The 115,343-nt window shown below is 64.0% G+C and carries 91 protein-coding genes and 3 pseudogenes (1 of these 94 running past the window's edge); 37 read left to right on the forward strand and 57 right to left on the reverse strand.

From position 1 onward, the window contains the following. Positions 1–1,422, reverse strand: a 1,422-nt coding sequence (locus IE187_RS13440; RefSeq protein ID WP_189676680.1) for a UvrD-helicase domain-containing protein, incomplete at its 3' end; no start/stop codon positions are given. After that, a complete protein-coding gene (locus tag IE187_RS13445; RefSeq protein WP_229839406.1) occupies positions 1,415–3,490 on the reverse strand; it encodes an ATP-dependent nuclease in 2,076 nt (691 codons plus the stop codon). The genes IE187_RS13445 and IE187_RS13440, both read right to left, overlap by 8 nt. 802 nt (positions 3,491–4,292) lie before the next feature. Here IE187_RS13445 and IE187_RS13450 point away from each other — a divergent pair. The 4 genes from IE187_RS13450 to IE187_RS13465 are packed head-to-tail and all read left to right on the forward strand — an operon-like array spanning position 4,293 to position 7,040. Further along, a complete protein-coding gene (locus tag IE187_RS13450) occupies positions 4,293–4,505 on the forward strand; it encodes a hypothetical protein (RefSeq protein ID WP_189676682.1) in 213 nt (70 codons plus the stop codon). Then, positions 4,502–4,915 (forward strand): DUF3768 domain-containing protein, encoded by a 414-nt coding sequence (locus IE187_RS13455; RefSeq protein ID WP_229839407.1) that lies wholly within the window; start codon positions 4,502–4,504, stop codon positions 4,913–4,915. Before IE187_RS13450 ends, IE187_RS13455 begins: the two co-directional genes overlap by 4 nt. A gap of 15 nt (positions 4,916–4,930) precedes the next feature. Next, positions 4,931–5,122, forward strand: a complete 192-nt coding sequence (locus IE187_RS13460) for a hypothetical protein (RefSeq protein WP_189676683.1) — start codon at positions 4,931–4,933, stop codon at positions 5,120–5,122. Positions 5,123–5,180: 58 nt separating this feature from the next. Then, positions 5,181–7,040 (forward strand): ParB/RepB/Spo0J family partition protein, encoded by a 1,860-nt coding sequence (locus IE187_RS13465; RefSeq protein WP_189676684.1) that lies wholly within the window; start codon positions 5,181–5,183, stop codon positions 7,038–7,040. Positions 7,041–7,328: 288 nt separating this feature from the next. Here the strand turns inward: IE187_RS13465 and IE187_RS13470 are convergent, their stop codons facing one another. Further along, a complete protein-coding gene (locus tag IE187_RS13470; protein WP_189676685.1) occupies positions 7,329–9,407 on the reverse strand; it encodes a TonB-dependent receptor in 2,079 nt (692 codons plus the stop codon). A gap of 770 nt (positions 9,408–10,177) precedes the next feature. Between IE187_RS13470 and IE187_RS13475 the strand changes: the two genes are divergently transcribed. The 3 genes from IE187_RS13475 (at position 10,178) to IE187_RS13485 (ending at position 12,582) form a co-directional block, all read left to right on the forward strand. Further along, positions 10,178–10,513 (forward strand): single-stranded DNA-binding protein, encoded by a 336-nt coding sequence (locus IE187_RS13475; protein ID WP_189676686.1) that lies wholly within the window; start codon positions 10,178–10,180, stop codon positions 10,511–10,513. 492 nt (positions 10,514–11,005) lie between these two features. Further along, positions 11,006–11,530, forward strand: coding sequence for a hypothetical protein (locus IE187_RS13480; protein ID WP_189676687.1), 525 nt, complete (start codon positions 11,006–11,008; stop codon positions 11,528–11,530). A 149-nt stretch (positions 11,531–11,679) separates the two neighbouring features. After that, positions 11,680–12,582: a relaxase/mobilization nuclease domain-containing protein gene (locus tag IE187_RS13485; protein ID WP_189676688.1), complete on the forward strand. Its 903-nt coding sequence runs from the start codon at positions 11,680–11,682 to the stop codon at positions 12,580–12,582. 217 nt (positions 12,583–12,799) lie between these two features. Here the strand turns inward: IE187_RS13485 and IE187_RS13490 are convergent, their stop codons facing one another. The 5 genes from IE187_RS13490 to IE187_RS13505 are packed head-to-tail and all read right to left on the reverse strand — an operon-like array spanning position 12,800 to position 19,525. Beyond that, a complete protein-coding gene (locus IE187_RS13490) occupies positions 12,800–13,798 on the reverse strand; it encodes an MFS transporter (protein WP_308435287.1) in 999 nt (332 codons plus the stop codon). Next, positions 13,799–14,008, reverse strand: a complete 210-nt coding sequence (locus tag IE187_RS21375; RefSeq protein WP_229839408.1) for a hypothetical protein — start codon at positions 14,006–14,008, stop codon at positions 13,799–13,801. Beyond that, positions 13,999–17,127 carry an efflux RND transporter permease subunit gene (locus IE187_RS13495; RefSeq protein ID WP_189676689.1) on the reverse strand — a complete coding sequence of 1,043 codons (3,129 nt, stop codon included), beginning with the start codon at positions 17,125–17,127 and terminating at the stop codon, positions 13,999–14,001. The genes IE187_RS21375 and IE187_RS13495 overlap by 10 nt, the downstream gene beginning before the upstream one ends. Then, positions 17,124–18,167 carry an efflux RND transporter periplasmic adaptor subunit gene (locus IE187_RS13500; RefSeq protein WP_189676690.1) on the reverse strand — a complete coding sequence of 348 codons (1,044 nt, stop codon included), beginning with the start codon at positions 18,165–18,167 and terminating at the stop codon, positions 17,124–17,126. Before IE187_RS13500 ends, IE187_RS13495 begins: the two co-directional genes overlap by 4 nt. Beyond that, the gene (locus IE187_RS13505) at positions 18,164–19,525 is read right to left on the reverse strand and encodes a TolC family protein (protein WP_189676691.1); all 1,362 of its coding nucleotides are present in this window, start codon (positions 19,523–19,525) and stop codon (positions 18,164–18,166) included. The genes IE187_RS13500 and IE187_RS13505 overlap by 4 nt, the downstream gene beginning before the upstream one ends. Positions 19,526–19,615: 90 nt before the next feature. Between IE187_RS13505 and IE187_RS13510 the strand changes: the two genes are divergently transcribed. Continuing rightward, positions 19,616–20,194: a Chromate resistance protein ChrB gene (locus tag IE187_RS13510; RefSeq protein ID WP_189676692.1), complete on the forward strand. Its 579-nt coding sequence runs from the start codon at positions 19,616–19,618 to the stop codon at positions 20,192–20,194. A gap of 215 nt (positions 20,195–20,409) precedes the next feature. On the opposite strand, the gene IE187_RS13515 is transcribed toward IE187_RS13510, so the two are convergent. The 14 genes from IE187_RS13515 to IE187_RS13580 form a co-directional block, all read right to left on the reverse strand. Next, positions 20,410–21,195: an LPD7 domain-containing protein gene (locus tag IE187_RS13515; protein ID WP_189676693.1), complete on the reverse strand. Its 786-nt coding sequence runs from the start codon at positions 21,193–21,195 to the stop codon at positions 20,410–20,412. Continuing rightward, positions 21,188–23,005 (reverse strand): type IV secretory system conjugative DNA transfer family protein, encoded by a 1,818-nt coding sequence (locus IE187_RS13520; RefSeq protein ID WP_438810931.1) that lies wholly within the window; start codon positions 23,003–23,005, stop codon positions 21,188–21,190. The genes IE187_RS13515 and IE187_RS13520 overlap by 8 nt, the downstream gene beginning before the upstream one ends. After that, positions 22,995–24,005, reverse strand: coding sequence for a P-type DNA transfer ATPase VirB11 (virB11, locus tag IE187_RS13525; protein ID WP_189676694.1), 1,011 nt, complete (start codon positions 24,003–24,005; stop codon positions 22,995–22,997). The genes IE187_RS13520 and virB11 overlap by 11 nt, the downstream gene beginning before the upstream one ends. Positions 24,006–24,024: 19 nt before the next feature. Next, positions 24,025–25,203 (reverse strand): type IV secretion system protein VirB10, encoded by a 1,179-nt coding sequence (gene virB10, locus IE187_RS13530; RefSeq protein ID WP_189676695.1) that lies wholly within the window; start codon positions 25,201–25,203, stop codon positions 24,025–24,027. Further along, the gene (gene virB9 / locus IE187_RS13535) at positions 25,200–26,057 is read right to left on the reverse strand and encodes a P-type conjugative transfer protein VirB9 (protein WP_189676696.1); all 858 of its coding nucleotides are present in this window, start codon (positions 26,055–26,057) and stop codon (positions 25,200–25,202) included. Before virB9 ends, virB10 begins: the two co-directional genes overlap by 4 nt. Beyond that, positions 26,054–26,740 (reverse strand): VirB8 family type IV secretion system protein, encoded by a 687-nt coding sequence (locus tag IE187_RS13540; RefSeq protein WP_189676697.1) that lies wholly within the window; start codon positions 26,738–26,740, stop codon positions 26,054–26,056. The genes virB9 and IE187_RS13540 overlap by 4 nt, the downstream gene beginning before the upstream one ends. A gap of 5 nt (positions 26,741–26,745) precedes the next feature. Beyond that, positions 26,746–27,078 carry a hypothetical protein gene (locus IE187_RS13545; protein ID WP_189676698.1) on the reverse strand — a complete coding sequence of 111 codons (333 nt, stop codon included), beginning with the start codon at positions 27,076–27,078 and terminating at the stop codon, positions 26,746–26,748. A gap of 11 nt (positions 27,079–27,089) precedes the next feature. After that, complete coding sequence (locus tag IE187_RS13550) at positions 27,090–28,085, reverse strand: TrbL/VirB6 family protein (protein WP_189676699.1); 996 nt, start codon at positions 28,083–28,085, stop codon at positions 27,090–27,092. A 273-nt stretch (positions 28,086–28,358) separates the two neighbouring features. After that, positions 28,359–28,994 (reverse strand): type IV secretion system protein, encoded by a 636-nt coding sequence (locus IE187_RS13555; protein ID WP_189676700.1) that lies wholly within the window; start codon positions 28,992–28,994, stop codon positions 28,359–28,361. An 83-nt stretch (positions 28,995–29,077) separates the two neighbouring features. Beyond that, on the reverse strand, positions 29,078–31,483 hold the full coding sequence (locus IE187_RS13560; RefSeq protein WP_189676701.1) for a VirB4 family type IV secretion/conjugal transfer ATPase: 2,406 nt from the start codon (positions 31,481–31,483) through the stop codon (positions 29,078–29,080). Beyond that, complete coding sequence (locus IE187_RS13565; protein ID WP_189676702.1) at positions 31,476–31,820, reverse strand: VirB3 family type IV secretion system protein; 345 nt, start codon at positions 31,818–31,820, stop codon at positions 31,476–31,478. Before IE187_RS13565 ends, IE187_RS13560 begins: the two co-directional genes overlap by 8 nt. A 5-nt stretch (positions 31,821–31,825) precedes the next feature. Then, positions 31,826–32,191 (reverse strand): TrbC/VirB2 family protein, encoded by a 366-nt coding sequence (locus IE187_RS13570; RefSeq protein WP_229839409.1) that lies wholly within the window; start codon positions 32,189–32,191, stop codon positions 31,826–31,828. Beyond that, positions 32,179–32,856 carry a lytic transglycosylase domain-containing protein gene (locus IE187_RS13575; RefSeq protein ID WP_189676703.1) on the reverse strand — a complete coding sequence of 226 codons (678 nt, stop codon included), beginning with the start codon at positions 32,854–32,856 and terminating at the stop codon, positions 32,179–32,181. Before IE187_RS13575 ends, IE187_RS13570 begins: the two co-directional genes overlap by 13 nt. Positions 32,857–33,892: 1,036 nt before the next feature. Further along, positions 33,893–34,192, reverse strand: a complete 300-nt coding sequence (locus tag IE187_RS13580; RefSeq protein ID WP_308435288.1) for a PaaI family thioesterase — start codon at positions 34,190–34,192, stop codon at positions 33,893–33,895. 496 nt (positions 34,193–34,688) lie between these two features. On the opposite strand from IE187_RS13580, the gene istA reads away from it, so the two are divergent. The 3 genes and pseudogenes from istA to IE187_RS13595 all read left to right on the forward strand — a co-directional run bounded on the left by istA (position 34,689) and on the right by IE187_RS13595 (position 37,996). Next, positions 34,689–36,191: an IS21 family transposase gene (gene istA, locus IE187_RS13585; RefSeq protein WP_189676705.1), complete on the forward strand. Its 1,503-nt coding sequence runs from the start codon at positions 34,689–34,691 to the stop codon at positions 36,189–36,191. A 5-nt stretch (positions 36,192–36,196) separates the two neighbouring features. Beyond that, on the forward strand, positions 36,197–37,033 hold the full coding sequence (istB, locus tag IE187_RS13590) for an IS21-like element helper ATPase IstB (RefSeq protein ID WP_229839432.1): 837 nt from the start codon (positions 36,197–36,199) through the stop codon (positions 37,031–37,033). An 85-nt stretch (positions 37,034–37,118) separates the two neighbouring features. Beyond that, positions 37,119–37,996 (forward strand): annotated as a pseudogene (locus IE187_RS13595) (transposase). 145 nt (positions 37,997–38,141) lie between these two features. Here IE187_RS13595 and IE187_RS13600 read toward each other — a convergent pair. The 3 genes and pseudogenes from IE187_RS13600 to IE187_RS13610 all read right to left on the reverse strand — a co-directional run bounded on the left by IE187_RS13600 (position 38,142) and on the right by IE187_RS13610 (position 46,058). Continuing rightward, on the reverse strand, positions 38,142–43,340 hold the full coding sequence (locus tag IE187_RS13600; protein WP_189676707.1) for a beta strand repeat-containing protein: 5,199 nt from the start codon (positions 43,338–43,340) through the stop codon (positions 38,142–38,144). 26 nt (positions 43,341–43,366) lie between these two features. After that, positions 43,367–44,686 carry a surface lipoprotein assembly modifier gene (locus tag IE187_RS13605; protein WP_189676708.1) on the reverse strand — a complete coding sequence of 440 codons (1,320 nt, stop codon included), beginning with the start codon at positions 44,684–44,686 and terminating at the stop codon, positions 43,367–43,369. Between the two features lie 228 nt (positions 44,687–44,914). Further along, positions 44,915–46,058 (reverse strand): annotated as a pseudogene (locus IE187_RS13610) (IS3 family transposase). Between the two features lie 653 nt (positions 46,059–46,711). Between IE187_RS13610 and IE187_RS13615 the strand changes: the two are divergent. From IE187_RS13615 to IE187_RS13630, 4 genes are all read left to right on the forward strand, one after another. Continuing rightward, positions 46,712–47,713: a hypothetical protein gene (locus IE187_RS13615; RefSeq protein WP_189676709.1), complete on the forward strand. Its 1,002-nt coding sequence runs from the start codon at positions 46,712–46,714 to the stop codon at positions 47,711–47,713. 72 nt (positions 47,714–47,785) lie between these two features. Then, a complete protein-coding gene (locus tag IE187_RS13620) occupies positions 47,786–48,478 on the forward strand; it encodes a response regulator transcription factor (protein WP_189676710.1) in 693 nt (230 codons plus the stop codon). Beyond that, positions 48,475–49,809 (forward strand): sensor histidine kinase, encoded by a 1,335-nt coding sequence (locus IE187_RS13625; protein WP_189676711.1) that lies wholly within the window; start codon positions 48,475–48,477, stop codon positions 49,807–49,809. The genes IE187_RS13620 and IE187_RS13625 overlap by 4 nt, the downstream gene beginning before the upstream one ends. Continuing rightward, a complete protein-coding gene (locus IE187_RS13630; RefSeq protein WP_189676712.1) occupies positions 49,806–50,318 on the forward strand; it encodes a hypothetical protein in 513 nt (170 codons plus the stop codon). The genes IE187_RS13625 and IE187_RS13630 overlap by 4 nt, the downstream gene beginning before the upstream one ends. Positions 50,319–50,360: 42 nt before the next feature. On the opposite strand, the gene IE187_RS13635 is transcribed toward IE187_RS13630, so the two are convergent. Further along, positions 50,361–53,147 (reverse strand): CHAT domain-containing tetratricopeptide repeat protein, encoded by a 2,787-nt coding sequence (locus IE187_RS13635; RefSeq protein WP_189676713.1) that lies wholly within the window; start codon positions 53,145–53,147, stop codon positions 50,361–50,363. Between the two features lie 834 nt (positions 53,148–53,981). Continuing rightward, a protein-coding gene (locus IE187_RS13640; protein ID WP_438810932.1) for an IS3 family transposase occupies positions 53,982–55,099 on the reverse strand; the annotation gives its coding sequence in 2 pieces (ribosomal slippage) (positions 53,982–54,847 and positions 54,847–55,099; 1,119 coding nt in all). A gap of 217 nt (positions 55,100–55,316) precedes the next feature. Here IE187_RS13640 and IE187_RS13645 point away from each other — a divergent pair. Together IE187_RS13645 and IE187_RS13650 are read left to right on the forward strand one after the other, a co-directional pair. Beyond that, a complete protein-coding gene (locus IE187_RS13645) occupies positions 55,317–55,697 on the forward strand; it encodes a hypothetical protein (protein WP_189676715.1) in 381 nt (126 codons plus the stop codon). A gap of 28 nt (positions 55,698–55,725) precedes the next feature. Next, positions 55,726–57,288, forward strand: coding sequence for a tetratricopeptide repeat protein (locus tag IE187_RS13650; RefSeq protein ID WP_189676716.1), 1,563 nt, complete (start codon positions 55,726–55,728; stop codon positions 57,286–57,288). A 615-nt stretch (positions 57,289–57,903) separates the two neighbouring features. On the opposite strand, the gene IE187_RS13655 is transcribed toward IE187_RS13650, so the two are convergent. Both IE187_RS13655 and IE187_RS13660 read right to left on the reverse strand, forming a co-directional pair. Further along, the gene (locus IE187_RS13655; RefSeq protein ID WP_189676717.1) at positions 57,904–58,284 is read right to left on the reverse strand and encodes a hypothetical protein; all 381 of its coding nucleotides are present in this window, start codon (positions 58,282–58,284) and stop codon (positions 57,904–57,906) included. A gap of 116 nt (positions 58,285–58,400) precedes the next feature. Next, complete coding sequence (locus tag IE187_RS13660) at positions 58,401–60,260, reverse strand: ABC-F family ATP-binding cassette domain-containing protein (RefSeq protein ID WP_133186957.1); 1,860 nt, start codon at positions 60,258–60,260, stop codon at positions 58,401–58,403. 79 nt (positions 60,261–60,339) lie between these two features. On the opposite strand from IE187_RS13660, the gene IE187_RS13665 reads away from it, so the two are divergent. Continuing rightward, complete coding sequence (locus IE187_RS13665) at positions 60,340–60,807, forward strand: GreA/GreB family elongation factor (protein ID WP_189676718.1); 468 nt, start codon at positions 60,340–60,342, stop codon at positions 60,805–60,807. A 154-nt stretch (positions 60,808–60,961) separates the two neighbouring features. On the opposite strand, the gene IE187_RS13670 is transcribed toward IE187_RS13665, so the two are convergent. Continuing rightward, a complete protein-coding gene (locus IE187_RS13670) occupies positions 60,962–62,224 on the reverse strand; it encodes an SAM-dependent methyltransferase (RefSeq protein ID WP_189676719.1) in 1,263 nt (420 codons plus the stop codon). A gap of 361 nt (positions 62,225–62,585) precedes the next feature. On the opposite strand from IE187_RS13670, the gene IE187_RS13675 reads away from it, so the two are divergent. Then, positions 62,586–63,302 carry a hypothetical protein gene (locus tag IE187_RS13675; protein WP_189676720.1) on the forward strand — a complete coding sequence of 239 codons (717 nt, stop codon included), beginning with the start codon at positions 62,586–62,588 and terminating at the stop codon, positions 63,300–63,302. 76 nt (positions 63,303–63,378) lie between these two features. On the opposite strand, the gene IE187_RS13680 is transcribed toward IE187_RS13675, so the two are convergent. The 5 genes from IE187_RS13680 to IE187_RS13700 all read right to left on the reverse strand — a co-directional run bounded on the left by IE187_RS13680 (position 63,379) and on the right by IE187_RS13700 (position 68,498). Next, positions 63,379–64,689, reverse strand: coding sequence for a sensor histidine kinase (locus IE187_RS13680; protein WP_189676944.1), 1,311 nt, complete (start codon positions 64,687–64,689; stop codon positions 63,379–63,381). A 44-nt stretch (positions 64,690–64,733) separates the two neighbouring features. After that, positions 64,734–65,453 carry a response regulator gene (locus IE187_RS13685; protein ID WP_133186967.1) on the reverse strand — a complete coding sequence of 240 codons (720 nt, stop codon included), beginning with the start codon at positions 65,451–65,453 and terminating at the stop codon, positions 64,734–64,736. A 100-nt stretch (positions 65,454–65,553) separates the two neighbouring features. Then, a complete protein-coding gene (locus IE187_RS13690) occupies positions 65,554–66,030 on the reverse strand; it encodes an EF-hand domain-containing protein (protein WP_189676721.1) in 477 nt (158 codons plus the stop codon). Positions 66,031–66,198: 168 nt separating this feature from the next. Then, positions 66,199–66,975, reverse strand: a complete 777-nt coding sequence (locus tag IE187_RS13695; RefSeq protein WP_189676722.1) for a thioesterase family protein — start codon at positions 66,973–66,975, stop codon at positions 66,199–66,201. Further along, entirely contained in the window at positions 66,972–68,498 is a 1,527-nt protein-coding gene (locus tag IE187_RS13700) for a class I adenylate-forming enzyme family protein (RefSeq protein WP_189676723.1), read from the reverse strand. Before IE187_RS13700 ends, IE187_RS13695 begins: the two co-directional genes overlap by 4 nt. Before the next feature lie 99 nt (positions 68,499–68,597). Between IE187_RS13700 and IE187_RS13705 the strand changes: the two genes are divergently transcribed. Then, complete coding sequence (locus IE187_RS13705; protein ID WP_189676724.1) at positions 68,598–69,212, forward strand: glutathione S-transferase family protein; 615 nt, start codon at positions 68,598–68,600, stop codon at positions 69,210–69,212. A 37-nt stretch (positions 69,213–69,249) separates the two neighbouring features. Here IE187_RS13705 and IE187_RS13710 read toward each other — a convergent pair whose 3' ends face one another. Both IE187_RS13710 and IE187_RS21725 read right to left on the reverse strand, forming a co-directional pair. After that, positions 69,250–69,945: a glutathione S-transferase N-terminal domain-containing protein gene (locus IE187_RS13710; protein ID WP_189676725.1), complete on the reverse strand. Its 696-nt coding sequence runs from the start codon at positions 69,943–69,945 to the stop codon at positions 69,250–69,252. A 41-nt stretch (positions 69,946–69,986) separates the two neighbouring features. Then, positions 69,987–71,469: pseudogene (locus tag IE187_RS21725) on the reverse strand (TCR/Tet family MFS transporter). A gap of 83 nt (positions 71,470–71,552) precedes the next feature. Here IE187_RS21725 and IE187_RS13720 point away from each other — a divergent pair. From IE187_RS13720 to IE187_RS13735, 4 genes are all read left to right on the forward strand, one after another. Then, the gene (locus tag IE187_RS13720; RefSeq protein ID WP_189676726.1) at positions 71,553–72,770 is read left to right on the forward strand and encodes an acyl-CoA dehydrogenase family protein; all 1,218 of its coding nucleotides are present in this window, start codon (positions 71,553–71,555) and stop codon (positions 72,768–72,770) included. Positions 72,771–72,879: 109 nt separating this feature from the next. Continuing rightward, complete coding sequence (locus IE187_RS13725; RefSeq protein ID WP_189676727.1) at positions 72,880–73,947, forward strand: acyl-CoA dehydrogenase family protein; 1,068 nt, start codon at positions 72,880–72,882, stop codon at positions 73,945–73,947. 325 nt (positions 73,948–74,272) lie between these two features. Further along, the gene (locus IE187_RS13730; RefSeq protein ID WP_189676728.1) at positions 74,273–77,305 is read left to right on the forward strand and encodes a TonB-dependent receptor plug domain-containing protein; all 3,033 of its coding nucleotides are present in this window, start codon (positions 74,273–74,275) and stop codon (positions 77,303–77,305) included. An 81-nt stretch (positions 77,306–77,386) separates the two neighbouring features. Then, positions 77,387–79,675: a ribonuclease R family protein gene (locus tag IE187_RS13735; protein WP_229839411.1), complete on the forward strand. Its 2,289-nt coding sequence runs from the start codon at positions 77,387–77,389 to the stop codon at positions 79,673–79,675. Positions 79,676–79,792: 117 nt separating this feature from the next. On the opposite strand, the gene IE187_RS13740 is transcribed toward IE187_RS13735, so the two are convergent. Together IE187_RS13740 and IE187_RS13745 are read right to left on the reverse strand one after the other, a co-directional pair. Further along, on the reverse strand, positions 79,793–80,950 hold the full coding sequence (locus IE187_RS13740) for a saccharopine dehydrogenase family protein (RefSeq protein ID WP_189676729.1): 1,158 nt from the start codon (positions 80,948–80,950) through the stop codon (positions 79,793–79,795). A 117-nt stretch (positions 80,951–81,067) separates the two neighbouring features. Then, positions 81,068–82,882: an ABC transporter transmembrane domain-containing protein gene (locus tag IE187_RS13745; RefSeq protein ID WP_189676730.1), complete on the reverse strand. Its 1,815-nt coding sequence runs from the start codon at positions 82,880–82,882 to the stop codon at positions 81,068–81,070. Positions 82,883–83,014: 132 nt separating this feature from the next. On the opposite strand from IE187_RS13745, the gene IE187_RS13750 reads away from it, so the two are divergent. Next, positions 83,015–84,247, forward strand: a complete 1,233-nt coding sequence (locus IE187_RS13750; RefSeq protein ID WP_189676731.1) for a polyhydroxyalkanoate depolymerase — start codon at positions 83,015–83,017, stop codon at positions 84,245–84,247. Between the two features lie 69 nt (positions 84,248–84,316). Here IE187_RS13750 and IE187_RS13755 read toward each other — a convergent pair whose 3' ends face one another. From IE187_RS13755 to IE187_RS13765, 3 genes are all read right to left on the reverse strand, one after another. Continuing rightward, positions 84,317–84,796 (reverse strand): pyridoxamine 5'-phosphate oxidase family protein, encoded by a 480-nt coding sequence (locus IE187_RS13755; RefSeq protein ID WP_133186995.1) that lies wholly within the window; start codon positions 84,794–84,796, stop codon positions 84,317–84,319. Positions 84,797–85,266: 470 nt separating this feature from the next. Beyond that, positions 85,267–86,445, reverse strand: coding sequence for an acetyl-CoA C-acyltransferase (locus IE187_RS13760; protein WP_189676732.1), 1,179 nt, complete (start codon positions 86,443–86,445; stop codon positions 85,267–85,269). Positions 86,446–86,561: 116 nt separating this feature from the next. Further along, the gene (locus IE187_RS13765; protein WP_189676946.1) at positions 86,562–86,996 is read right to left on the reverse strand and encodes a MaoC family dehydratase; all 435 of its coding nucleotides are present in this window, start codon (positions 86,994–86,996) and stop codon (positions 86,562–86,564) included. A 162-nt stretch (positions 86,997–87,158) separates the two neighbouring features. Between IE187_RS13765 and putA the strand changes: the two genes are divergently transcribed. Next, positions 87,159–90,155, forward strand: a complete 2,997-nt coding sequence (gene putA / locus IE187_RS13770; protein ID WP_229839435.1) for a bifunctional proline dehydrogenase/L-glutamate gamma-semialdehyde dehydrogenase PutA — start codon at positions 87,159–87,161, stop codon at positions 90,153–90,155. A 41-nt stretch (positions 90,156–90,196) separates the two neighbouring features. On the opposite strand, the gene IE187_RS13775 is transcribed toward putA, so the two are convergent. Continuing rightward, entirely contained in the window at positions 90,197–91,459 is a 1,263-nt protein-coding gene (locus tag IE187_RS13775; RefSeq protein WP_189676734.1) for a mechanosensitive ion channel family protein, read from the reverse strand. 10 nt (positions 91,460–91,469) lie between these two features. Continuing rightward, complete coding sequence (locus IE187_RS13780; RefSeq protein ID WP_133187005.1) at positions 91,470–92,474, reverse strand: DNA topoisomerase IB; 1,005 nt, start codon at positions 92,472–92,474, stop codon at positions 91,470–91,472. A 93-nt stretch (positions 92,475–92,567) separates the two neighbouring features. Here IE187_RS13780 and IE187_RS13785 point away from each other — a divergent pair, with 93 nt between their 5' ends. Beyond that, a complete protein-coding gene (locus tag IE187_RS13785; RefSeq protein ID WP_189676735.1) occupies positions 92,568–93,119 on the forward strand; it encodes a type 1 glutamine amidotransferase domain-containing protein in 552 nt (183 codons plus the stop codon). Here IE187_RS13785 and IE187_RS13790 read toward each other — a convergent pair. Genes IE187_RS13790 through IE187_RS13800 form a run of 3 tightly spaced genes read right to left on the reverse strand, consistent with a single transcriptional unit; the run spans position 93,095 to position 95,713 of the window. Then, positions 93,095–94,216, reverse strand: a complete 1,122-nt coding sequence (locus tag IE187_RS13790; RefSeq protein WP_229839412.1) for an acyltransferase family protein — start codon at positions 94,214–94,216, stop codon at positions 93,095–93,097. The two genes, IE187_RS13785 and IE187_RS13790, sit on opposite strands and share 25 nt — an antisense overlap. Beyond that, positions 94,216–95,577, reverse strand: coding sequence for a putative O-glycosylation ligase, exosortase A system-associated (locus IE187_RS13795; RefSeq protein ID WP_189676736.1), 1,362 nt, complete (start codon positions 95,575–95,577; stop codon positions 94,216–94,218). Before IE187_RS13795 ends, IE187_RS13790 begins: the two co-directional genes overlap by 1 nt. Continuing rightward, on the reverse strand, positions 95,570–95,713 hold the full coding sequence (locus IE187_RS13800) for a hypothetical protein (protein WP_165954436.1): 144 nt from the start codon (positions 95,711–95,713) through the stop codon (positions 95,570–95,572). Before IE187_RS13800 ends, IE187_RS13795 begins: the two co-directional genes overlap by 8 nt. 122 nt (positions 95,714–95,835) lie before the next feature. Between IE187_RS13800 and IE187_RS13805 the strand changes: the two genes are divergently transcribed. Both IE187_RS13805 and IE187_RS13810 read left to right on the forward strand, forming a co-directional pair. Next, a complete protein-coding gene (locus IE187_RS13805; protein WP_189676737.1) occupies positions 95,836–97,077 on the forward strand; it encodes a TIGR04063 family PEP-CTERM/XrtA system glycosyltransferase in 1,242 nt (413 codons plus the stop codon). Then, a complete protein-coding gene (locus tag IE187_RS13810) occupies positions 97,047–97,910 on the forward strand; it encodes a hypothetical protein (RefSeq protein WP_189676738.1) in 864 nt (287 codons plus the stop codon). The genes IE187_RS13805 and IE187_RS13810 overlap by 31 nt, the downstream gene beginning before the upstream one ends. Before the next feature lie 31 nt (positions 97,911–97,941). On the opposite strand, the gene IE187_RS13815 is transcribed toward IE187_RS13810, so the two are convergent. Next, positions 97,942–98,253 (reverse strand): hypothetical protein, encoded by a 312-nt coding sequence (locus IE187_RS13815; RefSeq protein ID WP_189676739.1) that lies wholly within the window; start codon positions 98,251–98,253, stop codon positions 97,942–97,944. Then, positions 98,250–98,432 (reverse strand): hypothetical protein, encoded by a 183-nt coding sequence (locus IE187_RS13820; RefSeq protein WP_133187017.1) that lies wholly within the window; start codon positions 98,430–98,432, stop codon positions 98,250–98,252. The genes IE187_RS13815 and IE187_RS13820 overlap by 4 nt, the downstream gene beginning before the upstream one ends. Positions 98,433–98,516: 84 nt before the next feature. Here IE187_RS13820 and IE187_RS13825 point away from each other — a divergent pair, with 84 nt between their 5' ends. Further along, complete coding sequence (locus tag IE187_RS13825) at positions 98,517–99,152, forward strand: S24 family peptidase (protein WP_229839413.1); 636 nt, start codon at positions 98,517–98,519, stop codon at positions 99,150–99,152. Here the strand turns inward: IE187_RS13825 and IE187_RS13830 are convergent. Then, the gene (locus tag IE187_RS13830) at positions 99,149–99,376 is read right to left on the reverse strand and encodes a hypothetical protein (RefSeq protein WP_229839414.1); all 228 of its coding nucleotides are present in this window, start codon (positions 99,374–99,376) and stop codon (positions 99,149–99,151) included. The genes IE187_RS13825 and IE187_RS13830 overlap by 4 nt on opposite strands. Before the next feature lie 138 nt (positions 99,377–99,514). Between IE187_RS13830 and IE187_RS13835 the strand changes: the two genes are divergently transcribed. From IE187_RS13835 to IE187_RS13845, 3 genes are all read left to right on the forward strand, one after another. Continuing rightward, positions 99,515–99,724 (forward strand): hypothetical protein, encoded by a 210-nt coding sequence (locus IE187_RS13835; protein WP_133187019.1) that lies wholly within the window; start codon positions 99,515–99,517, stop codon positions 99,722–99,724. Positions 99,725–99,786: 62 nt separating this feature from the next. Next, positions 99,787–101,772: an autotransporter assembly complex protein TamA gene (locus tag IE187_RS13840; RefSeq protein ID WP_189676740.1), complete on the forward strand. Its 1,986-nt coding sequence runs from the start codon at positions 99,787–99,789 to the stop codon at positions 101,770–101,772. Positions 101,773–101,897: 125 nt separating this feature from the next. Then, complete coding sequence (locus tag IE187_RS13845) at positions 101,898–105,953, forward strand: translocation/assembly module TamB domain-containing protein (RefSeq protein WP_229839436.1); 4,056 nt, start codon at positions 101,898–101,900, stop codon at positions 105,951–105,953. On the opposite strand, the gene IE187_RS13850 is transcribed toward IE187_RS13845, so the two are convergent. Continuing rightward, positions 105,947–106,798 carry an ATP-grasp domain-containing protein gene (locus IE187_RS13850; protein WP_189676741.1) on the reverse strand — a complete coding sequence of 284 codons (852 nt, stop codon included), beginning with the start codon at positions 106,796–106,798 and terminating at the stop codon, positions 105,947–105,949. The two genes, IE187_RS13845 and IE187_RS13850, sit on opposite strands and share 7 nt — an antisense overlap. Before the next feature lie 5 nt (positions 106,799–106,803). Further along, positions 106,804–108,228 carry an aldehyde dehydrogenase family protein gene (locus IE187_RS13855; protein WP_189676742.1) on the reverse strand — a complete coding sequence of 475 codons (1,425 nt, stop codon included), beginning with the start codon at positions 108,226–108,228 and terminating at the stop codon, positions 106,804–106,806. Positions 108,229–108,342: 114 nt separating this feature from the next. On the opposite strand from IE187_RS13855, the gene IE187_RS13860 reads away from it, so the two are divergent. After that, positions 108,343–109,317 (forward strand): quinone oxidoreductase family protein, encoded by a 975-nt coding sequence (locus tag IE187_RS13860; RefSeq protein WP_189676743.1) that lies wholly within the window; start codon positions 108,343–108,345, stop codon positions 109,315–109,317. On the opposite strand, the gene IE187_RS13865 is transcribed toward IE187_RS13860, so the two are convergent. Beyond that, positions 109,318–109,767, reverse strand: coding sequence for a hypothetical protein (locus IE187_RS13865; RefSeq protein ID WP_133187029.1), 450 nt, complete (start codon positions 109,765–109,767; stop codon positions 109,318–109,320). A gap of 70 nt (positions 109,768–109,837) precedes the next feature. On the opposite strand from IE187_RS13865, the gene IE187_RS13870 reads away from it, so the two are divergent. Next, entirely contained in the window at positions 109,838–110,425 is a 588-nt protein-coding gene (locus IE187_RS13870; protein WP_165954437.1) for a pseudouridine synthase, read from the forward strand. Positions 110,426–110,449: 24 nt separating this feature from the next. On the opposite strand, the gene IE187_RS21670 is transcribed toward IE187_RS13870, so the two are convergent. The 4 genes from IE187_RS21670 to IE187_RS13890 all read right to left on the reverse strand — a co-directional run bounded on the left by IE187_RS21670 (position 110,450) and on the right by IE187_RS13890 (position 114,500). Further along, entirely contained in the window at positions 110,450–110,959 is a 510-nt protein-coding gene (locus IE187_RS21670; protein ID WP_308435289.1) for a flavodoxin family protein, read from the reverse strand. 16 nt (positions 110,960–110,975) lie between these two features. Then, on the reverse strand, positions 110,976–112,430 hold the full coding sequence (locus IE187_RS13880; protein ID WP_189676744.1) for a S41 family peptidase: 1,455 nt from the start codon (positions 112,428–112,430) through the stop codon (positions 110,976–110,978). A gap of 213 nt (positions 112,431–112,643) precedes the next feature. After that, complete coding sequence (gene glnA / locus IE187_RS13885; RefSeq protein WP_133187035.1) at positions 112,644–114,065, reverse strand: type I glutamate--ammonia ligase; 1,422 nt, start codon at positions 114,063–114,065, stop codon at positions 112,644–112,646. A gap of 96 nt (positions 114,066–114,161) precedes the next feature. After that, on the reverse strand, positions 114,162–114,500 hold the full coding sequence (locus IE187_RS13890) for a P-II family nitrogen regulator (protein WP_010183375.1): 339 nt from the start codon (positions 114,498–114,500) through the stop codon (positions 114,162–114,164). Between the two features lie 197 nt (positions 114,501–114,697). Between IE187_RS13890 and IE187_RS13895 the strand changes: the two genes are divergently transcribed. Both IE187_RS13895 and IE187_RS13900 read left to right on the forward strand, forming a co-directional pair. Beyond that, complete coding sequence (locus IE187_RS13895) at positions 114,698–114,937, forward strand: CopG family transcriptional regulator (RefSeq protein WP_133187037.1); 240 nt, start codon at positions 114,698–114,700, stop codon at positions 114,935–114,937. Continuing rightward, positions 114,934–115,343: the 5' portion of a TA system VapC family ribonuclease toxin gene (locus IE187_RS13900; protein ID WP_189676745.1), read on the forward strand. It continues 28 nt past the right edge of the window; only the first 410 of its 438 coding nucleotides appear in the window; the start codon lies at positions 114,934–114,936; the stop codon falls past the right edge of the window. Before IE187_RS13895 ends, IE187_RS13900 begins: the two co-directional genes overlap by 4 nt.

Consider the following 115,343-nt stretch of genomic DNA (forward strand, 5'->3'; position numbering starts at 1 on the left):
CTGTTCGGCAGCCATGCTGGCCGCCTTCAGGCAGAAACTCCACTTAGAAGCCTGTCCAGATTTGCCGAGCCACCTCTTTTCCTCGCCGGAGGTTCGATCGAAAGCACGCAGCTCACGCTCCCGATCGTCAATGGCATCGGGAAGCCGCGGGCGCTTGGCATTGCCCAGATGGTCGATAATTTGGCCGACCGTTGCATTCTCGCGCAGCGCGATCAGTGTATCCATCGCCTTCGCCCAAGCTTCTTTATCGCCGTGTCCGCGCAGCAGAGGCACATTCGAATTCAGCGCTTCGAACATCTCACCGAACTTCCGATTGGCATAGGCGTCGCAAGCCGGCTCAAGGACATCTACAAAATAGGCGATGTGGGGATGTTCCTTCTTCGTAAAGGCCTCATTGTAGCGGAACGCGCCCGGGAGGCTGGAATATCCCTGCTCGTTCGCCAGCACGCGATGCGTGAGCATCAGAATCTTCGTCTTGTCAGACGAGAGATCCCAACCGCTATCGGTCAGGCTTTGTTTCACACGCTGAAGCGTGTCATGCCCAACGTCCGGTGGGAGATCGCCGCCCCAATGCGCTCCTGTTTGCCGCTGTCCGATCCAGTTGTTGGTATGAAACACCCGGACTTCGCCGGGAGCATTCAGGTCTTCCACAAACTGCGGAAGCTCCGGTCGCATCCGGTTTAGAGAATCGACGACGATGCTCACCGAACGGAAATTGGCTTCTTTCCCGATCTCTTTGACCGCGGCGTGCTCCAGCTTGCCGCACCCATCACCATAAATTTTCTGCCAATGATCTCCGAAGAAGCCGAATAGCGGCGAACCCGGCTGGCCCAGAAAATGCGTCTTGATGGCTTCCACCCAATCAGCATCGGTGTCCTGGTATTCGTCAATCAGGATGATCGGATACCGATCAGCCATCAATCGGCGAAACTTGGCATTCTCCATCAATTTGATCGTCAGCGGGGTGACATCGTCATGGTGGATGGTGACCTTGCGCTCTTTGATGGAACGGTGCCCCAAGCTGTATTCAATAGTCCGGTCGCCCAACCCTCCCGCTTCGGCAATCCGCTCCTGCCATATGGGTATCTCCGCGATCAGTTCCCGAAGCTGCCTCTGGAACCCGCTGATCAACGACCAGCAGAAGGCATGGTTTGTTTCGCAAAGCACGAGCGGGCTGCGGTCAGTCCTCGCTTCAATTTCCGCCTTTGCCACGTTCGTGAACGTGATGCAGGCGATTTGCTGACTTCGGCGCGGCATCGTCTTGTGATGCCGTTCGATCAGGAAGCGCAACGCTTTCACGAGTGAGTAGGTCTTCCCCGCACCGGCGCCGGCTTCCAACCGGAAGCTCTCGCCCGCTTCAAGGCAGGCATAAACCGCTTCGAGCGCTTTGCGGCTCGCAATCTCAGCCGGGGATTCAGCCATTGGCTGCATCCCCAACATCGGCTGCGTCAGCGGCTGCGGCCTCAAGGGCAATAGCTAGGACAGGATCGGCGGCGGGCATGTCGTCTGCGGCCAACCATCGAACCCCATCGAGAAGATATCTTGGCGCAACCCAATCGGTATCGGCAATCGCATAGGTCAGCGCAAAACTCGATTTCTTGTGACACGCAGCTTCTTCTCTCGCCGCCAGTTCCAGCTCGTCCGGAGTTTCGCCGGTCAGCTCGAACTTCGCCGCATTCGCTAGGATGAACGCATCTTCGAAGGTTCGCCCGCACGGGCCATCGGCCACTTCTGGACATTGGTAAGCGATGCGATTCCTGCCTTTGCGCTTGTTCTCATCGTTCTTCGCTTTCAACCCGTCCAACGTGAACGGATTGTCGCCTGAAAACCAGGACTTCAGACAGGCATTGCTCGACGTTGTTCCCAGGTGAACGGCGCAGGCGGTTCCGCCCGCCACCAAGACCGAGTCGAGGTCCGTCACGATCAGAGATCGCAATTCGAGAAATTCTAGGAGGTCGGTGAAGATGTGGGCATAGGCCCCGCCAACTTCCATGACGGTTATATATTGCGTCGAAAGCTTCGGCACGGCAGGTTCTGCCGCTTCGAGCTTTCCGACGACGACCGGCAGCATGAGGCGTTCGCTTAGGCCTTCCACCAGGACCGCCTTGTCCGCGAAGAAGAGATCGCAGCGGGTGAGGGTCAGATACTGGTGCAGGAATTGTTTTTCCGGTTCCGGCTTGCCCGCGAGCCCTTCACGGAGGTCTTTGATCTTGGTCTGACGTACACCGGCCTGTGCACCCGGCGTGTCGGCACCGAGGAAGAAACGAATGCTTTCAAAGCCGGCCTCGTTGGCGATGTGCGATGAATGCGTCGATACGACGAACTGCACCGGCCACGGCGCGGCGTCGTCAGCGCCATCGGCGAGTTGTTGCGCGATCTTCGCCAGCCGCCGGATGAAGACTTCCTGCATCTGTGGATGGAGGTGTGCCTCGGGCTCCTCGATAAAAATCAGATGGACACCCGGCGCGATCGGCTCCGCGCGGAACGCCTTGTAGAAACCGACAAGCTGCAACAGGATGAAGATGAGATTGCGGACGCCAAGGCCATTGTAGGACTCTGGCAGCGCCACGCCATTGTATCCGGCATAGCGGACCTTGGTGAAATTCGAGAGCAGACGGCGAACGTCGAGCGTGGTCTCCGTATGCAGTTCCTGACCGCCAAGGCCGGGATAGCCAAAACTCTGCAGAGTCGGCAGCAACTTTTGGAGCTGCCCGCCGAAATTGTTGTCCATCTGGACCTGGATGTCTTGCACGGCCGACGTCAGGGCGTCGGCGATAAGCTTGTCGCCGGGTTCGGCCATTTCCGACGCCGCGGTCGAGAAGAGCCCCTCGAGCACCTTTGCGAGAACATCCGATTCCTTGGATGTCACATCGTCGAGACCCCGCTGAGCGTTGATGAAGCCGGTCTTGACCAGATGGCGCAAAGCGACCGGCTGCATTTGACGTCTGTTGTCGGTATCGTTCGGGTCTTCAGCCCAGATTTTTGTGGTGAAGTTCGCCGGAATACGCTCGCGCAGCATCCTGAAAAAATCCAGCCTGGTGTCGGGGGTCAGTGGATGATCTGGCTGACCTTCAAAGAAGCTGGCTATCCCGCCATCCTTCAACTCATAGCGGATCACCACCAAAGCGTCGCCGCAATCGGGGACGAGATCGATAACGAACGGTGCCAATGGCCCCAGCTCTGGCTGCGCCGGATCATAGCGAAAATGCAAACGAAGCTCGATTGTGGGAAGCAGCGCCCGAATTGCGACCTCTTCCGCGTCGTTCAGATGCGCTTGGTGCGCGTCACAAAATCCATCGTAGCTTGCGCTCGAAAAATCCTCCAACTGGAACGTAGTGCTTCCATCCGTCAGAAGGCGGCGCATCACTTCCGAAAGCGATGTTTTCCCGCTGTTATTCCGCCCGACGATTACAGTCGTCTTCTCTTCGAGTGCCAGTTCAGCATCGGCGAGCAGTCTGAAATTCTTCGTTCTAATCTTGTGGATATGCACTTTCGCCCCTCTCCGCGTCATCGCTGAGAAAAATAAACACTGAAGAACTCAATAGTTCATATGCTCCATTCTATCATAGCATTGAAATCGCGATCGGAAAGCAACGGTCGAGGGAACCTGATTGGCTGTCCACATCGATCATAAACGCATGTTCAAAGCGAGCGGTTTGACGCCTGCGGGCAAGCCCGCACCGCGCTCTATTTCGCATGCCTGGCTGCGCGGCTTGCTCCACCAAGCCGCCTGCGGTGTCTCGGCCTGTCGGTGACGATCGCTGTCGCAAGCGCAGTCCTTTCGGCCTGCGGGTGATGAGCGGGATTTTCTAAGGTCGCGCTCTGTCCCGCTTTGCTCCTAAGGGCGCGGCGTCTTTGTGCTGACACGCTGGCGCTCTTGCCTCTCTCCTTTCCGGACGCCCGCGATCGGTCTGCGCTGCGTCCCTGTGCAGGGGCTGCGCTGTCGCGCAACAACCGGCAGGGACTTGCTTGCCGCCGCAGGCCGTCCGTCGGCGTCGCGCCGTGCAAGGGTGCCGTTGTTGGTGCCGCTTGGCGGCTGTGACGCCTGCCGGCTTCGTTGCCTGTGAGTGAGGGAGCCTGACGGCTCCTTCTTCCTGATTGGGTGGGAACACCAAGGGCTTTGCCCTCTCGTTCCCAAAGCAGAATAGCCGCCCCCGAGTGGCGGTCGCTGCGCGCCCGCTGGCCCGCGCCAGGGCGTCGATTCAGCTTTCCCTCCCCCTCCGATCCTCGCCGGAAGGCAGGCCGCATGTCGCAGCCAGTGCGGCTTTCTGCCGAAGGAAGGAAGGTTTCAGATGACCGATTTGCTGTTGGGGTATCGCGCTTGTGGCGCAGAATCCCGTGACGATTATTTGCGCGATATCGCCAACGAGAACGGCTTGCCGCTGGAGTGTGTTCGCAAGATCGCCGACCGGCTTGGCGAGCGCGAGGACTTCGGGGCGCTTGTCCTGATTTGCGAAGAACGCCACGGGCGTCGCGCCCATCTTGGACAGGGGCGGGTGCAGTGAGCGCCGCCGCCCCAACCACCAGCGCCACCGCGCAGGAGCAGACCGCGCGCATTGCCCGTTTGAACGATCAGGCACGGCAAGCGATGGGGGTTGCTTGCACCGCCGTTGCCACAGTCGGTTTTCGGTCGCTGCCCGATGCCGATCAATCATTCGTTCGCGAGTTGATCGAGACGTTCGACGCCTTCGACGACGACAACGACCCGCACGGCGAGCGGGATTTCGGGACGATCTACCAGCTTGTCTGCGGTCGCTGGACGACCGAGCGTCCGCAGTCACGCGATGACGAGCGCGAACGGGTGTTCTGGAAACTCGATTATTACGACCGAGCGATGCGGTTCGCCAGCGACGACGCGGCGAATCCTGCGATCACGCGGCGCGTCCTGACCATCATGCTTTCCGATGAATATTGAGTGGAGCGACGCCCCATGAAACGCAAAGCCTTGCCCACCGTCGCAGCGCCCGACCCCGATCAGATCATGATGGCGGGTGTCGCGCCGGTCAGCGTGGGCGAACGGCTTGGCTGGCTTGCCGAGCAGCCGATGCAGCCCCGCCGTGAACAGCGACCGCTCGACATCGGGTTTTGGGACCCGATGCGAAACCAGATCGAAATGTTCTGACACCCCAAAAATCAATCAATTACCCGATCAATAAATCATTCAATCAAGGATTACGACCATGACCCTACAAACCGTCAAACTCTCGCAGCTTCGCCTATCGCCGCTCAACGTGCGGCGCGTGAAGCCCAAGGCCATCGACCAGCTTGCCGCCGACATGCTGGCGCACGGCCAGTTGCAGAACCTTGTCGTTTACGCCGAAGGCAATCGCTTCGAGGTTGCTGCCGGGGGCCGACGCTACCGTGCGTTCAAGCAGCTTGAGCGCGCCAAGGCGATACCGGCTAGCCACCCGGTCAGCGTGGACGTGCGCGACAAGGCTGAGGCGGTCGAACTGTCCTTGGCCGAGAATGTGAGCCGCGAGGATATGCATATTGCCGATGCGGTGATCGCTTATGGCGATCTTCGCGCCGGGGGTAAATCGCCCGAGGATATTGCGGCACGGTTCGGCGTGGCGCTGTACTACGTCAAGAAGGTGTTACGACTGTCGGCCTTGCACCCCGATGCGCTTGCCTGTCTGGCGCGCGATCAGATCGGCATGGAGGCGGCACAGGCATTGACCCTGACCGACGACCATGACCGCCAGCTGGAGGCATTGAAGCGGTTCGGCAACAGCGGGCATCAAATCCGGCGGATGCTGACCGAAGAGAAGGTCGGCACGACCAGCGCGCTGTTCCTGTTTGTCGGGCATGAAGCCTATGTCGCGGCGGGCGGGACGATCACCGCCGACCTGTTTGCCGAGGACGGCGACGGTTATGCCGACGCCCCCGAACTTGTCGAAACGCTGGCCACCGCCAAGATGGCCGAGGTCGAAGCGGGCTACCGTGCGGAAGGGTGGAGCGATGTGCGGGCATCGCTGCAACGCCCCGACGACTATTACAGTCTTGTGGCTGTCCATGCCGAGGGCAAGCGCGAGCCGACCGAGGCCGAACAGGCCGAGCGCGCGCGCATTCAGGACGCCGCCGACGCGAGGGCAGCCGAACTTGGTAAGGGCAATCAGTGGGGCGACAGGGTGTTCAGTGGCTTGGAGCGTGACGCTCGCATCCTCGAAAACCGCCTGTGCGTGTTCACTGACGCGCAGAAGGCCGACAGCGCAATGGTGCTGTTTGTCGGCAATGGCGGCGAGATTGAAGCCAAGGCCATCCGCACCAAGCGGATTGCCAAAGGCGGAAGCGGCGATGCACTTGCCATTAAACCCGACTATTCGGGTGCGATGATCGAGACGCTATCGAAGATCAAGACGCTAGCGGTGCAGGAGGCAGTTGCGACCAATCCCGCGCTCGCGCTCGACATCTTGCTCGATTGCCTTGTCGGGCAGGGCATCCATAGCGAACCGTCCTATTACTCGCCGCTGTCGCTTCGGCTCGAAGGCTTCAACGCTGGCGTTCCCGACGACATGATGACGATGGCCGAGATCGCATCGGTCGATGAGATCGGCGGCAGCGACTTTGCCGCCGTGCCCGAGGTCAACCGGTTCGCGGCCATTCAAGCGATGGACCCTGACGCGAAGGGCCGGTTGCTGGCGTTGCTTGTCGCGCGCCAGATCAACGGCGGCGAGCCGTCCGGTTCGCGCCGTGACCGTCGCCACCAGCGGTTCGACCAGATCGCGTTCGCCAGTGGCGTCGATATGGTCGCCAAGTGGCAAGCGCCGGTCGCCTTTTACGACCGCCTCAAAAAGCCTGTGATCGCCAAGATCATGACCGAGGTGCTCGGCAAGCCCGCCGCCGACAATTGCGCCAAGATGAAAAAGGGCGAACTTGCCGCTGCTGCCGCCGAGCGGATGGCGGGGAAGGGGTGGCTTCCGCCCGCGCTTGTGATCGCGGAGCCGCCCGCCGAGGTCGCGCAGGAACGCGCCGACTGCGATGACGATGAAGAAGGCGACGACGGTGAAGACGCCGCGTTCGACGAGCAAGAAGCAGCTTGAGGGTCGAGAGGGCGGGCCGAAAGGCCCGCCCTCGTTTTATTGATAGGGCGCGCGCGGCCCGTCCTGTCGGACGGGCGCAGGCCGATCGTTCCGACCGGCCCGCAATCGGCACGGCAGCTTATAGCTGCCGTGCCGACTTCCGCGCGAAGCAGTAGGAGTCAGGCGGTTTTAGAAGTTTTTAGACTTCTGGACCCGCCCAATTGTCGCCATTCGACGTGTCGATCAACGATCTTCAAAATTGCCGCTAATTGGGGTATTGACCAAGCTAATCTGCGTCCTTGCAAATGGTCACAACCTCGTCCGTATTGTCAGTCGGGCGTTGATCGGCGCCCCAGTGGAGATATTGTTGTTATCGTACGCGTCAGAGAAATACCGGGTATTAGTCAGATTTTCGACGTTTAGTTGGACTTGGGTATGCTCCGAAACGCGGTAGGATAGCGCCACATCGAGCCTAGTGAAGGCCGGCAGCAATGTGGTGGTGGGCTCGGTGCGGATCGCTGCAAACTGGGTCGATTGGTGGACGACGCCTGCGGCCAGTCCAATGCGTGGATTGAGCTGCCAGTGTGCCCAGAATGAGGCGCGTGCGCGTGGCGTTTGCGCGAGACGGACCGAGTCGTTGCCGCGCAGCCGAGCGTCGAGCCAGGTGTAACTGGCGCTCACGTTCAGTGTCGGCAGCAGCTGCCCTGTCACTTCGGCCTCGACCCCCTCGGTTCGGGTCGCGCCGATGTTTAGCAGCAGGAGCGGATTGTTTGGAGCGGGCGTGGTCGCGTTGGTTCGGTCGAGGCGAAAGGCCGCGATTGTTGCGATGAGCGCGCGGGTCGGCTGCCACTTCGCACCGATTTCATAGTTCTGATAGGATTCGGGTTCGAGGTTACGCTCGTCGGCGGTCAAGCCCTCGACAAACTGATCGCCCGAGCGCGGCTGGAACGAGCGAGCGTACGATCCGTACAGACTGACCTTGTCGGTTGGCTTGAGCACAACGCCCAGCCGCGGCGAAAATTTGCTGTCGGTGCGCGCAAATGGACGGATCGGCGCAGTAGTGAGGTCGTTCCCGTTAAACGCGAACCTATCCCAGCGCACCCCTGCGATCAGGTCGAGCCAAGGCGCAAAGCTGATCTGATCCTGCGCATATAGCGAGAAGAAATCGACCTGAGTACGTAAGTCAAAGGCAACTTCGTCGAGCGCCACCGCAAAGGGCGCAGGGGCCAGCACCGACACTGATCCAGGGGTAACAATCCCGTCCACCTCACGCCCCGAGCTTTTCTGAGACCCATATTCCGCACCAATCAGGAGGGTATGTGAGACGCCAAACAAACGACGCTTTGCCACGATGTTCGACTGGACGATCCAGTTCGTGCGATGTGTCTGGTTGGCATAAGCCGCAAGCGCTACCACGCCAGTGGGAGAGGTCGCCGGAGCGTCCGGATAAACGTTGGCGTAGGACTTGTCGTAGGCGGCATAGCGCGCAATGCTTGACCAGGTGACGTCGGGGGCAAGTTCGCCATCTAGCCTGGCCGTCGTGATGTCGGCGGCGACATTGGCAGAATTGAACCCAGGCAGGCCGAAGAAAGTTTGGCGCCTGCCCGGAAGCGGCCTGTTTGGGCCACCTGAGACCTCAATCGAGGGCACTCCACGATCGGCGACACGCGTGTCGTCGACATGCTCATAGGCGATTCCGGCCCGCCAGCTGGGGGCAATTTCGACCAGTAGCTGCGGATTTACCGCCCAACGGTCGCCGCCAAAATTATCGCGATGATTTTCAAGATGTTCGTAAAACCCATCTATGCGTGCCGCTGCCGCGCGGCCGAGCGGCAAGTTTAGATCCAGCCCAGCGTCGGCACCCCCAAAACTGCTAACGCCAGCTTGCACCGCGCCTTGAGTCAGCCCGAGCTCAGGACGAAGGGTCACGCGATTGATGACCCCGCCCCCGCTGCCGCGGCCAAATAGCAGCGCATTTGAACCCTTGATCACCTCGATGCGGGAAAGGTTATAAAGCGGGCGAAAATATTCGACGTCGTCGCGCACGCCATCAAGGAAAAAGCTCGCGGTGGTCACCTGCCCGCGTATCGCAATCTGGTCGGTATTGCCCTCTCCCTGTCCGACAGTGACCCCGGGCACATATTGAAGCGCATCGGCGATACTGCGGAATCCTCCGTCGGCTATGCGTTCAGCGGTAACCACACTGATTGTCTGTGGCGTGTCTTTCAGTGGAGTATCTGTTTTTAGCGCGCCTGCGGTGTCGGCCTGATAGGGCGCATCGCGTTTACCGGTTACTACAATCGTCTGGTTTTGCTCATCTTTATCAGCGGCAACTGCGGGGAGCGGCAGGATCGACGCGACGACAAGGAGGAGATGGAAACGGGGCAAGAGCGGACCTTTCAAACCAGCCAGCAGCGGTAAGTACCGGCGCGATCCTGCTATCGCGAATGATTATCAATTGCAAGTTTGAAGTGTCACTGTGCTTAGCTCACCGAGCCGGACCTCATTGGCACGTCGCCAATGCCCTCGCCGAAATCGGCGAGTGGGGCGGCGCGACTGCCCAGCGGCAGCGCGAGATTCTTTGCTGCATGCCGGAGCGGCTGGCGCAGCTTGCCGCTGGGCTCCCGGTCCCGCTCTGATCGTCGATCTGTCTTCGTCGCCAACCCAATCCGCAGGCTCGACCGATCATCGTCCTGAAAATGCCGCTGCAATTGTTGCGGCAGATGGCGGTGAAGGTTCGGAGTTCGTGGCCTTTCACCCCGATCGAGCGTGCTGGTGGACAGCCAGTCTGTTCCAGCGAGAGCGGCCTAGCGAAACCGTATGGAACGGTTGAACTGGCCCGTGGTGTGACTTTGCAGACCACGATGTCGATGCGGCCAGAACCAATCGCGCGAAGGTTCAGCATGTCTTCTTCGTGCCCAGGGATGGCAGAGCGATTTCCTTGTTTGCCGGTTTCGTGGCCGCGCGCGTCGCCTCATACGATCAAGCAAAAAACCGGACGCCCCTATTGCCCGCCAGGGCGGGCGGGGCGTCCTACGGTTTCCCCGCCGTGTTTCACCGGCGCGGAGCCTCCGTTTTTTGGTTGGATCGCGGCTCCTTCGCGGCCCCCTTGAAGACCGTCAGGAAATCACCCTGCAATCCAAGACGGAGTAAGACCCATGCAGAACATCGCAGAATTTCGGATCATCGGCCGCATCGGCAAGATCGAGGTAAAGGAGAAGGTCACCTATCTTTCGGTGGCCTCGAACTACAACCGCAAGGACGGTGACGACTGGAAGACCGACGCCCACTGGAACAGTGTCACGCTGTTCGACAAGCTCGCCAAGCGTCTGACCGCGGGCAAGGGCGACCTGGTGCACATCACCGGGCGCGTTCGCCAGAACCGCTATGAGGCGGGGGGCACCACGCGTTACGACGTCGATCTGATCGCCGACGGGATCGCGATCCTGGCGAAGAAGGACGGCGGCCCCGCCGATGACGAGAAGCAGGACTGACCACCCAGCGGGGCGGCTTTGCCGCCCCGCTTCTTTTTGTTGCTCCGTCTGAAAGTCGGTGCTGGATCTTTGCAGGTCGGTCGATGGAGGCTCCATCGTCTGGCGTTCGGTGTGCTTGCTTTTTGTTTCGGTGGTGGAAGGGTTGGGCACTGTTTTTCAAGCGATGAATTATCGAGACGGATAATCGCAGTGCTTTTCGCTTTCGATCATATCGCTACCGGCACAATATTCTCCGAGCATTGGACGCCTGATTCCTAATAACCGAGATGGCTTGTTTTGGGGCTTCTTCGGATGCGGAATTTGGAAACCTGTTGCCGACTGCCCTTTCGCTATTTCGGTTGTCGTACTTTTTACTTTAGTTTTTAAAGTAGGGTTTGTGTGATGGCAGGATAAGCTATACGGCGTGTCTTGTATTACGTTTCCAATGGTGCCCATGGGAAAACGAATGACATGACCACAAACCCACCTGCTCGAACCGGTCCCAGGATGACGATGCTGACCGCAAGGATCGATGCCGAAACGCTCGCGGCATTCGATGTTTTTGCCGAAGGTCGGGGCGGTCGGAGTGCGGTCTTAAGGCAGTTGATCGAGCAAGCCGCGCAAGCGAACGCCGATGCGCCGCGCATCGAGCGGCGCGAAACGACGGCGACAAATCGCGTGTCGGTGCGCTTTACCGATGCCGAAAACGCTGTTCTTGAACACCGCGCATCGCAGCGGTCGACCGATCGCGCGGGCTGGATCAAGGCGCTGGTCCGGCGGCATCTCGGTTTGAAATCGCGTGTCGACGACGGACTTATCGCCGAGCTCGCGCCCATCCGAATGCAGTTGCTGAGGATTGGCCGCAATCTCAACCAGGCAATGAAGGTTGCGAACGCGAGCATGTTGCCCGATGGCGACAAGCAGATCGGCGGCGAGCTGCGACGTATCGCCGACATGCGGATGGAGGTGTCCGAGCAGGTTGCGGCCGTCGGCGACGCGATGCGTGGCGATATCGCCTATTGGGCGGTTGCCGACTGATGAGCTTGGAGTCGGCCTTGTGGGAAGCGACGCGGCCGGCGTTTCGCGTCCGCTATATCCATGATCCCGATGCGGTGCCGCGTCCGCCGCTCTATGCCAGTTTCGGCATTGCCGATGCGAAGAGCGCGCGTGCCAAGCTCGCGCGGGTCGTGCGCGGCGCGCCCGAGGTCGTCGTGAAAGTGACGGGTCGCCAGAAGGGCGGCGGCCATGTCAAAGCGCATCTCGATTACATCGGACGCAAGGGCGAGATCGATATCGAGACCCGCGACGGCGAAATCCTGACCAGCAAGGACGACATCGCCGAGCGTGCCGAGGAGTGGAGCGACACGCTCCAATGGCGGTCGCGGGCTACGGTGTCATCGGTGTCGATGGTCTTCTCGATGCCCGAGGGCACCGATCCCGATAAGGTTTTGAGCGCCGTCCGTGCCCTGGCCCATGCCGAACTCAGCGACAATCACGATTACGTCATGGCGCTGCATAACGACACGCCGCGCCCGCATGTGCACTTGTCTGTACAGGCCGAGGGGCTCGACCGGGCGCGCTTCAATCCGCGCCCGGTCCAGCTTAATCGGTTCCGCGAGCGCTTCGCCGAAGAGTTACGCGCGCGCGGCGTCGCGGCCGAAGCCACACCGCGCCGATCGCGGGGCAAGGGCGTTGCGGGATCGAGCATCGCGCTCGTCAAGCTGCGGGCGCGCTTCCGCAGCGAGGGCAGTCGTCAGATTTCCGATTCCGACCGGCGCACGAATGAGCAGGCTGTCGCGGTCGCACGCGGCCAGCAGACATTGCCCGAATTCATTTCGGCGGGGACGCGGCGTTGGGGCGAAATCCGCGTGGCTTATCGGCAAACTGCCGATGCGCTCGACGCGACCCGAAATGCCGACGACCGCAAGCTGGCGGGAGACGTGCGCAGTTTTCTCGACAAGCACGAAAGGCTGAACGCCACGCCCGAAGTCTTTGCCGCCCGCCATGCCGAGAGCATGAAGCGGGCGTTGCCAAAGCCCGAGGTCGCGCCGCCGGATCGCCCGCCGCGTGACAAGGGGCGAAACCGGTGAGTCTAACGTCGACCCATTAGCGGACTGTCGCCTTTGCAGTTGCCTCGGCGAAAAACGAACATCAATCGACCGCCATTGCTCGGATGGCCGTTGTTGGGAGTCCACAATGAAGTTTGCAGAAAAGGGATCTCAAATTGAGCAAGCCGCTATCGCTCATGATGCGGTCAAGCGAAAGGCCGTCGCCCAAGATCGACAGTGCAAACATCCGCTATTTCGATCATCCGTTCAATCGCTTCACGAGCGTCTTGCGTCGTTGCGATTGAACTAAAAACAGCGCGACGACCGAAAATCCTGCGCCCGCCAAAAACGTGACGCCTGCGCCGAGGTATTCCCAAACCACGCCAGCAATCACGCTTGCAAACAACATGGAGACGCCCGTCGCAAGATTGAACACGCCGAACGCCGAGCCCCGCAAATCGGCGGGTGCGTGGTCTGCGACGAGCTTGGCGAGAAGTCCTTGTGTCAGGGCCATGTGTGCGCCCCACAGTGCGATGCCTACGAACGCTCCGAGCAGCCCTGGCATCATCCCCAGCGACAAATCTGCTAGGATCAAGACGATCAGTCCCCAATTGAACAACACATGTGCTGGGACCCGGTCCGACAACCTGCCTGCCGGGTAGGCTCCGAGCGCATAAACGGCGTTCATCGCAACAAGAACAAGCGGGGCCAGCGCGATCGGGAGGCCCTCAGCGTTTGCCTTCAGAATCAGGAATGCCTCGCTGAAGCGCGCCAGCGTGAAGACGACACCAATGATGGTTACTTCCCAGAACGAACGCGGTAGTCGCTCGAGGTCGCGCCAGCGAACGGGAGGGCGTGCGCGTTCCGTCGCGTCGGGCGCGGTGCCTTGATCTTCGACGCCGAAGATGACGAACAGCACCGCGATGGCAGCGGGAATGATCGCGAACCAGAAGACCGAGCGGATGTTGTTCGTAAACACGATCATCAACCCGATAGCGAGCAGCGGCCCCAAAAATGCGCCGATGGTATCCAGCGACTGGCGTAAACCGAATGCCTTGCCACGAATTTCAGGCGGCGTGACATCGGCCACGAGCGCATCGCGCGGCGCACCGCGCAGTCCCTTGCCGATGCGGTCGGCAAAACGCGCACCGAGGACGACTATTGGCGAGCCCGCGATCGCGAACAAGGGCTTGGTCAGTGCGGCAAGACCATAGCCAATCAGGATCAGCGGTTTGCGCTTGCCGATCCGGTCCGAGATTTAGCCCGAGAACACCTTGCTGATCGACGCTGTCGCCTCGGCGATACCGTCGATCGCGCCAACTACTGCGACGCTGACGCCGAGCGTCACTGTTAAAAACAATGGCAGAAGCGCGTGGATAATCTCGGACGATAAATCCATAAACAGGCTAACGAATCCGAGCATCCACACCGCGCGTGGCACCGCTGCAACGGAAGGTTTCATACCCATGCCAAATCGTCGGACGATCGCTCGAAGCGTCCGAACGCCAGCGCGAGCGTTGGCAGCACGAGGAGATTGAGCACCATCGACGTGATAAGCCCGCCGAGAATGACGACTGCCATCGGACCTTCGACCTCGCGCCCCGGATCGCCCATTCCAACCGCCAGCGGCATTAGTCCAAGGGCGGTAACAAGCGACGTCATCACGATCGGTATCAGTCGGTCGCTTGCGCCTTCGATTGCCGTTCGAACGGTCCAGTCGCGCCCTTCGACAATAACGAGATGCTCGAAATGCGAGATCATCATGATCGAGTTGCGGAGCGTGATCCCGGCAAGCGTGACGAATCCGACGAGCGCACCGAGCGATAATTGCCCACCGGTCACAAGCACCGCGAGAACACCGCCAACCAGTGCGAAGGGCAGGTTGACGAGCACCAGTAGCAGATTGCGCCAGTTGCGCGTCACGACCGACAACAGCAGAATCACGCCGACGGCCGCAATAAGCGTATTGACGAGCAGGTCGCGGCGCGCGTCGGCTTGGGCCTGCGCGGTTCCGGCAAACGTAATATAGGTGCCGGCAGGCAGAACGACCTTGGCGGCGATCCGCGTCTTTGCAGCTTCGACAAACCTGCCAATGTCGGCATCGCCAACGTTCGCGGTAATCGTCTGGACACGGCGTCCACCGTCGTGACGAACCTGCTGACGGCTAGATGAAGGGACGATGTCGGCCAGTTGCCGGAGCGGAACATATACTCCACCCGGCGTGCGGACAGCCAATGCCCCGACGCTCGTCGGATCATTACGGCTCGCCGGGTCGAGCAAGGCGATGACATTGAACACACGGTCGCCCTCATAGGTCTGGCCGACGATGTCGCCCTGGAATGCGGTGCGAACCGCGTCGAGTATTTCGACGGGGGTCAGTCCCCAGCGTTGGACGTCGAGCGGGCGCAGGCGGATGCCAAGCTGGGGCAATCCCGGTGGCGCTAGCACTTGCACGTCGCCCGCGCCTGGCAGCCCGCGCAATGTCTCTGACACCTGCATCGCTTTTTGGTCCAGCACGTCGAGATCGTCGCCATAGATGTTGACCGCAACCGGCGCAGTCGTGCCGGTTAACGTTTCCTCAACGCGCTCGGTCAGGAACGTCTTCAACGACATGTTCGCGCCTGCAAAGCCGGCGAGCGTCTGGTTGATCGTGCCCTGGACCGCTTCGGAGGCTTCTCCCGACAATGGAACAAGGTCGATGTCGAGCTCGCTGTAGTGCGTCCCCCAGATGTCATCGGACTTCTGCGCGCGGCCCGCTCGTTGCGATACGGACCGTACTTCGGGAATCTGGCGCAACGCCTTCGTGACACGATTTCCGAGCGCGATCGACTGGTCGAGCGACGTGCCGGGCGCTTCCGACATATGGAGGATATAGTGACCCTCTTTAAGCTCGGGGATGAAACTGGTCGAAAAGAACGGCAACGCCGCGCAACCGACGACGATAACGACTGTCGCCCCGATGATGACCGGCTTAACCCGCCCGATCATTGACGCGAGCAGCGCTTCGTAGCGAGCTCTGCTGTAACGGGCGACCTTCGGATCATCGGTTTCGCCATGTTGGCCGCCGAGCCATGCCATGCCGAGTGCGGGTGTCACAGTGAGTGCGACGAGCAATGACGCTAGCACTGCGAGGATATAGGCAATTCCGAGCGGGGCGAACAGGCGTCCGGCAATGCCCGGCAGCGCGATGACGGGCAAGAATACCAGAATGACGGCGAGCGTCGCATAAACGACCGCGCTGCGGACCTCGAAGACCGCATCGATTACGACACGGCCGACCCAACCCGGTGCGGAGAGCGAGCGGTTCTCTCGCAACCGCCGGACGATGTTTTCGACACCAATCACGGCGTCATCGACGACCTCCCCGATCGCGATCGCCAATCCGCCGAGCGTCATCGTGTTGAGCGTGATCCCGAGCCAGTCGAGCAGCAGCGTTGCAGCAAGTAGCGAAAGCGGTATCGCGGTGCAGGCGATGGCTGCGGTGCGCAAATTGGCGAGGAACAGGAACAGGACGACGACGACCAACACGCCACCGAGCAACAAGGAGTGCTGAATGTTTGACAGCGCCGTCGCGATGAAATTGGCAGGCCGGAACAGGCCAGTGTGAAGCACAATCCCCTGGGCTGCGAGCGAAGGGCGCAATTCCTCGAGCGCAGCCTCGGCAGCGTGCGTTACGGTCAGTGTGTCGGCGCCGTACTGCTGCGTCACGTTGATAATGACGCCGGGCGTCCCCATGATCGACGCCGCGCCGATGGCGGGTTCCGGTGCTTCCACAACAGTCGCGACATCGCCGAGCGTTACGCGACCTGTCGCCGATGAAGATACGATCGTCCGGGCAAGTCCGTCGGCCTGCAAAACCTGCCCATCGCTCTGGAGGACGATGCGCTGGTTGTTGGTGTCGATGACACCGGCCCCGCGCAGTCCGGTGGCGTTGCGCGCAGCCGCGAGGACATCGCTGACCGCGACTCCGTAGCGAAGCAGCCGGTCGGGGTGCAATTGAATCTGGAGCGAGCGCGTTTCACCGCCGAAGACGACGGCATCGGCGACGCCGGGCACAGCGAGCAAGCTGCGGCGCACCGACCATTCGGCCGTGCTGTGCAGGGCCATCGGCGGAACGCGGTCCGATGTCAGCCCCAATACCAGGACGACGCTGGTCGAAGTCGTCAACGGCGTCAGTGTTGGCGCAGCGACGCCTTGCGGAAGGCTCTGTGCCGCTGTCGCCAGCCGCTCGGCAGCAAGCTGACGATCCCGGAAGACATCGCTCTTCGGTGCGAATACCAAAGTGACCGCCGACAGACCCTGGATTGAATTCGACCGGAGCGACTGGATGCCGGGCAGTCCGCCGACCGCTGTTTCGATCGGACGCGTGACGAGAAGTTCGACCTGTTCAGGCGACAGCCCAGGTGCCTCGGTCTGGATACTGACTTGCGGCGGCGCGAATTCGGGGAACACGCCGTATTGCGCATTTTGAAGCGCGAACAGGCCATAGACGACAAGCAGGCACGCGAGCGCGATGACGATGCCGCGAAAGCGTACCGCGAACTCGATCAAAGCACCTTGCGGACCTGTCGAGTGCAAGCCGCTCAATCCCCATCGCTTTCAGCAGGCGCGTCGCTGCGCAACTCTTCTGACAAAAGAAGTTGCGCACCCTGCGTCACCACGAAGGATCCGACTACGATCGAATCGACGCGGATGTTGCCGCCTGCGTCATGCTGTCCCGTCGCGATCTCCGTGCGTAGGAACGCGCCGTCAGCCTTGCGCAGATAAACCCATGACTTGCCCTGCCAGCTCACAACTGCCGATGCCGGGATTGCGACGCCGCCGCGCCCACCAGCCACGGGCAGTTGCACCGTGACGTTCATGCCCGGCACCAGTCCGCTCGATCCATCGACAACGTAATAGACACCGCGCCCCGGAACGCGTGGGTCGGCACGGGCGGCGGGCCCGAGAAGGCGCGCGTTCGCACGCACTCCGTCACCTTCGACGCTTAACGTCGACGGTGCGCTGGCGGCCGCCGGCGGAAGCGCTGCTTGGAGCAACAAAGCTCGCCGTTCGATCAGGGCTCGAACCAGTGCTGAACCGAGGCCCAAATTCGGCCCGAACTCTTGCCGCGCGCTGGCGCGCGATGTGTTCGCTTGAGCTTCAGCGGCACTGACGCCCGCCCGATCGGCGGCATATGCGGCTTGCGCCGCTTGCACCTGCGCAAGCGAAGCGTTCTGCGCATCGGCATAGAGCAACCGCGTCCGCTCATAGCTTGCCCGCGATGCTTCGGCACGCGCACGTGCCGCTTCTGTTTGCGCCTGACCCACTGCCCACGCGCTAGCAAGGTCAGTAAGTCTCGCCGTATCGACGATCGACGCGAACGTCGGAACACTGGTGCCAGCCGTGTCACTTGCCTCGACCCGCGTACCAACAATCCCGCTGCGTGCCATCGTCGCCACGTCGAGCTTGACGATACGCTGGCCATTTTCTGTGAACACTCGCTGCGGTGTCGCCACCGGGCGCTCGCGCTCGGCTTCGCGTCCGGCCTCGACGCGCACTTCGCCGACGGCCCAAAAGGCAATCCCTATCAAAACGGTGATAACCACGGCAGCGAGTATCAGCCGGAGGCGGGGGGGCATCGTCATCGCATCATCCCGTCATAGCCTGGAGCAGCAGGCAGCGCGGGTGTAAAAATCGGCACATGCAGCGCGTCTTCGAGCTGACCAAGCGCCGAGCGCTGTGCAACGAGCGCCTGTAGTTGCGAGGCGCGGCCGCCTGTAAATTCGATCTCGCCGGTCAGCAGCGTAACGCGGTCCAGCGCCCCCGCACGAAACACGCGAGCGTTTCGCTCCTTCCGTTCGGCTTGCTGCGCGGCGAGCCGGTCGGCGGCGGCGAGACTATCTGTCGCGGTCGCATAGGCAGCAAGAGCGCGGTCGATTTCACCGATGATTTGCGCCTGGAGCGCGGTAAAACTCGCCGACGCTTCACGGCGTTTTGCCTCCGCCTCGCCGATCGGTCCGCCATTGGCGTTGAACAACGGCAGATCCGACTGGACGCTCAACGAAAACTTGTTCTGGCCCTGATCATATTGATAGCCCGGTCCAATTGCGAAGCCTGGCAGGCGATTGGCCTGTTGGAGCGCCACTGTCGCCTGCGCCGCGCTATATCGCGCGAGGCTCGCCTGGATATCGCTGCGCGTCGTGAGCGCCGCCCGGCGTAGCGCGACAGGATCGAGCGGTAGCCTCGCGCCGTTTAGCGAACCAAAGTCCAATGTAACGCCGTCGAGCGCCAGCACCGAAATGCCGACCGCCGTCGCAAGCATAACGCGGGCATCGGCAACGTCGCGGATTGCATCGGTAACGGCAAGCACCGCTGTATCGCGGCTCGCGCGCTCGCGCGCCAGATCGAGCGCCGATACTTCGCCGACTGCCAAACGGCGCTCGACGAGGGCGCTCAGATGGGCTTGAAGATCGCGCCGCTCGCTCGCAAACGTGACGCGCAGCTGGGCGCTCCACAAATTCAGCAACGCCGCGCGCACACGCCCTCGCACTTGCCAACTCGCGGTAGCAACGTCGAACTGCGCTGCCTCTGCCAGCGCCTGGGCCTCGGCGGTCCGTGCTTCGCGTTTGCCAAACAGGTCGACGAGCAGAGTGATCGCGGTTCCGATAGTCCAAGCGGTCGGGTTCGCATTGCTGGTATTGAACTGCGGCGTGAGGTTGAAGATCGGATTGGCGCGTTGCTTGGCGGTGCGGGCCGCCGCCCGCGCGACCGCAAGCCGCGCATCGGCGACTTCGAGATCGGGATGGCGATACACAGCGGCGAGCGTCAGTGACCGCAAATCCCAGCGTCGTGCGACCGGTTTCGTCGCACCCGACGCAGCCAAGAAGGCCAGCAACTGCGGATCATCAAGCGATCGCGCGTCGAGCGAAGCTGCACTGACACCGGGCTTTAGCGGTGGAGCCGGCAAGGAGGCGCAGCCATTGGCGAGCAACGACACCAACACGACCATTCCAGACCTTCGTCTTGTCAAAACCCGCCCGTCCTCATCGCGCTTCGTCGCCCTTGAACCAGCGGTGCGCTACGACTAACCTCTTTGGACTGCAACACCTGTTTCAAAGGCATCTTGACCATCGAGCGAAGCTGGCTGCTGCTGCACGTTCAATTGCCTGCGGAGCCATCGAGCGCGCGGGTTGCTCTCTGGCGGCGACTGCGCGGCGTGGGTGCGATCGGGATCGTCAATGGTGCTTGGGCCTTGCCGTATTCACAAATACACGCCGACCTGTTCGGCAAAGCTGCGTCAAAAGTTCGAGAACAAGGCGGCCGCGCGGCCATCTTTACTGCTGATCCGCTTGACTTGAACGAAACCGAGGCACTTGTCGCGCAGTCGCGGGCGGACCGGGGACGCGAATATGATGAGTTTGCCGAACGCGCCGATATGCTGATCGCCGAAATCGAGAAGGAAACGAAGAAGCGAAAATTTACCTTCGCCGAACTTGAAGAAATTGAACACGACCTCGAAAAACTAATTGAGTGGCTAGCCAAGATCGAACCACGCGACTTTTTTCCTGACCGACGGATCGCTCAGGCCAAGGCGCATCTCGCAAAATGCGCCGCTGCGCTGAAGGTGTTCAGTGAGCAGGTTTTTGTCTACGAGGGCGTGACGCAGCGGTAACTTGCAACGCGCATCAGACGCGAGCGGTCGAAGGTTCTACAACACTTTCCCGCGTTGGAACTGCCGTGTTCGGGATGGGTTGCAGTCGGATTGGATGACCGACATTGCCGCGGGTAGCTGATGTCCTGAGGTGCGACAACGAATGTCAGATTACTTCGAACCATCGCTCCAAATCGGACGTTCCGTTTCCCACCGAAGTCGTCGTTCCGCTTACCTCAACGCGAAGGGCCGCTTCGCTTTAATGCCTGATCCTGGGTTACTTCGCGGACGCGCTGTGCCTGCTGATTGCGAATTTGTACCCCTGCAATCTTGTCGCCCGTCGTGATCCGCAGGCCAATTTGCTGCCGTTTGGCTTCGACCTCTTTTGCCGCTTTGACCGGATCGTCCGGGTAACGCGCCCGCGCAATCGACATCGTTTGAGCGACCAGTGTTTGGGCGCGCCGAAGTTCGGGGTCGCGGGCGTTCTGTTCACTGGATTGCGCCAGAAACCGTTCGGCCAGCGCTTTGCCGGACACCGCTTCATCGCCTGCTTGCGGCAGCTTCACGCCCGCTGTCTTGGCTTCGCTGCGCTGGTCACGCGCCTCCAGGCGTGCGCGGAGGCGACCGGCTTCGGCTTCGACGACCTTGGACGGCGTGTAGTTCTCGACCGCCAGCCCTTGTGCGGCAGCAGCAAGGTAGGCGGCGCGCTTAAACTGATCGCCACCATTGACCTTGAGCGACGTCCATCCGTTAGCCTTGGCCAACCGAACGATGTCGGGCAAGGCGTCGATGTTGCTCGTCTTGAGCCGGTCGGGTTCCAGCTTGACGATAGGGGTTTTGTCGTCGGATGTCCGGTAGAGCTTGTTGCCGACGCGCAGGAACTTGCCCGTCAAATCGTCAGTGATCGTCGGCGTTTCCGGCTTGCGCTTCGGCTTTGCCGGTGTCCGCTTCAGGACGATAGGTTTCGCTGTAATATTGCGTGCTTGCCCAGAAGGGGCATCACCTTCGAGCTTGTCAGCCATGTTCGTCGCCCTCTTCAATGATGCCGATGATTGCGCCGCCGTCCTCCAATGTCTGCACATCGACGAACGTGCTGTAGGCATCGCTGGTGTAGATGTCGTCGATCGCCGACGGCAGCGCGACGGTTCCCGATGCTTCCTGTTCGGTCATGTCGCGACACGGACCCAATATGGTCGGCGCGGTGAGCTTCCGCGAGATCGCTGGCACGACCGGCGCGGGAAAGGCCCGCGCCCCGAAGAAGCGGCTTTTGTAATAGACGATCTTGTCGCCGATAATTGGCGGAACGCCGCCGCGCAGCAGGATCAGCTTCGCAGGCGGAAACTGCATAAGCTCCTGCGGCAGCAGCAGCGCACGGCGGTGTTCGGAGATCGATTTCGACCGATTGGCAAGCAACCCGTTGATCGTCAGCGACTTGGTGACGCTATCCTGACCCAGATAGCCGAGCCTTTCCGACAGGTCGTTAGCGACGCGTAGTTCCTTGGGTGTGAACGCCACCTCGACACCGCAATTGGCGACGATTTCGTCGGCCACATGCTCGCCGTAGACGCCCCGAAGTTGCGACCGCGACTGAATGACGGGCAACAGGCGAATTCCATAGCCCGCGACATAGGAGAAGGCGCTGGCGATAACCGACGCGCGACCGAGCCGGGCAAACTCATCAAGGATGACAAGCACCGGGACGGGGGTCGTATCGTCGGGCAGGTCGCGGACGTTCAAGTCGATCAGTTGCTGGAACAGCAGATTGTAGAGTGGCGCGATCCGGTCGAGTTCGTCAGGCGATACGCCGAGGTAGATCGACATCGGGCGCTTGCGAAGATCACGCAGGTCGAAATCGCTGACCGATGTCGCCGCATCGACGACGGGGTTGAGCCAAAGTCCGAGCACGTTGGTAATCGTCTTCTTGATGTCGGCGAAGCTGTTGTCCGACCCGCCGGCGAAGTCGGCGAGCGCCGTGCGGCAGCCGATCGACAAGGAAAGCCCCGGATTGGCGAGTTCGCGTTTGAAGAAGTCGCGGACATCGCCGTCAGTCATGTGGCGGTAGATTTCGCCGAGCGTGAGCGGGTTTGCCTTCGTTTCGGCGAGATACGCCCCGACGCCGGTGAAGCCAGTACGCGCGCCATTCGCCCAAAAGGCTTCGCCATGTTCAGGCGCGACGAACAACATCGTCGCGATCTTTTGCAGCTCGATGATGATGTCATCGGGATTGCTGCGGTCGATATAGGACAGCGGGTTGTAGCGCGCCGTACGGCCTTCGCGCTCGGTTGGATTGAACAGGTAGACTGCCTGACCGTGAGCGCTGCGGAATCCCGCCGTCGCGTCGTAATTCTCGCGCTTCACGTCGAGAACGACGACCGAACCCTGCCAGGTCAGCAGGTTCGGAATGACGATGCCGACACCCTTGCCCGAGCGCGTCGGGGCTTCGACGATGACGTGTTCGGACCCGCCGAAGGTCAGGAACTTTCCGCGCTTGCGGCCTACAACGATGCCGGAGGCTGCGCGGAAGCCGTGACGCCGTAACTCGCGTTCGGTAGCGAAGCGGGCTGCACCGTGGAGCGCCGGGTTTTTTGCCCACAATGCGTAGATAAGCCCGCCCAGCAGGAGCGTGCCGGCGACCAGCCCGCCTGCAATCGCGCGGACGACCTGCGGGTCGCCGCGATAATACCAGAAGAAGCCCGGCATCTTGAGCGGATCGTAAGCCGCGACCGGCAGCCCGAGCACGATCCACGCGATCATGCTGGCGACGAGGAACGCCATCACGAGCGCGAGCGGCCCACCGATCGCCCAAGTCATCGCGCTGCGTTCAGGCTGCACGGCGCGCCTCCGGATCGTAATAGATCTCGGTCACGCGAAATTCGCCATCGACCTTTTTCATCTGAATAACGATATCGACGAGCATCTTGAGTAGCGCCCGGATGTCGTCGCGCGCGAGGTCGGACCCGCCTTCGCTTTCCTTCACCAGCAGCGTCAGTTGCTCGAATGCAAGGTCGGCCGAGTCCGCGTGGATCGTCGTGATCGACCCAGGATGCCCCGAATTGACATTGCGGAGATAGAAGAAGGCGGTCCCGTCGCGCAGCTCTTGAAGCAGGATACGGTCGGGCCGCATCCTGAGCGCGCTTTCGAGGAGATGTTTCGCCGTGACGTTGGCGGTGCCCTGGCCATCCTTGGCATAGAGCAGGTGCACGACGTTGCGGTGGGGAACGACGAGTTCGCGCGTGTCTTCGATCGTCAGCAATCGCTCGTGCGGCGGGATGAGCTGAATCAGCCCCTTTGACAGCGTGGTCTTGCCCGAGCCGGTCGCGCCCGAAATGAGGATGTTGAGCCGCGCTTCGACGGCGGCAGTGAGAAATTCGACGTGGCGGCCATCGCGGAGCAGAGCGAGCAAGTCCCGCTCATGCACCGAGACCGCCTGTTGGGTGATGCGGGTTTGCTCGAACAGGCCCGCTGCCTCGAAGTCAGCGAGCGTCAGTGTGACGGTCGATGGCTTGCGGACGGTGATTGATACGGTTTCATCGGGAACGACAGGCGGCACGATGATCTGCACACGTTCGCCGGTGGGGAAAATCGTCGAGACGATCGGATTTTCTCTGGTGATGTCCTGCGCGGTATAGGCAGCCGCCGCCGTCGCCAGCGCCATGAGGTTCTTGAAATCGAGCGCAGGCTCGCTTTCCCACGTCCAGCCACCGCGCCGCTCGATGCCGACTTCGCACGGTATGTTGATGACGACTTCGGTGACTGTGGCATCATCGAGATGCCGACGAAGCGGCGCGGTCACGCTGTCGAGGACAGCGGTGTTCTTGCCAGGCGCGGCCATTATTTGCCCCGATCTTCCATTACTTTAAACTTAGGCCGTAAACGCTCGAAAAGTCGAAATCCTGCGCGACGGTGATGCCGACATCCTCACCCTGGTTCTTCCGCAGCACGGGCTTGATGTCGGCGTTTTGCTGCAAGACCGTCGATGCCGCATCGGACGGGACGCGCGTCGTGTTTGCAGCATTGCTGCCAACCGCTTGGCTCCCGATGGTCGCAGCATCTTCGACGAGGCTGAACAGCAACGCAGTACCGAAGCGTTGCCAGAAGAAGGTATTGACGCGGCCATCGAGGCCGCTGCGTCCGAGCGCATCGGTGGCAGGTGAGGCGACGTCGATCGCAATGCCGCGCGGCGTGACCGCGCGGTTCCACAGCACGAACAGCCGGTATTGGCCGCGATTGAGGCCACCCTGGTATTCGCCGAAGACCTTGGTGCCTTTTTCCATCAGCACGACGCGACCATTGTCGGAATAGACCGGGCGAGGAATGATGCAGGTCACGAAGCCCGGCTGGCTGCTGTCCATCGCCGTTTGCAGCACGCACGGAATGAACGTGCCTGCTGTTACGAGAAAATTGCGGTCGGGCAGGGGGCGGGCCTGTGCCTGTCCGATAACCGAAGCACGGCGTAGTCGGTCAAGATTGGTCGGATCGCGGGGTGCGGCGCGGCCGTCCGCATCCGGGTCCTGGCGTTGAATCGCCAGTGCCGGGTTTTCGGTGGCGCCACGCTCGCCACCATAGGCAATCAGCGACGATCGCCGTGACGCTTCGCGGAGCATCTGCGCTTGCGACACTTGCCGCATCTGCGGTGTTACCGGTGGCGGGCCGCCTGGCGTGCCAGACTGTCCGAGGATCGGCGGGACTTCCGTCGCCGTCAGCGCGATCGGGGCATTGGGATCGGTCGCCGCGGCGGCCAGTGTCGGGGCAATGACCGTATTGGGATCATATTGCGCCGGTCCGAGCGCAGGCTTGGGCTTGACCACAGGCAATGCCGAATTGCCGGTGATGCCCGAACCCAGCGCCAGCACCGTGAACATCACCGCTCCGGCGGCAGCGGCGAGGCCGATGACTTTTTTGGGGTCCATCGCAGCACCCGCGATCGGCGGCATCTTGTTGGCCCGCTCGGTTGTCGGGCTGCGTTCGATGTCGCCGGGATCTGGCGTTTGATCGACGGTGAACCGTTCGCCTGGAGCATGATCGGTCATCGCTGTCCTTCCGTCGTGCGTTCGACGACCGAAGAGGCGGTCCCCGTCTTCGGGTCGCGCCCGTAGAAATCCTTCGCTTCATTGAAGACGCAGAGCACATCCTTGCCGCGCCGCAGCCGAAGCTGTCCGAATACGCCGTGGATCACGACGAACTCGTCGCGGACATCGAACGGAACGATGGTTTCGCTGCCGTCCGGATTGACCGCGAAGAAGGCAGGTAATTCGCGCTGGTTCGGAAACCGCAGTGCCGTGAACTGGCCGTTGTCGGTGATTTCAGACGGTTGAATCGCCGATGATCCCTGCACGCTATAGTGCAGGTTGCGCTTGCCTTCGAGGACCGCAAGATCGAGCGCCGAGCGAATTGCACCAGCTTGCAGCGCCACGGCGCGGGCGTAGGTCGCCTGCGTTGCCGCCGCCTTGGCGGCGGCGGCCTCTTCGAGCGGATATCGAAACACGACCTTGAAGAACGTATCGGCGGTGTGCGCGCCGATCGCGCCGCGCCGCGCGCTAAGTTCGAACGTGTAGGTGCGGACCCCTGCCGACGAGCGTGTCAGCACGATCAGGTTCGTCGAACCTGCCAGTTCGCGCGGCTTGATGAACAATGAGTTTTCGGCCGGAGCGACTTCCCACGAGACAGTGTCGCCGAGCGCGACATGCTCGACGCGCTCGCCGGGTGAGAAGACAATTTGGGTCGCCGACCGGAAAACGCCGACGATGCGAAAGACCTGAGTTTCACTATAGACGACATCGCGGATGCGCTGATCCTGGCCGGAAGAACGCGGGGTTTCGGCAGCCGATGCCGGAACGCTGAACATGACCAAACCAGCGCCTGCCCAGATGAGCAAAGTCTTCATTGTGTGACCTCCAGGTCGGCGCGGTAGGTCTGCACCTCCAGGCCCAGCGGGTTCTTGAACCGCTGTTGCTCGGTGGTCGGCGTGTCGGTGGTGTCGAACGTGACCGTGGCGATCGCGGGGGTGTCGGTCGTGATCGACCCGCGCTGGTGTGTCTTGGTGAAGCGGATTTGTGCGACATCCTTCGAGACGAACGTCACCGATTTGACGGCGATGAATACCGTATCGAGATCGGTGAACACCGCTTGCGGCGACTTGGGATTGTCTTTGCCGTAAAAGGCGATCCAGCGTGCCTGTTCGTCGCTTGCAGACATCGCCAGCACGCCCTCGAAAAACTCTTTGCGGGCTTGCGGAATCCAGCCTTCGCGGTTGCGGACATAGTCGGCGAGGAAGTATTTCGAGACTGCCTCGTTATAGCTGAGGCGCTTGTCGCCCGAGAGCTGCGCGGTGATTTCGCTCGCGCCGGTCGCCTTGTCGACCGTGATGACATAGGGCGCGACGGTCTTGAGCGGGGTGAGCATCGCCACGGCGGCGACGCCGGTAATGGCCAGACCGCCGGCAATCCCGGCGACGAGCCATGCCAGTCGCTTCGAGCGGTTGGCGGCAAGCAGCCGGTCATGATCCCAGCTCGCCGCTTCGGCGAAATAGGCTTTGAGGTCGTCCTTGTCGGTGACACCGCCTGCCATGACGTTTAGCAACTCCCGGATTTGGGTGACGGGTCGATCGCGCTGATCGGTGGGACCTGCGGTGCCGTCTTATCGTCGGTTGGCGACGGCGCTGGCGGACCCGGCTTCTCTCGATCGACTTGCGGAAAGACGTCGACACCGCCGGGTCGCGCCGATGCCGGAACCACCGTGCCACTTACTGGATCGACGCTCGGGAGGATCGAGCCATAGGGATTGGCGGGCCGACGGCTCTTGCCGTCGCAGCGCGCGAGCTTGGGCGTTTTCGCCGCAGCCATTGAGGCACCAATCGGCGCAACGACAACCAGACCGGCAACGGCAAACTTCAAGAAGCGATCCATTGCTCTGTTCCTCATGTCTGACCACGACTGATCGAACCCGATCCACGGTAACGGGCGATGCCGCGTGCGATGCCCTGCGCGGCTGCGCGTTCGCCAGCGCGTGCGCCTTGCAGCCCGTGACCGGCGACAAAGCCGCCCGCTGCGGTGACCGCTGCCGCGAATTGGTTGGCGAGCGCCGGGCCGCCGCCGCCGAGTGAGGCGGCGAGGCCGGGAATTTGCAGGAAGAAAAAGAAGCCCAGCGCGTAGAACGCCAGCACCTTGATTGCCGCTTGGCCGATTTCGTCGTTCTCGGAAATCGTGGTCAGGATGGCTTCGCCGACCTGCGTGAGAAACAGCGTCAGGACGAGCGCGAAGACGATCAGCATCAGGAAATTGATGCAGGCGCCGAGCCACGCGAAGAAATAGCCGCGCGTGGACTCGAACAGCAATGCGGCGACGAAGAGCGGGCCGACAACCGATAGCAGCGCCAACGCAAACAACCCGAACGCGCTGATGACAAAGCCGATTGCGGCACACAGCAGCGTCGCCACCATGACGAGCACAACGAGAAATCCCGAAAGCACCGCATAGCCGATATCGGGCAGGGTGCCTTGTGTTTCCTGATACGTTGCCGCGATCTTTCGCATGGTGTTCGCGGTGGTGAAGCCGCTCCCTGCCAGCTTGTCATAGAAGCCACCGAGGCCACCGACGTCCGCGCCGCCCAGCGCCGTTGCGAACTGGCTTGGCAGCCCACCGAGCGCGAATAGGCCAATCTGCGTTCCGTAGAGCGAGGTAACCGCGAAATAGAGGAAAGCGAGCTGGACGCTGCGATAAACATACTCGCGGAACGGGTATTGCACCGCCCCGCGCATGATCGCGTAGCCGAGCAGCGAGATGTAGATCACGATGCCGATCCGCAGCGCCGGTGCGACGATCCCGATCACCGCCGCGTATTTCCCGACGATGCCCGCGAGCGCGCCGTTCAGCGCCTCGAACATGGTGGTGAAAACGTGGCCAGTGAAGTCCATGACGTGACTCAGCCTCTCAATTGGAACCGGTGCTTGGCAATTTGATCATTGATTTAGCGAATCCGGCTGCACGACAGTTGGTCGTGACAACCGCTGGTTGCGTTTCTGCGGGTGCGTTCGCCCCTGACCATTGCCTGCAGATTGCCTGCATCGGCGCGATCTCGGCGGGATGGGCGACATAGTATTTCCATGTCCGCGCGGGCATGTCCGACGGGGGCGGGGCGGTTCCGCACCCCGCGAGGAGAAGGCCGATCGCCGCAGGCGTTGATCGGATCACTTTTCACCTCGGTAATAGCGACCCGCCGCGTCCATCTTTTGCGCCAGCGCCGCCTGACCGGCTGCTGCCCGCTCGCGTTCCTGCGCTTGCTGCTGCAAGGCGATGGCCTGCAAACGAAGCTGGTCATTCTGCATCGCTGCGGATTCGAGCTGGAGCCGGGCTGAAAGGTCGGCGACCTCCTTCGACGTGCCTGCCGACGCGAGCCGACTCCGCAATTGGTCGAGGCCTTGCGCGCGCGACGTCACCGCCGTGCCCATGTTTTCGGCCAGCCCCGCCTGGATACCGATGTTGCGAGCATTCAGGTCGAATGCCGCACGCGATTGGTCCGAACCGCCAACACCCAGTTGCGCGAGCAGGCCGCGATAGACGGCGTCGGCCTTGCCGCGCGCAGCGCCGACGACGTTGAGGTCGCCGGACCCGAACCCTTGCAGCGACGATGGAGATGTATCGAGTTGGCGCAGCGCGTCGGTCTTGAGTTGTTGCGCGAGCGCGGGGATGTCGGTGAGCTTGTTCAAATCCTGATAGAGCTTCTGCGCTTCGGCGATTTGCGTCTTGCCCTGCTCGACCACTTGAAGCGCCTGCCGAACTGCATTGATCTGCTGGAGGAGATTGGCGCTGTCGTGGACCGGCATCCCCTGCGCGAGTGCGGGGAGCGGCATGGCAATCGCCATTACGGCGGACAGGGCGAAGATCGTTTTCTTCATGTGACTGTCTTTCAACTTGGCCGCCGCCGTTGGTGGAACAGCGGCAGCCAGACGGCGGGATCGGTGCCGACTTCCGCGATGATTTCATCGACGATCGCGGTGGTTTCCGCACGACCGGACAGGACCGCCAACGCCTCGTCGAGGCCGCTCAGGTCGAGCTCGACCACAACGCTATCGTGACCCTGCTTGACCAGAAACTTGTGGCTTTCGGGCGCAAGGTCTTCGCGGACGAGCTTGAACTCGGCCTCGCTCAGCGCGAACCCGTCGACATAATCGCGCCGCGCACCGAACGGGTTCGGCAGCATGATCTTGGTGGCGACCTGTTCGAGGATCGAATGGCTGATGTCGCTCTTGAGCGCATCGGCGGGTGACTGGGTTGCAAACACCAGCACCGCGTTGCGCTTCCGATACGTCTTCAAGCCGTCCTGCGCGAAGCTGCGGAAGGCGTCGTCGCCGAGCGCCTTCCAGAATTCGTCGATGCAGATAATCATCCGCTCACCGGTAAGAAGCTGGTCGATGCGGTGAAACAGGTAGAGCATGACCGGCGTGCGAATGTCGGCATTGTCGAGGAAGTCGGTCATGTCGAAGCCGACGAACCGCGAATTCAGCGTCATTGAATCGGCCGGATTGTCGAACACCCAGCCGAGCGAACCTTCCGAAGTCCACTTTTCCAAACGCGCGCCGACGCCGCTGGCATCCTTCATCCCGAGCATCGAGCGCAACGCGCTGAGCGAGCGGCTGGCGACGTCGAGTTTCATGACCGCGTTGATGCCGTCTTCGATCAGCCGTTCTTCCTGCACTGTGATCGGCTTGCCGTCGGCACGCACGAGCTGACGGACGAATGAGGACAGGAAGGTCTTGTCTTCGGGAGCGTTCGCGAGTGCCTTCAACGGCGAGAAACCGGTCGGGACGCCATTGTGGAGCGCCAGATAAGTGCCGCCGCTTGCCTGTACGAAGATCTGTGCGCCTCGGTCCTTATCGATGAAGATTTGCCGCGCGCCGGTCTTTTCGGCCTGCGCCATCAGGAAGTTCAGCAGCACGGTCTTGCCGCCGCCCGAGGGGCCGATGATGAGCGTGTGGCCGAGATCGCCTTTGTGGAAACTGAAGAAATAAGGGCTGCGCGCGGTGGTTTTGAGCAACGCAACCGCGTCGCCCCAGTAGTTGCCGGCCGCCTGTCCCGCAGGGAAGGTATGCAGTGGCGCGAACGCGGCGAAGTTCAGCGAGGTGATCGGGGCAGGGCGTGCCCGCCACGCGAAATTGCCGACGAGCTGCGACCAATAGGCCGCTTCGAGTGCCGCGCCTTCGCGCGCGGCGACCATGCCGGTATCAGCGAGCGCGGCGCGCGCGACCGACATGTGTTCGCGCAGCGCCTTCAACGAGTCGGCATAAACCGCCAGCGTGAAGTGATGATCGCCCAGCACGAAGCGGTTCGACATCAGATCGTCGCCCGCATCGATGAGTTCGTCGGCCTGGCTGATCGCGCGGTCGCCGGCATTGTCCATCTGCGTCATCCGCAGCCGGAACTTCTCGGTCGCAGTAGCGCGCCCGAGGAACGAGAAGGATTGCGTGAGGACGAACCCGAAATCGACCGACAGCAAGGACTCGAACTGGCGCGGCGTAGTCTGCGCCGGGTATTCGCGAATGCCGAATATTCCGCCGAATGCCGACGCGTCCGCGTCGCGCACTTCGATGGTTTCAGCACCAAAGATCGTTCGCGAGCGGTAGAGCGCACCGCCCAAGTGTCCGCGTACGACGGGGACACGGCGGTGGCGACCGGTCATCACCATGTCGGCGACTTCCATCGTTTCAGAAAACATCAGCCCGCGATGCTCGTAGATCGCACAGCGGCGCGGTTCGCAGCGTGCCATCAGTTTCTCGAAATCGCGGCCTTTGTCGTCGAGCAATTCGACAAGCGCTTCGTCGAGCATTGGACCTTGCTGCTTGCCCGACGACACCTTGCGCTTGAACAGCTGGATGAACTTGTCGCCGCTCGTTGCTGCGGGCCGCATGACGAGCGTTACGAAGAAGCGGTTGATGAACATCCGCTCCCTGTTCATTCGTTCGAAATAGGCCCGGTCGAGATCGGCAGCGAAGCCCGACTTGAACTTGCCGCCGGGATATTGTTCGACGCGCATCCGTATCAGGTGCGTCCAGATCGACAGCCGCTCGTCGTGGAGGTTCCGGAACATCCCGTTGAGCTTGGTATGCCAGTCGTTGAGGTCGCGGACGTCGGCCGTCTCGAACGCGCGGCCTTGCAGCTCGAACGTCAGCATGATGTCGCCGGAATCGAGCACCACCATGTCTTCGTTGATATGGCGCGCATATGGCAGGAACTTCGCGGGCGTCACCTCGCGCTGCGCCACCTTGAGCGGCACAGCTCCAGCACCGAGCAGGCTTGAGGCGAGCGCCTTAGCCATTTCTACCGAAGCCTTTGCGACGCAGGCCAGTCAGGGGGAGGGGCGTGTAACTGCTCCCGCCCCAGAACGACCGGTTGCGGTTGCCGAGCTTGGTCCGGCCCCACAGGAACAGCAGGCGAAAGGCGTTGACGTCGTGCCGGACGATCAGCCGCGAGATCGAATAGCCGAAGGCGACGACGATCGCGGCATAGACCGGACTGTTGCTCCAGATCAGCACCGACGCGCTGGAAATGAGCAACAATACCGCCGCCTCGATCGGGATGCCCGCCCATAGCGCGGGGCGCGTTACCGCGAGGAACAGCGGGTTCTTGACCAGGGTTTCGATGCCGTCGTTCATCTGGGTCAGCCCGCGATCAGGCCGACGATCGAATCCGCCGAAAAGACAATGGCGATGCCGATGATGACGGTGACGAGAACGGTCGTAGAGGCTCGGCCGGTGAACCAGAGCAGGCCGCAGACAATGACGGCGATTACGGCAAGCGTTCGTAGCAGCGTTGAGGAAAGCAGCGCGCGTACCTTGCCGGCAAAACTCTCGAGGTTCTGAGCATAGGCGGGATCGGGATTGAAGACCGAAACGACCACGACGAGCGCGAGCGCAACGCTCCACATGATTAAGCCCTGGCGGCGCGGCGACATGGACGCAAAGTGGGCTGTCCATGTCGAACGCCACGTCCCGATACCGCGCCCGGCTTTGCTCAACGTGTCCATAGGATCGACCCTTCGTGTCTGGCGGAGTGGGTAGGTGCCGTGCGATTGTAGGCAGCGCGCTCGAAGACGTTCCACGCGGGCGGCGGCGAGATCATCGCCGTTTCGACCGAGCGAGCTTCGTTCTCTTCGAGGATCGCGCTCCGGACATCGGCATTTGCCGCTACCAATCGCGGCGCAGCGCGCAGGTCACTAGGCGCGCGGTCAGTCGCTCCGGCATTGCCGACCACCTTGGCGACATACCCGTTGCGAAAGCCGCGCGAGGCGTCGCCGGTGTTATACATTGAGAGCGCCAGACGCAGAGCTGTCTGCGGGTGTCGGCCCTCGGCCACTGCCCGGTAACTTTCAGACAGGACACGCCCGAGAGCGGTGATGTTGGTGCAGGGGTCGAAGACCGTTTCCCAGGTCAGGCCGAGCTTTCGCATGTTGCGCGAGTTGATCTGGCCGAGTCCGAGATCGACCGAATATCCGGCCGCTACATATCGCTGCGCGATTGAAATCGCATCGGCTACGCTTTTCGGGCTCGCAGGCTGCCTCGCGCCGTTAACGTTGAGGGCCCACGGGTCACCGTGGCTTTCAGTCTGAACGATAGCAGCCACGGTTTGCGGCGCTACATTTGGAGCACACTGCGACGCCAATCCCAGGATGGCTGTCGCAGCGTAGCCCATCAGGAAATACTGCCGTAGCGGTCACGGGCGCTGGTTAGCAAGATTGCTAGAGTCATCCGGAACTCGGCGGTGGCCGCCGGCTGGCTTGTGATATTGGTCCTTATGCCGATGCTCGCCATCGCCTGACCTCCTCAAGTGAAATTACCATATATCACTTAGGATTTAGTGCAAGGCGCTGTTTCAGTCTATTTTATGGATGCCCCCTTGTGCGGAAATAAAATTATACGTCCGTTATAATCGTAGGTATCGCAGACGTGACGAACCGCCGATACGATCGAGCTATAACTCTTGAGTTTGCGTTTGTCGTAATGGCACACGACATGCTCATGACCGGCCTTCCAGCTTATCCCGAGCTTTAGATACCAGGTGCAGTCTTCGCGCTGGAGGATTTTTACAGATTCAATTTCACCGGCAGGTGGTCGAAACGTTGTCAATTCCCTTTCCAGTATTAGCGGCTCGTCCATCTCACTGTCTCTCCCCCGATCAGCTAAAACAGGTAATTTCGCTGCCGTCACGACTCGATCACCTCGGCAGCGAAATCACTTATAATCGCTTTGGGGGTTTGCGCTGCGGCAATCATTGAGCACCTCGCAGCGCGACGCGATTTCACGCGCTGAGACAGGCCGATCGATGACGGTGACAGTTGCCTATATCGGACGATCATTGCCGGCCTCCTCACATTAGGGAGGCGTCACCCGAGCCGGGTGTTAGTAACCTGGACTCGCGCACAGGCGCTGCCGCCTTTGGGCAGAGCCTTGGACATGCGCGACAGCCACCCGGCCAGCGAAGCTGACCGGTCGCGAGATTCCGAGGTTACTAAGCCTCACAGTCGGGTTTCACCGCACTGCATGGCAACTTTGGCGGTTGCTGCACAAAAGTTCAATGGGCCGGAGTCGGCCGACCACTCCGATCGCAAATGCAGCCAGAGCGGGGCAGCCAGATTTGCACCATCAGGGGTGTGAGGCTGATCCGTGCATGGTGTCGCAGCCTCGATCATGCTCTGAACTGTTGCCGGTCTCGTAGGCACCAGGTTAAGCTAGCGAAAGAGCACGAAGGTCGCGAACGCGGTGGCGACGAGGGTGCGGTCTTCGCCGTTTTCCGCGTACAGGTCGGCCGTCGCAGTGGCGAGCCGGCCGCCAGCGTGGATGGAGCGTCCGAATGCACGAATTCGTTCGCCGATGGTGGGCGCCAGCAAGTGTAGCGTATAGCTCGACGTTACGATGGCGCCCGCCACCGACGCCACTGCATAACCGCAGACATTGTCGGCCAAGCTGCCGATGACCCCGCCGTGGACGGTCCCACGATGTTGGGTGAGGTCGGGTCGGATCGGCATCACCAATTCAGCCTCTCCCTACCAGCAGTGAACCAACTGTACACCGAGAAAGGAAATGAAGGGCGATGCTCGGACAGACCGTGCGCAAATATAGTCAAGCATAGCCTCAGCGCTGTCGGGCAAATCGGGCTTGGTCATCGTTGGTCTGCCCAAGGGCGAGCAATCAGCAAGGTCGAAGGGTCTAGAGCGGTTTCTCACCGTGCTGAATCAAAAAGGGATTCCCGCCGCCGTGGTTTCCTGATTCAGGATCCATGCCGGTGGAGGAGGCTGGCATGGACGGCGCGAGCATTATCGGTAGATCTTCGGGATAGTGCGGCGCGACGATCAGGGTGAGAACGCGCGACAACCAGGATGAGGATCGGGAGGGGCTGCGGCGGCGCAGGGCGTAGCCCGGAGCCGACGCAGCCCCTCCCGATTGCGCGTTCCTGAGGGGGCGTGCCGCTGATGATCACGGTCGGTCGGGTATTCCCGGCTTCCTCTCTCGCAGGGGAAGCCGCAGATGCCCGGTCGCCACATCAACGATCATCAGATGAGGCTCTATATGAAGTTCCGACACAGTGACGGCGTCGCGACAGCGGCTGCCAAGGCCGGGTTCAGCACGGCAACCGGATATCGGATCGCGCATGATCCGCAGCTACCATCGCAGAAGGAGGCGGTTCGGGGACGACGCCGCCCCGATCCCCTGGCCGATATCTTCGACGCCGAGGTCGTGCCGCTGCTGATAGAAGCGCCCGGCCTTCGCGCCGTTGCGGTGTTCGAGGAGATGCTGCGGCGCCACCCTGATCTTGGCACTGGGATCCGGCGGACGCTGGAGCGGCGCATCCGCGACTGGCGAGCGGTCCATGGCGAGGAGCAGGAGGTGATCTTCCGCCAGACCCACGAGCCGGGCCGGATGGGACTGTCGGACTTCACCGATATGGCCGATCTCGACGTCACCGTTGCCGGCGTGCGCCTCGACCATCGGCTCTATCACTTCTGTCTCGTCTGGTCGGGGTTCGAGCATGCCCATGTGATCCTCGGCGGCGAGAGCTATGTCGCGCTCGCTGAAGGGCTGCAGAACGCCCTGTGGGCGCTCGGTGGCAGCCCGCTCGATCATCGCAGCGACAGCCTGTCGGCTGCGTTCCGCAACCTTGATGCTGACGCTCGGACCGATCTGACCCGCCGCTACGATGCGCTGTGCGAGCATTACGGCATGACGCCGAGCCGCAACAACCGCGGCGTCGCGCATGAGAACGGATCGGTCGAGAGCGCACATGGTCATCTGAAGAAGATCGTGCGCGACGCGCTGCTGATGCGCGGCAGCGCCGCGTTCGACAACCTGGCCGCCTATCGTCGGTTCATCGACGAGGTGATCGCTGCCAAGAACCGCCGGGCGGCAGCAAGGATCGATGCCGAGCGCGCCCACCTCAAGCTGCTACCCGACCGCCGGACCAGCGATTACGAGGAGGTGATCGTCACCGTCACCTCAAGCAGCGGCTTCACGTTGCGCAAGGTGTTCTACACCGTCCCTTCGCGGCTGATCGGGCACCGTCTGCGCGTCCGGCTCTATGACGATCGGCTCGACGTCTTCCTGGGCGCCACCAGGCTGATGACGCTTATGCGCGGGCGATCCGCCGGGAACGGCAAGCACGGCGATGTGGTCGATTATCGTCATGTGATCCACTCGCTGCGGCGCAAGCCGATGGCGCTGATCGGCATCGTCTACCGCGAGCAGCTGTTCCCGCGCGAGGCGTATCGGCGGATGTTCGATCGGCTGCTCGAGCAGCTGCCGGATCGTATCGCTTGTCGCACGATGGTCGAGCTGCTCGCGCTCGCGCACGAGCGGGCTTGCGAGGCAGAGCTCGCCGACATCCTGACGACCGATCTCGATGCCAGTCGGCTACCGGACATGGCGGCATTGCGCCGGCGCTTCGCGCCAGACCCCGCGACACTCCCCGAGGTGGTCGTCACGCTGGTATCGCTCAGCACATACGATATCCTCCTGAACGGAGTGGCGGCATGACCAGCATGACACAGTCGATCGACGCGCAGCGTCTGACCCTCATCCTCAATGACCTGCGCCTTCCCGCGATCAAGCACAGCTGGCCCGAGCTCACCGCGCGCTCGGACAAGGAGGGCTGGCCCGCTGCCCGCTTCCTGGCCGCGCTCGCCGAGCATGAGATCGCCGAACGCGATCGACGTCGCATCGAGCGGCATCTCGGCGAGGCCAAGCTCCCACCGGGAAAGACGCTCGACAGCTTCGCGTTCGATGCCGTGCCGATGATCTCGCGCGCCCAGGTCATGGCGATCTGTGCTGGCGACGGCTGGCTCGAACAGGGCGCCAACCTTATCCTGTTCGGCCCGCCGGGCGGCGGCAAGAGTCACCTCGCTGCCGCGATCGGTCTCGCGCTCATCGAGAATGGCTGGCGCGTGCTGTTCACCCGCACCTCCGATCTCGTCCAGCGGCTCCAGGTCGCGCGTCGCGAGCTGACGCTGGAGGCCGCCATCGCCAGGCTCGATAAATACCATCTGCTGATCCTCGACGACATGGCCTACGTCACCAAGGACCAGGCCGAGACATCGGTCCTCTTCGAACTCATCAGCGCGCGCTACGAGCAACGCTCGATGTTCATCACCGCCAACCAGCCGTTCGGCGAATGGAACCGGATCTTCCCCGACCCCGCCATGACCCTCGCGGCCGTCGACCGCCTCGTCCACCACGCCACCATCTTCGAGATGAACGTCGAGAGCTACCGACGCCGCACCGCCGTCCAGCGACGCACCGGTGCCGGACGACCGCCGACCTACGCGACAATCAAAACGGTCGAGCAGTCGATGCCCAGCGACAATCAGACCGCCACATAAATCTTGCCAGCGACAAACAGACCCGCCATCCCTGTCGCGCCGCGACAATCAGTTCTCATCCTGATTGTCGCGCTTCTCACCCAGATTGTCGCGCCACAGGGATAGAGTTGTAACGGCGATCGCAGGGGGTCTGTCACGTCGGCAGGCCGCGGTACGGTTCGGTGTCAGCGCTGCGATCGCCGTCCGATGGCAGTAGCGTGCAAGCCAGTACGGAACGCCGGCGCCACAGCAGCAGGGCGGAGATCGACGGACGATGAGGATCGAGGCGCATGCCGAGTTGATTCTGGAGGCTTACAAGGCGACGCCAGACATCACCTTGGCCGAGTTGCAGGCACTTCTGGCCGATCACGGTACCGAGGTCGCACTCGGCACGATATGGCGGTTCTTCGCGCGGCGCGGGATCACGCGCAAAAAAAGACAGCGCACGCGACCGAGCAGGATCGTCCCGACATCCTGAAGCGGCGCGAGAAATGGTTCGACGGTCAGCTCGATCTCGATCCCGAGCAGCTCATCTTCATCGATGAGACCTGGGCATCGACAAACATGGCGCGTCGCTATGGCAGGAAGCCACGCGGTGAACGATTGCGGGCCGGCGTGCCGCACGGGCACTGGGTTCTCGATGGGCCGATGAACGGTGATGCCTTTACCACCTACGTGACCCGCGTGCGTGTGCCCGAACTCTCACCTGGCAACCTCGTCATCATGGACAACCTGTCGAGCCATAAGGCGCCGGCCGTGCGCGCCGCCATCGAAGCCGCAGGTGCCAGGCTCCTGTTGCTTCCGCCCTACGGCCCCGACTTCAACCCTATCGAGATGGCCTTCTCAAAACTGAAGGCACACCTGCGAAAGGCGGCCGAGCGGACCATCCACGGCCTCTGGAATGCCATCGGCCGCATCGTCGACCTCTACTCGCCCCAGGAATGCTCGAACTATTTCGCAGCCGCAGGTAACGATGCAGCCTGATCAGAAACCGCTCTAGCTCGCGATTTTTGGCTCATCGCCGATTGGCATCGCCGTACACAGCACGCTGCCACATTCGTCTCACAACGCCTCCAAATCGGCACCTTCAGGCGATCAGTTTCTGGCGAAGGGATGAGCGGCCAGGAACCTACGGCCCCTTTGCGAAGGCGATTACGCCGGTGAAAGGGGTCGCGCCGTTGATATAATAGCTGACGCCAGCATGGCTGGCCCCCGGACCTGCCAGGAAGCCGTAAATGAGCCCGCCATTGTTGGAGCTGAAGGTTCCCGAGCCCGACACCGACATCGTCGGGTTGGCCGATCCGCCCTGCGATCCAATGGCGTAAGTTGAGCCGCCGATGGCGATCTGTGCATCGAAACCCGCTTGACTGTTTGCAAAAGAGACCGCGAATTTTGCATCGATGACGCTGCCCGGAGCCAAGACGCCCGACGGGTCGGTTGGCTTTGTACCGCCGACCATCGTATACAATGCGGTCCCCGTCGCGGGTATCGCCGTAGCCGGACTGCCCCAAATATGGCTGAACCCGCCATTGGTGGGCACATCGGTTGCAACGCTGCCGTACTGCACTGTCCCGCCTGCCCAGCGAGACCAGCCGATGACACCGCCTACGGTGCCATAATCGACATTTGCTGCAGTGCCGCGCGTGATCATGCTCGAACCGAGCCTGCTCGATTGCAGCTGTCCGTCTGCATTGGCGACAATTGGTGCCAGGTCGTCGGTGAAGGTTCCTTCGGCATACCGCGTTGTCGTCCCAGCGCTAAAAAGCTTGCCGACGGCGCGCACGCGAAAACCGATATCGGTCCCGGTTGGCGCGGGGAGCGCGGATGTAGCAGGCGGCACGTACGTCGAAACGAACGGCGCAGGGGTCACTTGTGGCGACGTCACAGTCTGTGGGCCCGATCCGAAGATCGCCGATCCGTTGACAAGGTCGGGACCAAAGGCGAGCGCGCCGAACTGATAATCGATCCCGGCCTGCGTGAACCCGTTGCCGAAAAATCGTCCCGTGACCGAGGCACCGTTGGAAATCCCGCCAGTGATCGTAAGTAGGGTGCGCGGGATCAGGCCGTTACTATCAAAATAAGACGTGCTGTCTGTCGGATTGGTTGGGTTCGGCCCGGTGCGCAACGTATAGGCGACGCCGCCGATGTTGACTAGGAAATCATAACCGATCAGGTTGGTGCCGAAATTGACGTACATTGAGCCGTTAAACGTGCCCGGTGCAGCACTGCCATTCCGGACGGTCGGCGCGATGTTACTGAGCAGATTATACCTGACGATTCCGCTCGCGGGTTTATTCGTCGGCGCGGTCCCGATCGTGATATAAGTCGATTGGGTCGCTGACAGCGGGCGCAGTTGCAGATTTGTCTCGACGGGTGTGCCAGAAGCCCAGCGGTTCCAAGCCACCACGCTGCCTGCGGCGGACGTGGCATAGCCATAGTCAACCGCGCTCGCGTTGCTCCGCGTGATCGAAGGCACCGGTGCGGCTGACTGGGTCAGGCTGTCAATCACGCCATTGCCGCCCACTGCTGCCACGGCACCGGCATAGCTGTAAGTGTCGCCATTGTTGTTGAACCAAAGCGCGTTGACGGGTCCGCTAAGTAGCGATGTCGATGGGACCGGCGGGGTCACTGTCGCGGGGGTAAAAGTCCCGTTTGCGCCGAAAATGACCGCACCCCGGATCGGTACGCTGTTATAAGTTGCCGGATCGGTCGTCAGATAGATCAAGCCGACCCGGTTTGCCGGATTCGCGCCTGCAAAGTTACCAAAGAAGTTGATCCTGCAGGATGTTGACGCACATGCGGTGCCATTTCCGGAAAGACCTGCGACAAAACTAACACTGTTCGTAAATATGCTCAGGCTGGCGTTTCTTGCGGAAGCGAAAGTATACATCTTTGAGCCGCTCGCCTCTGGCATGGTGAGCGATCCATCGAGCGTATACGTGGGCATCGCACCAAAGGAGATCGACAACTGCCCCAAGAACGTACCAGGCGTACCCGAGCTTAAGGACGCGACTGGCTGGGTTGCCGCAAGTGTTGAATAGGAAATCGTTCCCGCAGTCGGCAGGGCACCGATCTTGGGTGCCAACACGACATAAGGAATGCCAGTCGCGCCGACGACGTATCCGCCATTGTTACCGTAAGTTGTGCCGTTCGTATATCGTCCGATAATGGCACTGGCATCACCGGCAACGTCAACAGCCGTCGCGGTTCCTATGCCGAAATAGTTAATCGGCTCCACAACCGAACCCAACACACCCGTCGTCGTGTTCACAGAAATTCTGAGGACATCCGTAAAGTCTTTGCCATTATCCACGGCCGCCAATACGTGGCCACCGGTCGCAGGGAAGCCGCCGCGGTAGATTGGAGGCGGCGTTGCAGCTATAGTGCCGACCGTGCCACCTCCTGTCGCAGGCAAGCTGGCATATTGGTCCGCCGCGCCGCCGCCGACCAGATATGTCAGATACCCGCTGAAAAACGACGCATTGTCGCCAAGCAGCACCGTTGCTTGCCCCGCTGCCGCTAAGGCATCGAGATAGGATTTGATCTGTGCCTGCGTCAGAACGGTATAGCCCGAAGGGCGCCCGCCACCGAGAAGATAAACGTAATATGCGTTTAGCGCGGTCGCGTAATTGCGGTAGGTAACGATTGGCAATCCGGTGAACGTGTCGGCAGTGCCGCCGTTCGTCAGATAGGCGAGGTAGCTCGTAAAAAAGCTCGCGTTCGCGCCGAGTAGAGTCGCATATTGCCCGCTCGCCTGCAACGCTTCAAGATAGGATCGGATTTGCGCCTGAGTGAGTGCCGTGTAAGCCGACGGCAACCCGCCACCGTTCAGATAAGCAACGAACGCAGTCAACTGCGACGTGTAGGAGGTATAGCTCGCGATCGGCAGGCCGGTGAAGGTGTCCGCGCTGCCGCCCCCAGTCAAATAGACCAGATATTGCGTGAAGAACGCGCTGTTCGCGCCGAGCAGCGATACGAACTGACCATTGGTTTGCAGTGTTTCGAGGTACGTGCGGATCTGTGCCGCTGTCAGCAGCGTATAGTTTGAAGGCAAGCCGCCGCCGTTGAGATAGGCGAAATACGCCGTCAGCTGCGCGCTATAGCCCCGGTAAATATTGATCGGAAGGCCGGTGAATTGATCCGCCGCACCGCCGCCCTGGAGATAGGTCAGGTAGCTGCTCAGGAACGTCGCATCGCTTCCGAGCAGCACCGTCAACTGCCCCGATGACGACAGCGCGTTCAGATACGCGCGAACCTGATCGACGGTCAGCGCTCCATATGTCGAGGGCAAGTTGCCCGCGCGCAGATAAGCGACAAAGGCGTTGACCCGCGTGGCATAGGCATTCAGATCGACATTAGGCAGCCCCGCGTAAATGTCAGGATTGCCGCCGGTCGCCAGATAGGCGTAATAATCCGACAGGAAGCTGGCGTTGACGCCAAGCAGCGATCCAAACAGCCCAGAATTGCGCAATTCGGTTAGATAGGCGATGATCTGCGTCTGCGTCAGGCCGCCATAGAGCGACGGTGTGCCGCCGCCCTGAATATAGCTGTAATAAGCGTTTAGCGCCGTTGCCTGTCCGGTGAGCACATTGATCGGCAGTCTGGCGAACGCATCGCGCTGACCGCCGCCGATTAAGAACGCATAATAATCTGTGAAGAGCTGGGCATTGGCCCCGGTCAGCGCGAAACGGCCCGACAATTGCAGCGCCGCGAGATAACTCGTGATCTGATCCGCCGTCAGCGCGGTATAGCCCGAAGGCCGTCCGCCACCGTTCAGATAGACCGCAAAAGCGTTGAGTGAGGCCGCCTGTGCCGTCAGCACGTTGATCGGCAACCGGTCGAATGTGTCGGCGCTGGCCCCCGTGCGCAAATAGACGAGATAGGTGCGCAAGAAGGCCGACTGGGTGCCGAGCACACGGTCGAACAAACCGGTGGCGTCGAGCGTTTCGAGATAGGACCGCAAGGTTGCCTCATCGACGACGCGATATCCGCTGGGCAGGCCGCCGCCGTTCAAATAGACGGTGAAGGCGGCCAGCGACGTCGCCGCTGTTGTCGAGAACGCAAGCCCGTCCCCCGATTTCGACACCGAAGCAAGATAGGCATCGAGCAACGCTTGATTGGTGACCGACAGCTGGTTGCGGATCGCACCCGATTGCAGGATCAACAAATATTGCGACACGACCGACTGGCTCGCCTGCGCAAAGCTTGCCGGGCTGCCCCCGCTGCGGATAAAGTCGAGATACGCCGTGCCGAGCGACGTCGCCCGGCCGCTGAACCCGTCGGGCGCACCGCCGCCCGACAGGAAGGTGAGATAGGCGTCGAGCAGATTGCGGTTCGCGGCCGACAGCGTGCCGAACTTCTCGGTCCGTCCTATAAATGCGAGATAGGCGGTCAACTGCGGCTGCGTTGCGCGGGTAAAACTTGACGGCAGCGCGCCGGCGCGGAGCAAATCGAGATAAGACAGCAGGATCGTCGCATAGCCGGTGCGGAAATCAGCCGCGACACCGCCACGTGCCAGATATTGGAAATAGGTGCGAACGATATCGGCGCCCGCGCCATTGAACGCTGCGCCGCCATACGGGCTGCTCGCCTGCGCCGCGTAAGCGATCAGTGCATTGTAATCGCTGCGCGGGAACGCCGCGAGGCTGGGGTTGCGGTCATAGGCATCGACACGGCGCGCCGCGTCGAGAATATCGCCATGCGCGCCGATCGCCGCCAGCGATACGCCGAGCGCGGTCGGGATTCCGTTCTGCGCCGCCGCCGCGACGCCGCCTTGACGCATCGGCATGACCAGCGTGGCCGACGGCACACGCGCCGGATCGGCAGCGATGACCTGAGCGGGACCATGCCCGGCCTGCGCCGACCAGAAAGTGCCGATGGTGAAGGCGCGCGCGACGCCGCTTGCTGCGATCAGTGCCCGCCCGCCGAGCACGCTGCCGTGAGTGCCATTGACCCCAACCGAAAAACTTGCCGAGGCATTGACGCCTTCGACCGATCCTTTGACGCCGTCGGGCATGTGCACATCGACAACGGTTCCGGTCGGCGAGACAATTGTGACCGTGCCCTTACGCAGATTGATCGAACCATCGGGCTGCACCGAAAATTGCGCCGCATCCACGAACGAAGCGATTGCGCCATTATCGAGTGTAATTTGCGTCGTGCCACTGCCGATGGTGACATCGTGCCCGATCTCGATGTCCTGCCCCGAAAGCGCCGCGTCGGTTGAGAACAGCACGTGCGACGCCTGTGCGGCGGTGGTTAATCCAAATAGCGACGCACCGCCCAACAGCGAGCCGATAGCGAGGCGAACCAACGAACGATGAGCCATGTTAACGATCCTTTTGACGAAAATGTCTAAAATTCGAGGCGCACGCCGACGCTGGCGGTGGCGCGTTCGTAATCGTAAATTGCTATGTTACTGAAATTGCGCGTGTAAGTGACGCGCGGGCGCACAGTGACGTTCTTCGCCACGAGGAATTTCAGCCCCGCCGACACATCCAGCCGCTCGTCGCGCCTTTGCGTCAGGAACAGCGCATCGGGGGCGTCGTAGCGCCGGATATCTGCGGTCGCGCCGCCAACAAACGATATCTTGGCGGCAATCGGCAGCTCGGCCCCGACCGAGACTTCGCCAAAGCTGTTCGACTGTGCATCACCCGCTACCTCACGCGTCTGTTCGTGACCGCCGGTGGCGGTGAGGACAAACTTGCGTGCCGCATAGCTGACCGCGACCGCAACCCGATTGGCATCGAGCAACGGCTGATTGTCGTAATTGAATCGAAAATACTGCGCCGAAAATGACAGTGCGCGTCCGCCGTTCAGCACATGGGTATATTGTCCGATCGCGCCAAACGCCTGGCGATAGCTATGCTGGCCCAGCCAGAATTGCTGCGCCTGCCCCGACAGCGACAGGGTGTCGCGATTGGCAAAGCTGTGTGCAAACCCAGCGGTGCCGGTGGCGCTCGCCTGATCGAACGTATTGCTGTCGATATTGTCATGGTAGTTGGCAAGCAAACTGCCGAACACGCGATCCTGGCGACTGACGGCAGCAACACCGGAAATACCTGCCTGAATTTCGCCGTAGCCGTCATGGGTAGCGCGGGCATTACCTGCTAAAGTGCCCGGGCCGAACACTGCAAACAACGGGATCGTGACACTTGTCAGGTTGGTCGCGGTGTTGATGTTGCTGTCATAACCACCCGAAACGTCAACAAATCCCGTGACGTCGGACCCGCCACCTGCAATCTGTTTGGCAAAACTGCGCTCCAGCGTGGTGAAGCGCTGGCGCACCGGATCGGGGAGCGAAGGGTCCTGCAACACCGTGTTGAATTGGGCACGCGCGGTATCGACGTCGCCCGCCATCGCATAGGCGCGCGCCAGTTCGGCGCGCGCTTCGACCATGTCGGGCTTGACTGCCAGCACGCGTTGAAACGCCAGGATCGCCTCAGCCGTCCGGCCTGAATCGAGTGCCGCAAGACCAAATGCATAGTTAAAGCCTGGGTCACCCGCCTGATCTGCCAGCGCAGGACGCAGCAGTGCGTAAGCTTCCACCGCCTTACCCTGTTGCAGCAGCGTCGTTGCCTGCTCGATAATTCCGGCGGGCGCGGCAGAGGCTGGATAAGCAGATACAGTTATGGCTACGGCTGCCAGCAACACACCGCGAGATGTCGTGATCATTTTAAATCGCCCCAGAAACCTGTTCGAGAGCCAGGGGTCGCTGCGTCGTGTCCGCCCCGTTTATCGCTCGATCATCGGTCTAGACCCGTTGGAGGCAGTGTCGATTTACAAACACTGTAATGTTAGTTCATGTTTCAAGACAGCGGCGTGTTCAGCGTTCAAGGTGTTAGAGGTGGCTCGGTTTATTTGAACAACTCGGCGCGATTGTAAGTGGAGCGCCTGCCGGTTTCATGCCGCTGCGTGGAGCGGCAGGTTGAAGTAGACGTGATCGGGTGTCCTGCGGTCGAGCGATGAGTGTGGGCGCCGTCCATTGTAGAAGGTCAGGTACCGGCTGATCCACGCGCAGGCCTCGCTGACCATAGGCCCGCAGGTAGACCTCCTCGTTTTTCACGGAGCGCCATAGCCACTCAACGAACATATTGTCGCGCCAGGCGCCGCGGCCATCCATACTGATCGCGATCTTCTCGCGGTGCAGGACGGCGGTGAACGCCATGCTGGTAAGTTGGCTGCCCTGATCGGTGTTGAAGATTTTCGGCGCCCAGAAGCGCGCCAGCGCTTCCTCCAAAGCCTCGATGCAAAAATCCGTCTCCAGCGTGATCGACAGCCGCCAAGCCAAAACCCGCCGGCTGAACCAGCCGACGATGGCGATAAGGTAGACAAAGCAGCGCTCCATCGGGATTTAGGTGATATCCGTCGCCCAGACTTGGTTGGGCCTCGTCACCACCAGCTTGCGCAGCAGATAGGGGTCAATCTTATTCCCCGGCGCAGGCTTTGACGTGTTGGGCCGTCGGTAGATCGCCTCGATCGCCATCTTCTTCATCAACGTTGAGACGTGCAGCCAGCCGACCTTGACCCCTTCGCCGGCAAGCAGATCGCGCAACATCCGGCTGCCCGCGAACGGGAAGTCCAGCTGCAGCTCGTCAATCCGCCGCATGATCGCGAGGTCAGCAGCCGAGGTCGGCCTGGGCGGATAATAGACGCTGCCACGGCTGATCCCCAGCTCCCGCGCTTGCCGTGTCACCGGAAACGCGTGCGAACGGTCGATCATCGTTTTGCGCTCGGCAACAGTTCCGCCCCCTTACGAGCTTGGGCCGAGCGCCCCGGACAAAAAATCGTTCACCAGCGTCAACTCGCCGATCTTGGCGTGTAACGTCTTTACGTCGATCGCCGGCTCGGCCGGCTCGCTATGGCTGTCCGACCCGAAAACCCCCGCTGCACCCTCCAGCAACTGGCCGCGCCACGTCGTGGTCTGGTTCGGGTGCACGTCAAACTGATGCGCCAGCTCGGCCAGCGTCTTCTCGCCCTTCACCGCAGCTAAGGCCACCTTCGCCTTGAATGCCGGGATGTGGTTCCGGCGTGTTCGCTTCGTCATACGATCTCCTGTTCGGCAGCCAAGCTGGCCGCGTTCAGGCAGAAACTCCACTTAGCAGCATGTCTCTCTACACCGCCATTCCAGCGTTATCGGGACCCAACTAATCAAATTCCGGTTAGTTTGGCAGTGCCCTGCTGGCGCTTCAAAAACCATAGCTGACGCTAAAGAGAGGATCGGTTTGCGCTTCTTGCGCCTCCGGTCGGGCTATGTCCTCCCTCCGCAGTAAGCATCGCGAACGGTGCGCCCGGCATCGACGCACGTCGGCACCACAATGGCAGCCCTTTCAAACGCCGATCGGGAGTCCCGGTTCCACGCCTATTTGCACCTGAAACAACAGCCAATTTCCGGATCGCCGAAATAATTCACTCATCCGTGTTATATTACAGCATTTGTAAGTGTTAATCATCGCATTCGACAATATTATGCCTGCTGATGCAAAAACCCTACGGCGCTCTGGCACAAATGATTTATTTCAAAAATCGTATAATAATCCAGTATAGTGTGCCGAAAAATACGCAGTTGCTGTGGAGTTTTAAATTTTAGATAGTCTGCTGCTTGGCAACCGTAAATTATTAATTTGTATTAATAATGTCGTCTTCAATGCATTTTCAAAGTCGCGGCCTTAACAATACTTAATAATTAGGAAGACCATAATGTTCGATTTTCGCGGAACCGCGGCGCTTTCTGCCATTGCTTTGGCCACGACACCATTGTCGGCAGTGCCGGCTTTTGCCGACGATCAGCCGGTCAAGATATCCTCCGGCGAAGCGGCAAAGGGCACCACGACCGTCGTGATCGGCGCGTTCAACGTCGGCTTCATTTTCGAATCGGTCGATAACACCAAGGCGACCGGAGGCATGATCGGCGCGTTCGGCGGCGTGACCAATGCAAAGAGCGAACTGGTCGGCGTGACGCCTGCGATGATGCAAACCGTAACCGACGCCGCCTATGCGGACTTCAAGGCGAAGTTGGCGGCGAAGGGGATGACCGTCGTCGATCCCGCGCCGATGTTCGGCAGTGCCGCCTTCGCGCACGTGAAGCCGATGGCCTCGCCGATGGAAGCGAGCGTGTTCATCGACAAGAAGAGCAAGGGCAAGACCGACTATTACAAGCCCACCGGGATTCCGGGCCTGGTCATGTTGCCCGGCGACATTACGGGCTCGGGTTTCAGCAGCATGGGCATGCAGATGTCGTTCGGCTACACCCAATACGGCATGGTGCAGCACGCCAAGGCAACCGGCCAGGCGGTCATCGACGTGGTGTATCTGATCGACTTCTCCGATGCGCGGCGACCCGGAATCGCGAGCTTCGGCGGAGGCGTCAAGATTTCGTCGGGCATGTCCGTCGCCGGGCAATTTTCCCGGATGAGCTTGGTATCGCCCGCCGGTAAAATCGCGACGATCACGCTCAAAGACCCTGTCGCGGTCACCGGCGACTTTGCCGACATGGCGGATACGACCAAGGGTGCGGGCGTCCAGAAGGCAGCGAATATCCTGGGGGGGCTTGCGACCGTGGGCGGGTTCGGCGGTCTGAAATTCGGCAAGAGCAAGACCTACACGTTCACCGCGAAGCCGGGCCTTTATGAGGACACCGCAACCAAGGCTACAACGCTTGCCAATGCCCGGATGGTCGATCAACTCGTCGCCTTACGGTGAGCGTCGCATTCGCGGTTGGCGCATCTCCGCGATCGTGACACTGTGACAAATGAAGAAGAGCGAGGGGCCGAAATGCACGTCCTGCTGATCGAGGACGACGTCCAGACCGCCGCAGCGGTCAGCGACCTGTTGTCGCGCGACGGCATCACGGTCAGGCACGCGCCCGACGGCGAGAGCGGCCTTGGGTATGCCGGCGATCCGGCGATCGATGTGATCGTGCTCGACTGGATGTTGCCGGGTATCGCCGGGATCGAAGTCATCGCGCGGCTGCGCAGCGCCGGAGTCGAAAAGCCGGTGCTGATGCTGTCGGCGCTGGGACGTTCGGACCACCGGATCGAAGGGCTCGATCGGGGTGCCGACGATTATCTCGCCAAGCCGTTCGAGCCGGTCGAATTGATCGCGCGGCTGCGCGCGCTGCATCGCCGCACGACCGTGCAGGCCCGCCAGCCGGTGCTGATCTGCGGCGATATCGAATTGCAGGTGCTCGCCCGCACCGCGCACCGCGCCGGGCGACATCTGGCGCTCAGTCCCAAGGAATTCGAGCTGCTCAAATGCCTGATGGAGCATGCCGGCGAAGTGGTGACGCGAGAGATGTTGCTGCGGCAAGTCTGGAAATTGAATTTCGATCCGCAGACCAACGTCATCGACGTCAACCTCGCCCGGCTGCGGCGCAAGATCGAGGAGGGTTTCGCCACCGGCTGCCTGGAAACGGTACGCGGGCGCGGCTATCGCCTGGTCGATGCGGTGGCTCCCGTCGCACAGTGAAGCGTCTGTTTTCCTCACTCGCGATACGGCAAGCGGCGATCTCGACTCTGGTCGTGCTCGTCGCGATCCTGGGCTTCGGCATGCTTGCCTTGGTCAGCGTGCGGCACGCCGCGCGCGCCGATCTGCTGAATACCATCGATACCGATATCGCCGGTCTGGTCGATGGGATGGTGCAAGGCGGGCCGACGGAGGTGGAACGCCGGATCGCGGATCGCACCAGCTTTTTACCGACGATGAACGCGGCGCCGTATTACCGGCTGACGGATTTTCGCGGTCATCGGCTGGCCGGGAACATGGCGGTGGGGCCATCGATCGACCCGACGCGTTCGAACACCACCGAAGTCACTATCGGCAGCGATATCATCCTGGCGCGCGCCACCCTGTTGCGCGGCGGCCTGACCTTGATCGTGGGGCGCTCACTCGGCCCGATCTACCGGGTCGAGCGACAGTTGGGCTGGACGTTGGCGGCGGCGGCTTCGGTGGTCACGGCGCTGTCTCTGGCGATCGGGCTGATCGTCGCACGCCGGCTGATGGCTCGGATCAGCGCTATGAACAGCGCGTTTGCCAGCTTTGGCGAGGGCATTCGGGCACCGCGGTTGCGCGCGCCCGCTCACGGTGACGAAATCGATGCGCTGGCGGGCCAAGTCGATCTTCACCTCGACCGGATCGAACGGTTGCTTGTCGCGCAACGCGATATCACCGATAATATCGCGCACGAACTGCGCACCCCGCTCGCCCATCTCGACACGCGCCTGTTGGCGGCGCTCGATCACAATCGCGACGAGCAGGTCGCGCGCACGCTCGATGCGGCACGCGCCGATATCCGCTCGGTCGTGTCGCTGTTCGACGCCTTGCTGGATATCGCGATGGCAGATCCGCCAGGCACCGAAGCGAGCCGCGCCACGATCGACCTGTCGGAACTTGCCGCCGATATCGGGGAGCTCTACGCTGCAAGCGCGGAAGAAGCCGGGCTGGCGTTCACCACCCGGATCGCACCCGCTGTGACCATGCGCGGTGAGGCGATGCAGATGACGCGGCTGATCGCCAATTTGCTCGACAATGCCTTCAAATATGTTCCCGCGGGATCGCGTGTTTTATTGTCGGTTGCGGCCGGACCGGTGATCGTCGTCGAGGATAACGGTCTCGGTATTCCCGAAGCCGACCGTGAAACGGTGTTCGAGCGCTTCCGCCGCTCGGCGATTTTGGGCGAGGGACATGGGCTAGGGCTCGCCCTGGTGCGCGTGATCGCCGCACGCCACGGACTTGCCGCGCGCGTAGAGGATGCGGCACCCGGTGCGCGCTTCGTCATCGCGCCGGGGGTCCGGCCGTGATCCGCAATAAACTTCCGGTCGTTGCCGCGCTGGGGCTTATGCTCGTTGCGGCCGCCAGTGCCGATGATTTCGGGCGCGCGGTCGATGCGTTGACGTCGGGCGCCGCTGCGCGGGGAAAGGCGGAACGAGTCCGCGCGGGTCGCGTCCTGCTCGCGGTCGGTGCGCGCGCGCTGGACGGTGACGATCTCGCCACGGGCTGGGCGGGCAATCGAACATTGCCCTATCGCGATCGCGCGCTCGGTCCCGCTTATCGCACCGTCGTAGTCAAGTCGGGTGGCACGGCGCATTTCGAACAAACCTTCCTCGGCGGGCAGCGCGCCCAAATCGCCATCGTCGCGATCGACCGCGCGCCGTTCACGCTCGCCGTGAAAGACGATGAGGGGGCACTATCGTGCGCGGCACCGCCGGGCGGGCGGTGCGCATGGATGCCGTTGTGGACGACGCGCTACGGCATAGACGTTCGCAATCCCGGTCGCGCGACGGGACGCTATTATATGGTCGTCCAGTAGCCGGGCTCAATGTGCTCGCGGGATACAGCGGTAAAACGAGATTCACTGCTGGATGAGTACGAACGGTGCCCAGATCGCCGGGTTGGCGGATTGCGGCACGCGCCGGTCTGCCATCAGCGCCAGGATCGCGTGACGAAGCGCGACGGCGCGCGGTTCCCCCATACGCGTGCGCCGCACCGTTTCGACCGTGATGCGCGCGGCGGCATCGTCGCGGACCGGCCAATGCGAAACGAGCAAGGCGCGTGCGCCTGCATGCAGGAAGGCGCTGGCCAAGCCGCCATAAGCCGGGCCCCCCGTCCCGATGCCGCTGGCACTGTTACAAGCCGACAGAATGACCCAGTCGGCATCCAGCTTCAGCCCGGCAACTTCCGACGCCGTCAACAGGCCATCGTCGCCATCCTTCGCGACGGTGGGCGGGGTCATTACCAAGGCCGGTTCGCTAAGGCCGGCGAAATCGCCGCCGACCAGGCCGTGCGTCGCGAACGCGATGACGCCGTATCGCTCAAGCGGAAGCGCGCGCAATTCCGCTTCCGTCGCTTGCTGTGCGACCAGCAAACGATCGTTGCGACCGCCGAGCGCTAAGCCGATCGCGCGCAGTTCGCTTTGCGCGTGCGGCAGCGACGGCAAGGCTTGGAGCGCCTTGACATCGATACCGCCGGTGCGAAATGTTGCGCCACGGGCAGCGATCTCGATCGGTGCAGGCCCCAGATCGGGTGCGCCGACACCCAGAAAGCGCGCTGTGGTCGTTCGTCCGCCTGGGGCTGGATCGGCGCGGGCGAGGAGCGAGGGCAGCACCGTGACCGAATGAGTCCGCACCAACCACGCAGTGTCCACTAACGACGTTCCGCGCGTCGCTGCTGTCACCAGCAAGGTTGGCGGAACCGCCGCAAGTGCGCCGGAACTGTAATAGAGCAGCTGCTTGTGTGTCCGCAGCACAGCCGAAATCGGACGCGGCGCAATCGCACGATAGAGTGCCGATGCGGCGGCTATGTCAAAGGGTGGCGCCGTATCGGACGACGCTCGCGCAGCGTCGATCGAGAAGCGGATGCGCTTGGCCCATTGCCCGATTTGCGCGCGAGTCGCCGCCGTCCTCGTCCAGATCAGCCGGTCATGCGTAACGGCGATCGCCAGCGTACCGTCTTCGACCGGCAACGGGGCAAGCAAGATTTCACCCGGATGCAGTCGCGCCTGGAAGGAAGCGAGCGAAACCGGGGTGGGTCGGCCGATCGTGCGATAGGCCGGGAACACACGGTCGATCTCCGCGCCTTCACGGACAATCTGCGCATCGACCGCCGCGATCTGTACATCGAGCCGCGCAATATCGTCGGATTTGCGTGCCGACGCCGCAAAACTACGCTCCTTGTCCAAACCCTGACGCAAGCGAATATGGTCCTGCAGGCTTCGTATCAGCGCGGCAGTCCGCGGGTTCGTCGCGGCAGAGCGTGCCGCGACCTCGGAATTGACGAGGACGATGTCGGTGAGGTTGGCGAGTTGCAACGCGTGAAACGCCTCGCTCGGATGCCCGGTCTTGAGCGAAAGATCGGCCAGCGTCGCGAATGCTGCGGCGAAGGTCGGTGCATATTTGACCAGGTCCGCACGGGAAAGGGCGGCATCGAGCAACTTGGCTTCGAGCGCTTTTGCCGGTGCCACGATCAGGGCATATCCAGCGTCCGCTGTGCGCGTCGCGGCGATGATCCGGGCATACAGCACTTCGGCGATGAGCCGCCGGATGTCCTGCGCGTCGAGTTTGGCACGCAAAATAGCGATGGCCGGGGTCGCGATCTCCTCGCCATCCACGGCCTTGCCCGATGCTGCGAGCGCCACGCCGTGCTCGATGATGACCCCCGCCAGCCTTACGTTCCCCGGTCCAACGTTGGCAGTCAGCTGTGCTTCCGTTGCAGCATAGCGGGCGATCGCCGCAGGATAATCACCGCGCATCCGCGCGGCACCGGCGGAGAAGTATAGAGGCTGCGCTGCGAGCCAGGGATCTTGTCGTGTCTTCGCTTTGGCGAAAAAGGCGCTGGCTTGCGTCCAGAACGCCTCTGCCTCCTCGCTCCGCCCCGTCCGGTTGAGGAGATCGCCGTAATTCGAGAGGTAAGCGGCGCGATACCAGTAATTTTCCGGCTCATACCGTCGCTGCCGGTCGATCACCTCGCGTAGGATCGGTTCCGCTTCGGTAAGGCGGTTAAGCCTCGACAAGCCGGCGCTGACGCCCCCCAGCGCGGCCGTAAGGGCCGGGGAATCGGGGCTCGCATGGGCGGTCGCCCATTCCAGCGAACGGTTATGCTCCGCCAGCGATTCTTCGAAGCGACTGATGCTGTCGAGCGTGACGGCATGGGTATCGATCATCGCCCCGGTGAAGCCGTCATCGGGCGCGGAGCATTGCAGCGACACGTCCGCTGCGTGGCCGTAGTGCCGCTCGGCATCGATGTAGCGACCTTGCGCCAAGTCGAGAAAACCAAGCGTCCCCTCGGCAAAAGCCGCTTCACGGCTGACGACGCCGAATTTTTGCGTGGCCAAGGTGACCGCTTGGCGAACGTGGGCGGCCGATGCATCGAACGCGCCGGTGGCCGTCTCGACCGCCGACAGCACCGCTAACGTTTCATAATAGAAATCGCGGTCGGTCAGTCCGGAGTCGCGGGCGATCTTTTCGGCTTTGGTGGCAGCCGGCGCCATCTGATCGGCTTGCGGTGTGTCGCTGATGACCCACGCATAGCCGGTGTAGGCGCGGGACAGGACTTCGGCGTTTGCGACGGGATCGACACTGGCGTCGTCAATTAGGGCTTTCCACCGCGCTGCCATCGGGACCGCGTCTTTGTACTTGTCCATAGCATAAAGCGCGTCGAAGCGCGCTTTGAGTGAGGTGGGGGCATTGACATTGAGCGGAGCGCTTTTTGGAGGCACAGTCGGGTCGCAAGTGGCCAGTGACGGTGTCGCAACGCTCAGTGACCATCCGGCAACCCCGAAAAGCAACGTTTTCCGCACTATTGTCACGATCATCGCTCTCGGGGCTCCGCACCCACTTGGATATATATCATGCCAGACACCCGCGCAAATGTCGAGATAAATCTTTACGCATGTAATAGAATAAAAAATCGCTCTTTAGCTCATAAGACAAAACGATGAATAGACCGACCGCGAATGAAATATTCATCTTTCTAGACTATTTTTTATCGATCTCGATTTATAAGAGATTGTTTCATTTATAGATCTAATACTACACCTTACATCGGCCTATTTGATCGATTTGAAGAAGATAGTCGATAGATCGCTCGTCGATCGATCTGACCCGTCAGGAACTCGGGTTTGAAATAGGCGATACTTTTTGGGCGCCAAGCGCGAGCTGAAGCACCAACAAGTACGGGCAATTCGCTGCGCGCTTCGCCAGCAGCTATGATTGCGCGAGAGCGCCCTGTTCGACTGAGCAATCGATAGCAAGCTGCGTCGCTGAGATGTGATCGAAGTCCATACTAGTGGGCCCTGTCCAAACCAAAGGGGTAGGCAATTACCTATCTGGCTATGAGCGCAATTCGGCCCATAAATTCCCGCTTCTGTCTTGTTTGGTTCGATCCTCATTGACGTGCTCCCCATTTTCAGGCCGCTGATAACTTAGCTTCGTCGCTCATTGAGCTGCTACCCGATCTTGGACCACTCGGCTGGGCGTCATCCAGTTCCTGCCGGCCAGGGCGGGCCATGTGCCGCTGACCGGTTCACCAGCGATATCGGCGGCTTATTGCCGATCGCGCTATGTGGCCGCACCTCGTTATAGTCTCTACGCCAAGTCTCGCATTTTCCGACCGCATCGTCGAGGCTCATGAACCAGTGCTGGTTCAGGCACTCCGCCCGGAACTTGCCGTTGAAGCTTTCGATGAACGCGTTGTCGGTCGGCGTGCCGGGCCGGGAGAAGTCCAGCACGACGCCCTTCATGTACGCCCACAGGTCGAGGTCTCGGGAGACGAACTCGCTGCCCTGATCGACCCGGATCGAGGCGGGATACCCCACCTCACCGCAGACGCGATCTAGCACCTCGATCACGTCCGGCGCGCGGAAGCTGAACCGCGGCACCACCGCCGGCGAGAACCGACTGTACGTGTCGATCACCGTCAGGATGCGCAACTTCGATCCCGTCGCCAACTGGTCATGGACGAAGTCCATGGCCCATACTTCATTCGAACACGACGCCGCGCAGCGGCCTTCCCTCAACTTCGCTTTCACCCGGCGCTTCGGCGGTTTTTGTCGCAGTTGCAGCCCCAACTCCTTGTAAAGCCGAAAAACACGCTTCGCGTTCACGTCCCAGCCCTCCCGCCGGAGCAGTACATGGATCCGGCGATAGCCATAGCGCACACGCGTCTCGGCGATCTCCTGCATCCGCTTCTTCAGATCGGCCTGATCCGCGCGGCAGCCACGATAGTGGTCGCTCGATCGCTCCACCCCAAGCACACTGCACGCCCGTCTGATGCTGACGGACCAGATGCTTCGAACGTCGTCGACGAGCTGACGCCGCCGATCAGGCCTCAGAGCTTTCGCGATACGACATCCTGCAGCATCGCTTTGTCGAGGCTGAGGTCGGCAACTAGCCGCTTGAGCTTCGCGTTCTCGTCCTCGAGCTGCCGCAACCGCCGCATCTCCGAAGGCATCAGACCGGCGTACTTCTTGCGCCAGGCATAGAAGGTCGCGTCACTGTTTCCGGCTTTGCGACACACCTCGCCGATCGTCGTGCCGTCCTCGGCCTGCTTCAACACGAACGCGATCTGCGCCTCGCTGAACTTCGATCTCTTCATCGCTCACTCCATCGCCTGACCCTCAATCCTAAACTGGAATTTTCCAGCTCAAAACGGTCCAGGAAACGGGCAGCAGGTCAGCCGTCCACACCATTACGTCAGGAGGATGTCAGATTAGGATTGGACCCTAACAGCCTTTGTAATTTGATCGACCAGTAATCTTCACACACACCGGCTCGGGGCATGTCGTCGCTATTACTACGAGAAGGAAAATTTAATGACCCATATTTTACGAGAAGCCCTTGTTGGTGCAGTATTCTGCGCCGCCGCACTTTCATCAAATGCGGCTTATGCAAAAGCTGGCTATATGACCTGCCAAGCAACTGAATCGTCGGATAAAAAAGTCTTTTCAACACCTCGTGAATTTAAAGCTGATAGCGCTGACGCGGACAAGGCGTTCGATTATTTCACCAAGGCCTATCAAGCTCCCAAAGTGCCGCTGCTTGGTGCAGATCTGTCGCATTATCAGGGTATTTGCCATTGGGAGGCCAAGCCAAACGTCGCAATAGCAATGACGACAAATTATATGATCCATTTCCTACAGCTGGGCTATTTGACCTACACCGAAGTTGCGATGCCAGATCCGTTTGTTCCTTAAACGACCTGCTATACATAAGGCACCACCTATGACACTGCCGAAACGCCCGATATTTCTTACAGGAATCGCGGTGCTCACTATGATGAGCGGCGCAGCAAACGCGCAATGGAACGCGGGTAATGACGAGGCCAATCGTCAGAGCATGATGTCCGATATGCGTGCGAGTGCGGCGGCCAATGATCGGGCAAATTTCGACAGTCAGCAGCGCACCCAGGCCGTAACTGATCGTTACAGCGGTAGCAGCAGTGGCTCCTCTTCATCTGGCAGCAGCGAATCGGGAAGCAGCTCTTATGCAGGCGGCGGCAGTTCATCTCGATCTCAACCCACCGGACCGCAAAGCATAGTTGCCACTTATAAATTCACGATGATGATCAAGGAGACACCGGCAGCACTGGTGGCGCGGCTGGAACAAGAGGCGACAGGCGGAAATGCCTTGTCAGCCTTTAACCTGGGCCGTGTTTATTACACCGGGTTTGACGATGCGCCGCGCGATGATGCCAAAGCGCGGCAGTGGTTTGATCAAGCGGCCAAGCTTGGCCATCCCGGTGGTCAGTCGCAATATGGCTATATGCTGCATGATGGCGTTGGTGGGCCGGCGGATCAGGCCGCATCAATGGCCTGGCTCAAAAAAAGCGCCGAACAAGGCGATACCTATGGCGAAGCCTTGTATGGTTTTTATCAGGTAAAGGCCAATCGGCCGAGTTCAGGCGCAAATCTGGCCGATGCGATCAGCTATCTGACCCGGGCCGCTGACAAGGGCCAGTTGCTCGCACAAGCAACGCTGGGAGGCTCGGTTTATCGTTTTGGCAACGGCGCCGCTGTTAATCCGGTAAAGGCAGCGTATTACAATAAGCTTGCCGCAGAACAGGGCTGGGGCTCGGCGATGCTTGATCTGGGTACAGCCTATTTTTATGGAAACGGTGTTGCCCGGGATGGGGCGGCGGCTGTTGTCTGGTTGCGCAAGGCGGCGGCAAAGAACAATGCAGAGGCGATCGGTTTTCTGGGGCACATGGTATTAACCGGACAAGGCCTGCCTTTGGACGTGCCGGGTGGTCTGGCCATGATTAAACGTGCCGCCGATGCTGGCGATATGGCGTCTGTCGGCCTGTACGGCATGGTCCTGCAACAGGGTATCGGAGTTGCAAAAAATGAAGTCGAGGCACTCAAATTCATCAGAACCGCGGCCGAGGCTCATAATGGCGCGGCCGAGCAAGCTTATGCTGTAACCTTGCTCAACGGGATCGGGGTTCCTGTGGACGAAGCGCAAGGGATCATCTGGCAAAAGCGTGCTGCCGATGATGGCGATATCCCGGCAGCAGCGACGTATGGCGTTCGGCTGATGAATGGTCTTGGGGTGCAGAAAGATTATGCCGCCGGCCTTGGATATGCACGCCAAGCGGCTGATGCCGGCAATGCACGTGGGCAGGCGTCGCTCGGGTTTGCATACTGGAATGGACGGGGCGTGCCTAAGGACCAGTTGCAGGGGCTAAGCTGGTTTCGCAAGGCCGCCGCGCAGGGCGACAGCGATGCCACAGGCGCGCTGGAAGAAGCAGAGGTCGCGGCGTTTGCAGCGGCGCACCCGGTCAAATAATCGATGATACGATGTCTAAGAGTCCGTTTGAGAATGCTCAAGGATGAACGATTCTGCGCGGCAGGAGGCTCCCAAGGGCGACGTGGATCATGGCTTCGGAGGGCAGCGTCAGACCAAATGCACCGATCGCTAGGCAACGCTGGATCGGGCGTTCGCATGCCCCGTCCTTGCAAGCCCGCCAGCCCGTTTCGATACTTCAATTCATCGCCTGAGGTGATCCGTCTGGTCGTCATGATGTATGAGCTGCTCTTTTATACAAGAAGCTGGCCAGGTCGGGCAGAAATGGCCGCCTTCAGGGAAGCCGGTTTTATTTCGGACAGCGAAAATTGGGCGCGATACGGTCGTGCGCGGTTTCATCTTATCCAAGCCAATTAGGAAAAAGTCAGACCGGGGCAAGGCGCTGTGGAAAAGTTCCCTCAATCCAGACGCGACATTCGCTTGTTTTTTGCGATGCGAATAAAGACCAAAGAGTCCGGCTAACTTACACATATCCTTACACATAATTTGGATAGACGATTATATGTCTATATAAAACAACAATGTAGCTGAGACTCGCCGCACTCAAAATCCCGTTCCTTAATCGGAGTGTCGGTTCGAGCCCGACCGCCCGCACCATCAGAACAAGGCGCGCCCGGTCTGCGCTGCGGTGGAACGTCCGAGATCGACGACGTGCGCTGCGGTGATTTCGGGCTGGTCGAAGCTCTGGCTCTCCCATTGCGAAACGATGCGTTCGACTTCGGCGGGGGTGCGCTTGCGCTTGGCGAGCGCAAAGTCGATCCACGCGCATCCCGGATTGTAATCGACCAGGCCATCCTCGAGCACGGCATCGCCGAGCACGATCGCCACCGCATCCGCCACACTGTGGCCGCCAGCGACGAGGCTCAGCGCCGAGAGGCTCTGATCGTCGGACCAATCGCGCGTGCTGGCGCCGCTGCGTGCTGCGATATCGAGCCGGGCTGCGATGAGCCGCGCGCGGAGTGGTGGCGAGAGTTTCATAGGTGGTGCCTCCCCGAACATGATCTACGTCAATCGATAGACGACACGACAGGAGGATTCCCGCCTTTCGCAGGCAGGATCGTTATCATTCCGTAAAGAAAGGTAAACAAGCCAGGTTAAGCGGCTGCCATCTCCAGCGACTCGCTGATCTCGAACCAAGCCGCTTCAGCAGTGTCGAGCTTCTTCGAAATCTGTGCGTGTTGCTTGACCAGATCGGCGGGGGACAGTCGCGCGAGCCAGGCTTCGGCGGTGCTCGGATCGAGCATCGCGCGGTCGATCGCATCGCGCTGCTTGGTCAGCTTGGCGACGAGCGCCTCGGCCTCGTGCGCCTTCTTCTGCAACGCGACCGCGGCGGCGCTCAGTTGCGGCTTGTCGTCCTTCTTGGCGGCCTTGGTCTTGGCGCCTTCGCCGCCGCCGTCGCCCGAGAGCACGAAGGCGATATAATCCTCCATGCTGCCGGCATATTCCTTGGCTGTGCCGTTATCGACGAGCACGAGCCGGTCGGCGGTGAGCTCGACCATATGGCGATCGTGGCTGACGAGGATGACGGCGCCGTCATAGGCGTTGAGCGCCTGGACCAGCGCTTCGCGCGCATCGACGTCGAGATGGTTGGTCGGTTCGTCGAGGATCAGCATGTGCGGTGCGTCGCGCGTGATGAGCGCGAGCGCGAGCCGCGCGCGTTCGCCGCCCGAGAGCTTGCCGACCTTCTGCGTCGCCTTGACGCCCGAGAAGCCGAAGCGGCCGAGCTGCGCGCGCACCGCGCCGGGGGTCTTGCCCGACATCATCCGCGTCATGTGCTCGAGCGGGGTGTCGTCGCCGTCGAGTTCCTCGACTTGATACTGGGTGAAATAGCCGACGCGCATCTTGCCGCTGGCGTTCATCGCGCCGTCCATCGTCGGCAGCTGCGCCGCGAGCAGGCGCGCGAGCGTGGTCTTGCCGTTGCCGTTGCGGCCCAGCAGCGCGACGCGGTCGTCGGGATCGAGCCGCAGGTTGAGCCGCTGGAGGATCGGCTTTTCCGCGTATCCGACCGCCGCCATGTCGAGCGTGATCAGCGGCGGGCGCAGTTCCTCGGGGCTCGGGAATTCGAACGACAGCGTCGGATCCTCGGCCATCGACGCGATCGGCTGCATCTTGGCGAGCATCTTCTGGCGGCTCTGCGCCTGCTTGGCGGTCGAGGCGCGGGCCGAGTTCTTGGCGATATATTCGCTGAGCTTTGCCCTTTGCGTATCCTGCGCGGCCTTGGCGGCGGCGAGCTGCGCGACGCGTTCGGCGCGCTGGCGCTCGAAGCTGTCGTAACCGCCGGTGTAGAGATGGACCTTGCCGCCCTCGAGATGGAGGATCGTGTCGACCACATTGTTGAGCAGATCGCGCTCGTGGCTGATGACGACCATCATCGCCGGATAAGATTTGAGGAAGTTCTCGAGCCACAAAGTCGCTTCGAGATCGAGATGGTTCGAGGGCTCGTCGAGCAGCAGCAAATCGGGCTCGGAGAACAGAAGTGCTGCGAGCGCGACACGCATCTTCCAGCCGCCGGAGTAGGAATCGAGCGGACGACCCTGCATTTCCTCGTCGAAGCCGAGGCCGACGAGAATCCGCGCGGCGCGGGCAGGGGCGGTGTAGGCGTCGATCGCGGTCAGGCGCTCATAGATCACGCCCATGCGGTCGGGATCCTGGCAGGTCTCGGCCTCTTCCAGCAGCGATGCGCGCTCGGTGTCGGCGGCGAGCACGGCTTCGACCGGGGTGGTCGTTCCCGAGGGGGCTTCCTGCGCGATATAGCCGATGCGCGTACCGCGCGGCATCTCGATCTCGCCGAGATCGGGCTCGAGCTGGCCGATCATGACCTTCATGAGCGTCGACTTGCCCGCGCCGTTGCGCCCGATCAGGCCGACGCGGCTCTTGGGCGGCAGCGCCGCGCTCGCACCGTCGAGGATCGCGCGCCCACCGAGGCGCACCGTGATACCATTGATATTCAGCATCGGCGGCCCGTAGCAGATTGTTGCGTTGCACCCAAGTGTCCGCCACGACGTTGTGCAACAAAGCCTGTGGAGAGCCTGAATGAGCGTCGCCTTCCGCCGCGAGAGCGACGAAGAACATCTGGAACCCAAGTTCGAACGGCCGATCGCGCCGGGGCCGAACCTAGTGACGCCGCGCGGGTTGGCGCTGATCGGGGCGAAGGTTTTGGAGCTCGAAGCGGCGGTAGCGGGCGCGTCGGCTGAGGACCGCGACGCGGTGCTGCGCGAGCTCCGCTACTGGCACACGCGCCAGACGACCGCCGAGGAGGTCGCGGCGCCCGCAGAGGGTGAGGTCGGCATCGGAAGCCGCGTGACCTATCGGCTGAACGGCGTCGAGCGCAGCGTCGAGATCGTCGGCGGCGACGAAGCCGATCCGGCGGCGGGCAAGATCGGCTATCAGGCCCCGCTGGCGCGTGCGCTGATCGGCGCGGAGGTTGGCGAGCGGGTCGATTTCGCGGGGAAGGACGAGGCGATCGAGGTGGTTGCGGTTTCGGCGTCGGGCGTAGCCTAGCGGACCGCGACCCTTAGTCCGCCCCACCCCCAATCCGTCACCCCGGGCTTGTCCCGGGGTCCACCGGGATGCGCAAATTGCTTCCTCAAGCCATGCGGCACGGTGGACCCCGGGACGAGCCCGGGGTGACGGGGGAGGGTGGTGTCGTCCAGTATCAGCGCGACATCGGCTCCGGAACCCATTCCGCATCCGCCTGCAACGCCGCCTCAGCCTCCGCCATATACTCCCGCGTCAGCGGCAGCGCGCGGCGGTCACGGATCAGTTGCACCTGATAGTTGCACATCACGCCATGCTTGAACGCCGCCATCGCGCCGGCGAGGTAGAATACCCACATCCGGTAGAAGCGCGCATCGAACATCGCCTCGATCTTGTCGCGGTTGGCGACGGCGCGATCATACCAGTGGCGGATCGTCAGCGCATAATGGACGCGCAGCGTCTCGACATCGGCCGCGATCAGCCGGACCGATTCGCTCGCGCCGACGATTTCCGACAGCGCCGGATTGTAGCCGCCGGGGAAGATATATTTCGCGGTGAACGGATCGGTCTGGCCCGGGCCGCCCATCCGCCCGATCGTATGGAGCAGCATCACGCCGTCCTCCTGGAGCAACGCGCGGCATTTGTGGAAGAAGGTGCGGTAATTGGGCACGCCGACATGCTCGAACATCCCGACTGAGACGATCCGGTCGAACCGCCCCGTCAACTCGCGATAGTCGATCAGCTCGAACTTCACGCGGTCGGCGACGCCGGCTTCCTCGGCGCGGCGGCGGGCGGTCTTGAGCTGTTCTTCGGACAGCGTGATGCCGAGCACGTCGACGTCGGCGACGCGGTTGAGATACAGCGCCATCCCGCCCCAGCCGCAGCCGATATCGAGCACGCGCTGGCCGGGCCGCAACTGCAGCTTGGCGGCGATATGCGCCTTCTTGTCGAGCTGCGCCTGTTCGAGCGTGTTATCCTCGTCGGTAAAATAGGCGCAGCTATATTGCCGGTCGGCGTCGAGGAAGAGATCGTAGAGCCGGTCGCCGATATCGTAATGATGCGCGACGTTCTGCTTCGATTTGCCGATGCGATTGAGCTGGCGCAGTCGCGCGGTGCTTGCCGCCCAGGCGAGCTTGACCGGGTTCTTAGTGCCGATCGTGCTGCGGCCGTCCTCCCAGCGGCCGTTGCCGCGGATCAGGTCGATCATCCCGGCGATGTCGTCGTTATCGACGAGCAGCCGCCCGTCCATCCAGGCGAGCGCCGCGCCGAGCCGCGGATGGCGCGCGATATAGGTCGCGACGTTCTTGTCGGCGAAGCGCAGCGTGACGGGGCGGAACGCGGGATCGGGCGTGCCGTAGTGATAACGCGTGCCATCGGCATCGATGATCGTCAGTTCGCCGCGCTTGACGAGATTTTTCGCGAACCGGTCGAACAGCCACATCGCACACACGCTCCATACCCTGACACCCTGTCGCATGCCGGATCGCGTTGCCCAAGACGGGGCGCAACGAGGGGAGGTCAGGCGCAAGGTTCTGAGGATCCACCGTGACCGTCTCCCCCAGCAGACGCAAGATACCAAGGAGGATCGGGTCTATTTTGCTGAAGCGCGCAGTCATGCGGGTCAGTCGCATCAGTCGTGCAGAATACCACCGCCTGCGTAACGACAATGGTGTTATGTGCAGAATTTTACACTGATCTGAATCAATTAAGTAATTTATCAGTATTTATAATGCAGGTGTTGCCTGTCAGTGCCGAAACGTTGCCTTGCGAAGCGCAGGATATAATAAGGAATTGGAGTCATCATGAAGACGAGTACATTGGGGGTCGCGATGGCAACAGCGTGCCTGGCACTGATCGCGCAACCGGCCTTTGCGCAGGCAGGCCCGGTACAGAAAACGACGACGCATTCGACAGGGGATACCAAAAGCGGGCGCTTCCGGATCGGCTTGACCGCCGGCACGCTCGGGATCGGTCCCGAGATCGGCTATCGCGCCAATCGCACGATCGGCGTGCGCGCGAATGCGACGTTCCTGTCGTTCAGCCACAGCGTCAAATCGAACAACGTCCGCTATGACGGCAAGGCCAATTTGAAGTCGGGCGGCGTGATGCTCGATCTGCATCCCTTCGGCGGCGGTTTCTTCCTGTCTGCCGGCGCACGGATCAACGGCAATGCCGGCCGCCTGCGCGCCACGCCGCAGAGCACCACCACGATCGGCGCGATCGCCTACACACCGGCGCAGATCGGCACGATCAGCGGGCGCGCAGAGGTGAAGAACGTCGCACCGCAATTGACGCTTGGCTATGGCGGCGGCCTGCACCGTGGCCTGAGCGTCAATGTCGAGGCGGGTGCGCTGTTCCAGGGTGCGGTGCGCGTGCGTGATTACAGCTCGAACGGGACGCTCGCCAACGACCCGCGCTTCATCGCCGAACTCGAGAAGGAACGGCTCAACACCCAGCGCAAGGTCGACGACTATAAAGTCTATCCGATCCTCCAGGTCGGGCTGAAGTACCGCTTCTGACGATCCGCGCCGGGGTAACCTGATCGCGAGAGCAGCCCGCCGGAGCGATACATCATCGCTTCGGCAGGAACGCTGATCACCGCGCGAGCGTGATCCGGGCGACCAGCCCGCCGCCGTCGCGATTGGCGAGCGTGATGTCGCCGCCGGCATCGCGCACGATCGTCCGGGCTAGCGCGAGACCCAGGCCGATGCCCCCGGTCGCCTTGTTGCGCGACGTCTCGAGCCGCGTGAACGCCTCGAACACGTCGCCGAGGCGGTCGGCGGGAATGCCGGGGCCGCGATCGCACACCAGGATCGCGACCGACTGCGCGCTCGCGGTGACGCTGACTTCGACCGCGCCGGCATATTTCAGCGCATTCTCGATCAGGTTGCGCAGCGCGCGGCGCATCAGGCCGGGGCGCAGCCGCATGCGGATGCGCTCGCTTTCCTCGAACACGACCTCGTGGCCGATCTCGCGGAAATCCTCGACGACGGCATCGACCAAAGCCGCGAGATCGACTTCTGTCGGCGGCTCGCTCGGGCGGCCGAGCCGCGCGAGCGACAGGATGTCGTCGAGCATCCGGTTCATCTCGGCGATCGTCTCGGCCATCTTGGCGCGATCGGCATCGTCATCGACCGACTCGACGCGGACGCGCAGCGAGGCGAGCGGGGTGCGCAGATCATGCCCGATCGCGCCGAGCATCCGATCCTTCTCGTCGAGCATCGCGGTGACGCGCAAGCGCAGCGCGTTGAACGCCGCGATCACGTCGCGCACGTCCTGCGGCCCGGCGGCGGGGACGGGGTCGGCCGTGGCACCCGGCTGGAAGCTGCGGGCGGCCTCGGCAAGCCCGCGCAACGGCCGCGAGATCCGCCGCCCGGCCCACAGCAACGGCACCAGCACGACGATGTAGAGGATCGCGGTCTGCGCCATCAACCGCCAGAAGATATCCGAATCGTCGCGCGTCCACGGAAGGTTGAGCACGAACCACTGTCCGCCCGGGCGCTCGACCGCGACTTGCAGCTCGGCGCCGCCGCGCAGCAGACGCTCGACGCGCTGTGCGCTGACATAGCGCAGCCGCGGATCGTTGCGCTGGATCGGCAGGACTTGCGTCTGGATGCGCGACGCCTTGACCCCGGCCTCGGAAAGCGCGGCGCGAAGCGCGGTTTCGACTTCGGCGACATGCTCGCCGCCGGGCTGGATCGGCGAGCGCGGCGCGAGATGGATCCGGCTCCAGCCCGAACCGCCGCCGACGCGCCGCCCCGCGGCGATCCGCTCGTCGGCATCGATGATCCGCGTGACGACGGGCCCGGTCGCCTGATCGAGCCGCGCGCGGCGACGGTCCTGCAGTGCGAGCGTGAAGTTGATCGCCTGCGCGACGAACAGCGCGATCGCGATGAGCAGCGCCATCTGCCCCGACAGGCTCCGCGGGATCGCCCGCAGACGCGTGATCCTCAAAGGCGCGTCACTTCGGCGGCGAGCGTGTAGCCGCCACCCCACACCGTCTTGATCAGCTCGGGCGCCTTGGCGTCGGCCTCGATCTTGCGCCGCAACCGGCTGATCTGGTTGTCGATCGCGCGGTCGAAGGCGGCGGCCTCGCGGCCTTGCGTCAAATCGAGCAACTGGTCGCGCGTCAGCACCTGGCGCGGGCGCGTGACGAGCGCGTGGAGGAGGTTGTACTCGCCGGTCGAGAGCGGCACCGACACGCCCTCGCGGTCGACCAAGGTGCGCTCGCCCGACTTGAGCACCCAGCCGGCAAAGGCGAACGATCCGCTTTCGGGCGCGTGCTGGCGCGTGCCGCCCGCCGCCGCCCGCCGCAGGATGACCTTGACGCGCGCCGCCAGCTCGCGCGGCGAGAACGGCTTCACGACATAATCGTCGGCGCCCATTTCGAGGCCGACGATGCGGTCGGTCTCTTCGGTGCGCGCGGTGAGCAGGATGACGGGCACTTCGCCGCTCTCGCGGATGTGGCGCGTGAGCGACAGGCCGTCTTCGCCGGGCATCATGATGTCCAGGATGACGAGGTCGATCGCATAGGCCGTCATCCGTGCGCGCGCGCCCTCGGCGTCGCCGGCTTGAGTCACGCGGAAACCCTGCCGCGTCAGATATTGCGCGAGCGGTTCACGGATCGAGCGTTCGTCGTCGACGAGCAACAGATGCGGCGTGTCTCCCATCGGTTCGCTGCTTAGCATGGTGTGGCGCTCTTGAAAGGGGATGCCGGGCGAGCAGGGGGGAGGCTCGCCCGGCGTCCGGGCCAAGGGGAAAAGGCCCGGATCAGTTGCCCGGCGCGGCTGGCGCGGGGGAAGGGGGCGCCGGTGGCGGCGCGATCGCGTCGGCGGGATCGGCGCGGCCACCGGGACCGCCGGGGCGCATCGCGCGCGCGCGGTCCATCCAGGCGGTGAGCTCTTCGCGCGAGATCTGGCCGTCCTTGTTGGCATCGATCCGGCTGAAGCGCGTATCGGCCTGCGCGAGGAACTCGGCGCGCGAGATCTTGCCGTCGCCGTCGGTGTCGCCGCGCGTCATCATGCGGGCGCCCGGGCCCTGCATTTCGTCGGTGGTGAGGAAGCCGTCCTTGTTGGCATCCATCGCGGTGAAGCGCGTGGTCGCCTCGGCGGTGGCCTCGGCGCGCGAGATCAGCCCGTCGCCATTGCTGTCGGCGGTGCGGAACATGCCGCCGCCGCCTTGTGCCACCGCAGCGGCGGTGGCGAGCGCGGCGACCGTCGTCGCGACGAAGAAGCGCGTGAGGGACATGGCGGTAAACTCCTGTGCTGGCTGGGCGGGGCGCCGTTCCTTGACGCCGGTTATGCGCGGGGATCTGTCGCGTCGCTGTGCCGGAAGATGCGGCAAAGTGTCGCAATTTGTCGCAGATGTTCCTCCCCTCCCTGGAAGGGAGGGGAGGAGAAGGCGGTGCGGCGCGCCCTATCCGAAGATCGCGACGCTCTGCATGCCTTGTGCGATCGGCACGCCGTCGGCGTTCCACAGCATCATCGTCTGGCTCGAGCCGCCGTTGACGGCATGCTGCGATTCTGCCGAGAGCAACCACCAGCCGTCGGTCGTGGCGGGCTTTGGCGTGAGCAAATTGACGATCCATGTCACCGAACTCAGCGGCACGAACTCCTTGCCGAACAGCTTGAACGCCGCGGGCGGGAGCGCGTCGGCGAGCGCGAGCACCTCGACCATCGGGTCGATCCCCGCATAATCGCGCAGCCGCGCCCAGCGCAGCCATTCGGCCTCGCCCGGCGCCTCGGCCTTGAGATCGAGGAAGTTGAAGTTGCCGGTGAAGAATTCGTCGGGGCCGGTATAGAGTTTCGCATCGGCTGCAGGCGGCGGCAGTGTGGCGGCGAGCCCGCCGCTGAGCGCGACGCGCGACGGCTGCTCGGCCATGAACACGAACACCGCGCGATAGCCGAGCCCGGCGTCGGAGACGATATCGGCCTGGATGAAGGCAGCGGTGCGGCCGCGGCGCAGCTTGGTCGCGGTGACGCGCACGTCGCCCGACAGCGGTCCGATGAACGCCACTTGCGCCGAGCGGAGCGGCGGCAGATCGGGTTCGATCCCCTGCGCGGCGTGGAGCGCGAGTGCGCTCGACAGGCCGCCATAAGCGGTGCGCCCCTGCAGCCAGTCGCTCGGGATCTGCGCGCGGAAGCCGCCCTCGATCGGCGTGGCAGCAGCGAGGATCTCGCGGATCGGCGTCATGCTGCGGTCTCCGCCAGACGATCGCGCAAGTCGCGCTTGAGCACCTTGCCGATCGCACTGCGCGGCAGCTCGTCGATCGCGTGGAGCGCCGACAGCCGCTGCGTCTTGCCGAGCTGGGCGTTGGTCCAGTCGAGGATCTCCGTGATGCTCGCATCGACCCCGGTATGCGGTACGTAGAAGCCGACCGGCGTTTCGCCCCACGCCTCGGACGGAACGCCGATCACGCTGCAATCGGCGACCGCGGGATGCGTCCGCAGCACCGCTTCGAGATCGGTCGGATAGATGTTGAAGCCGCCCGAGATGATCAGGTCCTTCTTGCGGTCGAGCAAGGTGAGGAAGCCGTCGGCATCGAAGCGCCCGACATCGCCGTGGCGGATGTAGCGGTTGCCCTCGGCGTCGTACCATTCGGCGGCGGCGGTGGCGTCGCTGCGGCCGTGATAGCCCGTCATCATCGCCGGCGAGCGGCCGACGACTTCGCCCATCTCGCCTTGCGGGACTTCGTTGCCGTCGTCGTCGATCAGGCGGATGTCATGGCCCTCGATCGGGCGACCGACGGTATGGAGCTTGTCGGGAAAGCCGTTCGCGACGAGCAGGCACGTCCCGCCGCCTTCGGTCATGCCGTAATATTCGACGAGCAACCCGGGCCAGCGTGCGAGGATGTCGGCCTTCAGCGCGGCGGAGAAGGGCGCCGAGGTGCAGGTCTTGAAGCGGAAGCTCGCGAGGTCGAAGGTGTCGAAATCGGGCAGCGCCATCAGCCGCTGATATTGGACCGGCACGAGCATGGTGTGCGTCGCGCGGTGGCGCTCGGCGAGCGTGAGATAGCCGCGCGCGTCGAACTTCTTCATCAACACGACGGTGCCGCCCCAGCCGAGCGTCGGCAGGAAGCTGACGAGCGTGGTGTTCGAATAGAGTGGCGTCGCGATCATCGTCACCGCACTCGCAAAGCCCGCGGCTTCGTTGCGGCTGATATGCGCCCAGCGCATCGCGTGGCTCTGGACGATGCCCTTCGGCGTGCCGGTGGTGCCCGACGAATAGATGATGTTGAAGCCGTCTTCGGGCCGGATCGTCACGGGCGCGGGGTGCGCGCCCTCGGGCGCGAGCCAGCTGCCGAGCGATTTGAGGCGGACGAGCTTGCCGGGGATGTGCTGGCCGGCGAGCGCGGTCGCCGCGTCGGCATCGACGAAGGTGATCGGCGCGGCGCAATCGGCGATCATCGCGACGATGCTTTCGGGCGTGCCCGACGGCGCGAGGGGCGTTGCGAGGCAGCCGGCGCGGAGCGCGCCGAGGAACACCGCGGCATAATCGATGCTCGCCGAGGCGACGATCGCGACCGCCTGACCCTGCGCCACGCCGTCACGCTGGAGCGCCGCGGCGATGCGGTCCATCAGCGCGTCGAGGCTGGCATAATCGAGCTCGCCGTCGGCCTCGGCGAGTGCGACCTTGTCGCCTTGCTCGGCCGCGTGCGCGCGGATCAGGTCGGGCAGCGCGGCGAAGTCGCCGGCAAGCATCTCGGCAGCGGTCATCGTGTCTCTTTTTGCAAGTCCATGGCTTCGATTCGCTAGTCTAGCTGACGGAAAAACGCCATACGCGATCTTCGAAAATAGATTTGGGGGGATGCCATCATGCTGTTCTACGACGCCGCCAACCCAGCGCCCAATCCGCGGCGCGTGCGGATCTATCTTGCCGAAAAGGGCTTGAGCGTGCCGAGCACGACGCTGTCGATCCGCGACATGGAGCATAAGGGCGCGGCGTTCCTCAAGGTCAATCCGCTCGGGCAGATCCCTGCGCTGGAGCTCGACGACGGCAGCGTGATCACCGAGAGCATCGCGATCTGTCGCTACTTCGAATGTCTTCATCCCGAGCCCGCCATGTTCGGCCAAGGCGCGCGCGGCGCGGCTGCGGTCGAGCAAGCGCTGCGGCGCGTCGAATTGCGGATGGGGTCGCCGTTGACGCAGGTGTGGCTGCACACCCACCCCTTCACCGCGCGCGTCGTCAAGCCGCAATTCCCCGATTATGGCGAGACGCAGCGGCCGCGCGTGCTCGAGGCGATGCGCGAGTTCGATGCTGCGCTTACCGGGTGCGCGTGGCTCGGCGGGGATGACTATTCGATCGCGGATATCGTGCTGCTGACGACGATCGATTTCGCGGGGTTCGTGGGGATCGCGGTGCCCGAGGAACTGGGCGCGTTGCGCGACTGGCATGCCCGGGCGAGTGCCCGCCCGAGCGCCAGCGCGTAAGGCTTGCGGTCCCCCCGGCTCATGGTCCGGGGGGGGCTTATCCGAGCACCTTGGCCGTCTGCCCGAACAGCACTTTCTTCGCTTCCTCGGTCATCGGCTTGTTCTCGCTGATCGCGGCGCCCTTGGCATAAGCGGTGACGGTCGCGGGCCGCGCGGCGATCGCGTCGAACCAGCGCTTCAGATTGGGCGTGTCCTCGAGCGTCTGGCCCTGGCGCTCGTACGGCACGATCCACGGGTAGCAGGCCATGTCGGCGATCGAATAGCTGCCGGTGATGAAGTCGCGCCCCGCGAGCCGCCGGTCGAGCACGCCGTACAGCCGGTTGGTCTCGTTGACGTAGCGGTCGATCGCGTAGGGGATCTTCTCGGGCGCGTAGCCGCTGAAATGGTGGTTCTGGCCGAGCATGGGTCCGAGGCCGCCCATCTGCCACATCAGCCATTGCACCGTCTCGGTGCGGCTGCGCAGGTCGGTGCCGATGAACTTTGCGTATTTGTCGGCGAGGTAGAGCAGGATCGCGCCCGATTCGAAGATCGCGATCGGCGCGCCGCCACCGGCGGGATCATGATCGACGATCGCGGGCATGCGGTTGTTGGGGGCGATCTTGAGGAAATCGGGCTGGAACTGCGCGCCCGAGCCGATGTTGACCGGCACGATGCGATACTCGACCCCGGCTTCCTCGAGGAACAGCGTGATCTTGTGGCCGTTCGGGGTGGGCCAATAATGCAGGTCGATCATGCGCTTGCTCCTGTGGTGTCGCGCTCCAGATGGGAGAGCCGTTACGCGTCCGCAACTGCCGCGGTCGCAGCAGGCGCACGGCTGGTCACTTTCCACGCGACGACGCCGAGCGCGCTTGCCGCAAGCGCTGCGGCGAGCAGGAAGGCGGCGCCCGGAAAACCGTGCTCGACCCCGGCGGCGAGCGTCTGCGTCATCAGCAGCGGACTGACGATCGCGGCGACGCTGCCCAGACTCGCGAGCCCGCCCTGCAGCGCGCCCTGCCGATCGGGGCCCGCCATTCGCGACAGCAGGCCGTTGATCGCCGGGCCGATAAAGCCCGACAGCGCGGCGAGCAGCATGATCGCATAGGCCTGCCACCCCGCGGTGATGAAGGCGAAGGCGAGGAAACCGCTCGCCCCGGTCGCGAGGCCGATCACCAGCGCGCGCCGGTCGCCGATCCGCCCGATCACCGGCGCGACGAGCAGGCCCTGCACCAGCGCCATCACCAGCCCGACATAGGCAAGGCTCAGCCCGATCGCGGTGGGGCTCCAGGCGAAGCGGATCGTCGCCCAGAACGCCCAGGTCGCGGGGTAGACCATGTGCGCGAGTTGCCACAGGACGCAGACGATCAGCAGCGGGATCGCGCTGCGATTTTCGAACAACGGCTTGAACGCGCCGACGATATGCGCGTCGCGCCAGCGGAACGGGCGGCGATGCTCGCGCGCGAGCGACTCGGGCATCGCAAACGCCATTGCCGCGGCGTTGGCGACGGCGAGCATCGCGGCGGCAATGAACGGCGCGCGGCCCGAGTCCGGCGATCAGCCCGCCGAGCGCGGGGCCGATCACGAAGCCGATGCCGAACGCCGCACTGACATAGCCGAACGCCGCGCTGCGCTTTTCGGGTGGGGTGACGTCGGCGATCACCGAAGACGCCGGGCCATAGACCGCGCCCGCCACCCCCGCGATCGCGCGACCGAGGAACAGCCAGGCGAGCGTCGGGGCGAGTGCCATCAGCGCGTAGTCGGCACCGAAGGCGAGCATCGAGGCGATCAGCACCGGGCGGCGGCCGAACCGGTCGCTCAAATTGCCGAGCACCGGCCCCGCGACGAACTGCGCGAGCGCGAAGGCGACGAGCATATAGCCGGCGATGCGGGTGGCATCGTCGATTCCGACATGGCCGAGCCGGGTGATCAGCGCCGGTAGCACCGGGAGCACGATGCCGAAGCCGATCGTGTCGATCAGCACGGCCGCGAGCACGATCGGCACGGCGCGGTTGGCGAACGGCATCGGACAAGCCCCCTCTGGAGAGAGCTTACCGCGATTTGGAGCAGGGTAAACACCGCTTCTCGCGTCGGTCGTCGTCGCTTTAGCCCTCTCCCGCTTGCGGGAGAGGGTTGGGTGAGGGTCTTCTTCTGCCTGCGTGCTTCCGGGGGCGAAAAAGAAGGACCCGCATCGACTGCGACTAGGGCCACGCTGAAGGAGCGCGACCCAAGTCTCCGTTGCCTCTCCCGCTTGCGGGAGAGGATATGCGCATGCCGATCGCATCAATCGCTCTTCCCATCGGCTTCATTCTGTCGTATCGCGCCGCCATACCCGATCTTCAGATTCTTTCTGAAAGGATAGCTTTCATGGCAACCGCGCCCGAACTCGACGCTCCAGTAGCCCCGCTCGACGCGTTCCGCGCCGAAGTGCGCGACTGGCTCGCCGCCAATTTCCCGGCATCGCTCAAGGGGCACGACATCAGCCTGTCGGTGCTCGAAGGCCCGACCGATCTTTCGCCCGACCAAGCTGCGTGGCAGGCGGCGATGGGCGAGAAGGGCTGGGGCGTTCCGAGCTGGCCCAAGGCGTATGGCGGCGGCGGTCTCGACAAGGCGCAGATCCGTGTCCTCAACGAGGAAATGGCGCGCGCGGGCGCGTGGAACCCGATCGGCGGGATGGGCGTGATGATGTTCGGGCCGACGCTGCTCGAATATGGCAACGAGGCGCAGAAGCAGGAGCATATCCCGGCGATTGCCAAGGGGCTGGTGCGCTGGTGCCAGGGCTATAGCGAGCCCAATGCCGGCTCGGACCTCGCCAACGTCCAGACCTTCGCCGAGGATGCCGGCGACCATTATATCGTCAACGGCCAGAAGACCTGGACGAGCGGAGGGCAATGGGCCGACAAATGCTTCGCGCTCGTCCGCACCGACAAGAGCCAGAAGCATGGCGGCATCAGCTTCCTGCTGCTCGACATGACCGCGCCCGGCGTCGAAGTCCGGCCGATCGCGATGATCTCGGGCCAGTCGCCGTTCTGCGAGACCTTCTTCACCAACGTGAAGGTGCCCAAGGAAAACCTCGTCGGACGCGAGGGGCAGGGTTGGGAAATCGGCACGCGCCTGCTCCAGCACGAGCGCAGCAGCCTGTCGGGCGGCGGTAGCGCATCGCGGCTGTTTGCGGGCAAGCCGATGGGGAAGCTCGCCAAGGAATATCGCGGCGAGGATGACAAGGGCCGCGTTCCCGACAGCGATCTGCGGATGCGGATTGTGCGGCACGAGATGGACAGCCGCGCCTTCGCGCTGACGCTGCGCCGTGCGGCGCTCGAGGCGAAATCGAACCAGGGTCCGTCGGCCGCCACCTCGATCATGAAGAACGTCGGCGCGCGTATCACGCAGGATCGCGCCGAACTGTCGATCGAGATCATGGGGATGGCCGGTCTCGGCTGGGAAGGCGAGGGCTTCAGCGAGGACGAGCTGACCCAGACGCGCACCTGGCTGTGGGGCAAGGCCGTGTCGATCTATGGCGGATCGACCGAGATCCAGAACAACGTCATTTCGAAGCGCATCCTCGGGATGCTCGATCACCAGTAATGCAAGGATAGGCTGCCGCGTGTGACGCGTGGCGGGCCGGAGAGGGGCGGGGTGAAGGATGGCTGAAGCCATCCTCCCCCGTTTTCCATTCAGACGAGGGGATAGCGCGATGGCCGTACTCAACGACGAACAGACGATGCTCCGCGACATGGTGCGCGAATGGTCCGACGAGCAATCGCCCGTCAGCGCGTTCCGCAAGATGCGCGCGGCGGCGCCGGCCGAGGGGTATGATCCCGCCGCCTGGGCGACGCTTGGCGAGATGGGCCTGCCGGGCATCGTCATCCCCGAAGAGCATGGCGGCACGGCGTTCGGCTATCTCTCGCTCGGGCTGGTGCTCGAACAGCTCGGCCGCAACCTCGCGGCGTCGCCTTTGGCGTCGACCTCGGCGGCGGCGACCGCGATTTTGATGGGCGGGTCGGATGCGCTGAAGGCGCAGTGGCTGCCGCAGATCGCCAGCGGCGCGGTCGTCGCGACGCTCGCGATCGACGAGGGTCCCGTCCATGATCCCGCGAAGATCGCGACGAGCGTCGTTGACGGCAAGCTCAGCGGCACCAAGGCATTCGTCGCCGAGGGTGACAGCGCGGGCGTGTTCGTCGTCGCGGCGGTTGACGGCCTCTATCTCGTCGCGGGTGACGCGGGCGTGACGCGCTCGCCGCGCCATATGGCCGACTCGCGCAGCCACGCGCAGGTGACGTTCGACGCCGCGCCCGCCGAGAAACTGGGCGACGCCTCGCTGACCGCGCAGGTCATCGACCGCGCGACCGCGGCGGTGTGCGCCGAGATGCTCGGCATGGCCGAGCAGGCGTTCAACACCACCAACGATTATCTCAAGACGCGCGTCCAGTTCGGGCAGCAGCTCTCGACCTTCCAGGCGCTCCAGCACCGCATGGCGAAGATGTTCACCGAGCTCGAGCTGATGCGCTCGGCAGTCGAAGGTGCGCTCGAGGCGATCGATGCCGGGCGGTCCGACATCGACCAGGCGGTCAGCCTCGCCAAGGCGGTGGCGAGCGACACGCTCCATCTGGTCAGCCGCGAGATGATCCAGCTCCACGGCGGGATCGGCATGACCGATGATTACGACGCCGGCTTCTACATCAAGCGCGCGCGCGTGCTCGAAGCGATGTGGGGCAATGCGGCGTTCCACCGCGAGCGTTTCGCGCGGTTGAACGGCTACTGAGCCGCAACGCGGGCGCGCCGCGTCGCGTCCGCATCTATCAGACCTGCAACGATAAAGGGCGGTGGCCGGCTTCCTGACGCGGAAGCGGCGCCGCCCTTTTGCCATGCGGCGCGGTGCGACCCTGGTTCGGATCCTCTCCCGCGCGGGTGTTTCGAGAATCGGTTCTGGCCGTCGCGGCCCAAGCGGGGACCCTTAGGGGATAGTACTTATGCGCTAATGCGGCGATTTGCGCGCATATCCGGCTTGACATTAGGGCCGTTTCGGAGTCACTTCGAGCTTCGGGTACGGAGCCGATCAGTGCTCTGACCTTTAGGGGAGAGATGCTATGCCTCGTTCGCGGCATTTGACGTCGTGTGCCTTTTTTGCCTTGTCGATCGGCCTTGCTGCGCCCGTCGCGGCGCAGGAGGGGGCGCCGCGACCGAGTGCGCCCGCCGACGAACAGACCGGCCCCGATATCGTCGTCACCGGATCGCTGATCCGCGGCACCCCCGAGGACGCCGCTATCCCCGTCGATGTCATTTCGAGCGAGGAACTGTCGCGCCAGGGCACGCCGAGCGCGGTCGACTTGCTCAAGAACCTGCCGACCTCGAGCGGCGTGATCGGCGATGCCAACCAGTTCGACAGCCGCAGCCAGGGCAATGAAGGCGTCGCCTCGGTCAATCTGCGCGGCCTCGGCCCGCAGCGCACGCTCGTCCTGCTCAACGGCAAGCGCCTCGTCGCGGTCGGCGGCGGTATCCCGATCGTCGACGTCAACCTCATCCCGTCGGGGGCGATCGGCCGCGTCGAAGTGCTCAAGGACGGTGCGGCGGCAACCTATGGGTCCGATGCCATCGCCGGCGTCGTCAACTTCATTACCCGCACCGACCAGAAGGGCTTCCTCGCCTCGGGCGATTATCGCTACATCCGCGGATCGTCGGGCGACTACACCGCCAATCTGAGCTTCGGCCACAATAGTGGCCCGCTGCATGTGCTCGCCTCGGTCGGCTATCAACACCGCTCGGAATTGCGCACCACCGATCGCGATTTCACGGTCCAGCCCTATGCGAACAATCCGCAAGGCGGCTATACCGGCGGCGGCAATCCGGGCAATTTCGGGTTCGGCGGGACCGCCAATTTCGTCCGCGACCTGGGGTGCGAGGGCCTTGGCGGGTTCCGCAGCCAGGCCGGATCGACGACCGATCGCTGCTTCAACAATTACGGCCAGTTCGGCAATCTGGTCGAGCCCGAGGATCGCCTCCAGGCCTATGTCGACACGTCGATCCAGCTGGCCGACACGCTCAAATTCTCGGCAAGCGCGCTGTACGGCTACAGCTCGACGCGGATCACCACCTCGCCGACCTATCTGCCGACCTTGCCGCCGTCGGTGAACGCGGCGAGCGGCGGGGGAGGGCTGTTCGTCATCCCGACCTATGCCCCGGCGCTGCGCGATTATTGCACGCTCTATGGGGCGGCATCGGGCTGCGTCACCGCGGGCGGCGTGCCGCTTGCCCCGGCGATCGCTTTCCCGGTGCTGTTCCGGCCGGCCTTGCTCGGCGGGAATCCGCTGTTCCGCGGCCGGAATGGCGATGACCGCGGCTCGGCATACTCGAAGCGCGTGTCGGAAGAGATGCGCTTCACCGCAGATCTATCCTATGATGTCACCCCCGATCTCAATCTGACCGGTGGCTTCACTTATTCCGAATATTATCGCGAAAGCGAAGGCACCGACACGTTCGGCGACTTGCTGCAGAACGCACTGGCGGGCTTTGGCGGGGCGAATTGCGCCTATGCCACGCCGCAGTCGCGCGCCGGCCTGTCGACGGCCCAGATCACGGCACTCGCCGGGACCAACGGCTGCACCTTCTTCAACCCGTTCTCGACCGCGGTCGCTGCGAACGGCGTGAGCAATGCGGCGAACCCCAACTATGCCGGAACGCGCAATCCTACCGGGTTCAGCCTGACCCCCGGCGCGGGCCTGATCAACGATCTGCCGACGTTCGACAATTTCTTCCGCACGACCAACACGCGCTACACCACGCGGCTGCTCGTCGGGGATCTCGTGCTCAGCGGCAAGACAGGGCTGCGGCTACCCGGCGGCGATTTGAGCTTCGCGGTCGGGGCACAATATCGCCGCAACGACTATTCGGTGCTGTACAACAACGACAGCAACATCGCGGTCAATCCGTGCCCGGGCTCGCCGCTCAACCCGGCGGCGACGTGCACGCAGCAGACCGGCGCGCTCGGCTTCCTCGGTACCAACGCCAATTTGTCGACCAGCAACGACATCAAGGCGGTGTTCGGCGAGTTGCAAGTGCCGCTGCTCGACCGGCTCAACCTGCAGCTTTCGGCGCGGTATGAGGATTATGGCGGGCGCGTCGGCTCGACCTTCAATCCGCAAGGCCGCATCCGGCTGCAAGTCACCGACTGGCTCGCGCTCCGCGGTGGCGCGGGGACGACCTTCCGCGGGCCTCCGGCGCAGCAGTTGTCGGGCAATCTGACCGCGCTGCAGATCATCGGGACGTCGTTCCGTGCGGTCGACATCAACGGCAACCCCAACCTCTCGCCCGAAAAGGCGACGACCTACAGCGCAGGCATCCTGCTCCACAGCGGCGGGTTCAGCGCGAGCCTCGATTATTATCGCTACAAGCTGAAGGGCCCGATCGAGGGCGAGCCGATCCAGGGCATGGTCAATGCGCTGTTCGGCGCGACCGGCACCGCGAATTGCGGCAATGCGGCCTTTGCCGCGTTGCAGGCGCGCTTCACCTTCACTGGCGCCGGCTGCGGCATCGGCAACGTCCAGCGGCTGCGCACGCAGACGATCAACAGCGCCAACGTCACGACGTCGGGGCTCGATCTGCAGGCGGCGTATCGCTTCGGGCTCGGTGCGGCCAATCTCGAGTTCGGCGGCAGCGGTACCTATGTGATCGAGTATAAGACCAAGGACATCACGGTCGAGGGCGTCGTCGTCCAGCCGACCTTCGATGGCGTTGGCCTGCTCAACTATCAAACGACCGCGTATCCGATCCCGCAGATCAAGGGTACGGCCTATGTCCAGGGAGCGGTCGGCGGGCACAGCCTGCGCGTCCAGTACAATTATATCGACGGCTATACCGACCAGCGCGGGACCGCGATCTTCGGCCCCAATGCCGGGGCGCTCGCGGGGGCTTCGGTCACCGGCGGCAAGAATATCAAGCCGTTTGCGACCTTCGATGCGACCTATCGCTTGTCGCTGCGCGGGACGGGGTCGACGCTGACGCTGTCGGCGCTCAACATCTTCGACAAGGCGCCGCCGTTCGCGCGGCTCGACCAGAATTACGATCCGTTCACGGCGAACCCGCTCGGCTTCACCGCCAAGGTCGGCTTCTCGCAGAAGTTCTGAGACTGGGGCGCGGAGGGCGCGGCGTCCGGTCGGACGCCGCGCCCTTTGCCGTTTGGCGCTGGGTGGCGTATCGCTGATCCGATGCCCAAGCCAACCATGCGCACCCCCGGTCTGCCCAGCCGCGACCAGATCCTCGCCTTCATCGCCGAGAGCGACGTGCCTGCGGGCAAGCGCGAGATCGCGCGCGCCTTCGGGCTGACCGCGCAGGACAAGATTTTGCTGAAAGCGCTGTTGAAGGACATGGCCGATGAGGGGCTGATGGACAGCGCCCCCGGCCGCGCGTTTCACAAGATGGGCGGGGTGCCCAAGGTGACGGTGCTGCGGATCGTCGATGTCGATGACAGCGGCAACGTCTGGGCGGTGCCCGAGCGGTGGGAAGCCGCCACCCCCGCGCCGAAGCTGCGCGTGCGCGAGAAGAAGAATGGCGCGCTCGGCGTCGGCGACCGCGTGCTCGCGCGGACCGAGGAGGCCGGACAGGGCCTGATCGCGCATCCGATGAAGACCTTGCCCAAGGGCGAGGAGCTGGTGCTCGGCGTGCTGCGCCAGGAGGGCAAGGCGCTCTGGCTGCAAGGCGTCGAGAAGAAGGAGCGGCGCGAGTTCCAGGTGTCCGACGCGGGCGAGGCGCAGGTCGGCGATCTGGTGCTTGCCGAGATGGCGGGACGGCCGCCGCGGATCACGGTGCGCGTGACCCAGGTGCTCGGCGATCCGTTTGCGCCGCGCAGCTTCTCGCTGATCGCGATCCACAAGCTTGGTATTCCCGACGTGTTCTCGTCCGAGACGCTCGACGAGGCGGTGCGCGTTGCCGCGCAACCGCTTGGCGAGAAGCGCGAGGATCTGCGCCATCTGCCGATCGTCGCGATCGATCCGGCCGATGCGCGCGATCATGACGATGCGGTGTGGGCGGCCCCCGATGACGATCCCGCCAATGCGGACGGGTGGAAGGCGATCGTCGCGATTGCCGATGTGTCGTTCTACGTGCGGCCGGGGGCGAGCCTTGATCGCGAGGCACGGCGGCGTGGGAACAGCGTCTATTTTCCCGATCGCGTCGTGCCGATGCTGCCGGAGAGTTTGTCGGCTGAGATGTGTTCGCTGAAGGAAGGCGTCGATCGCGCGGCGCTGGCGTGCCATTTGCGGATCGGCAAGGATGGGGCGCTCAAGAGCTGGCGCTTCACGCGCGCGGTGGTGCGGATTGCGGCGAACCTGGCGTATGAGGACGCGCAAGCGATGGTGGATGCGCATCACGCTGCCGCCGTTTCTTCCTCTCCTGCTTCCTCCCCTAACCCCTCCCGCAAGCGGGAGGGGGATTCGGGCAGCGATGAAATTCTCGCCGCCCTTCTCCCGCTCTGGTCGTGCTGGCACGCGCTCAACAAGGCGCGCACCGCGCGCGCGCCGCTCGATCTCGACCTGCCCGAACGCCGCGTGATGCTCGACGAGAAGGGCCGCATTCTCTCGGTCGCACCGCGCGAGCGGCTCGATGCGCATAAATTGATCGAGGACTACATGATCGCCGCCAACGTCGCTGCCGCCAAGGCGCTCGAGGCGAAGAAGGCGCCGGTGATGTACCGCGTCCACGAGCAGCCCGGCCGCGAGAAGCTCGTCGCGCTGAAGGACTATCTCAAGACCTTCGGGATCGAGTTCGCGCTCGGCCAGGTCGTCCAGCCGCGCACCTTCAATCACATCCTCGACAAGGTGATCGACCGCGACGAACGCCCGCAGATCATGGAGCAAGTGCTGCGCACGCAGACGCAGGCGTATTATAGCCCCGCCAATATGGGCCATTTCGGGCTCGCGCTCGGCAGCTACGGCCACTTCACCTCGCCGATCCGGCGATATGCCGATTTGCTCGTCCACCGCGCGCTGGTCGCGGCCTATGATCTCGGGCCGGGCGGGCTGACCGAGGGCGAAGCCGCGGCGATGGGGAAGATCGGCGAGAGCATCTCGATGCTCGAACGTCGCGCGATGGAGGCCGAGCGCGACACGATCGACCGCTATGTCGCGGCGTTCTTGAGCGAAAAGGTCGGCGAGGTGCTCGAGACGCGGATCACCGGCGTGACCAATTTCGGCTTCTTCGCGACGGTCGAGGGCATCGGCGGCGACGGGCTGATGCCGGTGCGCGATATCGGCGGCGAATATTTCCGCTTCGACGAAGCCAGCCGCACGCTGATCGGCGACCAGAGCGGGACGGTCTATGCCAGCGGGCAGAAACTGCCGTTGCGGCTGGCCGAAGCCAACCCGGTATCGGGGGCGCTACGCTTCGAGATGGTCGAGGGCAGGGGCGCGCGCGTCGACAGCGACGAGCGCCGCCCGAAGCGCGTGATCAAGCATCGCGGGCGCCCGACGAACATCCGGCACCAGGGGAAGAAGCGCTAGCGGCCGACCGACCATCGTCGCCCCGGCGAAGGCCGGGGCCGGCCCGAGGCGGCGTGCTCGGGCGGGGCGCGCGTATCCGAGCGGCCCCGGCCTGCGCCGGGGCGACGGCAAGAGTGCTTACCCTGCCTGGAAGGTCAGCCCCGCTTTCGCCTGCAAGCGGTCGGCGAGCACCTTCCCCATCAGCGCACCCGGCGTCCAGATGCCGCCTTCCCCCGCGACATCTTCGACCAGGCACAACGCCGTCTCGGCGATCATCTTGCTGGTCGAGCCATAGCCCGGATCCTTGTCGCCGGTGACGACGCAGTCGATCCGCTCGCCGTTCGCGCCTTCGCCGATGAAGAGCAGGTCGTAGAAGCCCGCGTCGCGTTCCTCGGGCGAGGGGCCTTCGCCGGGCTTGGGGCCCTTGTCGCTGCTGAGCGGGTTCATCCGCGCGATCGCCTCGGCGGCGGCCTTGCCCATCTCGCCGATCCCCGGCGCGACCATCATCTCGTCATAGACGAAGTCGGCGCCATACGCCTCGCCGAGCAGGAAGTTGGTGCGGTGGACGTTCTTGGTGTTGATCGGCGCCATGATGAACGGCGCGACCCATGCCTCGATCGCGCGGTCATATTCGGGGAGCAGGCCCTTGGGCTGCGCTGGTCCCTCGAAACCGGGGGTGAGCGCGAACGGATTGATGAGCAGGCCGAGGATCGAGGGATGCTTGGCGGCGGCGGCGAGCGTCGCCTTGAGGCTCGCCACGGTGCCGCCCGACGCGCCACCCTGCATCTTCCGCACGCGGCCCTTCACGCGCGGCATCGGATGCCCGAACTTGGCCTTGGCAGCGTCCTGCAGCGCGAGCACGCCGAGATCGAACGGGATCGAATCGAACCCGCACGAGAAGACGATCCGCGCGCCGGTGCGCTTGGCGGTCTCGTGATGCGCGTCGATCATGTGGCGCATCCACGCTGGTTCGCCGCACAGGTCGACATAGGCGGTGCCGGTTTCGGCACAGGCCGCGACGAGGTCATTGCCGTAGAGCTGGTATGGGCCGACCGTGGTGAGCACGACCTTGGTGCGTTCGCACAAGCTGCGCAGGCTGGCGGCGTCATCCGAATTGGCGGTGACGAGCGGGGTGTCGGCGGGGGCGCCGATCAGGTCGCGGACTTCCTGCAGCTTCGACAGCGATCGGCCCGCCATCGCCCAGCGCTGCGCGCCGATCTGCGTGAGATATTCGGCGGCGAGGCGGCCGGTGAAGCCGGTGGCTCCATAAACGATGATGTCGAAGTCTCTGGCCATGGTGCGCTCTCCCTCGTCACCCCGGGTTCATCCCGGGGTCCACCGGGCTGCATGTCCCGACGGCCCGAGTGTGCGGCACGGTGGACCCCGGGACAAGCCCGGGGTGACGGTTAAGGCTTACGCCGCTTCGCTGAACTGCAAGCTCGCGAGTCGGGCGTACAGGCCGCTCTCGCCGATCAGCGCGGCGTGGTTGCCTTGCTCGACGATCCGGCCCTCGCGCATCACGATGATCCGCTCGGCGGCGCGCACCGTCGCTAGGCGATGCGCGATGACGAGCGTGGTGCGCTCTGCCATCAGGCGCTCGAGCGCTTCCTGGACGAGCCGCTCGCTCTCGGCATCGAGCGCGCTGGTCGCTTCGTCAAGCAGCAGGATCGGCGCATCGCGCAGCAGCGCGCGCGCGATCGCGACGCGCTGGCGCTGGCCACCCGACAGCCGCGCGCCACCCTCGCCGAGGAAGGTGTCGAGCCCTTCGGGCAACTTGTGGAGGAATTCGGCGGCATTGGCCGCCTCGGCAGCCGCCCACAGCGCGTCGTCGGGCGCGTCCCAGCGGCCGTAGCGCAGATTGTCGCGAGCCGAGGCGCCGAAAATCACCGTCTCCTGCGGCACCATCGCGATGCGGGCGCGGACCTCGGCGGGGTCGGCGTTGCGCAAGTCGACGCCGTCGATGCGCACGCTGCCTGCCTCGGGGTCGTAGAAGCGCTGGATCAGCTGGAACAAGGTGGTCTTGCCGGCGCCCGACGGGCCGACGATCGCGACGGTTTCGCCGGGTTTCACCGATAGCGAGAAATCGTGCAGCGCGGCGACATCGCGCCGCGTCGGGTAGCGGAACTCGACATGATCGAATTCGAGCGTGCCGCGCGCGGGCACGGGAAGCGTGGTCGGCTGCGCAGGCGCGCGGATTTCGGGGACTTCGGCGAGCAACTCGGACAGCCGCTCGGCGGCGCCCGAGGCGCGCAGCAGATCGCCATAGACTTCGGTCAGCGAGCCGAACGACCCCGTCACCAGCGTCGCGGTGACGAGGAAGCCCGCAAGCGACCCCGCCGACAGCCGCCCGGCGGCGACATCGCCGACGGTCGACCACATCAGCAGCGTGACCGCGCCGAACAGCAGCCCCATCACCAGCGCGGTCATGATCGCGCGCGTCGCGATCCGGCGCTTGGCGGCATCGAGGCTGCGATCGACCGCAGAGGCAAAGCGCGCTTCCTCGCGCGCTTCCTGGCCGAAGGCTTGCACGATCTTCATCGCGGTGAAGGTCTCGACCGCCATCGACCCGATATCGGCGATGCGGTCCTGGCTCGCGCGCGACTGGCTGCGCACGCGGCGGCCGAGCAGCATGATCGGCAGGATGATCAGCGGCACGCCGATCACGATCGACAAGGCCATTTTCGGCGCGAAGACGAACAGCAGGATCACGCCGCCGATCCCGGTGAGGCCGTTGCGGAGCGCGACAGACACCGTCGTGCCGACCGCACCTTCGATCAGCGCGGTGTCCGAGGTCAGCCGCGAGGCGACTTCGGACGGACGGTTCTCCTCGAACCAGCGCGGCGCGAGCCGCAGGAGGTTGGCCTGTACCGCGATCCGAATATCGGCGACGGTGCGTTCGCCGAGCCACGACACGAAGTAGAAGCGGATCGCGGTCGCGATCGCAAGGACGACGACGAGGCCGAGCAGATCGTAGAAGACATGGTCGATATGCGCGATGTCGCCCGCGCCGTGCGTGAAGCCACGGTCGATCACCGATTTGATGCTCCACGATGTCGCGAGCGTCGTCGTCGACGTGACGAGCAACGCCACCAGCGCGATAGCGAGCTGGAGCGGATAGCGCGAGGTGTAGCGCCACACCATCGCCAGGCTGGCGAGCTTTCGCCCGCTCGGCCGGGGCTGCGCGACGGGAGGATCGATCGGGACGGCGGCGGGTTGTGTTTCGACCATCTGCGGTGCGTAGCAGGCGCCAGACCCTGCCTCAATCCGCTACGGAATTGCGGCAAACCCGGCATTGCTGTTTGCCGCAGCGCAGCATAGACAGTATTTTGACATTTACGATTGTCTGCTAGAAAGTCCGGTATGCTCTACAACGCTTACGAAATGCAGAAGTCGATGCTGGCAGGCGCTAGCGCCATGGCCGATTTCAGTGCCGGACTGCTCAGCAACCCTGCCAATCCCTTTGCCTATTTCGGCGGGGGGGCGGTGCTCGGCTCCGCGCTCGAGGTGTTCGCGCATGCCGCGGCACCCCGCGGCAAGCCCGCCTTCGGGCTCGACAGCACGACGATCGACGGCGCCGAGGTGGCGATTGTCGAAGACGTGGTATTGCGCAAAGCCTTCGGACAACTCAAACGCTTCCGGCGTGTCGGCATCGAGGGCGGCCCCAAGCTGCTGATCGTCGCGCCAATGTCGGGACACTATGCGACGCTGCTGCGCGGCACGGTCGAGCGGATGCTGCCCGTTGCCGACGTCTACATCACCGATTGGCGCGACGCGAAGCTCGTGCCGCTGAGCGAGGGCAAGTTCGATCTCGACGATTATGTCGATTATCTGATCGAGTTCCTCGAGGCGATCGGCGCGAACGAAGGGCAGGGCGGTACGCACATGCTCGCGGTCTGCCAGCCGTCGGTGCCGTGCTACGCCGCGGCTTGCGTGATGAGCGCCGACAACAACCCGTGCCGCCCCAAGACGCTGACGATGATGGGCGGGCCGGTCGACACGCGCGAGGCGCCGACCGCGGTCAACACGCTGGCGACCGAGCGGCCGCACAGCTGGTTCAGCCAGAATGTAATCGCGACGATCCCGGGCAACTATCCGGGCGCGGGTCGCCGCGTCTATCCGGGGTTCCTGCAGCTTGCCGGCTTCATGTCGATGAACCTCGGCAACCACATGATGTCGCATTACGAGCTGTTCAAACATCTCGTGCAGGGCGAGGACCTCCAGGCCGACTCGACCAAGGCGTTCTACGAGGAATATCGCTCGGTCTGCGACATGACCGCCGAATTCTACCTGCAGACGATCGACGTCGTGTTCCAGGACCATGCGCTGCCCAAGGGCACGATGACGCACCGCGGGCGCGTGGTCGACCCGGCCGCGATCACCGACATCGCCATCCTGGCGATCGAGGGCGAGAAGGACGATATTTCGGGGCTCGGCCAGACCAAGGCCGCGCTGACGATCGCGACCAGCCTGAGCGACGACAAGAAGCGCTATTACATGGCCGAGGGTGCCGGGCATTACGGCATCTTCAACGGATCGAAGTGGCGCAACAAGGTCGCGCCGGTGGTCGAGGAGTGGATGAAAGCGCACGGCTGACGCCGCGCGCTTCATCCTAGGGTTTGGGTCGGCCCTGTCTTCGGTGAAGACAGGGCCGAAATGTTTTGGTCAGGCTGCGGTCGTGTTCACGACGGCGTGGCTGCCACTTTCGTCGGACTTGATCGTGCCGCCGAACAGCATCTTGAGGCGGCCCGACAGCGAGATGTCGGTCTCCCACAGCTCGGCATTGTCGATCTTCAAGCGCAGCAGCGCGAGGTTGGGATCTTCCTTGCCGCCCGGAAACCAGGCCTCGACTTGCTTGTTCCACAGCTTGTCGATCATCGCGCGGTCATTATCCTGCGCGATCGTGCCGGCGATGCAGGCGAAGAAATCGTGACCCTTGGACACGAACTGCGCCATCACCTTGCCGCCGCCGATCAGGCGATTGTCCTTGCCGACGAAGAAGAACAGCGTGTCGACCAGATCCTTGTCGAGCTGTGCGGTAAGCGGCTCGCTGTGCGACGATCCATCGGCCAGACCGACCATCAGGAACGGGCTGTCGGCCATCTTCTTCCAGAGCGTCTGGGTTATTTCGTGCGTGTCGGCCATGTGGGTTTCTCCTGAAGGATGGTTCGGGAGAGAAACGACGGAACGCGCGGTTGGTTGCCGCGCATCTTAGGCAATGAACGGCGGTGAATGACGGTCGCGCGCCGCTGAGCATTAGAGGATTATCTCATGCTGCTTCACCCGCTGACTGCGGTTAGCTCTGTCGACATTTGCGGACCGCAAAAATCGATATTATTCACATCGTTGGCGGCAATTCGGCCGCCTAGATGAGAGGTGTACCTATGACGGTCGCCGATCTGTGCCTGATCCTGGGCGTGCTCTTCGCCTTCGGGACGTTAGTCCTGAAGATCATCGAGGTAGCCCGCAAAGACTAGGGTGCACGGGCGGGGCTCGGTCTGACAGCCGAGCCCCAAACGCATTGAGCCCCGGCCGCTGACACGACCGGGGCTCGTTATGAGAGGCGCCTATGACATCGCCAAAGCCGATATAGCCGAATCCGGCGCCTATTTCAATTACAGGACCTCGAACAGCCCGGCCGCACCCTGGCCGCCGCCGATGCACATCGTCACGACGACATACTTCGCGCCGCGACGCTTGCCTTCGATCAGCGCGTGGCCGGTCGCACGCGCGCCGGTCATGCCGTACGGGTGACCGATCGAGATCGCCCCGCCCGAAACGTTGAGCAGCTCGTTCGGAATGCCGAGCTTGTCACGGCAATACAGCACCTGCACCGCGAACGCTTCGTTAAGCTCCCACAGGCCGATATCGTCCATCTTGAGGTTGAAGCGCTCGAGCAGCTTGGGGATCGCGAAGACAGGGCCGATGCCCATCTCGTCGGGCTCGGTGCCGGCAACCGCCATGCCGACATAGCGGCCGAGCGGCTGGAGGCCGCGCTGCGAGGCGATCTTCTCTTCCATCAGCACCGACGCCGACGAGCCGTCCGAGAGCTGCGAGGCGTTGCCCGCGGTCACGTTCATGCCCGGGCCCATCACCGGCTGGAGCGCCTGAAGGCCCTCGAGCGTCGTTTCGGGGCGATTGCCCTCGTCCTTCGACAGCGTGACGTCCTTGTAGGTGACCTCCTTGGTCTCCTTGTTGGTGACGGCCATGCTTGCGCTGGTCGGGACGATCTCGGCATTGAAATAGCCGGCGGCCTGCGCGACGGCGGTGCGGCGCTGTGATTCGAGCGCATATTCGTCGCACGCTTCGCGGCTGATATTGTAGCGCTTGGCGACCGTCTCGGCGGTGACCAGCATCGACATGTAGACGTCCTTGTGCATCGCGATCAGCTCGGGATCGGGTGCGACGCGCATCTGCGGGGTCTGGACGAGGCTGATGCTCTCGACGCCGCCACCGATGGTGATATCCATGTTGTCGGTGATGATCTGCTTGGCGGCGGTGGCGATCGCCATCAGGCCCGAGGCGCACTGGCGGTCGACCGACATGCCCGGCACGGTCACAGGAAGGCCGGCGCGCAGCAGCGATGTGCGCGCGATGTTGCCGGCCTGGTGACCCTGCTGGAGCGCACAGCCGAACACGACGTCGTCGACGAGGCCACCCTCGATCCCGGCGCGCTCGACCGCAGCGCGGATTGAATGCGACGCGAGCGTCGGGGCGGGGGTGTTGTTGAAGGCACCGCGATATGCGCGGCCGATCGGGGTGCGGGCGGTGGAGACGATGACGGCGGAACGCATGGGATTTCCTTTATAACGTCGCCCCGGCGGAGGCCGGGGCCGCTCGGTAGGAAGCGCTGCTCGCGTTGCGGGCTACAACGCAGCGGCCCCGGCCTCCGCCGGGGCGACGCCAAGGATCAAACGAAAATCTGCGACATCCATTCGGCGATCATCGCGGGCTTTACCTCGCCTTCGATCTCGACCGTAAATTCGTTGGTCTGCTGCCACTGGCCCGGACGCTTCTCGTCGAAACTCAGCAGCTTGAAACGCCCGCGCACGCGCTTGCCCGAGCGGACCGGCTGGAGAAAGCGGACTTTGTTGCCGCCGTAATTGATCCCCATCTTGACGCCGTCGATCGTCACCGGATCGATGATCTTCGACGACAGCAGCGGCATCAGCGACAGCGTCAGGAAGCCGTGCGCGATCGTCCCGCCGAACGGCGTCATCGCGGCCATTGCCGGGTTGACGTGGATGAACTGATGATCGCCCGTTGCATCTGCAAACTTGTCGATCATCTCCTGGCTGACCTCGACCCAGTCGGACACCTGTTCGGTACCGATCCGGCCGGTCATTTCCTGAGCTGTAACGGTCGTCACGGCATTCCCCTGAAAGCAAATTCGTCGCATAGGCGACGTCGCGCCGGCAAATGGCACTCACGCACGCCGCGCGCAAGTCTCACCCTGACCGGAAACCGGAACATGACCTTTGACGTAGCGTCCACAGCCCGCAAATCCATGGGCGCTTTGCACCGGGCGAGCGAACCCGATGTTCTAAAGTCGCTTCTGGACCGTGCCGCGCTCACGCCCGATTCGCGCGAGCGGGTAATGGGACATGCGCTGGGCCTGCTCGCCGACCTGCGCGCGGCGCAGGGAAAGGGGTGGGTGAACCAGTTTCTACAGGAATATCGGCTCAATTCGTCCGAGGGTGTGGCGCTGCTGTCGCTCGCCGAGGCGTTCCTGCGCGTGCCCGATCCCGAGACCGCCGATCTGCTGATCGCCGACAAGCTCGGCGATGCCGATTGGCGCGCGCACACGGGCAAGTCGAACTCGACGCTCGTCAATTCGGCGACCTGGGGGCTGGTCGTTGGCCGTGCGCTCGTCGGTGATGGTCAAACGCAGAGTTCGCTCCGCCGTCTCATCAGCCGCGCGGGCGAGCCGTTCGTGCGCCAGGCGGTCGGCGCGGCGATGCGGATGATGGGCGAGATCTTCGTGATGGGCCGCACGATCGACGAAGCGATGAAGCGGATGCGCAAGCCCGAGAACAAGGGCTTTACCGCGAGTTTCGACATGCTCGGCGAAGCCGCGCGGACGCACGACGACGCCCAGCGCTATTTTCGCGCTTACACCGATGCGGTCGACGCGGTCGGGCGCGATCCGGCGGCGGGGCATTCGATCTCGGTCAAATTGTCGGCACTGCACCCGCGCTACGAAGTGTCGCGCTGGGACGAGTGCGTGCCGGCGCTGACCGAGATGCTCGAGGCGCTTGCGGTGCAGGCGGCGAGCAAGGGCATCGCGTTGACGGTCGATGCCGAGGAAAGCGAGCGGCTCGAGATGAGCCTCGATATCATCGGCACCGTTGCCGCGCTGCCGAGCCTCAAGGGCTGGGACGGGTTCGGCATGGCGGTCCAGGCATACGGCAAGCGCGCGCGGCCAGTGGTTGCGTGGGCGGGCGCGCTCGATCGCATCATGAACGTGCGGCTGGTCAAGGGTGCCTATTGGGACAGCGAGATCAAGCGCACGCAGGTCGAGGGGCTGGCCGATTATCCGCTGTTCACGCGCAAGGCAGCGACCGACGTGTCGTATCTGGCGGTGGCGCGCGACATGCTCGATGCGCCGAACATCCGTCCGGCCTTCGCCAGCCACAATGCGCTGACGGTCGCGACGATCATGGAGTGGGCCGGCAACAGCCGCGACTTCGAATTCCAGCGGCTGCACGGCATGGGTGACGGGCTGTACGAGCGGATGGTGCGCGAGAATGGCTATCATTGCCGGGTCTATGCGCCGGTCGGCGGGCATCGCGATTTGCTGGCGTATCTGGTGCGACGGTTGCTCGAGAATGGCGCGAATTCGTCGTTCGTGCATCAGCTGGCGGACGAGCGGCTGACCGAGGCCGAGATCCTCGCGGACCCGGTGGCGAAGATCGCTGCGGTGGCTGGCGCGCGGCATCCGAGCATTCCGTTGCCGGTCGATCTGTTCGGGGCGGGGCGACGGAACAGCGCCGGGCTCGATCTGGCGGACCGGGTGGTGTTGCGCGAGACGGTTGCGGCGGTCGAATCTCCCCTCCCCTTCAGGGGAGGGGCCGGGAGTGGGGCCGTGTCTCACCGAGACCAGCCCTTGGTACAGCCCCACCCCAACCCCTCCCCTGAAGGGGAGGGGCTTGCAGAAGCCGCGGTTGCGCGTGCGCATGCGGCGTTCCCCGCCTGGTCCGCCACCCCCGTCACCCAGCGCGCCGCGTGCCTCGATCGCCTCGCCGATCTGCTCGAGCAGCACCGCGACGAACTGATGGCGATCTGCGTCCAGGAAGCCTTCAAGACGATCCCCGATGCGCTCGGCGAAGTGCGCGAGGCGGTCGACTTCTGTCGCTACTATGCGCAGCAAGCACGCGATGGGCTCCAGCCGATCGAACTCCCCGGGCCAACCGGCGAGCGCAACGTGCTGCGCTTCGACGGGCGCGGCGTGTGGGCAACGATCGCGCCGTGGAACTTCCCGCTCGCAATCTTCCTCGGCCAGACGGTCGCCGCGCTCGTTACGGGCAACAGCGTCGTCGCCAAGCCCGCGCCGCAGACGCCGCGCATCGCCGCGCGCGCGGTCGAGCTCGCGCATGAAGCGGGTGTGCCGCAGGACGCGCTGATCCTGCTCCCAGGCGGCCCCGAAGTCGGCGCCGCGCTGACGGCCGATCCGCGCGTGATGGGCGTCGCCTTTACGGGTTCCACCGCCACCGCACGGAAAATCGCACGGTCGCTGCTCGAGGACGACAGCCGTCCGATCGTCCCGCTGATCGCCGAGACCGGCGGGATCAACGCGATGATCGTCGATTCGACCGCGCTTCCCGAGCAAGTCGTGGCGGACGTCGTGACATCGGCGTTCCGCTCGGCCGGGCAACGCTGTTCGGCGCTCCGCCTCCTGCTGTTGCAGGAGGAGATCGCGGGCACGACGATCGAGATGCTGAAGGGCGCGATGGACACGCTGCGGCTCGGCGATCCGGCCGATCCGGCGACCGATGTCGGCCCGGTGATCGACCAGGCGGCGTACGACAAGCTGATGGCGTATCGCGCGCGCGCTGGTGTGGTGAAGACGCTCGACGCGCCCGCCGAGGGGCTGTTCGTGCCGCCGACGCTGGTGCAGCTCGATCGGATCGAGGATCTGACGCAGGAATGGTTCGGGCCGATCCTGCACGTCGCGACATGGCCGGCGGGCAAGCTTGCGGAGACGATCGCGGCGGTCAACGCCAAGGGCTATGGCCTGACGATGGGGCTCCACAGCCGCATCGCGCGCGCTGCCGACGAGACCGAGGCGCTGGCGCAGGTCGGCAACCTCTACGTCAACCGCTCGATGATCGGCGCGGTAGTCGGGTCGCAGCCGTTTGGCGGCGAGGGGCTTTCGGGGACGGGCCCAAAGGCGGGCGGGCCGCATTACCTCCACCGCTTCGTGGTCGAGCGCGCGGTGTCGATCGATACGACCAGCGCGGGCGGCAATGCGACGTTGCTGAGCCTGGACGAAGGCGGGATCTGAGCCGTTACGTCACCCCGGCACAAGGCCGGGGTGACGGCGGGTTAGCTGTGGCCTGAATCGCCATCGACCGCCGAGTCGCTCGGCGTCGCGCCCGTTCCCTGGCGGTGGGCGGGGACGGGCGTCGGCTCGGCCTTTTCCGCAGCCGGGCGCGGGTCGGTCGCGGCATACGGCAGCACCATCTCGCCGTCGGGCGCGGCGGTGAAGCTCGTCTGCGTGGGATAAGCGAGGCTGATCCCCGCATCGTTGAGGCAGCGGATGATTGCCAGCGCCACCATATGGCGCGCGTCGTAGAATTCCTGGAAGGCAGCGCTCGGCGAGTCGAATTCGACGTCGAAATCGTAGCTGCTCGCGCCGAAGGTGGTGAAGCCCGCGCGGACGAACTTCATGCCCTTTTCCTCGACCACCGCCTTGATCATCGTCGGCAGCGCCTCGAGCGTCTCGATCGGCGTCCATTGCACCAGCCCGAGCGTGAACACGACGCGGCGATATTCGCGCTGCGTGTTGTTGATGATTTCCTTCTCGAGCAATTGCTTGTTGGCGACGATCCGCTCCTCGCCTGTGACGCCGCGGATGCGCGTCGACTTGAGGCCGATCGCCTCGACCGTGCCCGACGATTTGTCATAGCTGATCGCGTCGCCGCGGCGGAACGGGCGGTCGAAGATGATCGCCAGCGCGGCGAACAGATCGGCAAAGATGCCCTGCGCTGCCAGACCGATCGCGATGCCGCCGACGCCGAGACCTGCGATCAGGCCGGTGACGTTGACCCCCAGATTGTCGAGCACGACGATCGCGGCGATTGCGAACACGGCAAAGCCGACGAGGATGCGGATGATTCCCATCGCGCTGCCGATCGCCTCGCCCGAATAATGCTCGTCGGCGGTGCGATATTCGATTCCGCCGATGATGATCTCACGCGCCCAGATCGCGCCTTGATAGCCCGCGGTCAGGATCCAGACGAGGTTGATCGTCGCGCGCACCTCTTGCGGCGTGCCGGCGAAATTGCCCGCGCTGACGAGCTTGACCGCCGCCACCACCATGAAGGTGTTGCCCGTCGCCAGCACCGCCCGCGCGACGATCGCGCCCCAGCGTCGCGATTGCTTGGGGTGCGCACAGTATTTGCGCGCGATACGCCGCACCAAATGCATCGCGAACACCAGCAGACTGGCCATCCCGACAGCAATGATGAGCTGGAGCCAATGTGTCGCGGCCCAGCGATAGGTCGTGCCGATCAGGCTGCGGAGTTGTTCGTCGAAATCCTGGACGCGGATCGGCGGCAGGATCGAAGTGCTATTCTTGACGGTCATTTAAAACTTCTCAGGCGGCTTTCGCGGAAGACGGCGGCGTGCCCTGTTCGAGGAAAGCGAGCAAGCCGCGTTCGGCGCGGCTTAAATGCTGCGTGCTGCGCGGCAGGCGGAGCGTTTCGCGAAACGCGGACTGTCCGTCCTTGGCGAGCGCGAGCAAAGCGGGGTGGACGTAGGATTTGCGCGCGATCGCGGGCGTGTTGCCGAGCGCTTCGCTGACCGGCAGCAACATCGTCTTGAGGCTGATGTCGTGCGTCGCGCCGGCGAGCGCCTCGAACGCGAGCACGCTCGCGCTCCATGTGCGGAAATGCTTCGCGGTGAAATCGGCGCCCATCGCCTCGCGGATATAGGCGTTGACGTCGGACGAGGTAACCGGGTGCGCCTCGCCGTCGCTGTCGACCCAGCGGAACAGGTGCTGCCCGGGGAGATCCTGGCAGCGCTTGACGAAGCGGCTGAGCGATCCGTCGGTGATCGTCAGCACGCGCAGCTTGCCCGACTTGGCCTTGAACTGGAGCTTCAGCGACTGGCCCTTCAGCGCGGCGTGGCGCTTGCGCAAGGTGGTCGCGCCGAAGCTCTTGTTCGCCTTCACATAGCCTTCGTTGCCGATGCGGACCTTGCCGAGATCGAGCAGCCGGACGACCGCCGCGACCGCGGTATCCTTGCCGATCCCGCGCTTGGCGAGGTCGGCGGCGACGCGTGCGCGCAGCTTGGGCAGCGCATGGCCGAACGGCGCGCACAACTCGTACTTGGCCGCTTCCTGCGTCTCGCGGAAATCGACGTGATAGCGATATTGCTTGCGGCCCTTCTCGTCCCAGCCGACCGCCTGGATATGGCCGGTCGGGCTCGGGCAGTACCATGCATCGCGATAGGCGGGGGGCAGGCCGATCGCGTTCAGCCGGTCGATCTCGTCGCGATCGGTGATGCGCGCACCATCGACATCATAATAGCCCCAGCCATGGCGCACGGCCTTGCGTGTAATACCAGGGTCACTGTCGTCGTGGTAAGAAAGCTTCGTCATGGCCCTTATGAATGCACGGGCCATCGCAACGTTCCGGAACGGGCTGGCCCTCCCGATGGTTAAGCCGCCGGAACACTTAGCCGGAGACTCCCCATGGCCGATCTTTCAAACGTCCACGTGCTCATTCTCGCAACCGATGGTTTCGAGCAAGTCGAACTCTTCGAACCGCGCCAGGCGCTGCTTGACGCCGGCGTCAAGGTGACGCTCGCCTCGGAGAAGATGGACCCGATCCAGGGCATGAACCATGACGAGAAGGGCGACACGATCACGCCCGACATGCTGCTCGACGACGTCGATACCGAGGATTACACCGCGCTGCTGCTGCCGGGTGGCGTCGCCAACCCCGACACGCTGCGGATGAACGACCGCGCGATCGAGATCATCGAGGAATTCGCCGACGACGAGAAGCTGATCGCCGCGATTTGCCACGCGCCGTGGCTGCTGATCGAGGCCGATGTCGTCGACGGTCGCCGCATGACGAGCTGGCCGTCGGTGCGGACCGATCTCGCCAATGCCGGCGCCGATGTGGTCGACGAGGAAGTCGTCGTCGACGGATCGTTCATCACCAGCCGCAAGCCCGAGGATATTCCTGCCTTCAACAAGGCGATCCTCGCGGCGCTTCAGGAAGAGCTGGAAGACGCCTGACCCGAGATCCTCGCTCGCCGCAAGCGGGCGGGGATTTGGTTCATCCAGCTTTGCGCGGGGCGCTCGACCAGGTGGTGGAGCGCCACCGACGTGCCGAGGACGAGCGCGAGATACAGCGCGACCAGGACCGGGGCGATGCTGTGTACGTCGTCGACCAAGGCGAGCTTGAAGATGACGAACAGCAGGAAGTGGCTGAGATACGTCGCGTAGCTGATCTCGCCGAGATAGTGCAGCGCGGGGATTTCGAGCGGGTTGCCGCGCAGTCCCGAGGTAAGGGCGAGCGCCAGCAGCGCGGCAGCAAAGGCGGCCGGCACCGTCAGCGTCTCGGGCTGGCCCGATAGCTTTGCGGCATACGCCACCACCGTACAGCCTATCGCCACGAGCGCAGGCAGGATCGGTGCATCGCGCCACCGCTCCCATAGCGAGCACAGCGCGCCGCCGACCGCGAATTCGATCAGACAGCGCCGTAGCCCGTAGGTCCAGATCTCGAAGCCAAGCGTCGGCGAACCCGCCATCGCGACGTGCAACAGCCCGAGCAAGCCGACGATCGCGGCGACCACGCCCAAGCTCGGTATGCGCCGCCAGTCGAGCGCGAAGGAGACGAGCGGGAACAGCAGATACGCCGCCCATTCGGTGCTGATCGACCAGCTCGGGTCGTTCCATGCGAGGCGATCGGTGAACCCCCATGTCTGCATCAGCAGGACATGGAGCGGCAGTTCGGCATACGGGTAATGCGCCGCATCGTGCCGCCCGGTCGCGGCAAGCGCGAGCACCAGCGCGAGCGTCGCGCCGAGCACGACGATGTGCAACGGCCAGATCCGTGCAAGCCGGCGCCACAGGAAGCCCGGCACCGCGCGGACCCCGCCTTGCCGCAGCCGCGCGCTCCAGCTCAGCCAGATCACGAAGCCCGAAAGCAGGAAGAAGAAATCGACCGCGAGATACCCCTTGGCGAAGACGGCCAGCAGCGTTGGCGGCAGCCAGTCGAGCGACAGCCGAATATGATAGAGCACGACGAACCACGCGGCGATCCCGCGCATCCCGGTCAGTGCGCGCAGTTCGTGGCGGTGGACGGCAGCGGTGGGGACGGGGGCCGACATCAGGCGGACGCGGGTTCGACCGTTCGCACCGCCCGGCGCTGCTGCCACGGCGCGCCGGCGCGCTTGCGCGAGAGGTAGGTATCGAGCCCGATCTGCGCGCCGATCAGCATGTAGACGAACGGCTGGAACGCGATGCCGATGAACGCCGCGCCGAGCAGATAGACGATATGCGCCGATTGCAACGCGCCGGCGAGCGGCGTGACCCACGCCATATCCGCCGCCGCCTTGCGATAGCGGTGGCGCAGCACTTCCATCCGGAAAATGCCGATCAGGCTGATCGAAAGCCAGAGGATGAGCCCGGGAAAGCCTTGTTCGCCGAGCATCTCGAAATAGGCGCTATGGAAGGCGCGGGCCTGATCCACCGTCAAATGGCGGTCGACGGTGGAATTCGCGGCGGTCCCTTCGACGCGTTCGGTATCGTAGCGGATCTTGTTCTGGCGGTACATTTCGAAGCCGCCGCCCATCGGGTGCTCCTTGGCATAGTCCCAGGTCCAGCCCCACACCGCGAGCCGCGTCGAGGCGGATTCGTCGCCCTTGTAGGTCTTGATCGTGCTCATCCGGTTGGTGAACGACGATGGCAGGAAGGGCACTGCGATCATGCCCGCGGTAGCGAGCAGACACAGATACAGCACCTTGCGCTTGGCATCGCGCAGCATCAGCACCGCGACGAGGCCGATGCACAGCAATCCGGTGCGCGTCGAGGTGCCGACCGGGATCAGCAGGCACGAAAAGACCAGCGCGTAGCAGAAGCCCTTCACCTTCCAGTCGGGCGGGAAGATCGTGCCGTGCCGCGTGAACCACAGGATCAGCGGGATGATCGCGACCGCGACGGTCGAGATGGTCGAGCCTTCGTACAGCCCCGAATTGTTCGACACCATCAAGTTGAGCGAGCCATAGCCGCCGCCGCCGCTGGCAATCGTCTTGATCCCGCCGACGATGATGATCGATGCCGCCGAGGCGACCATCACGAGCAGCAGCGCTTCGATCCGGAGCTTGGTGCGCAGCGTGAAGGGCAGGAAGGCGGCAAATGCGAGGCACTTCCAGACCCAGCCCCATTTATCGAGCGCCTCGACCGGGAAATCGGCGGTGAGCGTGGTGCAGTAGCAATAGACCATCAGCACGACGATCAGGCCCTGCCGCGGCGCGACGCGCGTGCCGGTCTTGTCATCGGCGACGAGCCATCCGCCAACCGAAAGCACCACCGCGATCAGCGAGATCGGGATGCTGTTGAGCAGGAAATACGTCAGCCGCTGCGGCGCGACGACGTCGATATAGACATAGGCAAGGACAAAGATGAACGGCCGGCGAAACCCCGCCGCAAAGAAGGCGGCGAGAAAGGCGACGAAGACGAGATCACGCAAGCGGGCGGCCCTTCCGCTTTCGGGCGGGGGCCTCGCCGGGCACGCTTTCGCGGTCGAGATCGGGCCGGCGCAGCAGCCGCCAGATCGTCAGCGCGATCAGGCCGTGGCTGATCGCCAGCGCGAGATTGTCGATCATGCCGTCGCGCTCCTTTCCGCTGCTCGCATCCGCCCTATCGCCGGGTGGCCCGAACGGGCACAGCCGCTCTACGTGCGTTCAAGTTGAGGCTCCGTTAAGCACTCGTGCGTTAGGGCGATAGCATGCGTATTCTTCATCTTCTGGATCACGGCCTGCCGTTGCAAAGCGGCTACACCTTTCGCACCCGCGCAATCCTCAAGAGCCAGATGCGACGCGGCTGGACGATCGCCGCAGTCACCGGGCCGCGGCATGCATCGCCAGCGGCGGGGCTGGAGAGCGTCGATGGCATCGACTTCTACCGCACCGCTGCGGTCAAGCGCTTGCCCGCGCCATTCGGCGAACTGCGCGAGATCGCGGCCTTCGCCAAGCGAATCGGCGAGGTGGTCGAGCAGTTCAAGCCCGATATTCTCCACGCGCATTCGCCCGTGCTCGATGCGCTCGCCGGCTTGCGCGTCGCGGGCAAATACAAATTGCCGCTGGTCTATGAGATCCGCGCTTTCTGGGAAGACGCGTCGGTCGGCAACGGGACGGGGCGCGAAGGATCGCTGCGCTATCGTGCTACTCGCGCGCTCGAGACATGGGCGGTCAAGCGGGCCGATGCGGTCGCGGTGATTTGCGAGGGATTGCGCGATGATCTGATCGCGCGCGGGATCGATCCGGGCAAGCTGATCGTCTCGCCCAACGGCGTCGATCTCGCGATGTTCGGTACCCCGCTGCCGCACGACGCCGCGCTTGCCGCAACGCTCGGCGTGACGGGCAAGGAAGTGATCGGCTTCATCGGCAGCTTCTACGATTATGAAGGGCTCGACGATCTGATCGCGGCGATGCCCGCCCTGGTCGCTGCGCGCCCGCAAGCGCATCTCGTGCTCGTCGGCGGCGGTCCGATGGAGGCGGCGTTGCACGCGCAAGCCGCGGCATCGCCGGTGGCGGCGCAGATCCATTTCGTCGGGCGCGTGCCGCACGGCGAGGTCGAGCGCTATTACAGCGTGATCGACGTGCTGGCCTACCCGCGCAAGAAGATGCGGCTGACCGATCTGGTGACGCCGCTCAAGCCGCTCGAGGCGATGGCGCAGCGCCGACTCGTCGCCGCCTCGGACGTTGGCGGGCACCGCGAGCTGATCAGCGATCCCGAGACGGGCACGCTGTTCCCGCCCGGCGACCCAAGCGCGATGTCGCAATCGCTCGCCGATCTGCTCGCGGACCGTGGGAGCTGGGAAGGCCGCCGCGAGCGCGGGCGTACTTTTGTCGAGGCAGAGCGTAACTGGGCCGTTAACGTGGCGCGTTACGCGCCCGTTTACCAAAAACTTACTGATAGTATGGCAGAGCAGAGTGCATGGCCGTCTCCTCCAATCCTCAACGCCTGACCCTCCCGCTGGCCCCGCTCGTCGCGGGGATAATCGGGGTGCTGACCGCGGCGATGTTTGCGCTGGTCCCGACAGCGCTGCTCGAATCGATGGTGGTCGATAGCGGGATCGCCGCAGTGATCTCGGCAGCCGAACCGCCCTTGGGGCTCACCGCGCGCGCCGCCTTGGTGCTGCTGTGCGGTGGTGGTGTCGGCGTGCTCGCATGGTTCGCGTTGTTCCTGACCTTCGGCGGCCGCACGATCGCGCTGCGCCGCCCGGTTTCGGACGGCGACAACGCGCCCGTGCTGCGTCGCGCCGACGCGCATCCCGATGCGCCGGCGCGCCGTCCGCTGTTTGCCAATACCGATCTCGGCACGCCGTTCCTTGAAGTCCGCGCGCGCCCGGTGCACCTCGATGCCGACGACGTCGCGCCGCTGGTCGAACGGCCGCTGCCGGTTGATCTCGACGAGCCGCTTTCGGCCTATGATTCAAGCTTCCTGCGCGAGCCCGGGGTGCCGGCGTCCGATCCCGACGGCCAGCCCAAGCCTGACGTGGTGGCGAGCGCGCCGCTGCCGCTGCCGCTCCCACGTCGCCAGATCTATGATCCGAGCGAACGCTTCGAAACTTTCCCGCTCGGCCCGATCGACGCACCTGTCCCGGCGCGGCGCACGCCCAGCCCGATATCGCGTCCGGCTCGTCCTGCCGAGAGCGCGGGTGATCCGTCGGAAACGATCCACGCCTTGCTCGACCGGCTCGAACGCGTCGTCGGCCGCCGCGACCCGGCCGCAGCCTCGCCCGAGACGATCGAAGGGACGGTCGGCAGCTTGCGGCAAATGGCGACCGATCCGCGCTGACTCGCGCAATCGCCGGTGACGGGCGCATCGGTCAAACTTCGACGGTCAGCGCTTCGAGTGCTACCACGAGCTCTTCGTCATGCCGAGTGGCCGACAGGATGACGATGTCGGCGACGAGATGCCCGCGAATCGGCAGGTCTGCCTCGGCGAGCGCCTTTAGCCATAGTCCGCCCGTGGGATCGTCGGGCAGCGTAAGCGCCACGGTGTGACGCGCGCCGGCAAAGGTCGCGCTCGCCCAGCGAGTCGAATCCCGCACGCACACGCTGACATCACATCCCGCCGCGTCGGCATGGCGTTCTAGCGCACGCCGGAGCAGCGTCGCGGCATCGGGGCCGCGGCTCACCGCGACACCCGCTGGTCGGCCAGGAACGCCTCGATCCGGCGGACCATGCGGGCGCCCGGTTCGCGGCCGCGGCGCAAGTCGCGCACGAGGCGGGGGTCACGCACCGCCAGCCGCCCGAATGTGGTTGGCGGCATCGCGCTCGCCCTCAGATAACGGTCGATCTTCTGCAACACGGACATGGAGGTCTCCTCACGATTCGTCGGCGCCGATGGGCTTGGTGTTCACGATCCGTTCTATTTTCCAACTTGTCTAGGAAAATTCCTATGGCTATCATGGCGACGATGGACGCTTCCGATCCTCGCGCGCGGCTCGCCGCGCTAATCGACGCGCAGGGCGTCAGCTATGCCGCGCTGTCGCGGATGCTTCGCCGCAACGAGGCGTATCTCCAGCAATATGTCCGCCGGGGCACGCCCCGCGATCTGGCCGAGCGCGACCGCGCCTTGCTCGCTGCCTATTTCCGGGTCGATGCGACGGAACTCGGCGGCGTCGCGGCTCCGCGTATGGCGCCGATCCGTCGGCTCGATATCGAGGCTTCGGCCGGCCCGGGTGCGTTCAGCGGCGACGCGCCGGGGGAGGGGGCGATGCTGCTCGACCCGCGCTTGCTCGAATCGTTGCGGCTCGGCGCGAAGGATGCGGCGATGCTGCGCGCGCGGGGTGATTCAATGCTGCCGACGATTGCCGATGGCGACCAGATCGTGATCGACGAGCGCGACACGCGGTTGGGCACCGTGCCAGCAATCTTCGTATTGCGGCTCGACGGGGTCGTGCTCGTCAAGCGCGTGTCGAAGGCTAGGGATGGCATGCTGATCGAAAGCGACAATCCGGCCTATCCGCCGATCACCACGACTGCCGCCGCGATCATCGGCCGCGTGGTCTGGCTGTCGCGCGCGCTGCGTTAGCGCCGCAGGTCGCGCAGCCACATGACGAGCGAGATCGCCACCCCGACCCCAAGCCCGATCAGGAAGCCACGCGTCGGGCCGAGCGGCGTGAACAGGCCGATGCCGGTTCCGGCGATCGCGCCGATCGCGATGAGCGCACCGCCGGCAAGCGGGGTGCGGGGAGGGGATGAGCGGACCATGTCGTGCGCTGTGCCATGTCCCGCCGCAGGACGCCAGCGTCCCATGCTGGGCGCCTTGGGGCGGCGCGCGCGGAGGCGTTAACCTTTGTCAGGCGCGGGCTTAGGGGGATGTCGCGGTCTGGCACGGACCGTGAAGCGAGCGCGTGTCCGCAAGCCCGCGGTCGCGTAACGTGCGGAGAGTGCATGGTTGTTCCCTATCTCGCGGATTGCACCGAAGTGACGCACGCGACCGATCTTATCACGGTCTTCGGCGGCGACGCCGGGCTCGAGGCCGCCGCGCGCGCCAATCGCAGCCGCGATCTCGGCAACTATCTGCACTTCTGCCGCTGGCGGCAGATCGAGCGCTTGATCGCCTTGCTCTCGTTCGACCGCGCGATCGGCACGATTCACTGATTGCGCCGCCGGGCGCGCGCTAAACCCCTGTCGTTCGCCCGGCAGCCGGGCTAGGACGGCGTATGTCGTTATCGGTCGGGCGGCGGCGCGCGTATCGGGCGGCCGCTGGAATTCTTTGGTGTGTCGGGTGCGGCGCGGCGGCGGCGCAGACGCGGCCGTCGGCGAGCCCGATCGCGTCTCCCGCCGATCCGGGGCCGCAGACGCCGCTCCCGCTCGATCCGCAATCGCCAATGGCACCGTTGCCGGGGCTCGGGGTCGACTGGCCCGATCTGTCGAAAGCGCCGCAGGAACCCGTTGTCGCCGACACCCCGACCGCGATGACCGGCGAGACGCGCTACAGCTACCGCATCGACGGGATCGACAGCGTGGCGAGCACGCTGCTGCGCGATCGCTTCGCGCAACTCTCGACGTTGAAGTCCAATGACGGGCAGCCCGCCAACGCCGCGCAGCTCGACCGCCGCGCGCGCGAGGACGCGACCCTGCTGACGACGCTGCTGCGCGGCGAAGGCTATTACGACGCGCGAGTCGGGACACGCGTCGAGCCCGCGGCGCGGCCGCTCGTGGTGCTCGATGCCGACCCCGGCACGCTGTACACCTTCGGCGGCGTGACGGTCGCCGGTGTCGATGCCGCAGGCGAGAAGGCGCCAGCGCTGCGCAAGGCGTTCGGGCTCGACCCGGGCGACGCGGTCAATGTCGATGCGGTGCTGGCGGCCGAGACGAGCCTGCGCACGACGATCGGGGATCGCGGCTTTCCGTTCGCGATCGTCGGCGATCCGCAGATCGTGGTCGATCGGGCCGCGCACACCGCGACGCTCGACTTGACCGTCGTCCCCGGCGGCGCGCGCCGTTTCGGGGCGATCACGATGACGTCGGGCAGCGCGATCTTCGATGCCGACCACGTCCAGGACATTGCGCGCTTCGTGCCAGGCCAGCCGTTCGACGCCTCGGCGCTCGCCGATCTGCGCCGTGCGCTTGTCCAGACCAGCCTGGTGTCGAGCGTCAAGATCACACCCGTAGAGGGCAAGGAACCCGGCACGGTCGACATCGCGGTCGGGCTCGAGCCCGCACCCAAGCACACGATTGCAGGCGAGCTCGGTTATGGCACCGGCGAGGGCGCGCGTGCGGCGCTCAGCTGGACCAACCGCAACCTCCTCCCGCCCGAAGGCGCGCTGACGCTGGCGGGGGTGCTCGGCACGCAGGAGCAATCGGCCAGCGCCACCTTCCGCCGCAACAATTTCAACGGACGCGACCGGATCCTGACCTTCCAGACGGTCGCCTCGAACGTCAAACGCAACGCCTATCAAGCACGCACGGTGTCGCTGTCGGGCAGCCTCGAGCGCCAGACCAACATCTTCTTCCAGAAAAAATGGACGTGGTCGCTCGGCGCCGAACTCGTCGCCTCGGACGAGCGCGACGTGATCCTCGACACCGGCGCGCCGCGGCGGCGAACCTATTTCATCGGCGCGCTGCCCTCCGTGCTGAGCTATGACGGGTCGAACGACTTGCTCGATCCGACGCGCGGCTTCCGCCTCAGCGGACGCCTGTCGCCCGAGATTTCGCTCGAGGGCAAAGCCTTTGGCTATGCGCGGATGCAAGTCGATGCGAGCGCCTACAAGAGCGTCGCCAAGGGCACCGTGCTTGCCGCGCGGATCCGGCTCGGCACGATCGCGGGTGCGCCGCGCGATGCGATCGCGCCGTCGCGGCGCTTCTATGCGGGCGGCGGGGCGTCGGTGCGGGGCTATGGCTATCAGGACATCGGCCCGCGCGATCCCAACAACGACCCCGTCGGCGGGCGGAGTCTCGCCGAATTCTCGGTCGAGGCGCGCGTCAAGACGTTCGGCAATTTCGGGGTCGTGCCGTTCTTCGATGGCGGCAATATCTCGACCGGGCTGCTGCCGAGCTTCGGCGCGCTGCGCTACGGCGCGGGGCTCGGCGTGCGCTATTATTCGAATTTCGGGCCGATCCGCATCGATGTCGGCACGCCCGTCAATCCCGCGCCGGGCGATCCGCGCGTGGCGGTCTATGTCTCGCTGGGGCAGGCGTTTTGAGCGACGCCGCGTCGCCCGTCGAACACGCTGCCGACGCGGCACCGATCGCGACGGTCAAGCCGCACGGCGCACTGGGGCGAGTCGTGTTCGCGCTTCTCGCCGCGCTGGTCGTGCTCGTCGTCGTAATGCTCGGCCTGATCGATACCGGCATGGGGCATCGCTTCGTCACCGACCGGATCGGTGCCCTGCGGCCGTCGAATGGGTTGCGCTACAGCATCGGGCGGATCGAGGGATCGATCTATGGCCGAGCGACGCTGATCGACGTGCGCGTGCGCGATACGCGCGGAGTGTTCTTTGCAGCGCCACGCGCCGAGCTCGATTGGTCGCCGCTCCACTGGCTCGACAACCGGCTCGACATCACCAGCCTGCGGATGGCCTCGGCGTCGCTCGCACGGCTGCCGCAGACGCGGCCAACCCTCAACACCGGGCCGATCCTGCCAAGCTTTGATATCCATCTCGGCCGCCTCGCGGTCGACCGGCTGGTCGTCGCGCCCGCGCTGGCAGGCGTCGAGCGGACCGCACGACTGCGCGCGCGCGCCGATGTCCATCGCGGCCGCGCGCTGATCGATCTGGCGGCGGTGGTGGCGGGGAGCGACGACATCCGGCTGCATCTCGACGCCGCGCCCGATCGCAACCGGCTCGAAGCGATGGCGCGCGTGCGCGGGACCGCGCGCGGGGTGCTCGCCAAGCTTTCGGGGTTCGGCAAGCCGATCGCGCTCGACCTCGCCGGCAAGGGAAGCTGGGCGGCGTGGCGCGGCAGCATGGTGGCGGACGTCGGGACGACGCGGCTCGCCGATCTCGCGCTGACCAATCGCGCGGGCACCTATGCCGTGTCGGGTGTGCTCGTCCCGGCGCCGCTGGCGCACGGCAAGCTCCAGCGACTGACGGTGCCGCGCGTGCTCGTCCACGGTGCCGCGACGCTCGCCGAACGTCAGCTCAAGGGGACTCTGTCGCTGCGCTCGGACTCGCTCGATGTGTCGGGCGACGGCACGCTCGACTTGGCCGCAAGCGCGTTCCGCAACCTGCGCATCCACGCCGTGCTGACGCGCCCGAACGCGCTTTTCCCCAACATGACTGGCCGCGCGATCGAACTGCGCGCGATCCTCGACGGCCGCTTCGCGACGGCGGCGTTCGACTATCGCCTCACCGCGCAGCGTTTCGCGTTCGACGATACCGGGTTCGAGGATTTCCGCGCGGCGGGGCGTGGGCATTTCTCGAAGCAACCCGTGCTCGTGCCGATCCGCGCGACCGCGGCGCGCGTCACGGGCGTCGGCGATGTCGCCGGCGGAATCCTGCGCAACCTGACGATCGACGGCGTGCTGCGTGTGACGCCGCAGCTCGTGCTCGGAGACGATCTCAAGCTGACCTCGGACCAGCTCAACGGGCGGATCAACCTGCTGCTCGATCTGCGCGACGGTCGCTATGACATCGGCCTCAACGGCGGGCTCGGGCGCTATCGCATCCCGGGCCTCGGCGTGGTCGACGTGCAGACGACGCTCAAGGTGGTCCCGGGGCCCGGCGGGCGCGGGACGCGCGTCGTCGGGCAGGGTGTCGCGCAGATGATCACGCTCGAAAACGCCTTTTTTCGCTCGCTCGGCGGCGGGTTGCCGCGGATCGTCACCGGGCTCGAGCGCACGCCCGACGGGCTGCTCCACCTCAACGGCCTCGTGCTGACCGCGCCGCAGCTCCGCATCACTGGCAACGGGGTTCGGCGGCGCGACGGCACCTTCCATTTCGAAGGCGCGGGGCAGCAGACGACTTATGGCCCGCTGACGCTCAAGCTCGACGGCAAGATCGACCATCCGACGCTCGACCTGATGTTCGCGCGGCCCAATGAAACGATGGGGCTGGCGAACGTCGTCGCGCATCTCGACCCGACCGATGCGGGATTCGCGTTTACCGCGCGCGGCGATTCGCGGCTGGGGCCGTTCAGCGGCAACGGCGCGATCCTGCTGCCAAAGGGCGGCGACGGGACGATCGCGATCGCCGATCTCGCGGTGAGCGGGACGCACGCCAGCGGACCGCTGCGAATCGTCCCCGGCGGGTTCGACGGCAAGCTCGACGTCGCCGGTGGGGGGCTCGCGGGCGCTATGCTGTTCCGTCCGGTCGGCGGCAACCAGCAGATCGAGGCGCATCTCGATGCGACCGCGGCGAAACTCGCCAATGCCTTCGTGCTGCGGCGTGGGCATCTCGATCTGGTGGCGTTGCTCGATCCGGCCGGCACGTCGATCGACGCCAATCTGACGGGGGCGGGGTTGCGGCGGCGGTCGCTAGTGATTGGGCGATTCGCCGCGCGAGCGAAGCTGCGCGGCGGGACGGGGACGATCACCGCGTCGATCGCCGGGTCGCAGGGGCGCGCGTTCGATATCCAGTCGGTCACGCAAGTCGCGCCCGATCGCTATGTCGTCTCGGCGCAAGGAACGCTCGACCGTCGCCCGCTGACGCTCGTCACCCCCGCGGTCGTGACGCGCGACGGCGACGGCTGGCGGCTCGCGTCGACCGATCTGACCTTTTCGGGCGGCAATGCCAAGGTCTCGGGACGCTTTACGCGGGCCTCGAGCGAGCTTGCCGCGACGGTCGCGCGGATGCCGCTGTCGATCCTCGATATCGGCTATCCCGGGCTCGGGCTCGGCGGCAACGCCTCGGGCAGCCTGTCGTACACGCAAGGCGGTGGCGCGGCGCCGACGGGCAAGATCGACATGACGGTGCGCGGGCTGACGCGCTCGGGATTGATCGTCTCGTCGCGTCCGGTCGATGTCGGGATTTCGGGGCTGTTGTCGCGCGATCGGATCGCGGCACGCGCGGTTGCGGAGACGGGGGGCAAGTCGGTCGGCCGCGCGCAGATGCTGCTGACCCTGCCCGGTGGCGACGACCTCGCGCAGCGCGTGCAGAATGCCGGTCTGTTCGCGCAGTTGCGCTATGACGGGCCCGCCGACACCGTCTGGCGGCTTACGGGGATCGAACTGTTCGACTTGACCGGGCCGGTGGCGATCGGTGCCGATGTCGGCGGGACGGTCGCCAATCCGCAGATCAAGGGCGTCGTCCAGGCCAAGGGCGCGAAGATCGAAAGCACGACGACGGGCACCGTGCTGACCAACGTCCAGACGACGGGCCGCTTCGGCGGATCGCGCCTCACGCTCGATCGCTTCGCCGCCGATGCGGGGAAGGGCGGGCATGTCACGGGCACCGGCGTGTTCGATTTTGCGGCGAAGAACGGGCTCGGGCTCGATCTTCAAGTCGAGGCCGACCACGCCGTGATGATAGCGCGCGACGATATCGGCGCGACCGTTACCGGGCCGCTGCGCTTCCAGTCGGACGGCGCGGGGGGTACGATCTCGGGCAATCTCCGGCTCGACAAGAGCCGCTATCGGCTCGGCCAGGCAAGCGCGGCGACCGCCTTGCCGCAGCTCAACATCCGCGAGATCAATCTGCCCGATGGCGGCCAGGACGACGATGCGCCGCGCATGCCGTGGACGCTCGCGATCCGCGCGCGCGCGCCGAACCAGGTGCTCGTCACCGGGCTTGGCTTGCGCAGCGAATGGTCGGCCGATCTGCAGATTGGTGGCGCGCCCGACAATCCGGCGATCACCGGGCGCGCCGATCTGGTGCGCGGCAATTACGACTTTGCCGGGCGGACCTTCGCGCTCGATCGCGGCAAAATCCTGTTTGCGGGCGAAGTGCCTGCCAACCCCGCACTCGACATCGTCGCCAATGCCAACACGACCGGGCTGACCGCGTCGATCAACGTGACGGGGCCCGCGCTCAAGCCCGAGATCACCTTCTCGAGCGTGCCTGCGCTACCGCAGGACGAATTGCTCTCGCGGCTGCTGTTCGGCACGTCGATCACCAATCTGTCGGCACCGGAGGCGCTGCAATTGGCCTCGGCAGTGGCAGCGTTGCAGAACGGCAAGGGTGGGCTCGACCCGATCAACGCGGTGCGCCGCGTCGCCGGGCTCGACCGGCTGCGGATCGTCTCCGCGGACCCTACGACCGGACAGAAGACCTCGGTCGCCGCGGGCAAATACATCACGCGGCGCTTCTATGCCGAGATCGTCACCGACGGCGCGGGCTATTCGGCGACGCGAGTCGAGTTCCAGGTGACGCGGTGGCTGTCGCTGCTGTCGACGGTCTCGACGCTTGGCCGGCAGACCGCGAACGTGCGCGTGTCGAAGGATTATTGAGCGCGCGCCCCGATCCGGCGGGCAAGCGCGGCTGCGAGCAGGGCCGGCACTTCGGGCGCGATGTCGGGATAGAGATCGGGTTCGATCGCCTCGACCTCCATCAACGCGAGCTTGCCGTTAGCACTGCGCAGCAGATCGACGCGCGCGTAGAGCGGCCGCGCGGGTAGCGCCGCGAGCACCGCGTCGAACACGCCGCGCGCCTCGGCATCGGGCGCGTAGCGGCTGAAGCGACCGCCGAATTGCGGCTGGATCCGAAAGTCGCCCCCGCTCGCGACTTTCCGCGCAGCGTGGCTGAAGATGCCGTCGATCGCGAAGAGCGAGAGTTCGCCTTCCTCGGCGATCGCGGGGAGGAAGGGCTGGATGATCGCGGCGTCGAGCGGGGCGACGCGATCACCGCGCTTCACGCGGACGGTCTCGTGGCTCCCTGCCGAGATTTGCGGTTTCACCACCAACGCGTCGCACCCGAACGCGTCGAACGCGGCGATGACGCTCGCCTCGTCCGCGCGGCCGAAGCGGCTGGGGACAATTGCGATCCCCGCCGCCTCGAGCGCGAGCAGATACGTCTTGCGCGTGTTCCAGGCGAGCAGGCCCGGCGGATTGAACAGCGGCCGCTCGTCGGGCCACGCCGCCAGCACTGCGTCCCAGCGCGTCACGTCGAAATGATAGCCCCAGGCGAACAGCGCGAGCGCCGCATCGCCATCGCCGGGGCCCAAATCCCACGGCCGCGGTGCCAGCGCCATGCCCGCAGCGGCAAACGCCGCACGGTATGGCGCGAGCGCCGCCGCCGCCGCCGCATCGTACGGACTGCCGCTCACCGGCATCAGCACGTCGATGCGGCGTGTCATGCGCGTCAGGCCGGTTCGCCGATCACCGTCTTCACTTCCATGAAGTCGGTCAGCCCGAACTTGCCGTTCTCGCGACCGTTGCCCGATTGCTTGTAGCCACCGAACGGCGCGTTGCCGTCGGGGCTCCACGAGTTGATCGTGACGAGCCCGGCGCGCAGCCGCGGCGCGACCTTGGCGGCCTTGGCGGGATCGCCCGAGATCGTTGCCGACAGGCCGTAGGGCGTGCCGTTGGCGATCTTCACCGCCTCGTCCTCGGTGTCGTAGGCGATCATCGTCGCGACGGGGCCGAACACCTCCTCCTGCGCGATGCGCATCTCGGGCGTCACGTCGGTGAACAGCGTCGGCTTGATGAAATATCCCGAATTGCGTCCGTCGGGCCGACCCGTGCCGCCGGTGACGAGCGTCGCGCCCTCGTCGATCGCAGACTGGATCAGGCCCTGGATCTTCTCGTACTGCGCCTTGTTGACGACCGGGCCGATATGCGCGCCCATCACCGACGGGTCGCCGACTGCGGTGCCTTCCATCATCGCCTTGACGATGCCAGTTGCCTCGGCGACCTGGCTGGTGTGGACAAGCAGCCGCGTCGGGGCGATGCAGCTCTGCCCCGAATTGGCGAGCACGCCCTGGACGGTCGGCGGCAGCACCGCGGCGAGATCTGCGCCTTCGAGCACGAGATTGGCCGCCTTGCCGCCAAGCTCCTGATGGACGCGCTTGACCGTCGCCGCGGCCGACTGCGCGATCGCGATGCCCGCGCGGGTCGAACCGGTGAAGCTCACCATATCGACATCGGGATGCGCCGACAGCGCCGAACCGACGCCCTTGCCATCGCCGTTGACGAGGTTGAACACGCCGGGTGGGACACCCGCCGCGTCGAGGATCTCGGCGAGGATCACCGCGCAGCCGGGCGATTCCTCCGAGGGCTTGAGGATCATCGTGTCGCCCGCCGCCAGTGCCGGCGCGACCTTGGCGGTCACCTGGTTGAGCGGCCAGTTCCACGGCGTGATCATCGCGACGACGCCGAGCGGCTCGTGCACCACCTTGGCGCGGCCGAGCTTCTGCTCGAACTCGAAGCTGTTGAGCGCCTTCAGCGTCGAGATGAAATGCCCGAGCCCGGCGGGAACCTGCGCCGCGGTCGCAAAGCCGATCGGTGCGCCCATCTCGCTGCTCACCGCGAAGGCGAGGTCGGGGATGCGCTTCTTGTACTCCTCGATGATCCGCTCGAGCAGCGCCGCGCGCTCGGCGACGGTCGTCTGCGAATAGCTGTCGAACGCGGTGCGTGCGGCAGCGACCGCGGCGTCGACGTCGGCGGCGGTGCCGAGCGTGATCTCGGTGCAGGGCTGTTCGGTCGCGGGGTCGATCACGTCGTGCCGCGTGCCGCCCTGGCTCTCGACCCAGGCACCGTTGATATACTGTTTGAGATAGCTCTTCATCGCCGCTCTCCACGTTTCTGGTTTCTGCTAGGAGGGGTAGATGGCGCGCTGCGAGATCGGTTGCAACCCGAAACGCAGATCGTCGGTTGAGCTGTTCCCGCGAGGAGACGACGCATGGCACGTGCCGCAAGATTCGAGCAAATTGGTGGCCCCGACGTGATCGAGTGGGTGAATGTCGATCTGCCCGATCCGGGCCCGGGCGAAGTGCGGATGCGCAACACCGTGGTTGGCCTCAACTACATCGACGTCTATTATCGTACCGGCGTCTATCCCGCCACGCTGCCGAGCGCGCTCGGGTCCGAAGCGGCGGGCGTGGTCGAGGCAGTGGGCGAGGGCGTCACCGACTTCGCGCCCGGCGACCGGGTCGGCACCTTCGGCCCCGCGCTCGGCGCCTATGCGACGGCGCGCAACGTGACCGCTGCCAGCCTGTTGCGCTTGCCCGACGATGTCGACGACCGGACGGCCGCCGCGCTGCTCCTCAAGGGCTGCACCACCGAATTCCTGGTCGAGCGCTGCGCCAAGGTCGCGGCGGGGCAGACCGTGCTCGTCCATGCGGCAGCCGGCGGCGTCGGGCATCTGCTCGTCGGCTGGCTGAAAGCGGTCGGCGCGACCGTGATCGGGACTGCCGGAAGCGAGGCGAAAGCCGCGCAAGCCAAGGCCGCGGGTGCGGACCATGTCATCTTCCACAAGCACGAGGACATCGCAGCGCGCGTACGCGAGATCACCGACGGGAAGGGCGTCCCGATCATCCTCGACGGGGTCGGGATGGCAACCTGGGAGTCGTCGCTGGCGAGCGCCGCGCCGCGCGGGCTGATCGTCAGCTATGGCAATGCCGGCGGCAAGGTGACGGGGGTGGAACTCGGCGTGCTTGCGGCCAAGGGCTCGCTGTTCGTCACGCGGCCGACGCTGTTCAGTTACTATGCGACCCGCGAGGAACGGCTTGCGGGCACCGAGCGGCTGTTCGCGATGCTGCGCAGCGGCGCGATCACGCCCGAGATCGGCCAGACCTTCGCGCTCGAGGATGCGGCGGCGGCGCATCGCGCGCTCGAGGCGGGCGAGACGCGCGGGGCGAGCGTGCTGACGGTGTGATCAGTCGACCGTGGCGGGTTCGCGCGCGGCATCGAAGTGTCGCTCGCACAGCGCGCTGATCGCCTGGTTGAGCGCGCCGACCCGCTCGCGCATGTGGCGCATCATCGCCAGCCCGGCGAGGCGATATTCTGCCCAGTGCGCGTCGATGTCGACGCCGGCCCATTTGCGCTGATAGTCCTGATAATCGAAGCCGAGCTTGATATATTCGGCCTTGAGCGTCCACACCGTCGCGACGTCGGGCCCGCCCGCGCTCAGGATCGGGCTGAACAGCGCGCGCTGGGTATAGGCGTCGAGCGCGTGCAGCGCTGCGGTCAGTTCGGTGCGGAACGGCGTGAGCACAACGCAGGCCCCGGCCTCGCGACCGCTCAAATACGGCTTTGCCCGATCGAGCAGCGTCAGCACGTCGGCGTGCAGCCGATGGAACTGGTCAAGCGGGGGGTAGATCCTCATAAGGCCAATCGTGCCGCGAAAGTCTGAAAAATTTGCCACCGGCGCGCGGGCGCGATCGTCGCCGCGACCCGTGGCTCGCCCCGACCGCAAGCCGGTCGCGGTCGGTACGCGCTTGATCGCGCTCAACAAACCGTATGACGTCCTGTCGCAATTCACCGACGCAAATATTTCGGCCGCGCGGCGCACCTTGTCCGAGTTCGTCGCCGTCCCGCATGTTTACCCCGCGGGGCGACTCGACCGCGACAGCGAGGGGCTGCTGCTGCTGACCGACGACGGGCGGTTGCAGGCGCGGATCGCCGACCCGCGCTTCAAGCTGCCCAAGACCTATCTCGTCCAGATCGAGGGCGAACCCGATGCCGCCGCGCTCGACCATTTGCGCCGCGGCGTGCAACTCACCGACGGGATGACGCGCCCCGCCGAGGCCCGGCGGATCGACCCGCCCGCCTTGTGGCCACGCGACCCGCCGGTGCGCTTCCGCAAGAGCGTGCCCGATTGCTGGATCGAGCTGACGATCGCCGAGGGCCGCAACCGCCAGGTCCGCCGGATGACCGCGGCGATCGGCCATCCGACGCTGCGGCTGGTGCGCTGGCGGATCGGCGACTGGTCGCTCGACGGGCTCGCGCCGGGGGAATGGCGCGACCTGCCATACCCCGGCTGAATCGGGGGCTAACGCCGCGGCCGCTCAGCCCGGATAGGGCGTCGCCTTGAGTAGGCCGGCGAGATGCGCGTCCATCCGCTCGAGCACGCGCTTGGCCACGCTGCCGAGCTGGCCCATCCAGACGGGACCGCCGAAGACGAGGATGTCGGCGGCGAGGATTTTGCTGCGGATCGCGGGCCAGGCGTCGCCATCGCCTTCGTCCGAGCTGACGCCGGGCTTGACGTCGTGCGCGGCGATGCGGATCGTCTCGGTGAGCGTCACGTCGCGTTCGGCGAAGGCGTCCTTGAGCAGGCCGATCATCACGTCGGTCGAGGAGGCCTCGCTGGCGTCGGCCTTGAGCGTGCAGTTGAGGGCGATGGCTTTGATCGGGATGTGCGGGTCTCCCGGGGGTTGGGGGAGGAACGCGGGGCGGGGGGGTTTTTCCCCAGCGAAGGCGCGTCGTGGTGAGGATATCGAACAGGTCGGTGTTGGTCGCGCTAGTTGCGGGGTTGGATCACGCCGCTTCGGGGCCGCAACATGGCGAACGCATGAAATCGCTTATTCCGTGGGCTCAGGCGCGCACTGCCCAGTCGATCGCTGTTGCAAGCACGGGATCGCGCCCCGCAGCAATATCGGCGGCGCTCGCGGCGACGGCGACGTGCGGGGCCAGCCCAGCATCGGGCTGCGGTGTGCGCGGGAAGGTGCCGACGAGTGGCAAGTCGAACTCCAGCCCGCAGGCGGGCAATCGCACGAAGAAGAAGCATCCGCCGTTGATCCCGCGCTGGTTGCCACCGGTCGTGCTGCCGAACAACCGGACGAGCCCGCTCGCCTTGGCGGTTGCGGCAAACTGGAACGTGGCCGAACTGTTGACCGGTCCGATCAACGCGGCGACGGGCAGCGTCAAGCGTGGCGCGACGGCGGCGATACGACTGCTCGCGCTCTCACCCGGCCGCGCGATGAATCCTCCGGGCAAGTCGGCCCCGCCGACGCCGAGTGTCCTGAAACTGCTGTCCCACGTATCGAGATAGCGGTCGATCTCGGGCGGCGTGCGGCGAAACCGCAATTTCTGGGCGTAATCGATCCTCTGCAGATCGCTCGTCGCCAAACGCGCCAGGATGCTGTCGCCGCAGTCCTCGCCGCCTTCGTTGTCGCGCAGGTCGATCACCAGGCCCTTTGCACCTCCCAGGCTGGCAAGGCGCGCATCGAGCCAGCCGCGCCAATCCCACTTGCTGTCGTACACGCCCCAGCTCGGCATCGTCAGCACCGCCACGCTGTCAGGCCGCATCTGCCAATTCCATAGCGCTGCGGTCTTGTCGGTTGCGCGCAGCGCCATCATCGCGCGGCGCGCGGCAATGCCAGTCGCGGGCAGCGCCACCGTCTTTTCGCCACCATCGGGCGTGCGAACATCGACCTGATGGAGCCCGCCGGTCGGCTCCCCGAACAGCAGGCCGTGGAACACGTCGAAGGTCTCGAGTCGCTCGTCGCCGCGGACCTCGAGGAGCGAGATGCGCTTCGCATCGTTATGACCGTCCGCGCGGACATACGGCATCAATTGCCGGAGTATCGCTTGGGCCGGCACACCGTTGATTCGTCGAATAGTCGTGCCCGGCGGCAAAACCCCGGTCGGCTCGCGCAGCACGATCATGTCCGTGCCGATCCAGCGGAACTGGAATGGGAGACGCGTCGGACGGTCGAACAGCGCGCTCGCTACCGCCTCTTTCTGATTAAAGAAATTGGCGTAGCTGTGCCCGCACCGGATCGTCGCCAGGAAGTGCGCCAGCAGCAGATATTGCGCCTCCAGCGATTGCGCCGCGACGAAATCAATCTCGAGGCGGTCGAGCCGATCCGCAATCTGGCGCGGACTGTTGTAGCGGTAGAGGCCGGGATGCAGCGCGAGCGCCTGTCGCAAGATCGCGATGTCGCCACGCCGGTTGGCGGCGGTTGGCGGTCCGCCATCGGTGGCGCGAGCAATGACGGGATGCAGCGTGGTCGCGCCGAGCGCGGCAAGCATTTGGCGGCGATTCAACGCAGGCTCCCGAAGCAAGTGTCGCGGGAATGTGGCAGCGCAGTGATGCGGTGTCGATTGCAAAAAGGGCGCCCGGATCGCTCCGGACGCCCCCTCCATAATCCCCGCCGTGGCAAAGCCACGTCGTCGGTCCTCGCTATGGCGAGGCCGGCCGACAGCTCCTGTGGGGACTTCGGCTTCGCCTTGTCCCCACCGGCCGCCGGCGCGGCGGCCTCAGTAGCTGTAGTACATATCGAACTCGACCGGGCTCGGCGTCATTTCCCAACGCTTCACGTCTTCCATCTTCAGCTCGATATACGATTCGATCTGGTCCTTCGAGAACACGTCGCCCTTCAGCAGGAAGTCGTGATCGGCGGCCAGGCAATCGAGCGCCTCGCGGAGCGAACCGCAGACGGTCGGAACCTCGGCGAGCTCTTCGGGCGGAAGGTCGTAGAGGTTCTTGTCCATCGCCTCACCCGGGTGGATGCGGTTCTGGATGCCGTCGAGGCCCGCCATGAACAGCGCGGCGTAGCACAGGTACGGATTGGCCATCGCGTCGGGGAAGCGCACTTCGACGCGCTTCGCCTTGGGGCCCGTGCCGTACGGGATGCGGCACGACGCCGAGCGGTTGCGCGCCGAGTAAGCGAGCAGCACCGGCGCTTCATAGCCCGGGACCAGGCGCTTGTAGCTGTTGGTCGTCGGGTTGGTGAAGGCGTTGACCGCCTTGGCATGCTTGATGATGCCGCCGATGAAGTACAGGCACATGTCCGAGAGACCCGCATAGCCGTTGCCGGCGAACAGCGGGTTGCCTTTGTCCCAGATCGACAGATGCGTGTGCATCCCCGAGCCGTTATCTTCCTTGATCGGCTTGGGCATGAAGGTGACGGTCTTGCCATACGCCTGCGCGACGTTGTGGCAGACGTATTTGTAGATCTGCATGCGGTCCGCAGTGACGGTCATCGTGCCGAAGGTCAGGCCGAGCTCGTGCTGGGCAGCCGCGACTTCGTGGTGATGCTTGTCGCAGGGGAGGCCCATTTCGAGCATGGTCGAGACCATCTCGCCGCGGATGTCGACCGCGCTGTCGACCGGCGCGACCGGGAAATAGCCGCCCTTGGCGCGCGGACGGTGGCCGAGATTGCCGCCGTCATAGCTGGTGCCGGTGTTGGTCGGCAGCTCGATATCGTCGATCTTGTAATAGCTCGTCGAATAGCTGTTCTCGAACTGGACGTTGTCGAACATGAAGAACTCGGCCTCGGGGCCGATGAAGATCGTGTCGCCGATGCCGGTGGTCTTGAGATACGCCTCGGCGCGCTTGGCGGTCGAGCGCGGATCGCGCGCGTAAAGCTCGCCGGTCGAGGGCTCGACGATGTCGCAGACGAGGATCAGCATCGGGGTGGCCGAGAAGGGGTCGGTCCAGATCGCGTCGAGATCGGGCATGAGGATCATGTCGGACTCATTGATCGCCTTCCAGCCCTCGATCGAGGAACCGTCGAACATGAAGCCGTCGGTCAGCTCGTCTTCGCCGACGACGCCGGCGACCATCGTCAGATGCTGCCATTTGCCCTTGGGGTCGGTGAAGCGCAGATCGATCCACTCAATCTCCTGCTCCTTGATCATCTTCAGTACGTCGCTGGCCGTATTCGCTGCCTTAGCCATAGTCCCCACGCCTTTCGTTTTCGAATAGTCTGCCCGAGTGGTTCGGGAATCGTGTGTCGCCCGGATGCTTACGCTGTCACGGAATGTTGCGTTGCGTCAAATCGCGTCCTCGTTGCGCTCGCCGGTGCGGATTCGCAACGCGGTTTCGACGGGAATGACGAAAATCTTGCCGTCGCCGATGCGGCCGGTCTGGGCGGCGGCGGCGATCGCCTCGACCACGCGGTCGGCCATCGCGTCCTCGACGACGACCTCGAGCTTCACCTTGGGGAGGAAGTCGACGACATATTCGGCGCCGCGGTAGAGTTCGGTATGGCCCTTCTGGCGGCCGAAGCCCTTGGCCTCGGTCACGGTGATGCCGCTGACGCCGACTTCGTGAAGCGCTTCCTTCACTTCATCGAGCTTGAACGGCTTGATGATCGCCTCGATCTTTTTCACGCTTGCTCCGCCTCCCGCTATGCCGGGTGACCTTACAACAACCGTGCCAGCCGCGCGAGGGGCGGAAATGCTGGGGGGAGTCCTCGTAAACGGCTCGTCGCTGCCCAAAGCCTGTACATGGGACGCCGGGCTGCCGGTTTTTACAGCACCCGATGCGCGATGCTTGATGCGTGATGCGCGGCGGCGTATGAAGCGGAATGCGCACGACCCTGGCTATCGATGATGACGTCCTCTTGGTTGCGCGCGATCTCGCGCGGCAGCAGCGGCGGAGCATCGGGGAGGTCGTGTCGGATTTAGCGCGGCGGTCGTTGCGCTCCGAGGGCTCGGACGGATCGTCGCAGACGATGCGCAACGGATTTGTCTTGCTGCCGGTGAACAATCCCGACGCGGTCATCACGATGGAGATGGTCAATTCGCTCCGCGACGAGCTCGAATGACCTATCTGCTGGACGTCAATGTCCTGATCGCGCTGATCGACCGCCGCCACGTCAACCACGACGTGGCGCATCGCTGGTTTTCGGAGACCGGGCATGCCGCATGGGCAACGTGTCCGCTGACCGAAAACGGCGTGCTGCGGATCGTCGGTCATCCGCGCTACGCGAATACGCCGGGCTCGCCTGCGGCGGTCGTGCCGGTGCTGGCGAGTCTGTGTGCGCTACCCGGCCATGTGTTCTGGCCGGATGCTATTTCCATGCTGGACGAGCGGCACGTCATCGGTGCGAAGCTTTTCACCTCGGCGCAGCTGACCGACACCTATCTCCTTGCCTTGGCTGCGAGCCGACATGGGAAGCTCGCAACGCTGGACAGTCGGGTCGCGGTGCAGGCCGTGCCGGGGGGCAAGGC

The sequence above is a fragment of the Sphingomonas glacialis genome, from assembly GCF_014653575.1.
GTDB classification, from domain to species: domain Bacteria; phylum Pseudomonadota; class Alphaproteobacteria; order Sphingomonadales; family Sphingomonadaceae; genus Sphingomonas; species Sphingomonas glacialis.

Bases quoted from the DNA above. Each gene is read 5' to 3' on its own strand.
- IE187_RS13705 (WP_189676724.1), top strand. From the start codon at position 68,598: ATGCTGTTCTACGACGCCGCCAACCCAGCGCCCAATCCGCGGCGCGTG.
- IE187_RS13725 (WP_189676727.1), top strand. From the start codon at position 72,880: ATGGCCGTACTCAACGACGAACAGACGATGCTCCGCGACATGGTGCGC.
- IE187_RS13855 (WP_189676742.1), bottom strand. From the start codon at position 108,228: ATGAAGAGCTATCTCAAACAGTATATCAACGGTGCCTGGGTCGAGAGC.
- IE187_RS13845 (WP_229839436.1), top strand. From the start codon at position 101,898: ATGCTCGGCCTGATCGATACCGGCATGGGGCATCGCTTCGTCACCGAC.
- IE187_RS13765 (WP_189676946.1), bottom strand. From the start codon at position 86,996: ATGACCGGCCGGATCGGTACCGAACAGGTGTCCGACTGGGTCGAGGTC.
- IE187_RS13690 (WP_189676721.1), bottom strand. From the start codon at position 66,030: ATGTCCCTCACGCGCTTCTTCGTCGCGACGACGGTCGCCGCGCTCGCC.
- IE187_RS13650 (WP_189676716.1), top strand. From the start codon at position 55,726: ATGACACTGCCGAAACGCCCGATATTTCTTACAGGAATCGCGGTGCTC.
- IE187_RS13670 (WP_189676719.1), bottom strand. From the start codon at position 62,224: ATGTGGCTGTTCGACCGGTTCGCGAAAAATCTCGTCAAGCGCGGCGAA.
- IE187_RS13575 (WP_189676703.1), bottom strand. From the start codon at position 32,856: ATGGGCTACGCTGCGACAGCCATCCTGGGATTGGCGTCGCAGTGTGCT.
- IE187_RS13620 (WP_189676710.1), top strand. From the start codon at position 47,786: ATGCACGTCCTGCTGATCGAGGACGACGTCCAGACCGCCGCAGCGGTC.
- IE187_RS13665 (WP_189676718.1), top strand. From the start codon at position 60,340: ATGAGCGTCGCCTTCCGCCGCGAGAGCGACGAAGAACATCTGGAACCC.
- IE187_RS13810 (WP_189676738.1), top strand. From the start codon at position 97,047: ATGGCCGTCTCCTCCAATCCTCAACGCCTGACCCTCCCGCTGGCCCCG.
- IE187_RS13675 (WP_189676720.1), top strand. From the start codon at position 62,586: ATGAAGACGAGTACATTGGGGGTCGCGATGGCAACAGCGTGCCTGGCA.
- IE187_RS13760 (WP_189676732.1), bottom strand. From the start codon at position 86,445: ATGCGTTCCGCCGTCATCGTCTCCACCGCCCGCACCCCGATCGGCCGC.
- IE187_RS13805 (WP_189676737.1), top strand. From the start codon at position 95,836: ATGCGTATTCTTCATCTTCTGGATCACGGCCTGCCGTTGCAAAGCGGC.
- IE187_RS13515 (WP_189676693.1), bottom strand. From the start codon at position 21,195: ATGGCTGACAAGCTCGAAGGTGATGCCCCTTCTGGGCAAGCACGCAAT.
- IE187_RS21375 (WP_229839408.1), bottom strand. From the start codon at position 14,008: ATGGGTATGAAACCTTCCGTTGCAGCGGTGCCACGCGCGGTGTGGATG.
- IE187_RS13540 (WP_189676697.1), bottom strand. From the start codon at position 26,740: ATGGCAGGCGGTGTCACCGACAAGGACGACCTCAAAGCCTATTTCGCC.
- IE187_RS13835 (WP_133187019.1), top strand. From the start codon at position 99,515: ATGGTTGTTCCCTATCTCGCGGATTGCACCGAAGTGACGCACGCGACC.
- IE187_RS13720 (WP_189676726.1), top strand. From the start codon at position 71,553: ATGGCAACCGCGCCCGAACTCGACGCTCCAGTAGCCCCGCTCGACGCG.
- IE187_RS13550 (WP_189676699.1), bottom strand. From the start codon at position 28,085: ATGGACTTCACTGGCCACGTTTTCACCACCATGTTCGAGGCGCTGAAC.
- IE187_RS13615 (WP_189676709.1), top strand. From the start codon at position 46,712: ATGTTCGATTTTCGCGGAACCGCGGCGCTTTCTGCCATTGCTTTGGCC.
- IE187_RS13850 (WP_189676741.1), bottom strand. From the start codon at position 106,798: ATGACACGCCGCATCGACGTGCTGATGCCGGTGAGCGGCAGTCCGTAC.
- IE187_RS13685 (WP_133186967.1), bottom strand. From the start codon at position 65,453: ATGGGAGACACGCCGCATCTGTTGCTCGTCGACGACGAACGCTCGATC.
- IE187_RS13825 (WP_229839413.1), top strand. From the start codon at position 98,517: ATGGCTATCATGGCGACGATGGACGCTTCCGATCCTCGCGCGCGGCTC.
- IE187_RS13555 (WP_189676700.1), bottom strand. From the start codon at position 28,994: ATGCCGGTCCACGACAGCGCCAATCTCCTCCAGCAGATCAATGCAGTT.
- IE187_RS13820 (WP_133187017.1), bottom strand. From the start codon at position 98,432: ATGTCCGTGTTGCAGAAGATCGACCGTTATCTGAGGGCGAGCGCGATG.
- istB (WP_229839432.1), top strand. From the start codon at position 36,197: ATGACACAGTCGATCGACGCGCAGCGTCTGACCCTCATCCTCAATGAC.
- virB11 (WP_189676694.1), bottom strand. From the start codon at position 24,005: ATGGCCGCGCCTGGCAAGAACACCGCTGTCCTCGACAGCGTGACCGCG.
- IE187_RS13655 (WP_189676717.1), bottom strand. From the start codon at position 58,284: ATGAAACTCTCGCCACCACTCCGCGCGCGGCTCATCGCAGCCCGGCTC.
- IE187_RS13545 (WP_189676698.1), bottom strand. From the start codon at position 27,078: ATGGATCGCTTCTTGAAGTTTGCCGTTGCCGGTCTGGTTGTCGTTGCG.
- IE187_RS13800 (WP_165954436.1), bottom strand. From the start codon at position 95,713: ATGATCGACAATCTCGCGCTGGCGATCAGCCACGGCCTGATCGCGCTG.
- glnA (WP_133187035.1), bottom strand. From the start codon at position 114,065: ATGGCTAAGGCAGCGAATACGGCCAGCGACGTACTGAAGATGATCAAG.
- IE187_RS13775 (WP_189676734.1), bottom strand. From the start codon at position 91,459: ATGACCGTCAAGAATAGCACTTCGATCCTGCCGCCGATCCGCGTCCAG.
- IE187_RS13560 (WP_189676701.1), bottom strand. From the start codon at position 31,483: ATGGCTAAGGCGCTCGCCTCAAGCCTGCTCGGTGCTGGAGCTGTGCCG.
- IE187_RS13745 (WP_189676730.1), bottom strand. From the start codon at position 82,882: ATGGTCGAAACACAACCCGCCGCCGTCCCGATCGATCCTCCCGTCGCG.
- IE187_RS13895 (WP_133187037.1), top strand. From the start codon at position 114,698: ATGCGCACGACCCTGGCTATCGATGATGACGTCCTCTTGGTTGCGCGC.
- IE187_RS13570 (WP_229839409.1), bottom strand. From the start codon at position 32,191: ATGGACACGTTGAGCAAAGCCGGGCGCGGTATCGGGACGTGGCGTTCG.
- putA (WP_229839435.1), top strand. From the start codon at position 87,159: ATGGGCGCTTTGCACCGGGCGAGCGAACCCGATGTTCTAAAGTCGCTT.
- IE187_RS13600 (WP_189676707.1), bottom strand. From the start codon at position 43,340: ATGGCTCATCGTTCGTTGGTTCGCCTCGCTATCGGCTCGCTGTTGGGC.
- istA (WP_189676705.1), top strand. From the start codon at position 34,689: ATGCCCGGTCGCCACATCAACGATCATCAGATGAGGCTCTATATGAAG.
- IE187_RS13865 (WP_133187029.1), bottom strand. From the start codon at position 109,767: ATGAGGATCTACCCCCCGCTTGACCAGTTCCATCGGCTGCACGCCGAC.
- IE187_RS13465 (WP_189676684.1), top strand. From the start codon at position 5,181: ATGACCCTACAAACCGTCAAACTCTCGCAGCTTCGCCTATCGCCGCTC.
- IE187_RS13695 (WP_189676722.1), bottom strand. From the start codon at position 66,975: ATGACGCCGATCCGCGAGATCCTCGCTGCTGCCACGCCGATCGAGGGC.
- IE187_RS13750 (WP_189676731.1), top strand. From the start codon at position 83,015: ATGCTCTACAACGCTTACGAAATGCAGAAGTCGATGCTGGCAGGCGCT.
- virB9 (WP_189676696.1), bottom strand. From the start codon at position 26,057: ATGAAGACTTTGCTCATCTGGGCAGGCGCTGGTTTGGTCATGTTCAGC.
- IE187_RS13660 (WP_133186957.1), bottom strand. From the start codon at position 60,260: ATGCTGAATATCAATGGTATCACGGTGCGCCTCGGTGGGCGCGCGATC.
- IE187_RS13450 (WP_189676682.1), top strand. From the start codon at position 4,293: ATGACCGATTTGCTGTTGGGGTATCGCGCTTGTGGCGCAGAATCCCGT.
- IE187_RS13500 (WP_189676690.1), bottom strand. From the start codon at position 18,167: ATGACGATGCCCCCCCGCCTCCGGCTGATACTCGCTGCCGTGGTTATC.
- IE187_RS13635 (WP_189676713.1), bottom strand. From the start codon at position 53,147: ATGGACAAGTACAAAGACGCGGTCCCGATGGCAGCGCGGTGGAAAGCC.
- IE187_RS13790 (WP_229839412.1), bottom strand. From the start codon at position 94,216: ATGTCGGCCCCCGTCCCCACCGCTGCCGTCCACCGCCACGAACTGCGC.
- IE187_RS13860 (WP_189676743.1), top strand. From the start codon at position 108,343: ATGGCACGTGCCGCAAGATTCGAGCAAATTGGTGGCCCCGACGTGATC.
- IE187_RS13710 (WP_189676725.1), bottom strand. From the start codon at position 69,945: ATGATCGACCTGCATTATTGGCCCACCCCGAACGGCCACAAGATCACG.
- IE187_RS13460 (WP_189676683.1), top strand. From the start codon at position 4,931: ATGAAACGCAAAGCCTTGCCCACCGTCGCAGCGCCCGACCCCGATCAG.
- IE187_RS13740 (WP_189676729.1), bottom strand. From the start codon at position 80,950: ATGGCCAGAGACTTCGACATCATCGTTTATGGAGCCACCGGCTTCACC.
- IE187_RS13830 (WP_229839414.1), bottom strand. From the start codon at position 99,376: ATGGGACGCTGGCGTCCTGCGGCGGGACATGGCACAGCGCACGACATG.
- IE187_RS13645 (WP_189676715.1), top strand. From the start codon at position 55,317: ATGACCCATATTTTACGAGAAGCCCTTGTTGGTGCAGTATTCTGCGCC.
- IE187_RS13605 (WP_189676708.1), bottom strand. From the start codon at position 44,686: ATGATCACGACATCTCGCGGTGTGTTGCTGGCAGCCGTAGCCATAACT.
- IE187_RS13680 (WP_189676944.1), bottom strand. From the start codon at position 64,689: ATGGCGCTGCTCATCGCGATCGCGCTGTTCGTCGCGCAGGCGATCAAC.
- IE187_RS13565 (WP_189676702.1), bottom strand. From the start codon at position 31,820: ATGAACGACGGCATCGAAACCCTGGTCAAGAACCCGCTGTTCCTCGCG.
- IE187_RS13475 (WP_189676686.1), top strand. From the start codon at position 10,178: ATGCAGAACATCGCAGAATTTCGGATCATCGGCCGCATCGGCAAGATC.
- IE187_RS13785 (WP_189676735.1), top strand. From the start codon at position 92,568: ATGGCCGATCTTTCAAACGTCCACGTGCTCATTCTCGCAACCGATGGT.
- virB10 (WP_189676695.1), bottom strand. From the start codon at position 25,203: ATGACCGATCATGCTCCAGGCGAACGGTTCACCGTCGATCAAACGCCA.
- IE187_RS13780 (WP_133187005.1), bottom strand. From the start codon at position 92,474: ATGACGAAGCTTTCTTACCACGACGACAGTGACCCTGGTATTACACGC.
- IE187_RS13840 (WP_189676740.1), top strand. From the start codon at position 99,787: ATGTCGTTATCGGTCGGGCGGCGGCGCGCGTATCGGGCGGCCGCTGGA.
- IE187_RS13700 (WP_189676723.1), bottom strand. From the start codon at position 68,498: ATGACCGCTGCCGAGATGCTTGCCGGCGACTTCGCCGCGCTGCCCGAC.
- IE187_RS13730 (WP_189676728.1), top strand. From the start codon at position 74,273: ATGCCTCGTTCGCGGCATTTGACGTCGTGTGCCTTTTTTGCCTTGTCG.
- IE187_RS13735 (WP_229839411.1), top strand. From the start codon at position 77,387: ATGCCCAAGCCAACCATGCGCACCCCCGGTCTGCCCAGCCGCGACCAG.
- IE187_RS13755 (WP_133186995.1), bottom strand. From the start codon at position 84,796: ATGGCCGACACGCACGAAATAACCCAGACGCTCTGGAAGAAGATGGCC.
- IE187_RS13480 (WP_189676687.1), top strand. From the start codon at position 11,006: ATGCTGACCGCAAGGATCGATGCCGAAACGCTCGCGGCATTCGATGTT.